The organism is Paenibacillus sp. SZ31 (assembly GCF_012912005.1).
GTDB lineage: Bacteria > Bacillota > Bacilli > Paenibacillales > Paenibacillaceae > Paenibacillus.
This window is the reverse complement of sequence record NZ_JABBEA010000013.1, coordinates 1-115,343: the sequence shown is the minus strand read 5'-3', so window position 1 is coordinate 115,343 and position 115,343 is coordinate 1. Positions and strand designations below refer to the sequence as shown.

General features: G+C 45.7%; 112 protein-coding genes and 1 pseudogene (1 of these 113 running past the window's edge). 23 read left to right on the top strand and 90 right to left on the bottom strand.

Features of this window, described 5'->3' with window-relative positions; genetic code table 11:
* The 10 genes from spoIIAB to HF638_RS21720 form a co-directional block, all read right to left on the bottom strand.
* Positions 1 to 345 carry the 5' portion of an anti-sigma F factor gene (gene spoIIAB / locus HF638_RS21765; protein WP_036672324.1) on the bottom strand. Its footprint begins 111 nt before the window's first position, so only the first 345 of its 456 coding nucleotides appear in the window; it begins with the start codon at positions 343 to 345; the stop codon falls past the left edge of the window.
* Positions 342 to 695, bottom strand: a complete 354-nt coding sequence (gene spoIIAA, locus HF638_RS21760) for an anti-sigma F factor antagonist (RefSeq protein ID WP_017687636.1) — start codon at positions 693 to 695, stop codon at positions 342 to 344. Before spoIIAA ends, spoIIAB begins: the two co-directional genes overlap by 4 nt.
* Before the next feature lie 144 nt (positions 696 to 839).
* The gene (locus HF638_RS21755; RefSeq protein ID WP_248278229.1) at positions 840 to 1,961 is read right to left on the bottom strand and encodes a D-alanyl-D-alanine carboxypeptidase family protein; all 1,122 of its coding nucleotides are present in this window, start codon (positions 1,959 to 1,961) and stop codon (positions 840 to 842) included.
* A 302-nt stretch (positions 1,962 to 2,263) separates the two neighbouring features.
* Entirely contained in the window at positions 2,264 to 3,088 is an 825-nt protein-coding gene (locus tag HF638_RS21750; RefSeq protein ID WP_169482032.1) for a purine-nucleoside phosphorylase, read from the bottom strand.
* 129 nt (positions 3,089 to 3,217) lie between these two features.
* On the bottom strand, positions 3,218 to 4,108 hold the full coding sequence (locus HF638_RS21745; protein WP_169482031.1) for a tyrosine recombinase: 891 nt from the start codon (positions 4,106 to 4,108) through the stop codon (positions 3,218 to 3,220).
* A gap of 76 nt (positions 4,109 to 4,184) precedes the next feature.
* Positions 4,185 to 4,427: a DUF4227 family protein gene (locus tag HF638_RS21740; RefSeq protein ID WP_017687632.1), complete on the bottom strand. Its 243-nt coding sequence runs from the start codon at positions 4,425 to 4,427 to the stop codon at positions 4,185 to 4,187.
* Between the two features lie 158 nt (positions 4,428 to 4,585).
* The gene (gene fur / locus HF638_RS21735; RefSeq protein ID WP_036607866.1) at positions 4,586 to 5,053 is read right to left on the bottom strand and encodes a ferric iron uptake transcriptional regulator; all 468 of its coding nucleotides are present in this window, start codon (positions 5,051 to 5,053) and stop codon (positions 4,586 to 4,588) included.
* A gap of 107 nt (positions 5,054 to 5,160) precedes the next feature.
* Positions 5,161 to 5,790: a stage II sporulation protein M gene (gene spoIIM, locus HF638_RS21730; RefSeq protein ID WP_169482030.1), complete on the bottom strand. Its 630-nt coding sequence runs from the start codon at positions 5,788 to 5,790 to the stop codon at positions 5,161 to 5,163.
* A 161-nt stretch (positions 5,791 to 5,951) separates the two neighbouring features.
* Positions 5,952 to 7,172: an endonuclease Q family protein gene (locus HF638_RS21725; protein ID WP_169482029.1), complete on the bottom strand. Its 1,221-nt coding sequence runs from the start codon at positions 7,170 to 7,172 to the stop codon at positions 5,952 to 5,954.
* A 2-nt stretch (positions 7,173 to 7,174) separates the two neighbouring features.
* The gene (locus HF638_RS21720; RefSeq protein WP_169482028.1) at positions 7,175 to 7,768 is read right to left on the bottom strand and encodes an NUDIX domain-containing protein; all 594 of its coding nucleotides are present in this window, start codon (positions 7,766 to 7,768) and stop codon (positions 7,175 to 7,177) included.
* A 347-nt stretch (positions 7,769 to 8,115) separates the two neighbouring features.
* On the opposite strand from HF638_RS21720, the gene HF638_RS21715 reads away from it, so the two are divergent.
* A complete protein-coding gene (locus tag HF638_RS21715; RefSeq protein ID WP_017687626.1) occupies positions 8,116 to 8,250 on the top strand; it encodes a Z-ring formation inhibitor MciZ in 135 nt (44 codons plus the stop codon).
* A gap of 106 nt (positions 8,251 to 8,356) precedes the next feature.
* On the opposite strand, the gene HF638_RS21710 is transcribed toward HF638_RS21715, so the two are convergent.
* Complete coding sequence (locus tag HF638_RS21710) at positions 8,357 to 9,490, bottom strand: M20/M25/M40 family metallo-hydrolase (protein WP_169482027.1); 1,134 nt, start codon at positions 9,488 to 9,490, stop codon at positions 8,357 to 8,359.
* Positions 9,491 to 9,572: 82 nt separating this feature from the next.
* Between HF638_RS21710 and prli42 the strand changes: the two genes are divergently transcribed.
* On the top strand, positions 9,573 to 9,674 hold the full coding sequence (gene prli42 / locus HF638_RS21705; protein ID WP_017687624.1) for a stressosome-associated protein Prli42: 102 nt from the start codon (positions 9,573 to 9,575) through the stop codon (positions 9,672 to 9,674).
* A 26-nt stretch (positions 9,675 to 9,700) separates the two neighbouring features.
* Here prli42 and lipB read toward each other — a convergent pair whose 3' ends face one another.
* From lipB to lpdA, 5 genes are all read right to left on the bottom strand, one after another.
* Positions 9,701 to 10,408 carry a lipoyl(octanoyl) transferase LipB gene (gene lipB, locus HF638_RS21700; RefSeq protein WP_169482090.1) on the bottom strand — a complete coding sequence of 236 codons (708 nt, stop codon included), beginning with the start codon at positions 10,406 to 10,408 and terminating at the stop codon, positions 9,701 to 9,703.
* 116 nt (positions 10,409 to 10,524) lie between these two features.
* Positions 10,525 to 11,970 (bottom strand): dihydrolipoamide acetyltransferase family protein, encoded by a 1,446-nt coding sequence (locus HF638_RS21695; protein ID WP_169482026.1) that lies wholly within the window; start codon positions 11,968 to 11,970, stop codon positions 10,525 to 10,527.
* A 38-nt stretch (positions 11,971 to 12,008) separates the two neighbouring features.
* A complete protein-coding gene (locus tag HF638_RS21690) occupies positions 12,009 to 12,995 on the bottom strand; it encodes an alpha-ketoacid dehydrogenase subunit beta (protein WP_017687621.1) in 987 nt (328 codons plus the stop codon).
* A gap of 2 nt (positions 12,996 to 12,997) precedes the next feature.
* Positions 12,998 to 14,026 carry a thiamine pyrophosphate-dependent dehydrogenase E1 component subunit alpha gene (locus HF638_RS21685; RefSeq protein ID WP_169482025.1) on the bottom strand — a complete coding sequence of 343 codons (1,029 nt, stop codon included), beginning with the start codon at positions 14,024 to 14,026 and terminating at the stop codon, positions 12,998 to 13,000.
* Positions 14,027 to 14,165: 139 nt separating this feature from the next.
* Positions 14,166 to 15,590 carry a dihydrolipoyl dehydrogenase gene (gene lpdA / locus HF638_RS21680; protein WP_169482024.1) on the bottom strand — a complete coding sequence of 475 codons (1,425 nt, stop codon included), beginning with the start codon at positions 15,588 to 15,590 and terminating at the stop codon, positions 14,166 to 14,168.
* A gap of 239 nt (positions 15,591 to 15,829) precedes the next feature.
* On the opposite strand from lpdA, the gene HF638_RS21675 reads away from it, so the two are divergent.
* Complete coding sequence (locus HF638_RS21675; RefSeq protein WP_169482023.1) at positions 15,830 to 16,141, top strand: DUF2627 domain-containing protein; 312 nt, start codon at positions 15,830 to 15,832, stop codon at positions 16,139 to 16,141.
* A 63-nt stretch (positions 16,142 to 16,204) separates the two neighbouring features.
* The gene (locus tag HF638_RS21670; protein ID WP_062835249.1) at positions 16,205 to 16,552 is read left to right on the top strand and encodes a potassium channel family protein; all 348 of its coding nucleotides are present in this window, start codon (positions 16,205 to 16,207) and stop codon (positions 16,550 to 16,552) included.
* A gap of 8 nt (positions 16,553 to 16,560) precedes the next feature.
* On the opposite strand, the gene HF638_RS21665 is transcribed toward HF638_RS21670, so the two are convergent.
* Positions 16,561 to 16,773 carry a hypothetical protein gene (locus HF638_RS21665; RefSeq protein ID WP_169482022.1) on the bottom strand — a complete coding sequence of 71 codons (213 nt, stop codon included), beginning with the start codon at positions 16,771 to 16,773 and terminating at the stop codon, positions 16,561 to 16,563.
* A gap of 176 nt (positions 16,774 to 16,949) precedes the next feature.
* Between HF638_RS21665 and HF638_RS21660 the strand changes: the two genes are divergently transcribed.
* Positions 16,950 to 17,549 (top strand): thymidine kinase, encoded by a 600-nt coding sequence (locus tag HF638_RS21660; protein WP_169482021.1) that lies wholly within the window; start codon positions 16,950 to 16,952, stop codon positions 17,547 to 17,549.
* Positions 17,550 to 17,667: 118 nt separating this feature from the next.
* Here HF638_RS21660 and HF638_RS21655 read toward each other — a convergent pair whose 3' ends face one another.
* The 5 genes from HF638_RS21655 to HF638_RS21635 form a co-directional block, all read right to left on the bottom strand.
* Positions 17,668 to 18,144: a hypothetical protein gene (locus tag HF638_RS21655; RefSeq protein ID WP_017687614.1), complete on the bottom strand. Its 477-nt coding sequence runs from the start codon at positions 18,142 to 18,144 to the stop codon at positions 17,668 to 17,670.
* Positions 18,145 to 18,680: 536 nt separating this feature from the next.
* Positions 18,681 to 19,331 (bottom strand): hypothetical protein, encoded by a 651-nt coding sequence (locus HF638_RS21650; protein ID WP_169482020.1) that lies wholly within the window; start codon positions 19,329 to 19,331, stop codon positions 18,681 to 18,683.
* Positions 19,332 to 19,726: 395 nt separating this feature from the next.
* Positions 19,727 to 20,764 carry an NAD(P)/FAD-dependent oxidoreductase gene (locus HF638_RS21645; protein WP_169482019.1) on the bottom strand — a complete coding sequence of 346 codons (1,038 nt, stop codon included), beginning with the start codon at positions 20,762 to 20,764 and terminating at the stop codon, positions 19,727 to 19,729.
* Between the two features lie 159 nt (positions 20,765 to 20,923).
* Positions 20,924 to 22,900: an AraC family transcriptional regulator gene (locus HF638_RS21640; protein ID WP_169482018.1), complete on the bottom strand. Its 1,977-nt coding sequence runs from the start codon at positions 22,898 to 22,900 to the stop codon at positions 20,924 to 20,926.
* Positions 22,901 to 23,089: 189 nt separating this feature from the next.
* Positions 23,090 to 24,964, bottom strand: coding sequence for an AraC family transcriptional regulator (locus HF638_RS21635; protein ID WP_169482017.1), 1,875 nt, complete (start codon positions 24,962 to 24,964; stop codon positions 23,090 to 23,092).
* 294 nt (positions 24,965 to 25,258) lie between these two features.
* On the opposite strand from HF638_RS21635, the gene HF638_RS21630 reads away from it, so the two are divergent.
* The gene (locus HF638_RS21630) at positions 25,259 to 26,071 is read left to right on the top strand and encodes a FlxA-like family protein (protein WP_169482016.1); all 813 of its coding nucleotides are present in this window, start codon (positions 25,259 to 25,261) and stop codon (positions 26,069 to 26,071) included.
* Between the two features lie 265 nt (positions 26,072 to 26,336).
* On the opposite strand, the gene HF638_RS21625 is transcribed toward HF638_RS21630, so the two are convergent.
* From HF638_RS21625 to spoIIIAA, 26 genes are all read right to left on the bottom strand, one after another.
* Positions 26,337 to 27,293, bottom strand: coding sequence for a GGDEF domain-containing protein (locus tag HF638_RS21625; RefSeq protein ID WP_169482015.1), 957 nt, complete (start codon positions 27,291 to 27,293; stop codon positions 26,337 to 26,339).
* Between the two features lie 347 nt (positions 27,294 to 27,640).
* Entirely contained in the window at positions 27,641 to 28,447 is an 807-nt protein-coding gene (gene spo0A / locus HF638_RS21620) for a sporulation transcription factor Spo0A (RefSeq protein WP_062835258.1), read from the bottom strand.
* Positions 28,448 to 28,642: 195 nt separating this feature from the next.
* Positions 28,643 to 29,971 carry a SpoIVB peptidase gene (spoIVB, locus tag HF638_RS21615; protein ID WP_036614352.1) on the bottom strand — a complete coding sequence of 443 codons (1,329 nt, stop codon included), beginning with the start codon at positions 29,969 to 29,971 and terminating at the stop codon, positions 28,643 to 28,645.
* Between the two features lie 102 nt (positions 29,972 to 30,073).
* Positions 30,074 to 31,810 (bottom strand): DNA repair protein RecN, encoded by a 1,737-nt coding sequence (recN, locus tag HF638_RS21610; RefSeq protein ID WP_169482014.1) that lies wholly within the window; start codon positions 31,808 to 31,810, stop codon positions 30,074 to 30,076.
* A 278-nt stretch (positions 31,811 to 32,088) separates the two neighbouring features.
* Entirely contained in the window at positions 32,089 to 32,538 is a 450-nt protein-coding gene (gene ahrC, locus HF638_RS21605) for a transcriptional regulator AhrC/ArgR (protein ID WP_169482013.1), read from the bottom strand.
* 83 nt (positions 32,539 to 32,621) lie between these two features.
* The gene (locus HF638_RS21600; RefSeq protein WP_169482012.1) at positions 32,622 to 33,107 is read right to left on the bottom strand and encodes a hypothetical protein; all 486 of its coding nucleotides are present in this window, start codon (positions 33,105 to 33,107) and stop codon (positions 32,622 to 32,624) included.
* A gap of 84 nt (positions 33,108 to 33,191) precedes the next feature.
* A complete protein-coding gene (locus HF638_RS21595; protein ID WP_169482011.1) occupies positions 33,192 to 34,037 on the bottom strand; it encodes a TlyA family RNA methyltransferase in 846 nt (281 codons plus the stop codon).
* 22 nt (positions 34,038 to 34,059) lie between these two features.
* A complete protein-coding gene (dxs, locus tag HF638_RS21590; protein WP_169482010.1) occupies positions 34,060 to 35,967 on the bottom strand; it encodes a 1-deoxy-D-xylulose-5-phosphate synthase in 1,908 nt (635 codons plus the stop codon).
* 283 nt (positions 35,968 to 36,250) lie between these two features.
* Complete coding sequence (locus HF638_RS21585; protein WP_169482009.1) at positions 36,251 to 37,156, bottom strand: polyprenyl synthetase family protein; 906 nt, start codon at positions 37,154 to 37,156, stop codon at positions 36,251 to 36,253.
* Positions 37,149 to 37,406 (bottom strand): exodeoxyribonuclease VII small subunit, encoded by a 258-nt coding sequence (xseB, locus tag HF638_RS21580; protein ID WP_169482008.1) that lies wholly within the window; start codon positions 37,404 to 37,406, stop codon positions 37,149 to 37,151. The genes HF638_RS21585 and xseB overlap by 8 nt, the downstream gene beginning before the upstream one ends.
* Positions 37,396 to 38,760 carry an exodeoxyribonuclease VII large subunit gene (xseA, locus tag HF638_RS21575; RefSeq protein ID WP_169482007.1) on the bottom strand — a complete coding sequence of 455 codons (1,365 nt, stop codon included), beginning with the start codon at positions 38,758 to 38,760 and terminating at the stop codon, positions 37,396 to 37,398. The genes xseB and xseA overlap by 11 nt, the downstream gene beginning before the upstream one ends.
* Positions 38,761 to 38,770: 10 nt before the next feature.
* Entirely contained in the window at positions 38,771 to 39,628 is an 858-nt protein-coding gene (gene folD, locus HF638_RS21570) for a bifunctional methylenetetrahydrofolate dehydrogenase/methenyltetrahydrofolate cyclohydrolase FolD (protein ID WP_017687597.1), read from the bottom strand.
* A 117-nt stretch (positions 39,629 to 39,745) separates the two neighbouring features.
* Positions 39,746 to 40,198, bottom strand: coding sequence for a transcription antitermination factor NusB (gene nusB / locus HF638_RS21565; RefSeq protein ID WP_169482006.1), 453 nt, complete (start codon positions 40,196 to 40,198; stop codon positions 39,746 to 39,748).
* Between the two features lie 221 nt (positions 40,199 to 40,419).
* Positions 40,420 to 40,653 carry a DUF2273 domain-containing protein gene (locus tag HF638_RS21560; RefSeq protein ID WP_017687595.1) on the bottom strand — a complete coding sequence of 78 codons (234 nt, stop codon included), beginning with the start codon at positions 40,651 to 40,653 and terminating at the stop codon, positions 40,420 to 40,422.
* A gap of 14 nt (positions 40,654 to 40,667) precedes the next feature.
* Entirely contained in the window at positions 40,668 to 41,207 is a 540-nt protein-coding gene (gene amaP, locus HF638_RS21555; RefSeq protein ID WP_017687594.1) for an alkaline shock response membrane anchor protein AmaP, read from the bottom strand.
* Positions 41,208 to 41,358: 151 nt separating this feature from the next.
* On the bottom strand, positions 41,359 to 41,769 hold the full coding sequence (locus HF638_RS21550) for an Asp23/Gls24 family envelope stress response protein (RefSeq protein ID WP_017687593.1): 411 nt from the start codon (positions 41,767 to 41,769) through the stop codon (positions 41,359 to 41,361).
* 217 nt (positions 41,770 to 41,986) lie between these two features.
* The gene (accC, locus tag HF638_RS21545; protein ID WP_169482005.1) at positions 41,987 to 43,330 is read right to left on the bottom strand and encodes an acetyl-CoA carboxylase biotin carboxylase subunit; all 1,344 of its coding nucleotides are present in this window, start codon (positions 43,328 to 43,330) and stop codon (positions 41,987 to 41,989) included.
* A 55-nt stretch (positions 43,331 to 43,385) separates the two neighbouring features.
* On the bottom strand, positions 43,386 to 43,850 hold the full coding sequence (gene accB, locus HF638_RS21540; RefSeq protein ID WP_036614903.1) for an acetyl-CoA carboxylase biotin carboxyl carrier protein: 465 nt from the start codon (positions 43,848 to 43,850) through the stop codon (positions 43,386 to 43,388).
* 139 nt (positions 43,851 to 43,989) lie between these two features.
* Positions 43,990 to 44,820: a SpoIIIAH-like family protein gene (locus HF638_RS21535; protein ID WP_169482004.1), complete on the bottom strand. Its 831-nt coding sequence runs from the start codon at positions 44,818 to 44,820 to the stop codon at positions 43,990 to 43,992.
* Positions 44,821 to 44,885: 65 nt separating this feature from the next.
* Entirely contained in the window at positions 44,886 to 45,524 is a 639-nt protein-coding gene (gene spoIIIAG, locus HF638_RS21530) for a stage III sporulation protein AG (protein WP_169482003.1), read from the bottom strand.
* Positions 45,525 to 45,539: 15 nt separating this feature from the next.
* A complete protein-coding gene (spoIIIAF, locus tag HF638_RS21525) occupies positions 45,540 to 46,370 on the bottom strand; it encodes a stage III sporulation protein AF (protein WP_169482002.1) in 831 nt (276 codons plus the stop codon).
* A gap of 32 nt (positions 46,371 to 46,402) precedes the next feature.
* Entirely contained in the window at positions 46,403 to 47,545 is a 1,143-nt protein-coding gene (gene spoIIIAE, locus HF638_RS21520) for a stage III sporulation protein AE (RefSeq protein WP_445255425.1), read from the bottom strand.
* Positions 47,546 to 47,613: 68 nt separating this feature from the next.
* On the bottom strand, positions 47,614 to 48,003 hold the full coding sequence (gene spoIIIAD / locus HF638_RS21515) for a stage III sporulation protein AD (RefSeq protein WP_017687586.1): 390 nt from the start codon (positions 48,001 to 48,003) through the stop codon (positions 47,614 to 47,616).
* 32 nt (positions 48,004 to 48,035) lie between these two features.
* On the bottom strand, positions 48,036 to 48,239 hold the full coding sequence (gene spoIIIAC / locus HF638_RS21510; RefSeq protein WP_017687585.1) for a stage III sporulation protein AC: 204 nt from the start codon (positions 48,237 to 48,239) through the stop codon (positions 48,036 to 48,038).
* 29 nt (positions 48,240 to 48,268) lie between these two features.
* Entirely contained in the window at positions 48,269 to 48,787 is a 519-nt protein-coding gene (gene spoIIIAB, locus HF638_RS21505; RefSeq protein ID WP_169482000.1) for a stage III sporulation protein SpoIIIAB, read from the bottom strand.
* On the bottom strand, positions 48,780 to 49,784 hold the full coding sequence (gene spoIIIAA / locus HF638_RS21500) for a stage III sporulation protein AA (protein ID WP_169481999.1): 1,005 nt from the start codon (positions 49,782 to 49,784) through the stop codon (positions 48,780 to 48,782). Before spoIIIAA ends, spoIIIAB begins: the two co-directional genes overlap by 8 nt.
* A 262-nt stretch (positions 49,785 to 50,046) precedes the next feature.
* Here spoIIIAA and HF638_RS21495 point away from each other — a divergent pair, with 262 nt between their 5' ends.
* A complete protein-coding gene (locus HF638_RS21495) occupies positions 50,047 to 50,796 on the top strand; it encodes a 2-phosphosulfolactate phosphatase (protein WP_169481998.1) in 750 nt (249 codons plus the stop codon).
* A gap of 84 nt (positions 50,797 to 50,880) precedes the next feature.
* Here HF638_RS21495 and HF638_RS21490 read toward each other — a convergent pair whose 3' ends face one another.
* The 5 genes from HF638_RS21490 to HF638_RS21470 all read right to left on the bottom strand — a co-directional run bounded on the left by HF638_RS21490 (position 50,881) and on the right by HF638_RS21470 (position 55,385).
* Entirely contained in the window at positions 50,881 to 52,134 is a 1,254-nt protein-coding gene (locus HF638_RS21490; protein ID WP_169481997.1) for an aspartate kinase, read from the bottom strand.
* A gap of 190 nt (positions 52,135 to 52,324) precedes the next feature.
* On the bottom strand, positions 52,325 to 52,882 hold the full coding sequence (gene efp / locus HF638_RS21485; protein ID WP_017687580.1) for an elongation factor P: 558 nt from the start codon (positions 52,880 to 52,882) through the stop codon (positions 52,325 to 52,327).
* A 291-nt stretch (positions 52,883 to 53,173) separates the two neighbouring features.
* Positions 53,174 to 54,247, bottom strand: coding sequence for a M24 family metallopeptidase (locus tag HF638_RS21480; protein ID WP_169481996.1), 1,074 nt, complete (start codon positions 54,245 to 54,247; stop codon positions 53,174 to 53,176).
* Between the two features lie 39 nt (positions 54,248 to 54,286).
* Positions 54,287 to 54,730 carry a type II 3-dehydroquinate dehydratase gene (aroQ, locus tag HF638_RS21475; RefSeq protein WP_062835278.1) on the bottom strand — a complete coding sequence of 148 codons (444 nt, stop codon included), beginning with the start codon at positions 54,728 to 54,730 and terminating at the stop codon, positions 54,287 to 54,289.
* Positions 54,731 to 54,806: 76 nt separating this feature from the next.
* On the bottom strand, positions 54,807 to 55,385 hold the full coding sequence (locus tag HF638_RS21470) for a YqhR family membrane protein (RefSeq protein WP_169481995.1): 579 nt from the start codon (positions 55,383 to 55,385) through the stop codon (positions 54,807 to 54,809).
* Positions 55,386 to 55,598: 213 nt separating this feature from the next.
* Here HF638_RS21470 and HF638_RS21465 point away from each other — a divergent pair, with 213 nt between their 5' ends.
* Positions 55,599 to 56,591, top strand: coding sequence for a DUF1385 domain-containing protein (locus HF638_RS21465; protein WP_062835280.1), 993 nt, complete (start codon positions 55,599 to 55,601; stop codon positions 56,589 to 56,591).
* A gap of 5 nt (positions 56,592 to 56,596) precedes the next feature.
* Complete coding sequence (locus tag HF638_RS21460) at positions 56,597 to 56,929, top strand: hypothetical protein (protein ID WP_169481994.1); 333 nt, start codon at positions 56,597 to 56,599, stop codon at positions 56,927 to 56,929.
* A gap of 61 nt (positions 56,930 to 56,990) precedes the next feature.
* On the opposite strand, the gene HF638_RS21455 is transcribed toward HF638_RS21460, so the two are convergent.
* The 3 genes from HF638_RS21455 to mntR form a co-directional block, all read right to left on the bottom strand.
* Entirely contained in the window at positions 56,991 to 57,992 is a 1,002-nt protein-coding gene (locus HF638_RS21455) for a patatin-like phospholipase family protein (RefSeq protein WP_169481993.1), read from the bottom strand.
* An 89-nt stretch (positions 57,993 to 58,081) separates the two neighbouring features.
* A complete protein-coding gene (locus HF638_RS21450; RefSeq protein ID WP_169481992.1) occupies positions 58,082 to 59,692 on the bottom strand; it encodes a family 10 glycosylhydrolase in 1,611 nt (536 codons plus the stop codon).
* Positions 59,693 to 59,901: 209 nt separating this feature from the next.
* Entirely contained in the window at positions 59,902 to 60,330 is a 429-nt protein-coding gene (gene mntR / locus HF638_RS21445) for a transcriptional regulator MntR (protein WP_062835284.1), read from the bottom strand.
* 192 nt (positions 60,331 to 60,522) lie between these two features.
* Between mntR and splB the strand changes: the two genes are divergently transcribed.
* On the top strand, positions 60,523 to 61,593 hold the full coding sequence (splB, locus tag HF638_RS21440) for a spore photoproduct lyase (protein ID WP_169481991.1): 1,071 nt from the start codon (positions 60,523 to 60,525) through the stop codon (positions 61,591 to 61,593).
* Between the two features lie 148 nt (positions 61,594 to 61,741).
* Here the strand turns inward: splB and HF638_RS21435 are convergent, their stop codons facing one another.
* The 11 genes from HF638_RS21435 to adhE form a co-directional block, all read right to left on the bottom strand.
* Positions 61,742 to 62,455 carry a cytochrome c biogenesis CcdA family protein gene (locus HF638_RS21435; RefSeq protein WP_169481990.1) on the bottom strand — a complete coding sequence of 238 codons (714 nt, stop codon included), beginning with the start codon at positions 62,453 to 62,455 and terminating at the stop codon, positions 61,742 to 61,744.
* Positions 62,456 to 62,504: 49 nt separating this feature from the next.
* Positions 62,505 to 63,308: a metal ABC transporter permease gene (locus tag HF638_RS21430; RefSeq protein WP_017687569.1), complete on the bottom strand. Its 804-nt coding sequence runs from the start codon at positions 63,306 to 63,308 to the stop codon at positions 62,505 to 62,507.
* 52 nt (positions 63,309 to 63,360) lie between these two features.
* Positions 63,361 to 64,119: a metal ABC transporter ATP-binding protein gene (locus HF638_RS21425; RefSeq protein WP_169481989.1), complete on the bottom strand. Its 759-nt coding sequence runs from the start codon at positions 64,117 to 64,119 to the stop codon at positions 63,361 to 63,363.
* Between the two features lie 99 nt (positions 64,120 to 64,218).
* On the bottom strand, positions 64,219 to 65,277 hold the full coding sequence (locus tag HF638_RS21420) for a metal ABC transporter solute-binding protein, Zn/Mn family (RefSeq protein WP_248278227.1): 1,059 nt from the start codon (positions 65,275 to 65,277) through the stop codon (positions 64,219 to 64,221).
* Positions 65,278 to 65,505: 228 nt separating this feature from the next.
* On the bottom strand, positions 65,506 to 67,566 hold the full coding sequence (gene metG / locus HF638_RS21415) for a methionine--tRNA ligase (RefSeq protein ID WP_169482088.1): 2,061 nt from the start codon (positions 67,564 to 67,566) through the stop codon (positions 65,506 to 65,508).
* A 605-nt stretch (positions 67,567 to 68,171) separates the two neighbouring features.
* Complete coding sequence (yidD, locus tag HF638_RS21410; protein WP_017687565.1) at positions 68,172 to 68,423, bottom strand: membrane protein insertion efficiency factor YidD; 252 nt, start codon at positions 68,421 to 68,423, stop codon at positions 68,172 to 68,174.
* Between the two features lie 2 nt (positions 68,424 to 68,425).
* Positions 68,426 to 68,890: a Fur family transcriptional regulator gene (locus tag HF638_RS21405; protein ID WP_145322670.1), complete on the bottom strand. Its 465-nt coding sequence runs from the start codon at positions 68,888 to 68,890 to the stop codon at positions 68,426 to 68,428.
* Positions 68,891 to 69,227: 337 nt separating this feature from the next.
* Complete coding sequence (locus HF638_RS21400) at positions 69,228 to 71,480, bottom strand: stalk domain-containing protein (protein ID WP_169481988.1); 2,253 nt, start codon at positions 71,478 to 71,480, stop codon at positions 69,228 to 69,230.
* A gap of 291 nt (positions 71,481 to 71,771) precedes the next feature.
* A complete protein-coding gene (gene pflA / locus HF638_RS21395; protein ID WP_169481987.1) occupies positions 71,772 to 72,524 on the bottom strand; it encodes a pyruvate formate-lyase-activating protein in 753 nt (250 codons plus the stop codon).
* Between the two features lie 89 nt (positions 72,525 to 72,613).
* A complete protein-coding gene (gene pflB / locus HF638_RS21390) occupies positions 72,614 to 74,872 on the bottom strand; it encodes a formate C-acetyltransferase (RefSeq protein ID WP_169481986.1) in 2,259 nt (752 codons plus the stop codon).
* A 636-nt stretch (positions 74,873 to 75,508) separates the two neighbouring features.
* Complete coding sequence (adhE, locus tag HF638_RS21385; protein ID WP_169481985.1) at positions 75,509 to 78,121, bottom strand: bifunctional acetaldehyde-CoA/alcohol dehydrogenase; 2,613 nt, start codon at positions 78,119 to 78,121, stop codon at positions 75,509 to 75,511.
* Between the two features lie 432 nt (positions 78,122 to 78,553).
* Between adhE and HF638_RS21380 the strand changes: the two genes are divergently transcribed.
* Positions 78,554 to 79,270: a Crp/Fnr family transcriptional regulator gene (locus HF638_RS21380; RefSeq protein ID WP_169481984.1), complete on the top strand. Its 717-nt coding sequence runs from the start codon at positions 78,554 to 78,556 to the stop codon at positions 79,268 to 79,270.
* Between the two features lie 94 nt (positions 79,271 to 79,364).
* On the opposite strand, the gene HF638_RS21375 is transcribed toward HF638_RS21380, so the two are convergent.
* The 6 genes from HF638_RS21375 to HF638_RS21350 form a co-directional block, all read right to left on the bottom strand.
* Positions 79,365 to 80,078, bottom strand: a complete 714-nt coding sequence (locus tag HF638_RS21375; protein WP_139331953.1) for a hypothetical protein — start codon at positions 80,076 to 80,078, stop codon at positions 79,365 to 79,367.
* 196 nt (positions 80,079 to 80,274) lie between these two features.
* Positions 80,275 to 81,006, bottom strand: a complete 732-nt coding sequence (locus HF638_RS21370) for a hypothetical protein (RefSeq protein WP_169481983.1) — start codon at positions 81,004 to 81,006, stop codon at positions 80,275 to 80,277.
* A 193-nt stretch (positions 81,007 to 81,199) separates the two neighbouring features.
* On the bottom strand, positions 81,200 to 81,496 hold the full coding sequence (locus HF638_RS21365) for a winged helix-turn-helix transcriptional regulator (protein ID WP_076333333.1): 297 nt from the start codon (positions 81,494 to 81,496) through the stop codon (positions 81,200 to 81,202).
* 344 nt (positions 81,497 to 81,840) lie between these two features.
* Complete coding sequence (locus HF638_RS21360) at positions 81,841 to 82,569, bottom strand: ThuA domain-containing protein (protein WP_017687549.1); 729 nt, start codon at positions 82,567 to 82,569, stop codon at positions 81,841 to 81,843.
* A gap of 24 nt (positions 82,570 to 82,593) precedes the next feature.
* Positions 82,594 to 83,562 (bottom strand): sugar phosphate isomerase/epimerase family protein, encoded by a 969-nt coding sequence (locus HF638_RS21355; RefSeq protein ID WP_062835305.1) that lies wholly within the window; start codon positions 83,560 to 83,562, stop codon positions 82,594 to 82,596.
* A 206-nt stretch (positions 83,563 to 83,768) separates the two neighbouring features.
* Positions 83,769 to 84,881 carry a Gfo/Idh/MocA family oxidoreductase gene (locus HF638_RS21350; RefSeq protein ID WP_169481982.1) on the bottom strand — a complete coding sequence of 371 codons (1,113 nt, stop codon included), beginning with the start codon at positions 84,879 to 84,881 and terminating at the stop codon, positions 83,769 to 83,771.
* 187 nt (positions 84,882 to 85,068) lie between these two features.
* On the opposite strand from HF638_RS21350, the gene HF638_RS21345 reads away from it, so the two are divergent.
* The gene (locus HF638_RS21345) at positions 85,069 to 85,887 is read left to right on the top strand and encodes an AraC family transcriptional regulator (RefSeq protein WP_169481981.1); all 819 of its coding nucleotides are present in this window, start codon (positions 85,069 to 85,071) and stop codon (positions 85,885 to 85,887) included.
* Between the two features lie 25 nt (positions 85,888 to 85,912).
* Here HF638_RS21345 and HF638_RS21340 read toward each other — a convergent pair whose 3' ends face one another.
* Both HF638_RS21340 and HF638_RS21335 read right to left on the bottom strand, forming a co-directional pair.
* Positions 85,913 to 86,227: a hypothetical protein gene (locus HF638_RS21340; RefSeq protein ID WP_169481980.1), complete on the bottom strand. Its 315-nt coding sequence runs from the start codon at positions 86,225 to 86,227 to the stop codon at positions 85,913 to 85,915.
* Positions 86,228 to 86,259: 32 nt separating this feature from the next.
* Positions 86,260 to 87,198: a Gfo/Idh/MocA family protein gene (locus HF638_RS21335; protein ID WP_169481979.1), complete on the bottom strand. Its 939-nt coding sequence runs from the start codon at positions 87,196 to 87,198 to the stop codon at positions 86,260 to 86,262.
* Positions 87,199 to 87,397: 199 nt separating this feature from the next.
* On the opposite strand from HF638_RS21335, the gene HF638_RS21330 reads away from it, so the two are divergent.
* Positions 87,398 to 88,009, top strand: coding sequence for a TVP38/TMEM64 family protein (locus HF638_RS21330; RefSeq protein ID WP_169481978.1), 612 nt, complete (start codon positions 87,398 to 87,400; stop codon positions 88,007 to 88,009).
* Positions 88,010 to 88,190: 181 nt separating this feature from the next.
* The gene (msrA, locus tag HF638_RS21325; protein WP_169481977.1) at positions 88,191 to 89,153 is read left to right on the top strand and encodes a peptide-methionine (S)-S-oxide reductase MsrA; all 963 of its coding nucleotides are present in this window, start codon (positions 88,191 to 88,193) and stop codon (positions 89,151 to 89,153) included.
* Positions 89,154 to 89,257: 104 nt separating this feature from the next.
* Here msrA and HF638_RS21320 read toward each other — a convergent pair whose 3' ends face one another.
* The 3 genes from HF638_RS21320 to HF638_RS21310 form a co-directional block, all read right to left on the bottom strand.
* Positions 89,258 to 90,496, bottom strand: a complete 1,239-nt coding sequence (locus HF638_RS21320) for an MFS transporter (protein WP_169481976.1) — start codon at positions 90,494 to 90,496, stop codon at positions 89,258 to 89,260.
* Positions 90,497 to 90,578: 82 nt separating this feature from the next.
* Positions 90,579 to 91,187 (bottom strand): TetR/AcrR family transcriptional regulator, encoded by a 609-nt coding sequence (locus HF638_RS21315; protein WP_169481975.1) that lies wholly within the window; start codon positions 91,185 to 91,187, stop codon positions 90,579 to 90,581.
* A gap of 133 nt (positions 91,188 to 91,320) precedes the next feature.
* On the bottom strand, positions 91,321 to 92,121 hold the full coding sequence (locus HF638_RS21310; RefSeq protein ID WP_169481974.1) for a lipid II flippase Amj family protein: 801 nt from the start codon (positions 92,119 to 92,121) through the stop codon (positions 91,321 to 91,323).
* Positions 92,122 to 92,511: 390 nt separating this feature from the next.
* Between HF638_RS21310 and HF638_RS21305 the strand changes: the two genes are divergently transcribed.
* Positions 92,512 to 92,982 (top strand): DUF2188 domain-containing protein, encoded by a 471-nt coding sequence (locus HF638_RS21305; RefSeq protein ID WP_169481973.1) that lies wholly within the window; start codon positions 92,512 to 92,514, stop codon positions 92,980 to 92,982.
* 125 nt (positions 92,983 to 93,107) lie between these two features.
* On the opposite strand, the gene HF638_RS21300 is transcribed toward HF638_RS21305, so the two are convergent.
* Positions 93,108 to 93,842, bottom strand: coding sequence for a YitT family protein (locus HF638_RS21300; RefSeq protein ID WP_169481972.1), 735 nt, complete (start codon positions 93,840 to 93,842; stop codon positions 93,108 to 93,110).
* Between the two features lie 949 nt (positions 93,843 to 94,791).
* Here HF638_RS21300 and HF638_RS21295 point away from each other — a divergent pair.
* Positions 94,792 to 95,829 (top strand): nucleotide-binding protein, encoded by a 1,038-nt coding sequence (locus HF638_RS21295; protein WP_169481971.1) that lies wholly within the window; start codon positions 94,792 to 94,794, stop codon positions 95,827 to 95,829.
* Complete coding sequence (locus tag HF638_RS21290) at positions 95,826 to 96,059, top strand: hypothetical protein (protein ID WP_017687536.1); 234 nt, start codon at positions 95,826 to 95,828, stop codon at positions 96,057 to 96,059. Before HF638_RS21295 ends, HF638_RS21290 begins: the two co-directional genes overlap by 4 nt.
* 588 nt (positions 96,060 to 96,647) lie before the next feature.
* Here HF638_RS21290 and HF638_RS21285 read toward each other — a convergent pair.
* On the bottom strand, positions 96,648 to 100,211 hold the full coding sequence (locus tag HF638_RS21285; RefSeq protein ID WP_169481970.1) for an S-layer homology domain-containing protein: 3,564 nt from the start codon (positions 100,209 to 100,211) through the stop codon (positions 96,648 to 96,650).
* Positions 100,212 to 100,655: 444 nt separating this feature from the next.
* Between HF638_RS21285 and HF638_RS21280 the strand changes: the two genes are divergently transcribed.
* Together HF638_RS21280 and cysK are read left to right on the top strand one after the other, a co-directional pair.
* Entirely contained in the window at positions 100,656 to 101,042 is a 387-nt protein-coding gene (locus tag HF638_RS21280; protein ID WP_169481969.1) for a YhjD family protein, read from the top strand.
* A gap of 213 nt (positions 101,043 to 101,255) precedes the next feature.
* Positions 101,256 to 102,197, top strand: a complete 942-nt coding sequence (gene cysK, locus HF638_RS21275; protein WP_169482087.1) for a cysteine synthase A — start codon at positions 101,256 to 101,258, stop codon at positions 102,195 to 102,197.
* Positions 102,198 to 102,679: 482 nt separating this feature from the next.
* Here cysK and HF638_RS21270 read toward each other — a convergent pair whose 3' ends face one another.
* Positions 102,680 to 104,662 carry an ATP-dependent DNA helicase gene (locus tag HF638_RS21270; protein WP_169481968.1) on the bottom strand — a complete coding sequence of 661 codons (1,983 nt, stop codon included), beginning with the start codon at positions 104,660 to 104,662 and terminating at the stop codon, positions 102,680 to 102,682.
* 716 nt (positions 104,663 to 105,378) lie between these two features.
* Between HF638_RS21270 and HF638_RS21265 the strand changes: the two genes are divergently transcribed.
* Positions 105,379 to 106,740 (top strand): right-handed parallel beta-helix repeat-containing protein, encoded by a 1,362-nt coding sequence (locus tag HF638_RS21265; protein WP_169481967.1) that lies wholly within the window; start codon positions 105,379 to 105,381, stop codon positions 106,738 to 106,740.
* A 137-nt stretch (positions 106,741 to 106,877) separates the two neighbouring features.
* Here the strand turns inward: HF638_RS21265 and HF638_RS21260 are convergent, their stop codons facing one another.
* The gene (locus HF638_RS21260) at positions 106,878 to 107,159 is read right to left on the bottom strand and encodes a DUF6809 family protein (protein WP_169481966.1); all 282 of its coding nucleotides are present in this window, start codon (positions 107,157 to 107,159) and stop codon (positions 106,878 to 106,880) included.
* 546 nt (positions 107,160 to 107,705) lie between these two features.
* Positions 107,706 to 108,134, bottom strand: coding sequence for a hypothetical protein (locus HF638_RS21255; protein WP_169481965.1), 429 nt, complete (start codon positions 108,132 to 108,134; stop codon positions 107,706 to 107,708).
* Between the two features lie 202 nt (positions 108,135 to 108,336).
* Here HF638_RS21255 and HF638_RS21250 point away from each other — a divergent pair, with 202 nt between their 5' ends.
* Positions 108,337 to 109,017, top strand: coding sequence for a DUF4145 domain-containing protein (locus HF638_RS21250; protein WP_169481964.1), 681 nt, complete (start codon positions 108,337 to 108,339; stop codon positions 109,015 to 109,017).
* Between the two features lie 293 nt (positions 109,018 to 109,310).
* Here HF638_RS21250 and HF638_RS21245 read toward each other — a convergent pair whose 3' ends face one another.
* The gene (locus HF638_RS21245; RefSeq protein WP_169481963.1) at positions 109,311 to 110,024 is read right to left on the bottom strand and encodes a hypothetical protein; all 714 of its coding nucleotides are present in this window, start codon (positions 110,022 to 110,024) and stop codon (positions 109,311 to 109,313) included.
* Positions 110,025 to 110,066: 42 nt separating this feature from the next.
* Complete coding sequence (locus tag HF638_RS28825) at positions 110,067 to 110,192, bottom strand: hypothetical protein (RefSeq protein ID WP_282435671.1); 126 nt, start codon at positions 110,190 to 110,192, stop codon at positions 110,067 to 110,069.
* Between the two features lie 193 nt (positions 110,193 to 110,385).
* Here HF638_RS28825 and HF638_RS21240 point away from each other — a divergent pair, with 193 nt between their 5' ends.
* Complete coding sequence (locus HF638_RS21240; protein ID WP_169481962.1) at positions 110,386 to 110,649, top strand: hypothetical protein; 264 nt, start codon at positions 110,386 to 110,388, stop codon at positions 110,647 to 110,649.
* Between the two features lie 86 nt (positions 110,650 to 110,735).
* A complete protein-coding gene (locus HF638_RS21235; protein ID WP_169481961.1) occupies positions 110,736 to 111,155 on the top strand; it encodes a hypothetical protein in 420 nt (139 codons plus the stop codon).
* A 478-nt stretch (positions 111,156 to 111,633) separates the two neighbouring features.
* Here HF638_RS21235 and HF638_RS21230 read toward each other — a convergent pair whose 3' ends face one another.
* The 5 genes and pseudogenes from HF638_RS21230 to HF638_RS29075 all read right to left on the bottom strand — a co-directional run.
* On the bottom strand, positions 111,634 to 111,792 hold the full coding sequence (locus HF638_RS21230; protein WP_169481960.1) for a hypothetical protein: 159 nt from the start codon (positions 111,790 to 111,792) through the stop codon (positions 111,634 to 111,636).
* A 191-nt stretch (positions 111,793 to 111,983) separates the two neighbouring features.
* Entirely contained in the window at positions 111,984 to 112,643 is a 660-nt protein-coding gene (locus HF638_RS21225) for a hypothetical protein (RefSeq protein WP_169481959.1), read from the bottom strand.
* Entirely contained in the window at positions 112,643 to 113,242 is a 600-nt protein-coding gene (locus tag HF638_RS21220; protein ID WP_169481958.1) for a hypothetical protein, read from the bottom strand. Before HF638_RS21220 ends, HF638_RS21225 begins: the two co-directional genes overlap by 1 nt.
* Before the next feature lie 4 nt (positions 113,243 to 113,246).
* Positions 113,247 to 114,050: a hypothetical protein gene (locus HF638_RS21215; RefSeq protein ID WP_169481957.1), complete on the bottom strand. Its 804-nt coding sequence runs from the start codon at positions 114,048 to 114,050 to the stop codon at positions 113,247 to 113,249.
* A 525-nt stretch (positions 114,051 to 114,575) separates the two neighbouring features.
* A pseudogene (locus HF638_RS29075) lies at positions 114,576 to 114,791 on the bottom strand (terminase B); the annotation flags it as partial.
* Positions 114,792 to 115,343: the final 552 nt, after the last annotated feature.

Here is a 115,343-nt window from a genome sequence, read left to right as displayed (position 1 = left end):
GAAGCCCATGCCCGACCGCTCAAGTTCGGGTTTGGACGTATATAGCGGCTGCTTGGCCAGTTCAAGATCTTCGATTCCTTCACCACGGTCTTCCACAATAATCGTAATCATGTCTTCCCGAATCTCGGCCTGGATGGACACAACACCTTCGGAGTTATTGTTGTATCCGTGGATGATACTGTTGGTCACGGCTTCCGAAATGACCGTCTTCAGGTCACTTAGCTCGTCCATCGTTGGATCAAGCTGGGAGATAAACGCAGCAACGGTTACCCGTGCAAACGATTCATTCTCTGACTTGGCCGCGAATTGCAGATTCATGAAATTTGTCCCTGTTCCTTCATTCATGAGACGACCTCCAGACCTGAGAGAGCTGTTCCCTCGTTTTCGTATATCGGCATAATCTTGAACAAACCCGACATTTCCAGCAAACGGTACACTGGCGAATTGACGTCACATACTACCATCTTGCCGCCTTTATTCTTAATGAGCTTGTATCTTCCCAAAATGACACCCAGACCTGAACTGTCCATAAATTGCAGATCTTTCAGGCTGAGTACGAGATGCTCGCTTTGTCTCCGCTGGATGGCTTCATCCATCTGCATCCGTACCATGTCAGCTGTATGGTGATCCAGCTCCCCGGATAATCGTACAATCAGAATCCCGCGATGGTGTTCCATTTCCACATGCAAGTTCACGTTTGCTCACTCTCCTCCCTGTCTTAGAACAAGGATTTCTACGTTTCCGAAGGCTTTTCCTGCCCCCCGACAAAACTAGAAGAAAACCCCTATTTAACTACAAAATATGTTCGAAGGATGCGTGCAACTCGCGGAAATCGCCGTTTAGTCAAACAGGTTGGACGTCGTCCGCTTGAACAGCTTCCACCATCCAGCCTTATTCACATCCTGCGGAGCCTGAATGTCGAACTCCTTAATCACGTCATTGCCTTGGTACACCACAAGTTTACCTATACTTTGCCCGGCTTTGATCGGAGCTTTCAATTCTTTGGCGACCAGTAATTCATGCCGGATGTCGTTGGATTTGACTCCTTTGCGCATCAGCACACTATAATTTTGCATGGCATTCAGAGGCAATTCAGCAACTTCCCCTTTTTCGATTCTCAGACTGCCCAGCAGATCCCCTGCCTTGTATAGAGCCTTCATCGTATATTGACTAAAAGCATAGTCAAACATCGAAGACACCTCACTGTTCCGTGTTTTGGTATTGGGTTCACCGAGTACCACGGAAACGACACGCAGTCCATCCTTGGACGCTGTAGCGGACAGACAGAATTTCGCTTCGGACGTATATCCTGTTTTCAAACCGTCTGCCCCTTCATAAAAACGAACCAACTTGTTCGTATTAACCAGCCAGAATGGTTTTTCCGTATCTTTGCGAAGGTAATCCTGATATGCACCGGTGTACTTCGTAATCCCGGAATGCTTCAGCAGTTCACGGCTCATGACGGCAATGTCATGGGCGGAAGAATAATGATTATCGACCGGAAGGCCGTTACAGTTGGCAAAATGAGTATCCTTCATGCCAAGCTCCTTCGCACGCTCATTCATCAGCTGTACAAAGGCTTCTTCCGAGCCAGCGATCTTCTCAGCCATAGCTACCGAGGCATCATTGCCCGAAGCCATCGCGATGCCTTTTAACATGTCATCGACCGTCATTTCTTCCCCGGGCTCCAGGAAGATCTGCGAACCGCCCATGGAAGCTGCGTATTCGCTCGTTCTTACCTTGTCCGTCAGCTTCAGCTTGCCCGAGTCGATCGCTTCGATCGTGAGCAGCATCGTCATAATCTTTGTAATGCTCGCCGGAGGCAGCTGATCATGACTATTTTTCTCATAAATAACCGTTCCCGTATCTGCATCCATTAAAATCGCAGACCGCGCCGACGGGGCTAGATCCGTTCCTCCCGCTGCCTTCGGTGTTTCTTCAGCCAATGCCGTTGATGCCATAAGGGACAGCAGGATACAAAGGGTCATGAACGATGCCATTATTCTTTTCTTCACAAGGTTACCTCCTCAAATGACTTGCTTACTGCATGTTCCATGCATGTACTGCTAATCATTGTCGGCCCGTTTCCAGTAAATTATTCCATGTAAAGCATGATTTCCCGAACTTTTATTGAAAATGTGGTCATAGCCAAAAAAAACGCACTGCACTCAAGGAATGAGTAACCGTACGTTCAACACAACAAAAAAAAGTTACCCCGATGATTTCTCATCCAAAGAGGTAACCTTATCTACTCAATTCTTAATTACATTTGAGGAATAACTGCCAATACCAGCGCCAGGAACGACTCACGAACACGTTCCGTCGTTTCCATCACTTCATCATGTGACAGAGGCTGGTCCAGAATTCCGGCAGCCATGTTGCTGATACAGGAAATACCGAGCACTTCCAGGCCTGCATGGCGTGCCACAATCACTTCAGATACAGTGGACATGCCCACTGCGTCTGCGCCCAATGTACGCAGCATTCTGATCTCTGCCGGTGTCTCATAGTTCGGACCGAGCATACCTGCGTATACCCCTTCACGTACGTTAAAACCTTGTGATGCAGCCGTATCCTTCGCCAGCGCACGCAAACGGCGGCTATATGCTTCCGACAGATCAGGGAAACGCACGCCCAGTGCAGCGTCATTTGGTCCGATCAGTGGATTTTTGCCTGTAAGATTCAAGTGATCCGAGATCAGCATCAAGTCTCCAGCTTCATATGACGTATTCACGCCACCTGCAGCATTCGTTACAAGCAGGCTACCTACACCCATTTCTTTCATAACACGTACCGGGAAGGCTGTCAGTTCCGGACCATATCCTTCGTACATGTGGAAGCGTCCTTTCATCATCACCACTGGACGACCTTTAATGGTTCCGACCAATAGCTCACCTTCATGTCCTTCTACTGTGGACACTGGAAAATGCGGAATATCCTGATAAGCAATACTTACGCCATCTTCAATCAGTTCTGCCAGTACGCCCAAACCCGAACCCAAAATCAAACCGACTTCCGGCTTGATGGAGCTTTTGCTTTGAATATAAGATGCTGCTTCCGAAATCATTTGTTGGTTTAGTGCTGTCATGCGATGTATGTTCCTCCTTGAGTTGAAACGATCCGTCTTATGTATAACGGCGTTTAGATGTATTCAATTTATTTTATCCTAAATCGGCCCGATGTTCCGCATTTATTTGTGAATGCCATGCGTCAAAATCTATCTTGCCCTCGGATGATGGGTTTCATAGATTTCTTTCATGGTTTTGCGACCATGATTGCCATATTGTTGTCCCGGCTGCTCCACATGGCCCAGCATGTCCTGTACCGCACGTGTGTCTGCCCCATTGGCAATCAGGTGTGCTGCGAACGAATGACGTAGCGTATGCGGCGTAATTTCTTCCGAGATCCCCGCATCCACCGCCGCTTTTTTGAGCAGCTTCCAGAAGCCTTGCCGGGTTAAACGCCTGCCAGACACATTCACGAACAGTGCCTGCTCGTCCGAATCGGTTTTGAGCAACTGATTGCGGAATTCCTCCACATATACACTTGCCCAATGTGCGGCTGGCGCACCGATGGGAAGAATGCGTTCCTTGCCTGCCCCGCCGCATCGTATAAATCGCATGCCAGGCTGTACATCCCGAATGTCGAGCGCAATCAGTTCCGATACCCGAATGCCTGTAGCATACAATAGCTCAAGCATCGCTCGATCTCTCACACCCTGCGGTGAACGAATATCAGGCGCTGTCAGCAGCTGTTCGATCTCAGGAATGGTTAACACCTGTGGAGGCGTCTTATCCGCCTTGGGGGCTTCCACATCGAACGTAGGGTCCTGTATAATATCACCCCGCCGCATCAAAAAATGAAAGTAGGAGCGCAGAGATACGATGCTGCGGGCAATGGTTGCGTTTGCACGTCCTGCCTGTTTGAGTTGCCCTGTAAACAGGACGACATGCGTGCGTCTGACCTGATCGGCTTCACGTATGCCATATTCCTTATCTGCAAATTCAATGAACTTGTCCACGTCTCGGAGATATGATTCAAGTGTGCTGCTTGACATCCCTTTATCATCTTCCAAGTATAAGGCATAGGCGTGTATCGTCTGTTTCATGTACAACGCTCCTCAACTGACAGACCTGCCGCATTGGGCAGACTGCTCCCGTATTTGCATCCCTGGCTGTTCGAAGCTACTCCCCGTACCAATAGAACAGACGGAGACGCTCTGCCATCGTAGGACGTCCTTCCCCATTACCCGGCCAATCCGTTTCCTGAAATACTTTGATCGCATTTCCAGTTGGCATCTGATACTGATCCACAGGTGAGATCCAGCCATTAAACAGATCCAGAACATGATAGAACAGATAAACTAATGCGGCAAAAAATATAATAAATCGAATAAAACGGAGCCCTCTCCGTACTGATATAATCATGGGCGTGTCCCCCTCCTGATTCGAATCCGGTATTGTCCTTGAATCAGGGTATGTCCATAAACACAGGTTTATGCCATTCAGGGTAAACTCCAGATCACTCCGGTGCCAAAAAAGCTCTCCCGTCAAAACCGCCGGTGAGAGCTTGAAGATATGCTATGTTATTCTTCATCTTTGGGTTTCTGTTCATTTTTAGCTTTGCAACGATAACAAATTCCATGAAAGTCCAGTCGGTGATCTACTACCGAAAAGTTAAATTCCCGCTCCAAACGCTCTTCAAGCGGTCCAAGCCAGTCTTCACGTATTTCATCCATACTTCCGCATTGAACACAGATTAAGTGATGATGGTGATGCTTGGATGTATCTCCGCGCAGATCATAACGCGCTACACCGTCGCCGAAGTTGATTTTCTCTACAACATGCAGCTCACTCAGCAGTTCGAGGGTACGGTACACGGTTGCCAGACCGATTTCGGGAGCCTTTTCTTTAACGAGCATGAATACATCTTCTGCGCTCAGATGATCTTCTTCATTCTCAAGAAGTACTCTTAAGGTGGCTTCCCGCTGGGGCGTTAATTTATATCCTTGGGACTGTAGTTGCTGCTTAATTTTATCAATCCGTGCTTCCATTTTCTCCCTCCCCCTAGGAAATCACTGCACACTGCAACTTAACCCACTCTTTTCATTATAGGGGGAGTGCGTAATTAAAGTCAACATTTTACACTATACGGTGCACGTTAGGCCGGTAGTAGCATTGGTGTGACCCAGCGCATCATCGCAGGTGTAACCCATGTTTCAAAAGACGCCACGCCAAGCAGCAGTGCAGCCATGACCAAAGTTAACACTATATATGAAGCAAACGGCCTTTGTCGACCCGGTGTTCGTTGCATCAAAACACGATTACGAATGATGTATAACGAGAACGTCATGGCCGCCACACTGCAGATCAGCAGGATCGGAATGACGAACAAATTATGCGGTGCCACGGACACCAGTGCAAAAAGCAGCCCTTTCCAGGAATACTGCCCAACAAGGTACCCCACTGTGAATCCAATGAGCACACCTTTCAGAAAATCCAGAACCAGTATGCCGGGCAGTCCGACGACGGATAAACCCAGAATAAAGATCAGACCTACCCATTTCAGATGAAGCATGGCAATGTCCCAATATGCCCCGGTATCAGTCACTTGTGCGCTGTGCTGCACTGTCATAAAGAAATTGCCGAGATAACCCTCCAGATCCTGACGTTGCTCAAGTGACAATGCATTGACCATGAGTGCGCCAAAAATGACGCCGACCAGAAACAAGACAGCCACGAATACATATAACGAAGTCTGACCTTTAAATGTAAAGTAGGAAGAGCGCATACAGGTACGAGTCCCCTTTCCGGTTATCATGCTGCAAGGATTCTCAGTTACATCCTCATAGTCATTCTTATGAACCGGAACGCACCTGTATGACTTCTTGTCCAGATTGGCTCTACGTGAAGCGAAGCTATATGAGTTGAACCTAGGAGTATTTACACGGGTCACTCCGAAGCTCTTTCCTGAACAGTAACCTTTCCGTACGTGCCGCCACCTCCGGAGGACAGCTCCAGTTGTCCGTTCCGTGCAGCCACAATCAGGCCTGCCAGCACAGGTCCAACAACCGTAGCAAGCTCTTCCTCACGCGTGCGATGAAGTACGTTCATTTCTGTACCAAAATGGTCCAGTAGCTGGCGCAGTTTGGCTTTGCCAAGTCCCGGAATGAACTCCAGTGGCACCTGATAATGATAGGCTGGTCTGTTTGCAGGAACATGAGGACTCTCTCGATCAGAGATCGCCAGAATGCGATCCAGCACCCCCTGCACCAGCTTCAGACTGCCACAGTGAGGACAGCGCTCTGCTGACAGCGCTTGCTCATCCATAATGCTGCCACATGCTGCACAGTAAGTACGGTGATATTTGCCCAGCCGTGGATTCAGTCCATAATTGGCGGCAATGCTTCTGCCTGCTTCTCCTTGAAGTGCCATACGGAACTCATCAAAAGAAGGCGAAGCCACTTGCAGTTCATTATACTCCCGTCCAATCTTACCGAGAGAGTGGGCATCCGAATTGGTCAGAAACGGAACATGATCCAATTCCTGAATATAACTGGCCATCGATGAATCAGAGCTTAAGCCCAGCTCGACCGCATCCACAAGACGGGTATCCAGTACATCGCCCATACGGGGCGCCGTACTGCCATAGATGCCTTTATGCGGTGTAAACACATGTGCAGGCACAATGAGTCCACCACGGGCCTTAATCTCGGCCTGCATCTCAAGAGCGGGCACGTATACCCGCTGAGAACTGAGGTTTACATTTTTCATATAACGTTTCATCCAGTCCGTGAAGGACTTCATCGTTTTCAGATCACGAAAGTACGCCAGCATATGAAATTCACGTGTTCCAGGCTCGCGCAGCTCAATCTCTGTACCCAGCAGAATGGTGGTGTCCTGGTAGGCAATGCCGCCTCCCTCAATCTCGGACATCGTCCCACTCTCCAGCAATTGCTCAATATCCATCTGCACAACCGGAGAATGACAATCAATAACACCAAGCAAATGAATTCCTTTACGTTCCGAAGCTTCCCGGGCAATATTCTCAAATGTCAGATCCCGACTGCCGCTGATTTTAACGGCCTCGCCGCGAGACGTTCGTCCGATGTGAATATGCAGGTCTGTATAACAGGGATCCCACAAGGCGGACGTTGCCAGTTGATCTTGCATCCTTAGAACCGTCCTGTCGTTCTGTAGAGATCCCACGCGTACACGGCCATCATCGTTTTGGCATCACTAATCCGGTTCTCGTCCATGAGCGCATAGGCTTCCTCCAGAGTTATTTCGGCAACTTCAAGGAATTCATCTTCGTCCAGCGCCATGTCCCCTGCTTCCAACTCTTCGGCGATGTAAAGATGAATGATCTCATCTGCGAACCCTGGTGAGGTGTAGAACGAACGCAAATGACGTAGCGACTTGGCTACATATCCTGTCTCTTCTCGCAATTCACGTGCTGCAGCAACCTCTGGCTCTTCACCCGGGTCCAGTTTCCCCGCAGGAATCTCTACTTCGGTGCGTCCCATTGCCTGACGATACTGATCTACAACAAGCATGCGATCCCCGTTTAGCGCAAGTACAGCTACAGCACCCGGATGCCGGATAATCTCACGTGTAGCCGTTTGGCCGTTTGGTAGCTTAACCGTATCGACCTGTAGTGAAATCACTTTTCCCTCGAAGATCGGCTTGGTGGATACGGTCACTTCATCCAGCTTCGGATTGGCAGCTTGCGCCGCATGAATGGATTGGGCAGATTGGTTTGGTTTCATTCGTTCTTCAACTCCATATCGTAGGATTATATATAAATGGACTAAGAATATTTACACTAACCACTCCAATGACAGAACAACCCTTCGATCGCTGTTATCCCCAGATTTTTTTGATTTCTTTAACTAATAGATAAAATTTGGTGATAGCTTATGCTTACGATGCAGCTTTCTTTCAGAAAGCTTTTAGGCGAACGCTCCGCTTCTCTTGGTTATTTCTGTCCTCTCCGTTCTTGTGTAAAGGATTAGCTCAATTTATATATTGGTGAATGTATAATTTTCTGATTTTGGGCATATGGTGAGCTTATAGAACTCTCACAGCAAATATAAACGAATCAGGGGGACTTTTAATGAACAGTTATATGACGCCTCAATCCGTACACGTGGTAGGACAAGCCCGGCAAGTACAGCTCATACTTAAACAATGGTTGCGCGAGTGGGGCCCAGATGCCAAGTTAATCGATCTGCTCGCAGGACGTAAATAAACGAATCTTCTCCCATGAAATATAACATGAATTCACAAAAAGTCCGAATCCACAGACCGGGTTCGGACTTTTGTCTAACAACATGTGAGGTAACACGTGCTCTATATTATTTCTTGTCTGCTGCCGTTTCCTGAATAATAGCCACAACCACCTGAGACAACTTCACAATGTCTTCGGCACGAATGCGCTCTTTGGTTGTATGAATATCCTCATACCCTACCGCCAGATTCACTGTCGGAATATCGAATCCGTTAAAGATGTTGGCATCACTGCCACCACCAGAGGCAAACGTACTTGTCTCCAGCCCCAGACTGCGAATGGCACGCTGCGCAAGTTGTACAACCTCATGTTCATCATGGAAACCAAATGCAGGATACAGGATCTCGCTTCTGAATTCAGCCGTTGCACCGTATTTGCGGCATGTCGTTTCCAACGCTTCACGCATCTGTGCAACCTGCAATTCCACTTTCTCCTGCACAATACTGCGGGCTTCCGCCTCAATCTGTACAAAGTCACATACCACGTTGAGTGCTGATCCACCCTGGAATTTGCCAATGTTCGCGGTTGTCTCATCATCAATTCGTCCAAGCTTCATGGCTGCAATGGCTTTCGCTGCAACCTGTATGGCGCTGATCCCGTCTTCCGGGTTCACGCCCGCATGTGCGGACTTCCCATAGATGCTCATTTGAATTTCAGCTCTGGCCGGTGCAGCTACACAGATCGTGCCTACAGCACCATTGGAGTCAAGTGCATAACCAAACTCAGCATCGATATCCTTCGGATTCATGGCGCGCGCGCCTACCAGACCAGACTCTTCACCGACTGTAATAACCAATTGAATTTTGCCATGCGGAATGTTGTTTTCCTGGACCACACGAATCGCTTCGAACAACGCCGCAATCCCAGCCTTGTCATCTGCTCCAAGGATCGTTGTTCCATCACTGCGAATCCAGCCATCTTCACCCAGTTCAGGCTTAATTCCCTGTCCCGGCGTTACGGTGTCCATATGACATGTGAAAAAGATCGGTGCAACCCCTTCTGTTCCTTCGGCTTCCCAGGTAATGACGAGGTTTCCGGCGCCATGTCCGGTTTGCTCCATGGTGTCGTCCTCATAGACATGAAGACCAAGCTCTGCAAACTGTTCTTTTAACACCTTCGAGATGTTCTGTTCGTTTTTCGTTTCACTATTAATCTGCACCAGTTCCATGAACTGATCGATAACACGTTGTTGTTTAATCATAGGACTTTCCTCCCTCTCGTGGATACGGTACAATACAATTACTATGGCTTGTTTACTTTTTGTTGAAAGGAGTTCTCTCATCATGCAAAAAAAGAAATGGTTCAAAATCATCATCTATCTCATGCTGATCGCCATGATCGGGTCCACCCTTTTCATAGCTCTCGAACCGTTACTGTTCGGATAGCAACCTGAAGCCTTTCGATGGTCTGTTTACAGACGTTGAAGGGCTTCTTTTTCGGTGACCCAATTGATTTGATATGGAAAAATGCGATTAAAGTACGGAACAATCTCGCGCGCTACCTGTTCCACTGCATAGGACTTACCCGTTATATCCTCCAGTGAGGTAACGCCATACTGCTCAATTCCACAAGGAACGATCCCCTGAAAACCAGCATGTTGAATGCCTGAGGTGATGTTAAAAGCAAATCCGTGACTGGTCACGAAACCGCGGCGGTGTTTACACCGATTAAATTTGATGCCGATCGCAGCAATCTTCATATCGCCAACCCACACACCGGTGTAACCCTCTTTGCGTCCGGCTTCAATGCCCTGGTCTGATAGATAATCCATAAGCACTTGCTCAAGTTTACGTAAATATGCGTGTAGATCCAAGTCTTCATCCCGACCAAGAACCAATAACGGGTAGCCTACCAACTGGCCCGGACCATGATAAGTAATATCACCGCCACGGTCAATTTGAAACAAAGAGATCCCTTGCTCGCGCAACTCTTCCGGACTGAGAAGCAGATGCTCCGGATGATTTTGTGAGCCCATCGTATACGTTGGCGGGTGCTGTAAAAGCAGCATCTGCTCCGCTCCCTCGCCCTCGTCCAATCGCTGTACAATCGCTTTCTGGCGGTTCCAAGCCACTTCATAATCAAGCATCGGTATGTATGCAACATCCAGCGGCTTGCTCATGATTTCCCCACACCCTTCTGCTTCATGTTCAATGTAAAATTGAGCACATGTCCGTAGACAGCCGGAAAAGTGCACGGCCTGCGGCACATACACTTTCCCGTCCTTCATCTATTTACTTAATACACCTTGGTTTCCATGGTGTATCCTTCCAGGTTTTCTTTGACACGTTGCAAGAAACGTCCGCTGATTACGCCATCCAGGATTCGATGATCCAGCGACAGACACAGATTAGCCATCGAACGAACGGCGATCATATCATTAATAACCACTGGTTTCTTGACAATCGACTCGAATGTAAGAATCGCTGCCTGTGGATAGTTAATGATTGGCTGGGACAGGATCGATCCGAATGAACCCGTGTTGTTCACTGTGAACGTACCACCCTGCATATGGTCCAGCTTCAATGTACCCTCGCGCGTTTTGCGAGCCAGCTCATCCACTTCACGAGCCAGACCTGCGATATTACGCTGATCGGCATGTTTGATTACCGGTGTCAGTACGGAATCTTCGGTCCCTACCGCCATGGACAAGTTAATGTCCCGTTTAACGATAATTTTATCGACTGCCCATACCGAGTTCATAATCGGGAAGTCTTTAATCGCGTTAACGACTCCCTTCATCATGAAGGAAAGGTATGTCAGATTGATGCCTTCCTTACGCTTGAACTCATCCTTGAGTTTATTGCGCAGCATCACGAGATTTGTTACGTCTACTTCGATCATCGTCCATGCATGCGGGATTTCCGATACGCTCTGACGCATGTTTCGAGCAATGGCATTACGCACAGGGGTAACATCGATGAAATACTCCGATCTTCCCTGGCCGCCACCTTCCACTTCGATCTGTGGAATTTTCGGACTTTCGGTCAGATGAATGCCAGAATGTCTCACAGGAACACCCGCATCGGATGCTGAGATCGCTTCTCCCGCGGTTAAACCCATTTCACCATTTCCACGATTCACTCCGCTGAATGGAGAAGCAGACGGCACGCCAGAAGGCGCATGCTGTACAGCTGCAGATGATGCTTGCGCAGACGACCCAGCCGCGTTACCTCCTTGTGCAACAAATGTTAGCACATCTTTGCGGGTAATCCGGCCACCGGCACCGGTGCCTTGGATGCTTTGCAAGTTCAAGCCATGCTCAGCTGCCAAGGATTGCACTGCCGGGGAATACCGATTTCGCATCGGCTGGTTGGGGTCATGTGCTGCTGTATTTGAGGCGGCAACAGGAGAGTGGCTCGCATGTTGCTGCACTTGCTCCTGTTGCTGCGATACTTGTGTTACTTGCTCAGCCGCTTCTTCGTTGGAAGCTGCGACCTGCATGCGGCAGATTGCTTCACCAACAGCAATCGTTGTGCCCTCTTCCACCAAAAGGTCACCCATAATTCCATCCACAGTGGATGGAATCTCAGCATTGACTTTATCGGTAATTACTTCACAGATCGGCTCGTACTGTTCCACACGGTCGCCCGGTTTTTTCAACCATTTGCCTATGGTAGCCGAGACCAGCGATTCCGCCAATTGCGGCATAATGACCTCGATCCATTTCATACGTTCAGCCATTTGATTATCACTCCAAACTTTACTTTTAAAAAACGAAATTAAAACTCGGCCAGTGTACGCATTGCTGCTTTGGCTTTGTCCTTGCTCAGCATGTAGAATTTCTCCAATGTTGGGCTAATTGGCATGGCCGGCACGTCAGGTCCGCAAAGACGCTGAATCGGTGCATCCAGTTCAAACAGACATTCCTCACTAATAATAGCGGCAACTTCGGCACCTACACCACCCGTTTTGTTATCTTCGTGTACGATCAGCACTTTGCCTGTCAGACGAGCGGAAGCAATAATCGCTTCACGATCCAACGGTTGCAATGTGCGCAGATCGAGAACATGTGCTGTAATGCCTTCTTCACGCTCCAGCTCCTCCGCAGCCTGCATGACAAAATGCAGCGGCTGACTGTAACCGATCACCGTAATATCCGCACCCTCACGAAGTACGTTGGCTTTACCAATCGGAACGATGTAATCATCTTCAGGCACATCTTCCTTGATAAGTTTGTAGCATTTTTTATTTTCAAAAAAGAGTACCGGGTCCGGGTCACGAATAGCGGCCTTGAGCAGTCCCTTGGCATCGTATGCCGAGTAGGGAGCTATAATTTTTAGACCAGGTGTACCAAAGAAGATCGATTCCGGACATTGGGAGTGATACAACCCACCGAAGATCCCGCCACCAATCGGCGCACGGATAACAATCGGACAGCTCCAGTCATTGTTGGAACGATAGCGGATCTTGGCCGCTTCACTAATGATCTGGTTTGTTGCTGGCAGCATAAAGTCCGAATATTGCATTTCGGCAATCGGCTTCATGCCATACATCGCTGCACCAATGGCAACACCTGCAATAGCGGATTCAGACAATGGTGTGTCCATCACTCGCATTTCGCCAAACTGATCTTGCAACCCTTTGGTTGTGGTAAACACACCACCTTTGAGACCTACGTCTTCACCAAGGATAAAAACATTCTCATCCCGTTCCATCTCTTCTTTCATCGCGAGACGGATTGCATCAATATATTCCATCACTGCCATCCTTACCGTCCCCCTTCTTCGCTGTCCGCATAAACGTGCGTCAGAGTGTCCTCAGGTTTCGGATATGGCGCGTTGTCTGCATATTCAGTTGCTTCTTTCATTTCCAGCGCAAGCTGGGAAGCCAGATCCGCATCCCGGGCTTCATCCCAGATGCCACAATCGATCAAATAGTTTTTCATGCGAGGAACGCCATCTTTCTTCCAGTTCTCCTCCACTTCCTCTTTGGTCCGGTAAGCCAGATCATTGTCGGAGGTGGAATGAGGAGACAACCGATACATCATCGCTTCAATCAGTGTCGGGCCTTCTCCGGCAATAGCACGGCGACGTGCTTCCTTCACTGCAGCGTATACTTCCAATGCATCGTTACCATCTACACGCAGTCCGGGGAACCCGTATCCTTGTGCTCGATCGGATATTTTGCCGCTCAGCTGTTTGTGAATCGGTACCGAAATTGCATACTGATTGTTCTCACACATAATAATGACAGGTAATTTGTGCACACCTGCAAAATTGGCTCCTTCGTGGAAGTCCCCCTGATTGCTGGATCCTTCACCAAACGTAACAAAAGAAACAAATTCTTGCTTCTTCATTTTGGCAGCCAGCGCAAAACCAACAGCGTGTGGAACTTGTGTTGTTACCGGGCTGGAACCCGTCACAATCCGCAGCTTTTTGTGACCGAAGTGACCCGGCATTTGCCGACCGCCACTATTCGGATCTTCTGCCTTCGCAAATGCAGACAACATCAACTCACGCGGAGTCATGCCTACTGCCAGTACAAAACCGTAATCGCGGTAATAAGGTAAATAATAATCGTGATCCCGATCCAGACCAAAAGCGGCGCCTACTTGCGCAGCTTCCTGTCCTACACCGGATACGTGAAAGTTAATTTTGCCGGCACGCTGCAAGAGTAAGCAACGCTCATCAAACTTGCGTGCGAGCAGCATGTATTTGTACATATCCAATACTTCACCATCGCTAAGTCCCAGCTGTTGATGCCTGTGGACCGCGTCTGCAGTACCTTTTGAACTCATATGAGGTACCTCCTTTTAATCAGAGCCTGTGCCATTCTTACCACCCGATCTTATAACCTGGTACTAAGACTTGGCTTAACCTTATTATAATCCCTTTTGCCCAAAAAAGGAAAGGACCTTTCTCATAAGCCTGTTTGACTTATATTCCAATGGCCTTTCCATCGACCGCCAGCATGGCTTCACCCATGATTTCCGACAGAGAAGGGTGTGGATGGATGGTTTGTCCGACTTCCCAAGGTGTGGCATCCAGCATCTGAGCCAATGAGGCTTCAGCGATCAATTCCGTCACATGGGTTCCAATCATATGTACCCCCAATATATCATTCGTCTTGGCATCTGCGATTACCTTCACGAATCCATCACGACTTCCATGAATGAGTGATTTGCCAATGGCCGAGAATGGGAACTTGCCTGTTTTGAGTTCATAGCCACGTTCTTTGGCTTCACGCTCGGTGAATCCGATGCTGGCTGCTTCCGGACGTGTATACACACAGCGCGGGATGCGATGAGATTCTACGGCATGTACCGTTTCCCCCGCCAGATGATCGACAGCGAGAATGCCTTCATGACTGGCGGCATGTGCAAGCTGTAGACCGCCGATGCAGTCGCCAATGGCGTAGATGTGACCTTCGCCGGTTTGTAACTGTTTGTTCACAGCGATGAAGCCGCGTTCCAGTTTGATATCTGTATTTTCCAGTCCGATATTTTCGACATTGGCCTGGCGTCCAACCGATACGAGCATTTTCTCCGCTCTCAGCGTTTCCTGCTTATCGTCACCAAGCTGCACATCAATCTGGATGCCCTCTTGATCTGTGCTATATGTTTCCGTTAGAACAGTGGCACCTGTCAGGAAACGAACACCTCGTTTGCCGAGCAATCGCTGCATTTCTCTGGCAACATCCTCATCCTCGGCAGGCAACACGTGAGCAGCTGCTTCTACTACTGTGATGTCTACGCCAAAGTCATTCAGCATGGATGCCCACTCCAGTCCAATCACACCCCCACCGACAATGATGAGTGATGCAGGAAGCTCATCCATACGCAGGGCTTCGTCACTGCTCATAATGAACTTGCCGTCCGGTTCCAGGCCCGGCAGCACACGTGGACGTGAACCGGTAGCAATAATCAGATTGGTTGGCACAACCGTATCCATCTCGCCATCTTCGAACTCTACAGCGACTGCTCCGCTCTGTGGGGAGAAGATGGATGGTCCGATGACGCGACCTTTCGCGTGTACAACCTGGATTTTATTTTTTTTCATCAAATATTGAACGCCCTGATGGAGCTGTTCGACAATTGCATCCTTTCGCGCCTGTACTTTGGGAAATACAAGGGTGGCTCCAGCTGTCTCGATACCATACGTCTCGCTCTCCTGGATCTCGGCGTATACTTCCGCGCTTTTCAGCAGAGCCTTACTCGGAATACAGCCACGATGCAGACAGGTTCCGCCAAGCTTATCCTTCTCAATAATAACGACCTGTTTCCCCAGCTGTGCAGCCCGGATCGCGGCTACATATCCACCGGTCCCTCCTCCAAGTATTGCAACATCACATGTAATTGGCATCTCTCATGCTCTCCTCTATGAATCAAATTTCAATATGATTTATTAAAATGATGATGGCTTGAATCATGGTTTGGCTTATACCCTCTATCTACCATTGTACTCTCCTTGAGCGGTCAACTCAAAGTTTGAGCCAATCACACATGGACAGCCTATGCATTCCAAGCTATGATGGAATCAGGTATGATCTGTAAGCGTAACCTTTATTTAATGTCGACTTTGGCAGAAAGGGTATATTGCTCATGAATACAAGATTAGTCTTTGCCCGATTTTTGGCGATTGTTGTTCTGGTCATTCCCGGTTTAATGGCAATGAAGGGTTTTCTGATGATGAAAGATGCCCTGTTCCTATATTATGCCGAGCACGGGAACGAACTGATCTCACCAGGTTTCCAGTGGCTTTCCTTTGCTGGTGGACTTGTCCTTTTTGCGGCAGGTATGAGTTTTCTGGGAGGCTGGATCCTGTTCCGTGACCGCAAGCGTAATTATGTAGGTCCCCGTTTCCGGTCCAAAAGTGTATCCGAAAAAGCAGAGACGCCCGGAAGGACTCCATGAGTCCGGGCTTTTTGTGTGTTTATACAACATACCTACAACTTTACATAGACAGGATGGATCATCATGGTATCATTTCTAATCACGTTACAGCGATTGCTCAAAGGCATTTTTCATGCGTTCAAAGACCCCAAGTTTCTGGCTCTGTTCGCGTTAACCGCAGCAACGTTGCTGTCAGGCACTTTGTTTTACACTCGTGTTGAAGGTCTGCACTGGATCGATGCGTTATACTTCTGTGCGGTTACTTTGACTACAGTGGGACATCCTGATTTTGTGCCATCCACCGGATTCAGCAAAGCCTTTACCGTGATCTACATGTTTGCAGGCATTGGTCTCACCTTTGCCATGATTGCCAGAATTACAGCAGGTATTCTATTCCCTCGCAAATTAAAGACAGAAGAGGACCCGGAGTAACCCCCGGGTCATTCGTATAAAGCATCCCGCAGTTTGGTAGACATACGTGATTCTTTGGAAGAAGACTTCAAAATCGTTCTGCGTAACGTCAGGTTACTTGCCTGAAGTCGCTCCGCTTCTGCGAACAGTTCTGCAAATAAGGCCTGAGCCGTTTCATCCAGAGACACCTGCTCTTTCAAGCTTTCATACCGCTCTTGAAGTGATGTTAATGCTTCACTCATCTTAAACACCTCTTTTCCATAACTCCTATTAACAGCTGCCGGAACCAATAACTTAACAATCCATATAGTAACACAAAGCTGTACAGATTAGTTCTGGCTCTTTCCAAAGATTTTGTGGTACTCTGTAAAGGTCGCTTTTTTTGTTGAATCCCGTATGTGAGAGGAGTAGCAGCACCGTGCAAACAGGACGTATTACCGTAATTACTGGGCCCATGTTCAGTGAAAAATCCGGTGAACTCATTCGCCGTTGTCAGAAATTAATACAATTTGGCCGTAAAAAGGTTGTGGCCTACAAACCAGCCGAGGATGATCGATTTGCCCAGGACGAGATCGTGAGCCGAATTGGTTATCGATTACATGCTCACTCTATTCCCCGGCAATTAACCCCGGAATCCGTAGAAATGATCCTGAACCAAACTATAGATGCTGATGTTGTTGCATTTGATGAAGTACAATTTTTCAGCAGTGCCATTATGGAACTCGTATCGGAGCTAGCCTATTGTGGCAAACATGTTATTGTGGATGGACTTAATATGGATTACCGTGGTAAGGAATTCGGATATGTCGGCGGTTTGCTCGCCATGGCAGATGACATTGAGAAACTCTCGGCTTTCTGTGCCGTATGTGGTAGCCCGGATGCTGCCTTTACGCAACGTATCGTCAATGGGGAACCCGTTACCTTGGGTCCGGTTGTTATGATTGGCGATTCAGAAGCTTACGAGCCACGCTGTCGTTGCTGCTTCATTCCTCCTCACAAAGTTGAATGCTCATCATAATTTCTAAGAGATCTCTGAGATCCTCGAAAAAGCCCTTTCGGGCTTTTTTTGTTTGTTGTAATGAACAATTACAAAAAAAAGCACCGCTTTGCAGCGATGCTTCCAGGCTCACTTCCCGCTAGTCCCGGGAAACAAAATATTTGTTGGTCATGTAGTAAGCGTCACCACGCGACGTTTCCACCATTCCTTTTTTAGCATCCAAAAATACAATCTCTTTACACTTTGTGCAGTACCATTTCGTGCGCTTATATGGAGATTCCGTCACGTAAGCCGTGCCGCATTTACAATCAATCTTCATTAATAACTCGGTTGATTTATAAGCACTGGACAGGCGCTCCAGGTTATCCTGCTGCTGTGTAGGCATAATGGTCTGCTGATAATCCGATAAATGATTCTGAACCTTGAAATCTGCTACCAATCCTGCATTCAATCCAAAAAACTCCTTGCCGATTTCGGTCACGAAGCGCTTCTCATTTCTGTAGCAATCCAGCCACTCAATAATCTGCTTATTAGACAGTGGAACCGTACCCTTGATACCGCTGTTTAAGGTGTAGGTCATGATGTATAAAGTATCGTCTTGTCTACCTGAGTACATTAGAATCCTCCTTCGAATACATTTGCTAATGTACTACAAAAACGCGCATAAATCAAAGCAATGTTATTTCCTGAGCGCATCTCTTCTTATTAAATGGGGAACATTCCTCGTTCATCCGCCAAAGTCTTACAGGAACTGCATACACCTGAAACATTTCCCTGTGGAGCCGCATAATGCACAACCGATTTAACATTTTTCTTGCATATGGAACAGTAGTGCCTCCTTTCCTTTTTTGGGGTGTAGTCCGATAGCTTCACTACGTTTTTGTTCAGTCGGAATCGGCGTAAGAAGCCCGGCCATTTCATCTCGCTTCACTCTTTCTTGTTCGCCTACTTTTGTAGTCGTTTTTTTACTCTGGGCTAAAAATCATCGCGCCTTTTTTTATGTATACGATTCCAAGTTGTGCATGCCTATCTCATAATCTATTCGACGTTTTGAGCGTTTTTCCTGTTTTTAATCTCTACACATATAAAAAAAAACCGACATAACCTGCTTTTCTTACTTTCGGAAGAACAGCATTTTAGTCGGTTAGAGCCTTATTTATAAAAAGTTCCCAGAACGTCCAGCTCTGGTGAGCGCTCAATTCGAAAAGGATAAATATATCCCTGATTCATTCGGGTAAACTTGCGGCTCCACAGGTCCAGTCCCGATGTGAACTGATAGGCCTGATATATAAACTTGGAGCAGTAATTGCGCTCAATACTGCGCAGATTGGTCTGCAAACGGTAGAATTTGACCTGCTTGTAGTGTTCCTGTACCCACCCAGCAGCCTTCATGCCGGCCTCATTCAGTCTGGAACGGAATACAATGAAACGATCTCCTTCATAGAAACGTGTGAGATACCAATCTAATGAGTCAGCAAATACAGGCCCATAAGGGTGCACATGATATACTTTGCCATCGAGTCCAATAATGCCCATATGTCCGGCGTAATAGGTGGATTCCGAGCTTGGTGTGTACACGATATCCCCTGGCTCCAACTTCATCTCGCCCAATGCGTTGATAGGCAAATCCTGTTGTAACCGTTTGGCTGCTGAACGTTCACGCCGCCCTTCAACCAACAAGCGATGAAGCGCACCGGCAAGTGCGAGATACATTTCGGACCATTTGATCTTTTTCTTATCAGGTCGTTTGAACCACCGCTGGATGAAGGTGAAACCTTGTTGTGGTTGTGAACCCTTTTTCATACGCTGCACTCTACTCTCATCTATTTATTGTATCTATATAAGTTGAATTAGAGTTTATTTACACTGACACTACGATGACAGAACAATCTTCCAATCCCTGTTATCCCCAGATTTTTTCGATTCCCTTTTTCTTAAGGGAAAATCCGGTGATAAAGGCGACCGCTTCGCTTTTTCAGATTTTTTCTGTCCTCTCCGTTATCGTGTAAATGATTATTTCAACTTATATAGTGTCATTCTACAGTTTCTCAGCCTTATTATAGACATTTGGTGATTCATGTTCAATTCTAAGCGTGTTCTATCTTGTGCCAATTATGCCTTCTTAGTACCCATTTTATGCAAAAAAGATGACTTCGGAATGAACCCGAAGTCATCTTAATATAACCGATCGCAGACCTTTATTCTTCTACAACACCAAGTGCTTTATTTTTCTCCTTAAAGCGACTGTTATGGGAAGAAACATAAGCCACTTTCTCCGCTTCAGGGTCCATGTAAAGCTTCGCACTGTTTACCGCTAGGGCTGCATCCGTGAAAGTACCCGCAATCAGGTACAGCTTGCTACCATAATCTACAAAATCGCCTGCGCCAAATACGCCAGGAATATTCGTTTGCAATCTATCCGTCGTAGTCACATGCCATTCACCAAGATCAAGTCCCCAATCACGGATTGGACCAAAATCACTCTTCATGCCATGGTTTACGATGACAGCATCCACTTCAAGCAGTTCAGTTTCACCTGTGTCCACGTGTGAAATGGTCACCTGCTCAATCACATCGCCGCTCAAACTATGCAGTGTCTCTACCGCATAAGGTGTCCGGATATCTACAGAGGATTCTCTCATGCGCAGTACATTACGCTCCAGCCCGCCAAAGCGGTCACGACGATGCACAACCGTAACTTTCTCTGCCAGTGCTTCCAGTTCATTCGCCCAGTCTACAGCAGAGTCGCCTCCACCTGAGATCAGCACCCGCTTACCACGGAATGGCTCGAGTTCCTGCACCGTATAGTGCAGATTGCTCACCTCATAACGATCTGCACCTTCAAGCTCCAGCTTGGCCATTTTATATATACCATAACCGATTGCCAAAATGACAGTACGTGTCCAGTGTTGTTCACCTGTTGCAGAAGTTAACAGAATCGTGCCATCAGGTTGACGTTCGAATCCTTCGATCTGTTGTTCAAATACAAGCGTTGGCTCGAAAGTTCGTGCCTGTTCTTCCAATTGTTTGATCAGATCTTCACATAGAATTGGCGTCACACCTCCAACATCCCAGATCATTTTCTCCGGATAAAAGAGCATGCGACCGCCCAATCTGTCACGTGCCTCAATCAACTTGGTCTTCATATCCCGCATGCCGCTATAAAAGGCAGAGTACATGCCCGCTGGGCCACCGCCGATAATGGTTACATCATAAAGTTCCAACTGCTGATTCATATTAAAAATACCTCCGTTAATTCGATCCAGAACATCGAGTATTTGATATCGATTCTCATTATCACTTAAATCCTAGTTTAATGGTAATCTTATCAAATTACAATGGCTAAAAAACAAACATTTCTTGTACAAAACTTCTATCAACAAGTTCGCTCTTCACTATTGTGCTCTTGGAGCCGCCAACAGCTTTTCCACGACAAAATCAAGTTGTTTATTGATTGAATAAATATCCGAATAATAGAAGAAATCAAAATCAATCTCAATCAGACGACCTTCTTTGATCGCAGGGATACTGCTCCATATTGGATTATCCGTCAAGTTATCTGCTCCTTCATACACCGAGCGAAACACATAGTCCCCGATATATTCAGGAAGTACTTCCATGGAGATGTTGGAGCCTGCTGCGTCCGAAACCACATCAATTTTCTTCTGTACGACTTCAGGTGCTTTCATTCCCAAGTACTCATATACCGCCTGAGATCCCCGGCCAAATTGCTTGCTCTCTACAATGACCATACCTTTCAAACCGCCCTCCACAATAGAGATAGTTTTGTCCAGTATGCCTGCATCTGCAAGAGTCTTCTTACTTTCTTCAACTTTGGTGTTGAGATTATTGATTAACGTCTCAGCTTCCTGCTCTTTTCCAAAAATACTCGCTATACTATGGAGTCTTTCTTCTGTAGACAATTTTTCATACGGAATATATACCGTAGGTGCAATATCTTTTAATAACGTATACGTCTCTTCTGAAGGAACGATAATCAGATCCGGATCAAGATCAATAACAGCTTCAGGATTCGGTTCAAACCAAGTACCCAGTGCATTTACACCTTCAAGCTCACTCTTGTATGCAGCCCCGTCATATACATCTGAGGTAGCGATTGGCTTAACTCCAAGTGCGACGACATCCCCCTGGAGATACAATACAACAACCCGTTTGGGATTGGCTGGAACAACCACGTCACCCTTAACCGTTGAGACTGTGCGTGTTTCATTGTCTTTGTTCGTCTGGCTTCCCGTGTCCGATGACACTGCCGTACTGCTGTTATTGGAACTGGCACCCGTTCCTTCGCCAGCTGCTGGTGTTGTTGTTGCTGTACCTGAAGAGCAGGCTGCGAGGAGCATCGTTATGCTCAATAATGCAACCATGATCATACTGGAACTTGTTTTTCTTCTTTTCATTGATGTAGACCCTCCGTCTATATATTGATAATGATTCTCATAATCAATATATCCCGACTTCCATCTCCGGCCAATGGACGATTCAGAGATTTGCAATGGACGATCCTCTCTTCGCGACTCTTCTCTCATCTTTCGTTGGTATAGAATCGGAGAGATCCCTACATGTTTTTTGAATATACGACTAAAATAATACACATCCGAATAACCCACTTCTGCTGAAATTTCACTCAGCGTTGCATCCGATCGCAAAAGGAGATTGCGAGCCTTGGCGATTCGGGTCTGAATTAAATAATCAATCGGACTGTAACCCGTCTGTCGTTTGAATTGCATGGATAAATGCCGGGAGCTATAGTTGAATTGTTCAGCCAGGAAATCAAGTGTGACCTGTTCCCTGTAATGGTTCTGTATGTAACGAAGGGTTTGTTTCACCGGATCAGCAAGTTCTGTTTTGATCTCCTGCTCTGCGAGCTGAACCATTATTTCATGAATGAATTGGTAAAATAAACTTTTCGTATGAAGCAGATCCAAACTGCCAGACTGTGCCCATGCATCCTCAAGCTCATCAAGGTAACGTAACAATCCAAGTGGACTACTTGGCGTAAATCCATATTGCAAAGAGAACGGTGCAACCTCTGGCTGTGCCAATAACCACTTTTTGCGATAACTAGGAAAGGCAAGGAATGCTCTGTAATACAGCAGAATATATTCAAAATCTTCGTTGGTTTGAATATCCAGTGAAGATCCTTTCGCCCCATGAAGCATGTAAAATCGCTCTGCCTTGTATGTTTGTCCATCTAATTGAAGTTGAGCCGATCCTCGAATCGTATATATAAAACCATTTGCCGGAAGTGTATAGGCATCCAGTTGCGCTCCCGCCTCCATAACGATCCGGCGTATATCCAGAACCTTAACAGCGGCATGATTCCAGCATTTCATCTGTTCGTCTAATTGCATTGAATACTCTCCAATCCCAGCCTCACCCGGAACAAAGACCTTACAAGGTCATCATTCTGCCACACATCCGATAACATATGAATAGCAGAGGTTCACTAATATATCTCTCATTATAGATGATAATAATTTTCATTATCAACTGTAATTTAGACTGGAAATGGATTTCATCTTATCAAGCACATGTTATGCTTATTTTTGTCCAGATAACTTCGTAAACCACGCGGCCAATTCCTCGGTCTGATCCAATGTTGCAATCGGGTCAAAGTACCATGAACGATCCGGGCTCCAGATAAACACTCGATCATTCTTAACCGCATCCAGTGAGCTCCAGACCGGTTTGGATTTCAACTCTTCCAGGGTCAGATTATCTGCTGTTAGAATGATGTAGTCTCCGGCAAATTCAGGAATTGCTTCCGATGAAACTTCAACCAGTTGATCCTTCATTAAGATCTCTTTTTTATCTGCAGGAGGATTCAAACCAAGCGCGCTATAGACTGCCTGACCTCCCCGACCAAAATTATCACCAAAGGCCAACGGTCCTTTATCATAGAACTGCATGACCGACACCTCGGCTGCTGGATCAATCGCCTCACCAACGCGTTTCTTGGCATCCGCAATTCTTGCGTCATAATCTGCTAACCATGCCTCGGACTCTTTTTCTTTATTCAGCACTTCCCCAAAGTAGGCGATCTCTTCATGGGTGTTTTTCAATTCGCCATAAGGAACAACCAAGGTAGGCGCAATTTTGCTAAAGGAATCAAATAAATCAGGATTACCTGTTACAATGAGATCCGGTTCAAGTTCCAACACCTTTTCGAGAGAAATGGTTTCATATTCACCAATATTCTGCACACCCTCAAGTGATTCGATAAAATATGGATTCTTCAGGTTCATCTCCGGTGTACCCACAGGTTTAATCCCCAGGGCGATCAGACTTCCCAGATACAAGTCAACCACAATCCGTTTAGGTTCAGCAGGGATTGTAATATCTCCCTTCACCGTTGAAATTGTACGTGGTTCAGATGTTTTGGTTTGATTATCCGCTGTTACTGTGTTCGTTGAACTTGACGCACTTTTGCTTCCGGATGCATCTCCGCTCGAATTACTGGCAACACCTGTTGAGCAGGCACTTAGCAGTAACGTAAGACTTAGTAAAATACTAAGCAGCATTCCCGTTCTTGTCTGTCTGTTCATATTTATTGACCCTCCATGCTTATATTGATAATGATTATCACCATCACTATAAACATACCTTCCACTTCCGCCTCTGAAAATGTCATTTCGAGCCACACCTGATGTCAGATCAGGCCAATACAGAGGTGCTGAGGTCTTCTCTTTGAATTGCAAAGGAGAAAGACCTGTGTGTTTCTTGAACATACGTCCCAAATAATATCCATCAGGATAACCGATACCTGCTGCGATCTCATCCAACGTGGCGTCTGTCTGCAGCAACATCTCCTTGGCTTTGAACAAACGAAACTGAATCAGATAATCAATGGGACTGGTTCCGGTCGACTGCTTGAACTTTCGTGACAAACTCCTTGGGCTCAAGCCGATCATTTCTGCCAAAGCATGCAGCGTAAGCGGCTTGGTGTAGGAGGACTCTATAATTTCAATGACTTTGCTCACCTGATCCACAATACTCGGATAGCGATTGGATACACGAGGAATCTGTGATGATATCTGCTCCACAAAGGGATAGAACAAACTCTTGGCCTGAAAGTGCTGAATAGGATTCTTTTGATCCCACAAAAAGTGCATCTGCTTCAATTGCTCATATAGAATGGTTGGTGTATCGGGGCTAAACCCATAGTTCAACTGGAACGGATTAATACGCTCCATTAACCTTCCCAGATCATTTCTCCCGCCACTGGGCAGGTTCGCTTTGTACATCAAGTAATACATGCGTAATCCGGCCTCGCCGGCTTGAATAACCAACTTACTCCCTTTTCCCCCATGGAGAACATAAAAGCGGTCCACTTCATACGTTTTGTTGTCTATTGTGACTCCAGCCTCACCCTGAATGGTGAGTACAAATGTACTTGTCGGAAATTTGTATTTCATCTCCTCATATGCCCCAAATTCCATGTATCGGATATCTGTTATACTCACAGCAGCATAGTTCCAGAGGATATAATAATCATTCCACATTTTGCTAACCCATCTCCGTCTACATAGATTGTGTCTGAACTTCCACTCACTTATTGATAACCATTATCAATTATTATGATGAAGTACGCAATACAACCGACGTAAAATGAATCCATTGGGATGAAACAAGAGCTATTCAAATCCTTCTCTTAACATCCGATATATGTAAATAGAACCAAGATAAAGAGGAGAAGGAGGACAGAAGATATGAATTCAATCTCACCTGCAACCAAAAGCAGTTTCACTCCTGGGAATCAAGTCTCCAATCGGGATAAAGAAATCCAGAGACTCATGCAGCAGAAGGTTCGGCTCAATGAAGAAATGCAAGGCGTAAAATCCAATGACGAGTTGGATACCAAAACCAAAGCTCAGCGAATTAAATCCTTAACAAACTCCATATCCCAGATTGACAGTCAGATTGCGCAAATTAAATCTGAGGAATTGCAGGAAAAGAACAAATTAAGACAGCCCGAAAAGGCTCAACAGCAACAACCCAAACCAACCGACGAGACACAAGCCTCTTCACTGGATCACCTAATTAAACATAGTCAGACTTATGATCAATTAGGCAAGTTAGTCGGTTTGCGTGATCGTATGCAGGGCTCCATTCAGACCACTGAAGGAGAGACCAGATTCGACCGACTCGTTCTGGAGATCAATCCTCCGGGAAATGAACTCGACCTCGGCAAATCAATGATGCTGGAAAACTCAGAGCGCACCGTCTTTCAGGCAAAACGAGAGGTTGTTCAGGACATCCATTCCCAGCTGAGCAAGGTGGATCAGAAAATTGGAGATCTGATAAAAGAAATCCATCAGCCCGCACCTAAAGAAAAGGTACAACCTCCTAGCTCTGCAGCATCTGGGAAAGAAGATCAGGAAGTAAATGAGGGAAAGAAAACGGGAAGTAAGGAGAAGCCATCCGATGGCGGAACCACAGATCAGGAAGCAGGAAACGGCCCGCAAACTCCGGCTTCTGCATCTCCTGCTGCTTCATATCCATCCGTCGATATTCGAATCTAATTGCGCATTGATCAAACATAACTTTATGTATACATAATGAGGTTAAAGATTAAAGTGGCTCGTTCGCTACACAACCTTTGACTCGCATCCAATGATAGAACCGCTATTACAGGTGACTAACTCCTGATAAGTAGCGGTTTTTCTGTATTTTAACGTTATGGGTATAGAGGTGGAGCCTCGGCTTCCGAAGAAGCTTTCTTACAGAAAGCTTTTAGACCCACATCTTCAGGTTCTCTCTGTCCTATTCGTTCTCGTAATCTTATTTCTAACACGGAGTAGTGGCGGTATCATTTGCACAGATGATGCTTCCGGCAATCGCTTTACAACTTTTTTTGATCCGTGTAGCCTCATCGATAATTTGATCTATGTTTTTATATGTTCGCTTGCTGTTGGTTACAACGGCGATCGATACCGACACGAGAGGAATGGGCCGATTCAGCCCGGACCGTCCTTCCCCCAGAACATATTGATTATGCCAATCATGTTCGTTGTAGAACGTCTTTTTCATTTCCTCAAAACCTGAGATGACTTCCTCACTAATATGCTTGTAATCATGGTGATTCAGGATCGTAATAAAGTCATCACCACCGATATGTCCAAGAAAAGCTTCAGGGAAAACAAAAAGCTTGCGAAGCAAGTTAGCTGTCGCCTGAATAAGCTGATCCCCCATTTTGAAGCCGTAGCTGTCATTGTAGGATTTGAATTGATCGAGATCAACGTACAACACGCTAAAATGGTCCATCTGAAGGGCCTGAGATAGCCGTTCGTCTATGATATGGTTCCCGGGAAGGCCTGTTAGCGGGTTCATAAAAATCGCCATTTCGGCACGTACATCAGCAACAGCAAGCAGCAAACGACGAATACTCACAGCTCCAAAGAAACTGTTCCCCGACGTGACCAGCACAAGGTCATATATTTCCCCGTCATCTCGGTCCATAGCGAGAACACTGACCTCTGTAATCTGTTCCGAATAATCCACGACCAGTGCCTGCGTATTCATCACCAGTTCTACAGGGCGTCCCATATACAGATTATATCCATACTGTGTGCCAATCTGCTGAAAGAATCGGGGTCGCATCATCAACGACACACCCTTCTCCCCCATAACAGCTATACCTTCCAGATTAGGATTGGACTTGAAAAGATGATAGACGATATCGCATTTTGTATCAGATCGTACTACAGGAATTGGTTCAGCAATCTCGCCTATTTGCGTAAACATACTATTCTACTCCTCTATTCGTAGCATCTAATCCGTACTTCCAAATATATATGTAGGTCTTTATCAATGGTCACATCGTACCACTTTCTACTTGAAAAAGCGTTAACTGAAGGTAAAAGTTTATAAAAGATAATTTTCACCTCATGATTCTGTGATATTTCGTTATGCAAAAATACCGTCATGAACTGGATATTATCAATCCAATAAATGACGGTATTCGTTGGCCTATATTACAGAAGTTTATTGGCATGAAATGAATGAATTCAGATATAAGACGCTAATATTCATTTGGCTAGAACCTTTCCTGAATCCAAGCTATACTTGCCAGCTCACTACTCCTGACCCTTTCAGCTTACCTTATGCTCGATTCTCAGCTTGTCAGCAACCATCGCGATGAACTCGCTATTTGTTGGTTTCGACTTGCTGATATTGATCGTATAACCAAACAAGTGGCTGATGCTGTCGATGTTACCACGAGTCCATGCCACTTCAATCGCATGACGGATCGCACGTTCGACGCGGGACGGCGTGGTTTTGAATTTTTCGGCAATCGCCGGATACAATGTTTTGGTGATGGCTCCCAAAATTTCGATATTGTTATACACCATCGTAATCGCTTCGCGCAAATACTGATATCCCTTAATATGCGCAGGAACGCCGATTTCATGTATGATGGACGTAATGCTGGCATCCAGATTTTTGTGTTTGCCCATTGGCACAACATTGGATTTCATGAACATGGATGAACCGCTACTTGTGGACATCGCCGTCTGCGTTCCCACTAGTTGACGCACACGATTCGCGAGCACTTCCATGTCAAACGGCTTAAGAATGTAATAGGAAGCTCCGAGTTGCACGGCACGCTGTGTGATATTCTCTTGTCCGAATGCCGTAAGCATAATGACTTTAGGCTGTGGAGACAGGTTCAAGTTGCGCAAGCGCTCAAGTACGCCCAGTCCATCCAGATGAGGCATGATAATATCCAGAATCAATACATCCGGAACATCTCGAGTTTGCTCCAGCAATTGCAGTACTTCTTCTCCATTGTATGCAATACCGGTTACTTCCATATCTTCCTGTTCAGATATATATTCGGCAAGCAAATTCGTAAATTCACGATTATCATCGGCCAGCAATACCTCAATTTTTTGCAAAACGGTATCCTCCTTTAAATTAAACATCGTTTCGTACATTTCCTTACAGGTTAAATTTTCGACACAGCAGGTTAAAATCCTCCTGTCGAAAATTATTTTTCTTTATTTTTTTTTCTTGATCCTATATAATAAATAATTTATTTCATTATCCGATATATTATGTTTGCTTTCGACAAAAAAGAACCTCAAGGCTGTTTAGCCAGCCTTGAGGTTCTTATCGTTTTCCTTTTTCATCATAACGCCAGCATCTTGTAACATCCATTCAATGAAGCAACCGTAACCCGATTTCGGATCATTGACAAATACATGAGTAACCGCACCAATCAATTTACCATTTTGCACAATAGGGCTGCCACTCATTCCTTGAACAATGCCTCCGGTCTTATCCAGCAATTTCGGGTCCGTGATTCGAAGTACCAGACCCTTGGTCGCTGGCTCGGTTTGATCTGCCACATGAACAATGTCAATGGAGAAGCGTTCAACTTGTTGACCGTCAACCACGGTAAGTATTTCGGCCGGGCCTTCCTTTACTTCATGAGAAAAAGCGACGGGAATGCCTTTCGAGTACAAACTGTGCTCAGGATTTCCGGACATTTTACCAAAGATGCCAAAAGCCGTATTGCGTTCAATATTGCCCAAAATCTTGCTTTCCTTGAGGAAATGAGCACGTTTTTCACCCGGATCACCGGTCTCGCTCTTCGAAATTGACGTTACATTGGACTGAACGATCTGACCACTACCCACAACAATAGATGTCTGTGTGTTCATATCTGTTATGACATGGCCGAGTGCGCCATATACGCCCTGATCGGGAGCATAGAAGGTAAGTGTCCCAACACCAGCAGCGGAATCACGAATGTACAAGCCAAGCCTCCACGCTTGATCTTCAGAGTCGTAAGCAGGAGTTAATCGAGTCTTGACCGTTTCCTTACCACGTTTCAATACCACATCGATGCCTTTTTTACTTTTGCCTGCAAGTTCAACGGCTTCGGAGACACCTGCCACGCCATCCAGACGTTTCCCATCCATATGCGTAATCAGATCTCCGAGCTTAATGCCTGCTGTTTCTCCGGGCGATACGCGCTCATCCTGTCCGGAACGGACCAGATGATGGCCGACAACCAGAATGCCTGCCGATTTAACCTTGACGCCAATGGTTTGACCCCCGGGTACAACACGCAAATCCGGAATCACATTCACATGCACTGTTTTCACCGGAATTTTACCCCACAACTTTAACGTTAATTTGGCATGTCCCGTTTGTTGGGGGTGAAGATGCAAAGGTTGTTGCCTGGTAACATGCATCGCTGCCTGATCATCCAAACCAACGATATCAGGACGATCTACAACGGCGCTTGAAGCAGCAGGTACAGCGAGCCGGACATCCGCTTGCCTGCCAGCAAACACCTGTAATTCATCCGGCAGTGAAGCATAACTTTGCACAGGCTGAATGGCCTGGCTAATCACACAAAGAAAGAAGGCAAATAAAAGACCTAGCAATTTCTTCCTGAGGGGGGAATTCAATGGCTGTCACACTCCCTTTGCTTCTTTCGCTTGACGAAAGGTGGTCGCCAATTGCGTACCTTTAAGATAACCTCGCCCCCAGGCTTTTATTACTGTCAAACATTACGCCAGCCGTTCGTTTAACCCTTTTTTGGCTTCCGCCAAATTCAGCATTTCCTGTGCATGATGCAGCGTTTTTTCTGTAATTTCCACACCACCCAGCATACGTGCCAATTCCTTCACTCTGCCTTCGTCTGACAGCGATTCCACCTGTGTCATCGTTCGTCCATCGTAGACATGTTTCTCGATGAGGTACTGATGATCTGCCATACAAGCCACTTGTGGTAAGTGAGTTATTGAGAAAACCTGACAGGTCGAAGACAAACGGAACAGTTTTTCCGCAATGGATTGAGCTGCTCTACCGCTAACTCCTGTATCAACTTCATCAAAAATCAACACAGGTATCCGGTCATGTCGTGCAAAGATACTCTTCATCGCCAGCATCATTCTCGACAACTCACCACCTGAAGCAATCTTGCCCAGTGGTCGCAGTGGCTCACCAGGGTTGGGTGAGATCAGGAATTCCGCATTGTCCGCACCATGACGATTCAGACGAATACGGCGTCCATTCCATTCAATTCCCTTCGGATCTTCGAATGGAGTAATCTGAACACGAAGTGTGGTTCGCTCCATCTGTAGATCCTTGAGCTCACTTTCCACCTGAGCAGCAAGTTCCTCTGCACATTGTTTGCGAATCTTGCTGAGTTCTTCGGCAGACTCCATCACAAGGTTAAGCATTTTGTCACGTTCAGCTCGCAATTTCTCCAGCCGTTCGTCCTTGTTCTCCAGTTGGTCGGTTTCATGGCTAATCTGATCATAATAACTCAGAATAAGTTCCACACTGTCTCCGTATTTCCGTCTGAGGCCAGAAATCAGATTCAGCCTTTGCTCCACTTCTTCCAGCCTAGCCGGATTAAATTCAATCTTCTCCCGGTAATCCCTTAACTGGAATGTCGCATCTTCCAATTGATAAAATGCCGATTGCAACTGCTCTACAATCGGTTGCAGACCTTTGCTATCGTAGCCAGAGATATCTTCAATTCTAGAAAGAGCAATGCTAACAGCTTCAAGCCCGCGTTGACCACTGAGCAGATCATATGCACCAGCAACACTGTCCATCATTTTCTCACTATGGGATAGTTTGACCCGTTCTTCCCCGAGTAATTCATCCTCACCTCGTGTAAGGCCTGCGGCTGCGATCTCTTCAAGCTGAAAGCGATACATGTCCAAGAGTTGATATGCACGCTGACTGGACTCCTGAAGCGCACGCAGTTCTTTTTCCGCCGTGATAAACTTGCTGTAGCGCTCCTGGTACTTCGCTTTGATCGGTCCGATGACTTCCGAGCCATAGGTGTCAAGAAGCCCCAGATGGCTCTCAGCTCTCAGCAGACTCTGATGTTCATGTTGTCCATGGATATTGATCAGCTTCTCGCCTACTTCCCGCAGCATGGTCAGATTGACCAATTGCCCGTTAATGCGGGATGTACTCTTTCCCTGTGTATTCAGCTCACGCCGAATAACCAAATGCTCTTCCGGCTCACAGTGAATACCAAGCTTCTCTAATGTTTGCCATACCGGATGACTCTGCTCCATCTCGAACAAGGCCTCCATCTCTGCCTTCTCACATCCGTACCGGATCAGATCCGCTGAACTGCGCCCACCGGCAATTAAGCCAAGTGCATCTATAATAATCGACTTCCCCGCACCCGTTTCCCCTGAAAGTACATGGAATCCTGGATGGAATACAACGTCCACTTCTTCCACCACAGCCAGATTGCGAATCGATAAAGTAACTAACATCTGCAAAAACACCTCCGGATGACTAACTCAGAAATTATGTTTTTGAACCATTGATTTAAGAGGTTGTTCAAAAAGTCCGCTTTTGATTACGAAGGATGCCTGGTGGCATCATCAGCATCGAATATGGAATTTAGCCGAAATAAGTGGGATGCTTACGAAGTATGTTTCCTTCGGAAACATTGCAGTTGCTCACGTAGTTTTCCCTACGCTCCGCTACTCCACTTCTAGCTTCATCCCATCTTCTCGGTACTGAAAACCGATCTTTTTGAACACGCACTTTAAGCAATATAACCCATGATGCGTTCAATAACGGTCACGCTGTTACCTTCAGTCCGGCAGATAATGAGGATGGTGTCATCTCCACAGATCGTGCCCATGACTTCATTCCACTCAATATTATCAAGTAAAGCTGCAATGGAGTTGGCTGTTCCTGGCAAACATTTCATCACAACCAGATTGTTCGTGTGATCAATGTGCAGGAAGTTGTCCACGAGTGCACGCTTCAACTTTTGAATCGGATTATATCGTTGATCTGTCGGTAAAGAGTACTTGTACCGTCCGTCATCCATCGGTATCTTGATTAACAGAAGTTCCTTGATATCCCGGGATACCGTCGCCTGAGTCACCTGAAAACCTGATTGGCGCAATGATTCAACCAGATCATCCTGGGTCTCAATTTCATTTTGACTAATGATTTCACGAATCTTGATGTGTCTTTGTCCTTTCATACATGCCTCCAGTTAAATGTATTGCAATAAAGCAGCTAGTGTAGTTCGCCGCAGATTTCGCCAAATCATGGTTTTTTACTTTATCAGTCCAGATCATCCCCATCATACACATCTTCCTGGTAGTCCATAAGCCTGATTAACTTAATATCGGAATCTTCCACGTCAACATACAGCAGTCCTTCACAGCCAGGGTATAACAACAGATAGTTGAGGAAGCGATCCCTTAGCGCAGGTCCAGTCAATTCAAGCGGTTGTCTGCGACGCGATGTCTTGACCAGGTATCTGAGATCCTCACGCTCTGCAACATAATCGATAAATAATCTGCTGTAAAATACGGATTCGTTGGTCTCAAAAGCCAAAGGAACTTTCATTTTGCCACCGATGACTTCGTAACCCTGAGCTTCAAGCAAATCCAATGCTGGGGAATCCTTAATCTTCACGTTCAGTTGCAATCCAGACAAGCTTACCGGCATCGGTCGGTTCACCCAATTACGCAAGCCGAAGAACAGCCACAAGATCAAACAGACAGCAAGTACACCTATAACGATTGTGTCATATTGTCCATCCATTATCGCTCACCTCGAAGACATATTCGAGGTTCAGTAACGATTTCCCTTTACACCAATCATCTTTCCAGCGAAAAGAAACCCATCTTATGATGAGTTTCCCGTAAATGTATGAGCTGCTTCCTTCGCAACTTGCTCCGCAAGTGCATCAAGTGAAGCTGGATCGTTCTCTGGTTGTGTTGCATCTGGTGCTTCCAGACGCCAATGTGCGAGAAATTCTATATTACCTTCTCCACCGGTTATGGGAGAAAAAGTTAAACTCTGCAGATGCAAACCAAGTTGACTCGCAAAATGGAGCATCGTCTGCAATACATCCTTGTGTACCTTCGTATCACGTACCACACCGGACTTGCCTACTTTTTCACGCCCTGCCTCAAATTGAGGTTTAATCAATGCTACGATATCTGCAGGTTGTTTCAAAAGGGCCAAGAGTGGCGGCAATATGATTCGCAATGAAATGAACGACACATCAATGCTCGCAAAGTTCGGCACAGGTCCCGTCAGATCTTCAGGAGTCACATAGCGAAAATTGGTTCGTTCCATAACAGTAACCCGCTCATCATTACGCAAAGACCAGTCAAGCTGATTATAGCCCACATCAATAGCGTAAACGTGAGACGCACCATGCTGTAGTGCACAATCCGTAAAACCACCGGTGGATGAACCGATATCGAGCATGACAAGTCCATTCATATCAAGGCCGAAATGGCGGATCGCTTTTTCGAGCTTCAATCCGCCTCTGCCGACATAGGGATGTACCGAGCCTTTAACTTTCAGCTCGGCTTCCCTTGGAATTTTCATGCCCGCCTTTTCGATCGGCTCATTATTGGCATACACCAGTCCAGCCATGATCGCTGCTTTCGCCTTCTCACGACTTTCATAAAAGCCCTGCTCAACCAGCAGAACATCAATTCGTTCTTTCGGGAGTGACATGTATTTCTCCTATCATGTAAATTTACGAAGGAAAACGTGTTTTGGGTATGCCGTAAGAAGATTGAACGGCCATGTTGCGCAGTTCAGCACATACATTCTCAACGGTAAGACCCACTTCCTCACGTTGTTCCTTGATACTGCCATGCTCGATGAAGCGATCCGGAATCCCCATCAATTGTACATGTACATCATGCAATCCCTGTTCTGCGTAGAACTCCAGAACCGCACTGCCCATGCTACCCGCTTGAGAAGCTTCTTCAAGTACAATCAATTTGGTGCCTCGAACAGCCAAATCACGCAGCATTTGCTCATCCAGAGGTTTGAGGAAGCGAGCGTTGATTACGCCTGCTGTAATGCCTTCCCGCTTCGCCATCTCTGCTGCTTCTTCTGCAAGCTGCACCATTGATCCTGAAGCGATAACAGCATATCCTTCGGATGGACGCAACTGCTCCCATGTTCCAATTGGTATCGGAACAAGCACATCATCCAGAGGTACTCCCACCACATTGTTTCGTGGATAACGGTAAGCAATTGGACCTTCATTATAATCAAGCGCCGTTTTCATCATATGACGCAATTCATTTTCGTCTTTTGGCATCATCAGAACGATATTTGGAATATGGCGCATAAATGCCACATCGTATACCCCTTGATGTGTTTCCCCATCTGGACCAACAAACCCGGCACGGTCAATGGCAAACATCACGTTGGCGTTATGACGACAAATATCATGTACAATCTGATCATATGCACGTTGCATAAAAGTAGAATACACGGCAAAGACCGGCTTCAAGCCTTCCATAGCCAGTGCAGCACACATGGTCGCCGCATGCTGTTCTGCGATACCCACGTCAATCATGCGATCCGGAAATTCCTTACTAAAAGGAATGAGACCTGATCCCGTAGGCATTGCCGGCGTTACAGCTACGATCCGCTTATCTTGCTTCGCAAGATCAATCAGCGTTTGGCCGAACACTTCCGTGTACATCGGTTTCCCCACTGCCTTCAACACTTGACCGGATTCAATTTTGTACGGAGAGATTCCGTGCCACTTGTGCGAATCGGCTTCTGCTGGCTGATAACCTTTGCCTTTGGTTGTAAGCACATGAACGAGCACAGGACCATCCACGTTATCCGCTTGTTTGAAGGTTTCGATCAATTTGGGAATATCATGCCCATCAATCGGTCCCAAATACGTGAAGCCCAGTTCTTCAAAAAGAACACCTGGTACCATCATATATTTGACACTGTCTTTGATCCAGCTTGCCGATTTGGCCAACCGGTCTCCAATAGCAGGGATTTTTTTGAGCATGCCCTCGACATCATCTTTCGCTTTCAGATAATGACGATCCGAACGAATCTTGCTCAAATATTTATGCATAGCCCCAACGTTTGGAGCAATGGACATTTCATTATCATTCAGAATAACCATCAGTTTTCTCTGCTCATGACCAATATGATTGAGGGCTTCAAATGCCATACCACCTGTAAGCGCTCCATCACCAATCATCGCGATGACTTGATTATCTTCACCCTTCAGATCACGCGCAAGGGCCATCCCCATCGCAGCGGACAGTGATGTACTGCTGTGTCCAGCTTCCCATACATCATGTTCACTTTCGTTGCGTTTGACAAACCCGCACAGGCCATTATGTTGACGCAATGTATCAAAGCGATCCATACGCCCTGTCAGGACTTTATGCACATAAGCCTGATGCCCTACATCGAAAATCATTTTGTCTGCTGGACTGTTATAGCAGTAATGCAGGGCTACCGTGAGCTCAACCACTCCTAAGTTGGGTGCGAGATGCCCCCCTGTAACGGACAGTTTCTCAATCAGAAACTGCCGGATCTCTGCCGACAAAAGCGCAAGATCATCCTGAGACATCGACTTTAGATCACTGGGTTGTTTAATTTGTGGAAGCAGCACGAGAATCTCCCCGCTTTCCTAGATTGTTTGATTGTTGTTGTAAATCCATATATACATTATGAATCAAATGACATTAAATCATTATAACATAAAAGAACAAGAATCATAATTTACTGCACTATACTCCCGATAACGAGCATTTTCGCCAGCAAGTTATATAGAATCCTTCTCCATATGTATTCCTGCATCCACTCGGGACAGACTTTTTCCATCCACTCGGAAAAAGGACATTACATTCATTACACGGTTATACAGGTTTTGAAACAGCGCGCACCGTCCGAATCTAATGGTCTCGACTCATCAGATAATCCGCAATTTCCAGTAATCTGGATGCATCAGGTAACTCGGCTCTTTCAAGCGCATCTTTTGCAGATTGAGTAAGGGATTTCACCTCAACTACAGAAGCCTCCATGCCAATAAAATAAGGATATGTTACCTTCTGCTGATTCACATCGCTCTGTGTTTTCTTACCCATCTTCTGCTCGTCGCCCGTCAGATCGAGAATATCATCCTGAATCTGGAACGCCAGCCCCAGATCACGGCCGAACACACGCAGTGCTTCCAACTGTCCTTCTGTTGCTCCACCAATTCGTGCTCCAGCAATGAGGGAGAAAACAATCAGATCACCCGTTTTGTGCAAATGAATATATTGGAGCTGTGAAAGATCGGTCATGCCTTGCTCGCCTTCCATATCCGCGACTTGACCGCCGACCATACCTCTTGCTCCAGCAAGTTCGGACATGTCCTCTACGATGGACAGCAACGCATCTGCCGTCACACCACTGCGGCGACCCGCTTGAACAATGCTATAAAAAGCATGAGTTAGCAACGCATCTCCCGCCAATATGGCGGTTGCTTCACCATATACCTTGTGATTCGTTAATTTTCCCCTGCGGTAATCATCATTATCCATAGCAGGCAGGTCGTCGTGGATCAGTGAATAGGTATGAACCATCTCCACGGCGCAGGCTACCGGCATTGCAGCTGTACGCTGTGCGCCGAAGGCTTCCGCCGCAGCAACGACCAGAAGAGGACGAAGGCGTTTGCCTCCGGCCATAAGTGAGTACTGCATCGCATCCGTCAGCGATTGGGGTACATCCCAGTGATCGGGAAGAGTGTGTTTCAACTCTTCTGTCACCTCAGCTGTGACCTCCTCCAGGTATGCTTGAAACGAAGGACGATTACTCATGGATTTCACCGCTCTCATCGTCTGCAGTTCCGAAGGGCTTCTTGCGAAGCTCTCCATCTTCTTCTACGATCATCTCGATCTTGCGTTCCACTTGTTCCAGCTTCAGACCGCAAAGTTGCGAAAGTTTCATCCCGCGTTGAAACAGATCAATGGCCTGTTCCAACGGAACATCACCATGCTCAAGCTGACCTACGATGTCTTCCAATGCCGCCATTGCCTCTTCAAAATTCAATTCCGGTTCATTCGCCATGGGTATTGTCGTCCTCCTTCATTCCCCAAACCTGACAGTCCAGCTGTCCGTCTGTTAATTTAATCTTGATTGAATCTCCAGGCTGTACATCCTTCGTCGACTTGATCAATCGCTGTTCCTGCTCATCATAGACAAGGCTGTATCCACGTGACATGACTTTAAGCGGGCTAAGCGCATCCAGATGCCGCACAGATGATTTCCACTGTTGCTGCTTCGATCTGGTTATGGACCTGATCGCAAGTTCCAGTTGTCTGCGTGCTGCCGCATTTTCACGGCGTGCTGCATTGACTTGATCACGAGGATTGAATCGTTGCAGCGCGGCCCGCAGACGTTCCTGCTTCTCTCCCGTCCATTTCATACGCGTATCCACTGTTCTCAAAAGCCGTTGGTGCATCATATCCAGTCGTTCCGTATGTTGCATCAAGGTACGTCTTGGATGAACAAGCACTGGCGAACGCTGTAATCTCGCGAGCCGTTCACGATTATGAACAGCACGCTGACGCAAGCTGTGCTGTAATTGGCGCTGACGTTGTGCAATCTGATCGAGCAACTCAGCTCGATTGGGTACAGCCAGTTCCGCAGCTGCTGTAGGTGTAGCCGCACGCAAATCCGCCGCAAAATCAGCAATAGTGAAGTCCGTTTCGTGACCAACTGCAGAGATAACAGGAATGTCCGAAGCGACTATTGCTCTTGCCACAATCTCCTCATTGAAGGCCCATAATTCCTCCAGTGAACCGCCTCCGCGTCCAACGATAAGTACATCGGCTTCTCCCATCCGGTTCAGGTTGCCAATCGCTTTGACGATGGAAGGTGCTGCACCTTTGCCTTGAACCAGAACCGGATACAAAACAACTTTGGCAGAAGGGTATCTACGTTGGAGTGTGATCATGATATCCCGCACGGCCGCTCCCGTCGGTGAAGTTACAACCCCGATGGTCTGTGGATAACGTGGGATCTGTCTTTTTCGCGAAGGTGAAAATAACCCTTCATCCTCGAGCTTTTTCTTCAGCTGTTCGTAAGCCAGATACAGACTCCCAATCCCGTCCGGTTGCATATGGGTAGCGTAGAATTGATACTGCCCATCCCGTTCATACACCGAGACATTACCACGAGCAATAACCCTTGCACCCTCCTTCGGTACAAAGGGTAATCGCTGGTTATGGGATGCGAACATAATCGACTTAATCCGGCTGTCCTTGTCCTTCAATGTAAAATACATATGGCCGCTGGAGTGATGTGTGAAATTCGAAATCTCCCCGCGCAGCCAGACGTCCGACAGGACCTGATCCGATTCAAGTTTCATTCGAATGTATCGGTTCAGGTCTTTGATGGAGTAGATCTTTTGATCTGCCACAGACAAAACCCTAGGCCAATCCGTGAGCGCGCTTCGCAGCGATCAATGTATTTTGCATCAGCATTGTGATTGTCATCGGACCAACACCACCTGGAACCGGTGTAATTGGACCAGAAACTTCTTTCACACTCTCGAAATCAACGTCTCCTGCCAGTTTGCCATTCTCCAAACGGTTCATGCCGACATCGATAACAACAGCACCCGGTTTCACAAAATCAGCATCCACAAAATTAGCACGGCCGATGGCTACAACTAGAATGTCCGCCTGGCGTGTAATTTCTTTCATGTTGGCTGTGCGGGAATGGCACATGGTTACCGTCGCATTCTCACGTTGCAGCAACAGCGATACCGGTTTGCCGACAATATTGCTTCTTCCGATGACTACCGCATGTTTACCGGACATTTCCAGTCCAGTACGTTTGATCAGTTCAATTACACCCGCTGGGGTACATGGAAGCAGACTATCGTCTCCAATTACGAGATTACCAACATTGACTGGATGGAATCCGTCTACGTCTTTATCCACGGCAATCGCATCAATAACCGCTTTCTCTTCGATGTGTTTCGGTAGTGGAAGTTGAACCAAAATTCCGTTAATGGATTGTTGATTGTTCAGCTTGTCCACCAGCGCGAGCAGATCTTCTTGGGACGTGTCTGCATCCAAACGATGCACTTCGGAGTAGAAACCGAGATCGTGACATGCTTTTTCTTTATTACGCACATAGACTTGAGATGCCGGATCTTCACCGACGAGCACAACAGCCAGACCAGGTACTACCCCCTGTTCGCTAAGCTGTTTTACTTCTGTTGTCATGCTTGCGCGGATCTCTTGGGATACTTCTTTACCGTTAATAATAGATGCTGTCATTGTACTCTCTCTCCCTTATGTGAATATAAATTTAGAGGTTGTTCAAAAAAACCGCTTTTGATTACGAAGGATACTGAAAACCGGTCCTTTTGAACACGCACTATAGTTAATCATAACTTAAGACAATTTTGCTTTAATGCCGTCAACTTCCTGAATCATGCGTCCAAGTACGCCATTGACGAACTTACCGGATTCATCTGTACCAAAATATTTGGACAGTTCAATCGCTTCATTGACGGATACCTTTGCCGGAATGTCATCACGGAATACCATTTCATACGTAGACAGTCGTAGAATCTGGCGATCCACACGTGACAGACGGCTGATTTGCCAACCTTTCAAATAATCCACGAGCAGCCCGTCAATCGCTTCCTTATTGTTCCAGGCTCCTTGTACAATCTCAGTAACATAGGTACGCATTACATCTGCATCGCGAATAACCACTTCGGTTTCATTATCTTCAGCAGCTTCATTGATCAACATGTTTACAGCTTCTGCTGCGCCTACCTCATTCATTTCCATCTGATACAGACTTTGTACTGCAATTTCCCTTGCCAAACGTCTTTTCATGTCCTGCCTCCTGCAGCGCTCCGTCTGGAGCGTCATCATGCTTATTTTAAAATCATGCAACCATCACATCATATCCTGTGTCGGATAGATCAATGGCTTCCATGGTATTGTTATTGTTATCCCTTTTCACAAAAAAACCTGCAATACGTTTCCTCCAAAAAACGGGCAACCTAAACTACAGCTCTATTTTCGGAAGAAACATATTGCAGGGTTCAGGTAGGTCACTTAAACGGACGCCAGCGATCGCCAAGCCACTGTCCCCACTCCCTCCAGGGAATGGACGAACCCAACTTCGAATCGCTTCGTCTGCCTAACGTATAACCAATGAACACCAAGAGTGCAAAGAACAACATATCCCAAAAACCGATCCATACATAAAGAAATCCAAAAAAGATGCCGCCGATAATTCCGGTAATTCGGCCTCTGTGACTATCCCAAATCTCTTTCCACAGCATCAGTGAAACTCACCTCATTCCACTCGACTCTTGTAGTTAGGCGACTGGGTTACATTAGCGATATACACCGTGACAAAAGATACCGGGATGCCCGTAATCTCTTGCACATGATCATGAATCGCCTTTTGCAGATCAGAAGTCAGCGCAGGAATAGGTGTCTCACCATCCACTACCGCACGGATCATAATCTCCAGTCCTGACTCAACCACACGTATGCGTGCCTTGACATCACGTACTCCCCTGAAACGGGAAGTCGCCTTCAAACAGAGATTCTCAATCGTCTCCATCGAAATCTGTACATCACCAAACTCAGTACGTTGATCTACAGACGGCAACGATGCACGCTCACGCCGAACCGAGATGTAGAAAAATCGCAAACTCAGGATAAACAAAATCGCTGCTGCAATAACCGACGCAACAATAACGTTTTGTTCCTGCTGGTAATTCAATTCGTAAGGCAGCACACCGCTGATCAGAAGAATGACGGCTGCCGATATTGCTCCAACGCTTATGCTGTATATAAACAACAGAAGCCGATCCAGTATTTTAGCCACGAACTGCACAGCCTCCCTTGCTCACTAACATTACTTAACCGGTCCTGTTCACTAGCAAAAAATCAGATCCTCATCTAGCTTTCGCTATAATGAAGACCTGTCCAAGACGGGATAACCCCCGGCAGATGATGCCGGGGGAATCTGTCTTCTTTTATTTTACGCGCTGACTGTTCAGGTCGATCTCTTCCACTTTCTCGGTGCTCTTGAACTGAACGTCATGAATGTGCACATTCACTTCATTCACATTCAAGCCTGTCATGTTCTCGATGGAACGTTTCACGTTCTGTTGAATCTCCGTAGCTACTTGTGGCAGACGGTATCCGTACTCGATAATTACGGAAACATCAACTGCAGCTTCACGTTGGCCTACTTCAACTTTAACGCCTTTGGAAAGGTTTTTGCGACCAAGCAATTCAGCAAATCCGCCAGCGAATCCGCCACTCATGCCTGCAACACCTTTCACTTCAAGGGTCGCCAATCCAGCAATCACTTCAATAACTTCAGGTGCGATCTGGATTTCACCGATATCCGTTCGTTCAAATTCAGTCGGTAGTGTACTCATAACTGTTCAACACACCTTTCGCGAGATAAGTTTGCGGCCATCCGTCAGGGCGCTGGACTCAGGTCAATCGACCTTCAGAACCCTTCCGGTCCGGCTTTACCGGAACTCCTGCAAACATCCGCGAGGTGCGGGCTTATCCTTTGCAGGAGACATGCGCTCTTATTATTCATACTATATCATTTGGGCTACATTATGACAAACAAGCCCAATATACCTTTTAAATCTCGTTTTCCTCAAGGAATTTGATATCAAAGTCCCCACGAATGAACGTTGGGTGCTCCAGCAATTTTTGATGGAAAGGGATTGTTGTGGATATGCCTTCAATGGCAAATTCCCCAAGCGCACGCTTCATCTTGGCAATCGCCTCTTCACGATTCGCTCCCCACACAATCAACTTTGCGATCATGGAATCGTAGAAAGGTGAAATGGTATAACCCGGATAAGCAGCACTATCTACACGCACGCCCGGTCCTCCAGGTGCAAGGTAGAATCCGATTTTGCCTGGTGATGGCATGAAGTTACGATACGGATCTTCTGCATTGATACGACATTCTATGGACCAGCCATTGATTACCACGTCTTCCTGACGGAATGAAAGTGGGTTGCCTTCAGCTACCGAGATCATCTCACGAATCAGATCCACGCCAGTAACCATCTCGGTTACCGGATGCTCTACCTGAATACGCGTATTCATCTCCATGAAATAGAACTCGCCATTCGGGCTAAGCAGGAACTCCAATGTACCCGCTCCCGAGTAATCCACGGCAAGGGCTGCCCGTACCGCAGCTTCCCCCATCAGTGTACGCACATCTTCAGAGAGAATTGGACACGGAGCTTCTTCTACCAATTTCTGGCGACGACGCTGAACCGAGCAATCACGCTCTCCCAGATGAGCTGCATTTCCGTGTTTATCAGCAATGATCTGGATTTCCACATGTTTCATGCCTGTCAGGAATTTCTCCAGATATACACCTGCATTGCCAAATGCCTTTTGTGCTTCCTGCTGAGCAGCTGTAATCTGCTTAATCAGCGTTTCTTCATCTTCGGCAATACGAATTCCCTTACCTCCGCCACCAGCAGTAGCTTTAATAATGATAGGATATCCGATATCTCTAGCAATCATGATGGCTTCATCCATATTTTCAACGAGGCCGTCTGATCCAGGAATAACAGGTACTCCTGCATCTTTCATCGTTTGTTTGGCAACAGCCTTGTCTCCCATTTTGGTAATGGCTTCAGGTGAAGGCCCGATGAATGTAATGTTGCAGGAACCACAGATTTCTGCAAAATCAGCATTCTCCGCCAAAAAACCGTAACCAGGGTGGATTGCATCACATTCCGTCAGCGTGGCTACACTCATCAGGTTGGTGAAGTTCAGGTAACTGTCCTTGGACAGTGTCGGTCCGATACAGTAAGCCTCATCTGCAAGACGAACATGCAGAGAATCCTTATCCGCTTCCGAATAGACAGCTACCGTTGAGATGCCGATTTCGCGGCAGGCACGAATAATACGTACCGCAATCTCTCCACGGTTCGCAATCAGTATTTTTTGAAATTTCATTTCGTTTTGTCCTCCTTCGAAGCTCATGCGGTTAGCTGTTAACCAGCTATAACGGTTATTCCGGTTTCACCAGGAAAAGGGGCTGCCCATACTCGACCAGCTGTCCGTTCTCAACCAGCACTTCAACGATTTCTCCCTTGATGTCAGCATCAAGCTCGTTCATCAGCTTCATGGCTTCGATGATACATACCGTTGTTTTTTCAACAACTTTATCACCTGCGCTCACAAAAGGACCCGCTTCCGGCGAGGAAGCTCTGTAAAAAGTACCTACCATCGGAGATACAATTTTATGTAAATGACTTGTAGTATCGACCTGCGGTGCAGCTTCACTTACCACTGCTGCCGGCTGTACTTGCGGAGCAGCAATCATTTGCGGTTGTACAGCAGCTGCTTGAACATACTCCGTTTTGCCCGGTTTGCGGATCGATAACCGTGATCCTTCATTTTCAATTTCCAACTCTTGAACGGAACTTTCATCTACCAGTTTGATCAGTTCTTTGATCTCACTCAATTTAAACATTTCCATTATTCACTCCTTCGGCATCATGCCAGTCTCACTAGGACGGTCATATGGCTTTATGTATTATATCATAATCGTTAAAAATGGAAAGAGCCCGAGAGTACAACCAGCTCCCGGGACTGCATTTCCATGATTTGAATTACTGTTCTGTAACGTATTGAACACTGATTTTATTCTGGGAAACAGCCAATTCTTTCATCACCAGATCCACAATGGATACCGCCTGTTTTACATCCAGTTTGTCACTGAGGACCACCACTTTATACTTGTCGGCATCTTCTTGAACGATCGCATTAGTGAACTGCTGAGAGAGCGTCTCCTCAATGCCAGTGATTTTAGCTTCTTTTTCTTCCAGTGTACGGAGTTGCTCCGTTGCTTTCGCATTCTCCTCCGGCGTTTTGCTCAGATCACCTGCCACAGTCATCAGTTCCTCATACTTACGATTGTTGCTTTCCTCACGTTGCCACTGGTAGTTCTGGAACTGGCTGCTCGCAGATGCTGCCGTATTCTGCTCTTCCATTTCCTTGAGGACTTCCTCGTCCGTCTTCGTTGCAGTGCCTTCTGTCTGACCTTCCGTCTCTGGTGTGGTTGCTGCACCTTTGTCGGTTTCTTTGTCAGCTTCTTTTCCTGCTTCACCCTTATTCTCGCCTGGTTCGACAGCAGGTGTTTTCTCTGTATTTCCAGTTTCTTTACCTTCCGTAGCCACCGGATCTTCAGCCGTGCCAGCCGCACTTGGATCACTTTCAACTTCGCCGCTATTCACCACTTCATTCACAACCAAACCTTCTGTAGGATCAAGAATGCCTGCTGTTTCCTTCGCTTCCCCTTGCTTGATTCCATCAACTTGCTGACTATCAGCCACCGGCGCATTGACTGGACCAGAATCCTCAGTGAACAGATAATACGCGGACAAAATGACCATCAGACTCAGCATGGAAACGAGCCATACCGTTTGACGTTTGTTATTCATTAGAACTTCCTCCTCAAATTGGCTTCAATCTATGAGAATTGAATCTTGTGATTCAACTAACCAAATTAGTCTTGTTTGCGCGGTACAACCGAGATTCGGTAGGCTGCCACATTCAGTCCTTTTTCCACAGCATCGGTTATCAGGTCCTTTACAACCTTGTTCTCTGCACCTCTCGCAACCACAAGCACACCACGGATCTGCGGTTTGAGCTTTTTGGTCACTATCGGTGTCTGATCCCCTGATATTTCGTACGTAATAATCTCGCCATCGCGGGTATATTGCGTCATATGTCGCTTGCCCCCGTTAGCATCCGTTTCTTCGGTAAGTTGCTGAGAATCCTTCACATTCCGCTGAACGACCAGTTCCTCTGTGGAATCCACGGTAACCATTACATCGACCGTTCCCACACCAACAATGTTTTCCAGCACACCTTTGATTTTGTCCTCAAATGCCATTTCGATTGCCTGAAAAGGGTTCTGATCCATCGGATCACTCTGTATGGATGCCATGGATGTTGCCGGGTCCGGTGGTTCCCGACCGATATTTTCGGAATCAATTTTTTTGACATTGACGAAGGAATTGAACAGCATGATTCCCACCCCGATCAAACCGAGGATAATCAGCCAACGGAAGGTTTGGCTCCGCCTTGCCCCGCCTTCTCCGCCACCCATCCAGGTTTCCATCTTTTTGAACCATTGTTTCATCGGACACCCTCCTTCTCAGAGCACTTCAGCACTTTTCGGTTCTTTCACTTGAACTTTGTTCGCATCAACATCCCACTTTTCAGTCAACAATGTAATAATCTGCACCGCATGTTCAGACCTTGTGGATGTCTCACCTTGCTGCTTCGTCTCATCTGCATGATCACGTATAACAGGCTCGGAAGACGCTTCATTTCCATCATGTTGACTTTTACTCACATCAACCTGTACATCAGGCACTTCTATCTGACCAATCTGGATGGGCTGCTGGATTTGTTGCGATTCGCCCTTTCCTGACTCTGGATCTGTGCCGAATAGGGGTTGTGTAGTTGCAACAACTTCTTGCTGGCTTGATTTCACTTCTCCTCCTGCATTCTCTCCCGCCATCTCGACCACTACACGCTGGATCACAGGTAATTCGACTGACGAGGCTGCTTCCATTTCCGTTTCATATTTACTCATTGCCAGCTGTACCTCTACGGACCGAACCTTCGCTCCTGTTGTTTCTTCAATCTGGCCTTTCATGACATTAGCCAGTTCTTTCGCTGTCCATTGCAGGGATTGTTCCTGTTCGCCCGCTTGCAGCCGCTTGCCCTGAGCCAGAATCTGTTCGAGCGTTGCATTTCCATCCGAGGGAGCATCCATTGCCGTCATTGCCCGTTTCAGTTCGCCAACCGGATCACTTTTGAGCAGCTTGGTTATGGGTGATAAAAGGGTTAGCAGGATGAGAAGGCTCAGCACAAGCTTGACATAACGTTCCATGGATCGATTGGGCAACAACATATCCACGAAAGTGGCCAGCAGAACGATCATGATCAATTCCTGGAGCCAGTTGCTCAGCCACCCCATCCTTTTCCAACCCCTTTCTTCCCAACATACATTCAACGCATCATGACAGTCAGATTCCCCGCAGTCAGCAGGATGGTGATCGCCAAGAAAAACATCAGCCCAACGGCTGCCAGCGCCGCAAATACGTAGATCATGCTCTTGCCAATGGCCTGCAGACATCCTACGATCGGGGTATCTCCGAGCGGTTGCATAATGGCACCAGTAACGTTGTATATCAAGGCAAGAGCCAGGATCTTGAGTGCTGGAAAGGCACATAGAAACAGAATGATGATCACTCCAGTGAGTCCAATTGCATTTTTGACAAGTAAAGAAGCTGTAATTACCGTATCTGTCGCATCCGCAAATGTTCTGCCTACAACTGGGACAAAGTTGCCTGCGATGTATTTGGCGGCCTTCAGGCTGACTCCATCCGCTACGGAGCCCGATGCTCCCTGAACCGAGATTACGCCCAGAAACATCGTCAGCAGGATACCCAGCAGCGCCACGCTAATATTGCGCAGGAGGTCTGCCAACTGTGTCAGCTTGTACTTGTCAGACAATGAACTGACGAGATGCAGTACAGCTGAGAAGAAGAGTAGTGGGAATACCAGCATGTGAATCAATGTACTCACCAGATGAATCATGAAAATGATGAGTGGATGGGTTACCGAGACGGTGATGACGTTACCCATGGACGCGAGCAGTGTGAATAACAACGGAACCATCGCCATCATGAAGTTGATCATGCCCGTTATGGCATCCTTGGCGTATCCTATCGCCACACTGAAGCTGTTGATCGCAATGATGATGATGACCATATAACAGATGGAATAGGCAATTTTGCTAATATTATTTTTCTCAAATGCGGTCTGAAGGGTCTCCAGAATCATGCTCAGTACGCTTAACATCACAATTGTGACCAGAAGCTTGCCGTTATATAAAATTTCATGCAGCATGAAGGTTCCTATGGCTACAAATACCGATTTCAGGCTGAACCCTTCATTGCCGGGGATTAACATATCCATGAAGGAAGGGGTCTTCCCATCCGGGAAGAAACCACCGTATTGTTGCATCAGTTGATCCCAGTATTTCTCCACCTGATCCTTGGGAAGCTGATCGGCCTGCTGCTCCATCCACTCACCGGAAGGCGAGGTTGCAGTAACCTGTCCCAGGATACCAAACAGAAAACAGAGCATCAGCACAACCGTAAGGCGCCACTGCGGCTTATGATGCATTGATTTCATATGAAGTCCGCACGCCCTTTCTACACCGGCATCAGCTTCATGACGGTTTCGATAATAATGCTGATGATCGGTATAGCAAGTACGAGGATTAACACCTTACCAGCCAGTTCGATTTTGGAAGCAATGCTTTCCTGGCCTGCATCCCTTACAATCTGTGCACCAAATTCAGCAATGTACGCTATGCCAATAATTTTCAGCACCGTTTTCAGATAAATACTCTCCATGCCTGAATTCTCGGCAAGCCGCTTCAACACCTCGATGACTGCACCGATCTTGCCAATCAACAACATGAAGATGACGATGCCAGTCGCGGCAGCAATCAGAAAGGCAAACATCGGCTTCTGTTCCTTAATGACCAGAATGAGCACTGTTGCGATGAGCGCCAAACCTACAACTTGTATAATTTCCACAGGTCACCACCATCCGGCTTCATGACCGTTTTTCATTGAAAAAGAAATATCGATTTGATCTCTTGTAGCAGGCTGTCCAACATCCGGACCACCATGAACAATACAACGACAAATCCGATTACGGTCACCCAGTGAGCCATATCTTCCTTTCCCATTTGTTTCAGTACCGTGTGAATCATGGCAATAATGATTCCGATACCCGCAATTTGAAAGATTGCGTTCACTTCTAGATTCATGACCTTGGCACCTCACTATCCCGGCTATTTCAGAAGATCAGAATGACGATTAACGCTCCGACAAGCATCCCGAGACTTCGGCTCATTCGTTCATATTTCATTTGATCGGCCTGGGCACGGGATTCCTCATGCATTAGTTGTTGAATGGCTAACGATATATGTTTGGTCTGATCCTGACGGTCACTTGTGCCAAGGCTGAAGCTTAATTGCAGCATGACTTCCCGCTCATCAGCCTTCATGGCCGATCTTCCCCAAGCCAGATCTACGCCGGACTGCAGACTTTCCCGGGCAGTGAGTCCATGAGGAGGTTCCATCTGTGTGGCTGCATGAAGGAAAAGCGTCTTTACAGGTTCTTTGGTCTGTGCTCCCATCTTGCCCATGGCATCGGGAAGGGGAGTGAGCCCATAATTAATCTCTGTCAATAGTCGCTGGAGGGCTGCAATGAGTTCTCGCAACTGTCTCGGTCTTAATGCATATTGTCTGGCCTTGTAAAAACCGGCGAGGGTGCTGGCTAGCAGAATGATTACCGCACCAAACATGTTAACCAAAGGCTTCACCTCCTGCCCCGGTCTGCTGCAACACACGCATTTTGCCATCAGCCAGCCGAAAGGTCATGCCTCGGCTCGTCCGTTGCAGTTGTACATACCGTTGAAACATCTGCTCCGCAATTAAGGTTCTGAGCGCGGGTCTGGCCGACAGCTCCGACAGGTCACGGCCATGAGCAGTCGCGATCACAGAGACGCCTGCATGCAGGGCTTCCATTACCGCCTCAGCATCCTCCGGACGACCAATCTCGTCCACAATCAGGACATCGGGCGACATGGAGCGGAGCATCATCATCATGCCCTCAGCCTTCGGACAACCGTCCATCACATCTGTTCGTGGGCCTACGTCGAATCCAGGTACTCCTTTGTAGCTACCAGCGATTTCGGACCTTTCATCCACAATGCCCACTTTCAGACGCGGACGTATTCCCTGAAGCAGTTCACTGCCCCCCGTAAGCTTCGTACCACTGCTAATCTGTCTCGCCAGATCTCGCAGCAACGTCGTTTTTCCCTGTTGAGGCGGTGAAAGGATCAATGTATGGAAGACCTGTCCGCTCTTCATATCGATAAGATAAGGAAGGATACGATCAGCCACTCCATGTACCTCACGCGCTACCCGAACGTTAAATCCGTTGATGTCGCGCAGGTATTCTACACGCCCACCGCTCAATACCGTTCGGCCAGCAAGTCCAATTCGATGTCCCCCGGGTATGGTGATGAACCCTTTACGCAGTTCCTCTTCCAATGTATAAAGTGAATGGTTACTGATCAGATCCAGCAACCTATGCGTCACTTCTTTCTGAGGAACATATGCTTCTTCCGGGTTCCCTGTCGGGCTACCTTGAGGTGTCAGGAAGTGGTATGTGTTGCCTGCATTTATCTCCAGGGGTCTGCCTTCACGAATACGTACTTCCTCCACTTGGTCCAATAGAGCGGGTGGCATTCTTCCGAGAATGGTGCGGATCGGTTCCGGAAAAAGTTCCTTCCAGTTCACCTTCATGAGTAGGCTCCTCCAACCTTGAGATCATATGGTTCACGCTTCTGGCGCTTGTTCATATCTCAAGTTTATGCCTGTACATTTAATTTATGACGCTGAAATCTATCATTTCTTCAGAATACGGATGAGAGTTGAAACCATAGATCAACCTCCTGCTCTAGGCACCCGTCTAGATGTGCATGCATATGGTAATTGCAGATAGGTAAGTTCCATTCCCGTTCAAATAGAACTACCGATCCCCAGATACAGAAAGGAGTTGTGGGGAGTGCGAGTTGATGTCGTAGGCAATGTGAATGAGTTACGCACCATTGATGTTGCAGGGCGTAGTGCGGTTGTCATTGATGTATTATGTACGACCAGTACAATTGTAACAGCCCTGGCGTATGATGCTGCGGCTGTGATTGCCGTAGAGACGGTTCCACAAGCCAAGCAAATGGAAATGAAAGATTGCATTCGGGGCGGGGAGCGTTTTGACAAAAAAATTACCGGATTCGAGGTGGGTAATTCCCCCTATGAATATATGACTGAAGACATTGCAGATAAAACCATCATATTAACTACAACCGATGGGACCCGGGCCTTGATCAAAGCTTCCAAGGCGAAACATGTACTCGCTGGATCATTTCTGAATGTGCAGGCTGTCGCAACAGTTCTATGCGAGCTGCAAAGAGATGTATTGCTGTTGTGTGCGGGGACACAGGATGAATTTGCACTGGAGGATGGCTTATGTGCTGGATGTATTATCGAAGAGCTACACCGACAATCCTATTCTCCCATTCAATTGAACGATCTCGGTATTGTACTTCATCAGGCGATATCCCAATGCCAGGACAGCATCCCGGATATGATGAGAATATCATCTGGTGGGCGAAGGCTTGAAAAGTTAGGCAGGGTTCATGATATTTCGTATTGCTCTCAGTTAAATCTGCTGGATTGTGTTCCCTTGATGGGAGAAGGGAACCGTATGGCGCCTTATCGTGGGATACGCGGGGAGAAGATATTCAAGTTGCTGTGAGAATGGCTATGAGAAAAACAAAAAGGTGCACTGCTGCCCGTTGGCAACAGTACACCTTTGCTAATTTAAATACACAGAAAATACTTATCTGCGATCTTGAGGTCCGCCAATAACGGCTTGCTCAGCAGTGTCAAGATCATATGCTGTATGCAATGCCTTAATGACGTCATGCAGCTTATCTCCGTCAATGACACAAGATACTTTGATCTCGGAAGTACTCACCATCTTTATGCTCACGCCCTCAGCAGAAATGACTTTGAACATCTTGGCAGCTACACCTGGGTGACTAACCATGCCTGCGCCAACAATGGAGATTTTAACGAGGTTCTCTTCAGATGTGACTTCACGGTAAGGCAAGCGGCTGTGAAGGCCTTCAATGACACGCAATGCGTCCTCACGATCAGACAGAGCAACAGAGAACGAGAAGTCCGCTTTGCCATCCATCACTCCGCTCTGAACGATAATGTCCACATCCAGCTGATTGGATGCAAGCGCACCAAATACTTCAGCCAGAACTCCTGGTACATCCGGCACACCCAAAATACTGATGCGAGCCACGTTTTTGTCATAGGCAATACCACTAACCACTACGCCTTGTTCCATTGCTGCTTCCTCCTTCACAACCGTTCCTTCATTATGGTTAAAGCTGGATCTTACAATTAAAGGTACACCGGAATGCTTCGCGTACTCTACTGCACGCGGATGCAGCACCGCTGCTCCCAAATTAGCGAGTTCCAGCATTTCGTCATACGATATTTCCTTCAGCTTACGCGCAACCTTAACAATGCGCGGATCTGTAGAATAGATTCCATCTACATCCGTATAGATCTCGCACGCATCCGCCTTAATGGCTGCGGCCAGCGCGACAGCTGTTGTATCCGAACCACCACGACCCAGTGTTGTGATCTCGCCGTCTTCCGTCATGCCCTGGAAGCCTGCAACAATAACAATGTTGCCTTCAGCAAGCGCTGCATTCACACGGTCTGGATGAATATCATGAATACGTGCTTTTCCGTGAACCGGCTCTGTGCGGAATCCCGCTTGCCAGCCCGTAAACGATACTGCCTTACGTCCAAGCGCTTGAATAGCCATCGATAACAAGGAGATCGAAATCTGTTCTCCTGTCGTTAAGAGCATATCCATCTCACGAGCAGGCAGTTCACTATTCAGTTGTTTTGCCTGATCAATCAAATCATCTGTTGTATCCCCCATGGCCGAAACCACGACTACACATCGATGTCCTTCATCAGCTTTTTCTACAACACGTCCGGCTACACGCTTCATGCGTTCAGTATCTCCGACCGAGCTGCCCCCAAATTTCATGACGTACAATGACAACGCAAATCCACTCCCTACCTTGTGCAGTATGCATAATTGATGTCCATCGTCATTATTCTCTACGAGAAATGACTTTAACCCAGTATATTACGAAAGCGACTGATAGGCTAATCTTTTTTCGAAAAAACCCTCTGCCAAAGGAATGGCAAAGGGTTGTTAATAACCTTTTTTAGCTTACAGGTTGTGAAAGTTACGCACGGGAAGAGTATTTACCTTCACGTGTATCAATCAGGAGAACGTCACCTTCGTTAATGAACAAAGGAACCTGTACATTCAAGCCTGTTTCCACTTTTGCGTTTTTGGTAGCGCCTTGTGCAGTGTTACCTTTAACGCTTGGCTCAGTCTCGATAACTTTCAACTCAACGCTTGTTGGCAAGTCGATTCCGAGGATTTCACCTTGGTAGCTAACGATCTTAACGACCATGTTTTCTTTCAGGAAATTCAATTCCCATTCCAGTTGATCACTAGTCAATGTGAACTGATCATATGTTTCGTTATCCATGAACGTGTGCTCTGTACCGCTTGCATACAGGTAGGATACGCCACGGTTTTCGATGATGGCACGACCAATCGTTTCGCCTGCACGGAATGTTTTTTCAACGGTGTTACCGTTACGCAGGTTTTTCAATTTGGAACGTACAAAGGCAGCGCCTTTACCTGGTTTAACGTGTTGGAAATCAAGCACGGTATAGATATCGTTATCTACTTGCACGGTCAAGCCTGTTTTAAAATCGTTTACTGAAATCACAAAAAATCCCTCCTGATATGGTTGAAAAGTAGGTGATATAAGACGATGGGTTAATGTTATATGTAAAATGAGCCCAAGAATGGCCACCTCGTTCACTTCGAGTGCAGTACCATCCTCCGATCGCTGTTATCCCCAGATTTTTTTGATCCCATTATCAATGGGAAAATCCGGTGATAAAGGCGAACGCTTCGCTTCTTCAGATTGGTTCTGCACTCTCCGTTATGGTGAAATTTCTTATTTTCATTTTAAATAACACATTTAAAAATCATCTTATATCCCTGTGGCTGTAATTTAGCCGATTACGGTGAACTTCTTGTCCGACTTCGTGAGAATATGAATACCCGTCTCGGTAATCACTACGTCATCCTCGATACGCACGCCGCCAAGCCCATCAATATATATACCCGGTTCAACGGTAACAACCATCCCCGGTTTCAATACATCGTCGCTAAGCTTGGACAAACGAGGAGCTTCGTGAACTTCCATACCCAGACCGTGGCCTGTGCTATGTCCGAACTGATCTCCATATCCGTGACCTGCAATGATATCACGAGCCAGTGCATCTGCTTCCCGTCCGGTCATACCCGGTTTCAGGTTCTCCAGCGTATGTAACTGAGCTTCCAGTACAATGTCATAAATTTTGCGCAGTTCAGGTACAGGTGTGCCTGTTGCAATGGTACGTGTCAGATCTGAACAGTATCCGTCCAAAAGTGCACCGAAGTCAAATGTAATTAACTCATTTTGCCCGATGACCTTGCTGCTCGCTACACCGTGAGGCATAGCAGAACGTTCACCCGATGCTACAATCGTGTCGAACGAAGAGGACGTTGCTCCATGTTTGCGCATGAAGAACTCCATCTCCAGATCCACTTCACGCTCCGTCATACCTGGTTTTGCAAACTGCAAAACGTGGCTGAACGTGGCATCCGCCAAATCTGCTGCTCTCTGCATGACTGCGATCTCGTCTTCATCCTTGAACATGCGAAGTTGTTCCACGATTCCGGATACAGCTTTCAGTTCAATAGACTGAAGTGCTTCAGCATAAGCGGAATGTGTGCCGAATGTGACACTATCCTGCTCGAAGCCCACTTCTTTGATATTCGCGGATGTCAGCAATTCGCGCACCGTATCCATCGGCTTAGCTCCATGCTCCACAACGGTAAATCCTTTGGCTTGCTGAGGCGCTTGTGACATGTAACGGAAATCAGTCAGCAAGAATGCATCCTGTTCCGTAATCAGCACATATCCCGCCGAGCCTGTAAAGCCCGTCATATAACGACGGTTAATCGGGTTTGTAATCAGCATTGCTGCGAGTTCACGCTCACGCATGGCTTCACGCAACTTATTTACTCGTTTGTTTTCCATCGGTAACCCTTCTTTCTCTCACATTCCCGGGTTCCCGGCTCAGGTTTGTTTGTCCAGATGACGCACAAGAGCCAGCAATCCCAGTTCATAGCTTACTTCGCCAAATCCGGCAATCTGCCCGATTGTTTCCGCTGCAATCACTGAATGATGTCTGAACGCTTCGCGTGCATGAATGTTGGATAGATGTACTTCCACTGTAGGGACTTTAACAGCATTGATTGCATCACGTATAGCATAGCTATAATGGGTAAATGCTCCGGCATTCAGTATGATTCCGTCTGCCTCACCCATCGCTGCATGAATGCGGTCAATGATGTCCCCTTCATGGTTCGATTGATAAAAAGCGATGGAGACGCCAAGTTCATCAGCCTGTCTGCGAATTTTGTCCTCAATATCCTTCAGACTAAGCGTTCCATAGATGCCCGGTTCACGTACACCAAGCATGTTCAGGTTCGGACCATTGATCACAATAATTCGTTTCATCGCTGCTCCACCCTCTCTGCAAATAACCATCTGCTATTTTAACACAGGCATTGCCGGATTGAGAAGCTTTTTTGCGCTATGCCCCCGCTTGCTCCGGCTCGCGTTTGCGTTCGTCCGTGTACTCCATGGCTACCGTGTAACCAATGAACAGCCCCCATAACAAAAAGAAACAGAGTTCTGTGATGATCGAATCCCACGTTAAACCGTTCAAAGGCTTCATCATCCCCAGTTTTGGTCCTACCAGTATAAAGAGAATCAGCCACCAGACGATTCCATACACCATGCCGGGTAACGGACCTTTCAGTTTTCTAATCGTGAACGTGTAAAGCAAGGATGCCAAGATGGAAAAAACGATAAAAAACAGCCAGCCTGTCAAATGTCCTGCTGCCGTATATATATATTCATGTTTGAAAAAAGGCTCCGCAAGAAATCCCACCGGCACAATCGTAAAATGTAGCAGATAGAATAGCCAATGTAGCCCACCCCAGATAAAACCGGCAAAGAAGCCAAGCTCTAACGCAAAGGAAAATGGCTTGGTGTAGTAGTGTGCTTGACCTTGCCTCTGAGTAGGGCGCCTGCCTTTGTCTTTTTGCTGCCGTTCTTTCGGACGTTGACCTTCATCTTGTGATGTATCTTCATGCTTGCGTTCTGTCATCGATATTCTCCTTCATTCAGTTGATAATCCCGCATTATGCCTCGAATTTTCGGTCTGATTCTACGAGGTAGTATGTTCAAAACAGGACAATCTTAACAACATCCTTCAAGGTTTGACTCACAAACTAGAAATTGCTCTTAAAATTCGATACAATAGGGTTATTAAACTGCCTTTGATCGCGAAGGCTTAGAACAGAATAGGAAGGTGAATAATTTGCCTCAACAATCCAAGCCTGTCAGCTATGGGGGGCAAGCTGTCATTGAAGGCGTAATGTTTGGTGGGAAACATGTCAACGTTACAGCTGTTCGTAGAAAAGACGGCGAAATTACGTATCTGGAAGTTCCCAAGCAAGACAAGTCCTGGGTCACAAAATTGCGGCGGATTCCTTTATTACGCGGAATTGTCAGCATTATAGATTCAAGTGTCAAAGGTAGCAGACATCTCAATTATTCTGCTGACGCCTATGCTGATGATGAACTGGAACCGGAAGAAAAAGCCAAGCAAAAAGAGAAAGAAGGTTCGGGCTGGAGCCTTAGCATGATTATTGGTGTGACAGCAGTAGCCATCCTTTCATTCCTTTTTGGTAAAGTTGTTCTGACATTGCTTCCTGTTGTTATCGAGAATTTTCTATTCAAAAATGCATTCGACAATCAGTTTTTGCATAATTTACTGGAAGGCGGCATTAAGCTGATCCTGTTACTCGCCTATCTGTGGTTAATCTCACAGACGCCGATGATCAAACGTCTCTTCCAGTATCATGGAGCGGAACACAAGGTAATCAGCGCACATGAAGCTGGTGAAGAATTAACACCGGAGAACGTGCAAAAGTACAGCCGACTGCACTACCGTTGTGGAAGCAGCTTTATTATGTTAACTGTCATTATTGGGGTGTTTCTCTATTCCCTCTTCACGTACGATAACCTCTGGGAACGGATGGGTCAGCGTTTGCTGTTGTTGCCTGTTGTACTGGGCATTTCTTTTGAACTGTTAAAGCTCACAAATTCGGTACGTGATATTCCTGTACTGCGTTATCTCGGATACCCGGGATTGTGGCTGCAATTGCTTACAACAAAAGAACCGACTAATGAACAGGTAGAAGTATCCATTGCTTCGTTTAACCGTATGCGTGAGTTGGATGCCAAGCTCGCCAATGTCTCTGCTACATCAGAAGTACCTGTTGCAACACTCGATCCTGTGAAAGGGTGAATGATATGAACAAGCAGGCAATCTTATTTTGGACGTTCATCGCACTAGCTGCTGTTGGAGTCTTGACTTGGTTGGGGAGCGCTAGCCCATCCAGGATCATTATTCCACTGGTCGTGTTCGGAGCTGTATTCCTGCTGTATAAGTATCCGCCTCGTCGCTGGGCACGCAAAGCCAAATCACCGAAGATTAAGCCATCGGCACGTACCCTGGCGAAAGTCAATGCACAGTCCAGTGCCAGAAAGAGCAGCGGCTCTTCTAAGAAACGCAAGGATTATCCTTTCCAAGTGATTCAGGGACAAAAAGGTAAAAGCGATGAAGATGTACCTAAATTTCACTAAAAGTTATTGAACATACAAAAAAGCAATTCTCTCAATACGCGGAGAATTGCTTTTTTCACGTTTATACAGGGATCAGAGGTGGGGCTTCCCCCTGTTTCTTGCGCAGTTCTTTTCTTTGTTTGTCCAGCTGATCATCATACATTTTCGTATTCCATCCATTGAAAAATTCAGTTCCTGCGGTAGCTCCTGATCGATATAAAGCTGTGCTGTCCTGTACCGATAAATGAAACTGCGTCGGTTTAATCCCAAGAGTTGGTATCTTCACTGTACGAAACCGGTTAATTTGTTCGATATAGCGCTCATCATGAGCGGTCAGCATCGTCTCCACAAGAGCCTGAAGCATGCTTAGCGGTCCTTTAATCCGGGCAGGTTCCACTTCCGTCTTACCTACCATTTTGAATCCGACAACCGGAATAACGTCTCCCCCTCGTTCCGTACGATCCCCATCGAAGAGCCACAGCGGAAAATTGCTAAGCAACCCACCATCTACGACATATACGAACTGATCTTGAAAAGGTAAACCTTTGGAGAATACTGGCGATTTGCGTATCACCACCGGGTCGAAAAAATACGGAATACTGCAACTCATACGTACCGCTTTCGCAACATCCAGCTTGGCAGGATCAATGCCGAAGCGCCGAATATCATCTGGCAGGACCAAAATGGTCCCATTGGATATATCAGAGGCAGTAATGAGCAGCTTGCCTTGTGGCAAGTCTGCAAATGTGCGAATCCCTTTCTGCTCCAGCATCTTGCGAATCCAAGATTCAAGCGCTTCTCCCGAATACAGTCCTTTCTTCAAGAACAGCCTTGCTGCGGGTCCGATCCATCGGATACTAAATATGGGGGAACGACGCAGCAATGAAGCAAACGGCGTATTCTCAATAATGACTTTCATCTCTTCGGCCCGGTAACCGGCCGCTAGCAGAGCAGCTACAATGGAACCGGATGAAGTGCCTGCTACTCGATTAAACTGAATGCCACAGTCTTGAGCACCCTGTACAGCACCCGCAAGCGAGATTCCTTTGACGCCTCCACCTTCAAACACCGCGTTAATTAACACAACAAAACCCCCGTTCTCCAGGCAGCCACGTTTCTACTGCCACTCTATGAGAACAAGGGTTTGTCTTATAACTGTATTGTTAAAATCTTTTAAAGACCATAGTAAGCTTTCAATTTGGCAATCAAGCCGAGAGGATTCTTCGTCAGGTACTGTGAACTAAAGTAAATATCCCCTTTAACTGAAGCATACTTCTTGTTGTAGTTCAGCTGATCGATGATCTCCTGTGATGTCTGCCAGCCAATTTCCGGCGTACCTAACTTATAAGGAGAGTGGCCGATATACAATTTCACATTTGTGTTAGCCACTTCATTCGCCCACCAGTCCACGACTTTGTCGTAGCGGGCTACGCTCAGTGTCATACTCCAATATACCTGAGGAGCGACATAGTCGATCCACTCCTGGTTAATCCATGTCCGCACATCTGCATTCATGCTGTCATACGCGGTTACTCCTGCTTTGGTATCAGAGCCGGTCAGATCAACGGATTTGTTACGCCATACACCAAATGGACTAATTCCATATTCAACGTTAGCTTTCACTCTGTGAATGCTCTGTCCGAGCTGCTTGACGAATTGATTAATATTGTCCCGACGCCATTCAGCACGATCTTTGGTATTTAATGTGTTATAGGTTTTGAAGGCTGCATCATCATTAAAAGTCACATTGGATGGATAGAAATAATCATCCAGATGTACACCATCAATATCATACTGATTGACCACTTCCATGATCGTATCGATAATATGCTGTCTGGCTTCGGGGATACCCGGGTTAATGTACATTTTGCCGGATGCATTCACAATCCAGTCAGGATGAAGCTTGGAGATGTGGTTTGCAGCCAAATTCGTTGTACTCGCTGAGTTCGTTGCTCTAAACGGATTAAACCAAGCGTGGAATTCCAGGCCCCGTTTGTGTGCTTCCTCGACCATGAACGCGAGGGGATCATAACCTGGGTCTTTACCCTGTGTTCCTGTAAGCACACTGTTCCAAGGTACCAGACCTGAAGGATAGATGGCATCCCCGTTGGCTCTCACTTGGACAAATACGGCGTTAATGCCCATACCTTGCAGTGTATCTAGCTGTTTCGTGTATTCCTGCTTTTGCTTCTCTACATTTCCCTTGGCACCGGATGAAGGCCAGTCTCCATTCACAGTGGAGATCCAGGCTCCCCGCATCTCTTCAGAAGCTGGTACAGTACCCGTGCCTCCAGGCTCTGCTGGGGTTGCGGGAGTTGGCTCAGGGGTTGGTACTGATTCATCTCCTGTGTACAGATCAATGGTCTGGGCTGCCTGATTCCAGTTCACTCGAATACCAAGGTTCTCACTGACGAATCGAATGGGTACCATGACCCGACCTTGCTTTAATTCTACTGATGCATCCAAACCAACTACATTGTTATCCACGGTTGCCTGCTGGCGTCCGCTCGTCATTGAGATGACCGAATCGGATTTCTGAATGGTCACGGTACGTGTAGCCTGAGACCACAGAACAGATGCACCAAGTCCTTCGCTAATTACACGCAGAGGTACCATCGTTACATTTACTTTGGGCAAGATGTATGGAGATACATCCGATTCCAAACGGTTGCCATCTAGAAAAATAGCGATTTCCTTCTGCCCGGCTGCTTGTGCCGTCATACCTGCTGTCTGTAATCCAAGTACAAAAATAAGCAGTAACATCAATCCTTTACGAAACTTCATTAGTGCAGTCCTCCAAAATCATTATAAATTTGCGGTAAATTCTACTAGTTTAATAGACGCTCCTAACGTTTGTTTAGTTGCGATAATCACCAAATTATGGTGTGATTGCACACAAAAAAATGCTTCCTGCCATTGAAACGGCAAGAAGCATCCTTTGATCACAGGATACGATTCATTGTATATCACCATGTTTAAACCACTACTGAAACTTAAGACTCCGTATTACTCATGACGTCCTGAAGATTTTTGAGGTCACGCAACCGACTCTCATCCTGACGGAAGTATTCAACCAAGGACTCAATACATGTAATCGAGTCCCAACTCAGGTGATGTTCAATGCCTTCAACATCATTGTAGATATTTTCTTCCTGAACACCAATCGTCGTCAAAAACTGTTCAAGCAGATGATGGCGTTCCATCAAACGTTTGCCCATCTTTTTGCCTTTTGGCGTAAGCACCAATCCGCGGTACTTCTCATAAATCAGGTACTCGTCTTTGTCCAGCTTTTGGATCATCTTCGTCACCGATGAAGGATGTACTTCCAGTCCTTCAGCTATATCAGACACACGAGCATAGCCCTTTTCATCAATTAATTTGTATATACGCTCCAAATAATCTTCCATACTGGGCGTTGGCATCTGCTTCCCTCTCTTCTCTCTGACCGGCCCCTATTCGTGCCTGGTCCCTATCTTATAATGATACATGTTATCAATACGCATTGGCAAGTCCTGCACAATTCGGAGCGTACTGTTACGCAAGTAATTGGCAGGCGTGACTTCTCCCCAAACGAGGCAAACTAAGCAAAGTTTCGCATCGAAAGGAGTGATTTCGTGAGTACAAGTGTAGCCTCACCACCAGTTCGTAAAGCAAAAGGTACTAAACCCTTTATTCCCGATTTGGTGTACTTTGAACCCGGTGCGCTGGAATATGATAAAGGTAAACGTATTATGGAATGGGTCACATCCAAAAACATACCTTATCAGATGACCACATCCCATAACCGGATCACGAACCTGCCAGGTGAAACCGAACAAGAAAAGTACCGGATGGCGAAGCGTACTCTGGTTGTTGGTGTGCGCAAAACACTCAAGTTCGACCAGTCGAAACCTTCAGCGGAATATGCCATTCCCATCTCTACAGGCTGTATGGGGCACTGTCATTATTGTTATCTTCAAACTACACTTGGCGCCAAACCTTATGTCCGTGTGTACGTCAATACGGATGAGATCATTCAGGCTGCGAAAGGATACATCGAAGAACGCGCGCCTGAAATCACACGATTTGAAGCCGCCTGTACATCTGATCCCGTAGGACTCGAGCATATCACAGAAAATTTAAGTGACTTGATCCGTTTTATGGCGGAGGAAGAATATGGACGTTTGCGCTTCGTAACCAAATATCATCACGTTGATCCATTGTTGAACATTAAGCATAATGGCCACACTCGCATCCGTTTTAGCGTCAATTCCGATTATGTCATCAAAAACTTTGAACCCGCTACTTCCAGATTTGAGGAACGTATTGAAGCTGCTGGCAAAATTGCACATGCCGGTTATCCTCTGGGATTCATTATCGCTCCGATTATGTGGTATGAAGGCTGGGAGGAAGGATACTCGGAGCTTTTGCAGAAGCTGGCAGATACGCTTCCAGAAGAAGCAACCAAGGATCTCACGTTTGAGATGATCCAACACCGTTTTACCAAAACGGCCAAAGCGACTATTGAGAAACGTTATCCCAAGACCAAGCTGGAGATGGATATTGAGAAACGCAAGATGAAATGGGGACGCTGGGGTCAGTATAAATATGTGTATAAAGATGACCAGCAAGATGCGCTGCGCGAATTCATTACGGAACGCATCTTTGAACATTTTCCACTAGCCAAAATTGATTACTTCACCTAAACGAAAAACAGAATCGCCCATAAGCATATGCTCATAAATGGATTCCTAACAAACAATTAAAAAGCAGGTTACATGACCCAGAGTCACTCTGGTTAACATGTAGCCTGCTTTGTCATGCAATTTTATAATTCAAATTCAGATCATGCGTTTAAATAATCATCCAGTCTGGTGTAATCTGCTGCAACCATATGGTAATCTTCGTCATCTGATCTGTAAAAAGCAATATACCAAGGAACAGCATTAATGCTCCCCCGATTTTCATCATGACATTGGAATACCGTAAAATCCAGCGTGTCGAACCGATGAAAAACGCCAAAATGAAGAACGGTATGGCGAACCCTGCGGTATAGCCTGTAATCAGCGCCAGCCAAGTTGTGGGCTCACTTGCAGCCATAGCAATGATTGTTGCGAGAATGGGACCAATACAGGGCGACCAGCCTGCCGAGAAACCGATACCAAATATAAATGAACCCAGGTATCCTGCCGGCTTCCATTTCATATCCAGCTTGCGTTCTTTCATCAGAAACTGCGGTTTGAATACACCAAGCAAAATCAATCCCATAAGCATAATCAGAATCGCAGACAATTGCCGGATCAGCTCACGGTTATCATTGAAAAACTGGCCAAACAATCCTGCACCCAGGCCAAGCGAATAAAATACAGCCGAGAAGCCTAAAATAAACGCCAGCGTGTGCGTCATCGTCTTAAAGCGGACTTCTCGCTGATTGCGGTCATCCTTCAATTGTTGCACCGTCATACCTGTGATATAGGAAAGGTATGATGGATACAGCGGAAGACAACATGGTGATATAAATGAGACCAAGCCTGCTACAAAAGCCATCCATACATTAACATCAGGCATGAAGCGGATGTCTCCCTTCCCCGGGCTCACGCGCTTGCTCGTTCAGTCGTCAGGCTCGGAACCCTTTTTTTCCAATCATCGTCAGAATCAGCATCATGATCAGCAATAATACGATTGTTGCTCCAGGTGCGAGGTTCCAGATGCCTGCTACGACCAGTCCAAGGACTACGGCAATTTCGCCGATAACCACGGACAGAATAATGGCGGATTTGAAACTTCGGGCCATCAACAGGCTGACCGCTACCGGAATGGTCAATAGCGCTGACACCAGAAGCGCACCGACAATCTTGATCGCCGTGCTAATGACAAGTGCTGTCATCACCGTGATTAACATGTTCAGAATTCTCACAGGCAACCCTGTAACCGCTGCCGCATCTTCCTCAAAGCTGAGCAGGAAAAATTCCTTATGTAACAATGCTACTACGATCACCACGATTAGCGTTACCACACCTACCAGCTTCAGATCTGTAGCGTCTAATGTATATATACTACCGAACAAGTAACTCATGACATCTGCATTATAACCTTTGCCCAGCGTGAAGAACAAGGAAGCGAGCGCCACACCCCCGGACATGATAATAGCAATCGATAATTCGGCGTAACTCTTGTACGCTTTGCGAAGCTTCTCAATCGCAAATGATGCAAGCACGGCAAATATCAAACCTACCGCAATGGGATACACTTCAATCAGGAATCCGAGTGCAACGCCGGCGATGGTCACATGAGACAAGGTGTCTCCGATCATGGATAACCGCCGTAACACCAGGAACAGTCCGATCAGCGGAGCGGTGATGCCAATTAACAATCCACCCGCTAGGGCACGCTGAAAAAAATCACTCATTAATATTTCCAAAACAAACACGACTCCTTCGGCCTTACTCTAATCTAATGGGCCATAAACACGGCTAGCGTACCTGTGCAGTGGTATGTTGCAGGTTGGTTTCAGCACAATCCTGCACTTCATGCGAATGACGTACATGGAAATTAATTTTGCCATTCGTTACCGCAGCCTCAGAACCAAGATAACTCTCCATCCGATCCATATCATGAGACACCATCAGAAAAGTCATGCGGTGATGTTCATGCATATGCGTAATCAGTTCAAAAAAACTGGCCTGTGATTCAGCATCAATACCTACGGTTGGTTCATCCAGAATCAACAGATCCGGGTGATTAATAAGCGCTCGCGCCAAAAATACACGCTGCTGCTGCCCGCCCGACAACTGACCAATACGTTTGTTCGCCAGATCCTCGATCCGCATGACTTGCAGGGCATCCGTGCACTGCTGCTGACATTTGCGAGACATACGACGGAACATGTTTTTGTTATTGTACAAGCCGGACATGACCACTTCACGAACGGTCGCAGGGAACAACGGGTTAAATGCATTCTTTTGAGGCACATACCCAATGCGGTCCCAGTCTTTGAACCTGCGGATCGACTGTCCGAATAGTTTAATATCTCCCTGCGCAGGAGGCAATAATCCTACCAACATGCGCAGAAGTGTCGTTTTACCTGCCCCGTTGGAACCGATAATCCCGACAAAGTCCCGTTCCTGGGCCATAAAATCGAGATTCTCAATCACCCGCTGGTCCCCATAGGAAAATGATAGTTTCTCGATCTCTATAATTGGATCATGACACAATGGCATGATTTGCTGCATGGCAAAGCCGCCCTTCATTATATATAAGAATCCCATAGCGTCCTAAGAGCCTTCACCGCGAACGGTAAAGACTCTTAGGTCTGAATCCTTCATTCTATCTTATTTTAATGCGATCAGCAGATTTTGCAAATTTTTCTCCATCAGGGTGAAATAATCATCTTCGTTTGTTGCCTGCTCTTTGGTTAATCCCTCAACCGGATTAAGGACCATGGTTTCCACGCCTGCTTCGCTTGCCAATGTTTTTGCCAATTTGTCAGATACCAGCTCTTCGAAGAAAATGTATTTGATGCCTTCATCTTTAACGAGTTTGGCAAGCTTGACAATATCCTGTCCTGTCGGTTCAGCATCCGGAGAGAGCCCCATAATAGCATGCTGGCTTAATCCATAATCACGTGCAAGGTAGCCAAACGCTTGGTGCGAGACAACAATTTCCTTGTTCGGCACTGTAGCCAATTCATCTGTAAAACGCTGATCCAGCGTCTCAAGCTTCGTACGAAGCTCTTCATAACGTTGTTCATAACCTGCTTTGTGATCAGGATCTGCCTCGACCAGACTATTTTTGATGTTTTCAGCCATGATCATGGCCGATTTCGGACTAACCCACGTATGTGGATCAATATGATGATCAGCGACATCTTCACTGCTAGCCTCATCTGTGTGTTCATCTGCATGCTCGTCTTCATGCTCTTCACCGTGACCATGCCCATCATCACCCTCAGCGGTTAACAGCTTAACGCCTTCGCTGACGGCAACCGACTTCACCTGTGTATCACTGTTCAGCGACTTCAGGAAATTCGGTACCCATCCTTCCAGTCCAGCTCCATTATAGAAAAACAGCTGTGCCTTGGACGTATTAACAATATCCTGACTCTTCGGAGTCCAGTCATGTGGCTCTACTCCCGTTGGCAGAAGGTTAATGACATTGGCATCTTCACCACCGATTGCAGTCGTAAAAGCATATACAGGATAAAATGTCGTCACAACATTTACTTTGCCTTCCACCATCTTGGCACTATTGGAACTATCCTGCCCACACGCAGACAATACCAGCAAACTGAGAATAAGCAGACCCGTCCACAACAATTTCATGTTGCCTCTTTTGCTCGTCTTGCCTATCAGGTTAGCCTGAACTTGATGTTGCTCTTTATAAAATATCATTATCATTCACTCCGCATCTCTTAATCGTAAACATTACTGAAAGAATTATAGGTAACCTGAACCTACTTGTCAAGCTATCTCGTCCTATTCATTCTTTCCTGAAGTACGGAGTTCATAACAGTATATGCTTGTTCTCTTCCCTTCAGATGCGAATTCTTCCAACAAAAAAAGGGGCCCGAATTAGATCGGACCACCTTGTGTCATAATTATGACAGTATTTATATATTCTTATTTCACTTGTGCGCCATTAGGCATGCTGTCTGGTACAGTAGCCAGTGTAAGCTGATCGCCATGGGACGCTGCAAGTATCATACCCTGAGACAGTTCACCACGGAGTTTCACCGGTTTGAGGTTGGTCACACAAATGACTTTGCGTCCAACCATCTCTTCTGGTGAATAGAACTTCGCGATTCCCGATACGACCTGGCGCTGCTCATAACCCAGATCCAGCTGCAATTTCAGCAACTTATCTGCTTTTTTGACCGGTTCGCAGGCAATAACTTGAGCGACACGCAGTTCAACCTTGGTAAAATCGTCAATACCGATCTCTTCCGTACCCTCAGGTGCAGTTACCGGTTCAACAGCTGCCAAAGCTCCAGCATCTGCTTGACTTGCTTCAGGCTGTGCCGCTTTTTGGCCGCCAGTCATTGCTTCGGAGATATAAGCAATTTCCTGTTCGGAATCCAAACGCGGGAAGATTGGATCACCTTTTTGCAAGGCATTTCCAGCGGGAACCAGACCCCATTGCTTGGCTGAATCCCAAGCCGTGAGTTCGCCTTCCTGAATGCCGAGCTGTGCCCAGATTTTATGAGGAGCACGTGTCAGGAACGGTTGCAACAAGATGGAAGAAATCCGCAAGCTTTCGATCAGGTGAGCCATAACGGATGCCAATTCATCACGTTTTGCTTCATCACGAGCCAACGCCCACGGCTGCGTCTCATCAATATATTTGTTAGTACGGCTGACAAACTGGCTGATCGCCGTCAGTGCTACGGAAAACTGCAGGTTTTCCATCGCCTGTTCCACTTTTTCTACCGTGGCATGACCCGCTTCCCCCAGTGAAGCATCAAAGTCTGTTACATTCGAAGCAAACGCCGGGGCTTTGCCTTCAAAATATTTGTCTACCATCGCAACGGTACGGTTCAACAGGTTACCCAGATCGTTCGCGAGGTCAGAGTTGACACGATCTACGAAGCTCTCCGGTGTAAATGTACCATCAGAACCAAATGGCACTTCACGCAGCAGGTAATAACGCAACGCATCCAGACCGTAACGGTCAATCAGGGTAACCGGATCAACGACATTACCTTTTGATTTGGACATCTTGCCATCCTTCATCAACAACCAGCCATGTGCGAAGACTTTCTTCGGCAAAGGCAGATCCAGCGCCATCAACATAATTGGCCAGTAAATCGTATGGAAACGAACAATTTCTTTCCCTACCAGATGAACATCCGCAGGCCAGAACTTGTTGTACAGGGATGCATCGGATGAACCGTAGCCCAGAGCTGTAATATAGTTGGACAACGCATCAATCCACACGTAGACCACGTGTTTTGGATCGCCTTTAACTTTGACGCCCCATTCAAATGTAGTCCGCGATACAGCCAAGTCCTCAAGACCTGGCTTGATGAAGTTGTTGATCATCTCGTTCTTACGGGATTCCGGCTGAATAAAGCCCGGGTTCTCTTCATAATATTTCAACAAACGATCTGCATATTTACTCATGCGGAAGAAGTAGGATTCTTCTTTGACCAGTTCCACGGGGTGTCCGCTATCCGGACTCTTGGCCGAGATAATCTCGCCCTTCTCATTCTTCTCCACATCCACCAATTGGGTCTCTGTGTAATACGTCTCATCCGGAATGCTGTACCAGCCTTCATACTCACCTTTGTAGATATCTCCCTGTTTCAGCAAACGGTCAAAGATATCCTGAACGACGGTTTTATGGCGCTCTTCTGTTGTACGGATGAAGTCATCATTGGAAATGTCTAACTTTTTCCACAGTTCCTTAATCCCCACAACGATATCGTCGATAAAGGCTTGCGGTGACTGTCCTTTCTCTTGTGCCTTGCGCTCAATCTTCTGGCCATGTTCATCGGTTCCTGTCAGATAGTGAGCATCATACCCGCGTAGACGTTTGTAACGAACCATTGCATCTCCTGCCACTGTTGTATACGCATGCCCAATATGCAATTTGTCACTCGGATAATAAATCGGGGTTGTCAGATAAAATGTTTTTTGGTCAGCCATGAATGACTTCTCCTCCTTCAAATGTTCCTGCTTCATCATGTGATCCCTTAGTCAAAAACAACCAAAAAAGAACACAAAAAACTCCCGCCCCTATGGGACGAGAGTTGCTCTCACGTGTTACCACCCAAATTCCCCATGTTTTTCGCAAAACACAGGCTCTGTCGGTCCTTCGACCGCCCATTAACGCTGGATCACGCCTCAGCCTTACGACAGCAGCTCTGAAATCACTGTCTGCACGCTCGAAAGAGGTTCCTCCAGGACCATGTTCCATCCTCCTCCCAGACCGGTTCTCAGCTCATCCGGCTCTCTGCACTGGGGGTGTGTCTGTACTTATCCCTTCACTGGAAATCATATATAAGTTGTTCAAAAAGTCTACTTTTGATTACGAATCATGCCTACCGGCATCATCAGCATCGAAGTTGAAATTCAGCCGAAATGTCCGTTTCTCACGTAGGTTTCCTACGCTCCGCTACTCCATTTCTAACTTCATCCCATCTTCTCGGTACTGAAAACTAGTCTTTTTGAACTTGCACATATAGGAAAAATATACTGAAATGCGGGCCCCTTTGTCAAGTGGATAGCATACTCAAGTTCAATCCTGGCCTGCTTCCAAGCCACCCGAATGCTTTCGGCTAATATCGTTACTCTGATACCATCATGGACTTCTCCGCCTTAGGTGGTACCAGATCTACACCGCCTGGATGAAACGGGTGACATTTGGCAATGCGTTTCGCTGTTAGCAACGAGCCTTTGAGCGCTCCGTGCACTTCTATCGCCTCCATCGCGTAAGCCGAACAGCTTGGATAGAATCGACATGTTGGCGGCGTCAATGGAGAGATATAGTTGCGGTACACCCGAATGGGTGCCTGAGCTATTCTACGCGATAACTTCATGGTCAGTGCTTCCCATGAGCATGTTGATGTCCAGACGCCGCTTTGGCCGGCGCATGCTCAGCACAATCCTTGCAATATCCAAATACCTCGAACTTGTGATCCACAACCTGAAATTGCTCAGGCGCATCCGCAAGCTGCATCGGGCAAAAAACAATAGGATATGTCTTTTGACACTTCAGACAGATCATATGATGGTGATGATGATCTTCACTACAGTGTGCTCTGAATTTAACGCCATCTTCAAAGATGACCTGTTCCAGTACACCCAGTTCCTGCATCACACGCAAATTCCGATATACCGTGTCAAAACTCAGTCCGCTATATGTCTTACCCATATATTCATAGACGTCCTTGGGTGTAAGATACCCGGGCGACTCGGCAAATAACCGGGCCAATGTTTTCCGCTGATCGGTAATGCGGAGCCCCTGTGAGGACATGGTCGAAATAATCTGTTCTGTCGACAGCATGATCTAAAGCACCTCCTGTCATACGAGCATTTTGCATCATTCATAGAGCGACAGTTTATTCCGCAAAAACGAAACTTTTGCTTTCTTGTATACCTCTAATAATGCATCAAATTACGATTAGAGTCAACGAAGCTACCGGGTTCTCCCATTCCAACAACATTTAAAAAGGACTCCACACATGCAATGCCATTACGTTTAGCCATAAGCTAATGACATTGCATGGACACGGAGTCCTTTCTTGACGGTTCAGATCATTAATCGTTCGGGCGACTTTTGGGGTGAACGGGTATATATGATATAAGCTTTCACTCCAAACCGTCCGTGCATGTTCATGATATTACTTTTCAGCTGGTAGCGGCGTGAATAGCAGGTTGACAGGCAGGTTACTGCCTGGTGCCGCCGAGAAGAGAATCGTTACACTCTCGCCGTACGAACCTGTGCGATACATCACGCTTTGCTCATTAGGTGCAGTTACAGATTTACCTGTGGAAATCTGAACGACCTGTCCGTTCACGAGTGCCACACCTGAGTATCTACCCCCACGAGGGTTGAAAGAAATCAACGTGCGCGGAGCAACGTTATTCAATGTAATTTTGTACAATACACCGAAGTTACCTGCGTTGGACGCTTCCGTGTAAGCCATAGGGTCCGTTCCTACAAGGTTCGGATCACTTGCATTGTCTCCAAGTGGAAGACGTGCAGGCTTCGACCCTACTTCTTGATCGTACGTAATAATCCGTGTTGCATTTGGATAGGTTCCACGGTTGTGAACCCCATCACGATCCAGAACCGGCAGGCTCGACAACACTTCCATCGGGTCCTTGTTTTCTTCGATCATGATAATGTTGTAATCCAATTCGTAGTCACTGAATACATCCGAATACAAGGAGATGACTTGTCCTTGTTTCATCGGGAGAACGCTCAGATCATTGAGAATCAGCTTGCTTTCTCCTGGCTGGATGTACACTCTCTTTTGTCCGGTACCATTCTGCATGGATTGGAACCAACGGTCAATGGACAACTTCCCAGCTACCGTTGCAAAAGGAGATGGTCCTGCAAAGCCCATATTTTGCTGGTCAATGTATGCCGTGTAGGCGTTGTTGTTTGTCGCTACAACATACATTTTCACGTTTTTGCCCGTGTTGTTCACATGGTGAATCATGAAGCGCGTCTGTCCGAAGGAAGATTCCTTGTACACAATGCCTTCCGTATTCACAGTTTCCGGGCTGTTACTGCGAATCAGCAGACTTGGTTCATCATAATAAGTGAACGGTACTTTCTCCATAGCGGGAACTCCGCTACCGTCGAAGGTGAACTTCTCACCGACGGGTGTGAACAATCGATTGAAGTCGGACAAACTGTATAGCGTTTCGCCCGTAACATTAATGGTCTTGGTGTAGCTATCGCTAGCACCATGTTTGTCCGTAACTGTAATCGTTACGGTCTTTGGTCCTGGAACAAAGAATGCAAGGGCATTGTTTTCCCAATCTGTTTTTACAATCGCATTTTCATCATCTGTGCTTTGATCAATATAGGTGATTTTCTCACCCATTTTGTATTCTTCCTTATCTGTCGTGAACATCGCAACTGGTGGCAGATTCGGTCTTTCAACCTTAATCGTAACCGAGTATGGATCACTCCATTGACCACTCGAATCCTGGACCGCATAGGTTACCGTATATGTACCTGGTTGGTCAAATGAATCCTGACGGCCAGTCCAACGCTCATCAACAATGCTGAGTCCCTTGGGTGAACTGGATCTGGTTGTATAGTTTACTTGGTCTCCAGCAAAAACCTCTTTTTGTACGGTGAAGCTGGCTACCGGTTTGGTACTCAGCTTCAATACAACCGTTTTCGCAGGCTGGTTTACATTATATGTGATGTTCAGGGCCTGCGTAATCGACGTCAGTGGCACCATGAACGTATTCTTTTGTTGATAAGCAGGGCCCTTCATCGTTCTGGACACACCATTAACGGTATAGATCTTGCTGTTTGTTTTGAAACGCATCTCATCTTCACCACTAATAATGATCGTTTCTTTGGTTGTGTTATCGTATTTAACATCATAACCGACCCGATCTACCAGAGCACGGATGGCTACATAGGATACACCGTTTTTAACAGCCATTGGCTGTCCGGCAAGATATGTTTTGCCATCTTGCATCATTTTGTTGCTGTTCATATATAGCGTGAGGTCTCCAACCCCGCCTCCAGCGACAGATGAATTCCCTGTAGACGGTTGCTCCACTTCTACTGGTGCAGGTATTGGTGTTTCCTCAGCTGTACCTTCTTCGTCCGTCTGTTCCGTTACCGGATCAACTGGAGTAACGTCTGTTCCTGTAGGAACATTGGTTTCGGGATTCACTTCTTCAGTTGTTTCATTATTTGATGTTGGAGTGTCTGTTCCGGATTTCACTTCGGATTCCGCGATGGTTTGTTCTTTCTTCACAACCTCCACGGATTTAACTTTGGCTGTATTCACTGGTGTAGTATCGCTCTGATCAGCTGATTGTGCATTCGCAGGAATCACTGCAAACGCCTGAAAAACAGCAAAAGCGGTAAGTATGGACAATTTCTTCTTCAAATTCATTCTTTGTCTTTGGCTCCTTCTGCTCCCATTTTATAAATATCCCCCTCAAAAAGTCATAATATTAGACGCTTGGGACCGGGAAAAGTTGCTAAAAAGTTAAGAGGAGAATTGTAAATTTTTAATAGAAGGAAAATACTATGATAATAGTTATCTATCAATGTTTATATGTGTCATTCGTAAAAAGCATCCTCTACACGAAAAAAATGCTTCAAATATAAAAGCAGTCCTTGCGAAACAAGTTCGCAAAGACTGCTTGGTTGGTATTTTTTAGGTTGCTATATAAAGGTCAGATCACTTACCGGAACAAGCCATGCCAGCCGTTTCCTGGCGACCTTGTTCGATCAGGCGATACGCCCGCTCCACTTCTTCTTCACTTGGCGAAGGAACACCATCCAGTGGATATAATTTACCGAGCGCTTCCCATTTGTAGATCCCCATCTGATGGTATGGAAGAATTTCGAACTTCTCGACGCCATTTAATGTTCCAATAAACCGTCCGAGGTTAAGCAGATCCTCTTCCTCGTTATGAATACCAGGCACATACACGTGGCGTATCCACATTTTCCGTCCTTGCTCCGATAGCCACTTGGCCGTTTTCAACGTTCTCTCGTTGGATTTGCCCGTCAGCTTGATATGTTTCTCGTCATCAATATGCTTGAGGTCCAGCAGAACCAGGTCTGTGTGATCCAACAGATCGTGAATCCGATCCGGCTCGTTAAACCCGTTACTGTCCAGTGTCGTATGCAATCCCCAACGACGCTTCACTTCCTTAAAGATTTCGGCTACAAAGTGAGCCTGTAACGTTGGTTCTCCCCCAGATATCGTGAGTCCGCCTCCGGAGCTGCGGTAGTAAGACAGGTAAGGCTCAATTTCAGCCAGTACCTCCTCAAGCGTCATTTCTTTTCCGCCATCCAGTGCCCATGTATCAGGGTTGTGGCAATATTGACACTTGAGTAGACATCCTTGCATAAAAAGCACGAAGCGGATGCCTGGGCCGTCAACCGTCCCGAAAGTTTCGAGTGAATGAATATGTCCTTTAACCATGCTGCCTCTTCCTTTCTGTATCCGCATCCGCTGTGCGTTTAATATGATTTGGAATGCCTTGCTCTAGCGGTCTTCTACTTGCAAATTACTTACATCGAGCCATGGAACGTACGGTTGATGACATCCAACTGTTGTTCACGAGTCAATTTAATAAAGTTAACCGCATATCCGGATACCCGTACAGTCAGTTGCGGATAGTTTTCCGGGTGATCCATCGCATCAATCAATTGTTGACGATCAAATACGTTAACGTTCAGGTGATGAGCATTTTGACCGAAGTAACCATCCATCATGGCAGTCAGATTGGATTTACGTGTAGTCTCCTCTTTACCCAATGCTTTTGGCACGATGGAGAAGGTATTGGAAATACCGTCAAGACTGTGTTCATAAGGCAATTTGGCTACAGAGCCAAGGGATGCTAGTGCACCTTTTTTATCACGACCATGCATTGGGTTCGCACCTGGAGCAAATGGTTCACCTGCTTTACGACCATCCGGTGTAGTCCCTGTTTTCTTACCATATACCACGTTGGATGTGATCGTCAGCACAGATTGCGTTGGCACTGCGTTACGGTAAGCTTTGTGCTTGCGAATCATACCCATGAAGTTCTCAACCAGTTCAACAGCAATGCTGTCTACGCTGTCTTCATTGTTACCGTAACAAGGGAAGTCTCCTTCGATTTCGAAGTCAACAGCGATGCCTTGTTCGTTACGGATTGGTTTTACTTTGGCATATTTGATCGCACTCAGTGAGTCGGCTGTAACCGACAGACCAGCGATACCGCAAGCCATCGTACGTACAATGTCACGGTCATGCAATGCCATTTCGATACGCTCATAACTGTATTTATCGTGCATGTAGTGAATGACGTTGAGGGTGTTCATATACAGCTTCGCGAGCCACTCCATCATTGGTTTGAAGCGTTTCATAACCTCATTGTAATCCAGCACGTCGCTAGTAATGGCAGGATACTCAGGTCCAACTTGTGCTCCGGATTTCTCATCACGACCACCGTTGATCGCATACAAGAGAGCTTTCGCCAGGTTGGCACGAGCGCCGAAGAATTGCATTTGTTTCCCGATCTTCATCGCCGATACACAGCAAGCAATACCGTAATCGTCACCGTAGATCGGACGCATCAGATCATCATTCTCATACTGGATTGAACTGGTTTCGATGGAAACTTTGCTGCAATAATCTTTGAAAGCTTCCGGAAGTTTCGTGGACCAGAGAACAGTCAAGTTCGGTTCTGGTGCAGGTCCCAGGTTGTGCAGCGTATGCAGGAAACGGAAGCTGTTTTTGGTTACACGTGTTTCACCATTCACAGACATACCACCGATGGACTCGGTTACCCATGTTGGATCTCCACTGAACAGTTCGTTGTAATCCGGTGTACGCAGGAATTTAACAATACGCAGTTTCATGACGAAATGATCAACCAATTCCTGAGCCTGTTCTTCAGATAGAATGCCTTCTTGCAGGTCACGTTCAATGTAGATGTCCAGGAAGGAAGATACACGTCCCAAGGACATCGCAGCACCATTCTGTTCTTTGATCGCAGCGAGATAACCGAAGTACAACCATTGGAACGCTTCTTTCGCTGTAGTCGCTGGTAAGGAAATATCGAACCCGTGCATATCGCCCAATTGCTTCAATTCTTGCAATGCACGAATCTGCTCAGACAATTCTTCCCGTAGACGAATGACATCTTCATCAATGACATCAACTTCGAGTGCATTCAATTCACCTTTTTTGTTACGAATCAGGAAGTCTACCCCGTACAGAGCTACACGACGATAGTCACCGATGATCCGTCCACGGCCGTAAGCATCTGGCAGACCTGTGATGATTCCTGCTTTACGTGCTGCACGCATGTCGGAAGTATAAGCATCGAAAACCCCTTGGTTATGCGTTTTGCGAATGTTTGTAAATATATCAATGACGCCTTGTGGCATCTCAAAGCCATATGCCTCACATGCGTCAATCATCATGCGAATTCCGCCTGTTGGTTGAATGGAGCGTTTGAACGGAGCATCGGTCTGAACGCCGACAATCTGCTCTTTGGATTGATCCAGATAACCTGGTTGGTGAGAAACAATAGTTCCTGGTGTGTTCACGTCAACGTCAAGTACACCGCCGTTATCACGTTCTTTTTTGGTCAGATCAGATACGATCTCCCACAATTCTTTGGTATTCTGAGTTGCACCTGCGAGGAACGCTTCATCGCCGTAATACGGAGACAAGTTGTGTGCCAGAAAATCATTCACATCTACGGATTTGGTCCATGTTCCTTTGGTAAAGTTTCTCCAGCCTGTTTGTTGTTTGACATCTTTTTCAATCACCGACATCGTAATCCCTCCACTAATTTGGATTTCTGGACACATAACATATTGCTTCATTCGTATCATTGTGTGCCCAGAGCCGCGATTAATGTGAATTGTTTCACATAAACCGGAACATGTTCTCTCTACTTGGGAACCGGAACCGCGGGATGAATGTTTTTCTTACATTTTCAGTATACGACTTGGCGCTTTCATCATCTGTGATTTTTATCACAAAGTCAGTGAACTAACTCACTCCCCTTGCGCTGTGTCCCATTGAAATTGAAACTTTACACAGGATCACTGCGTGGCAGAACAACCTTCCAATCGCTGTTATCCCCAGATTTTTTTGATTCCCTTTTGAAAAGGGAAAATCCGGGGATAAAGGCGACCGCTTCGCTTTTTCAGGTTATTTCTGCCCCTCCGTTGTCGTGTAAAGGGTTCGTTCAAACGGCCACATCACGGATTCCGTGTAACCTCTTTAGAACCGACCATTGCTCCTCTATGCTCGGAGCAAACCAAAACTTAAAATACTCCTGAAAAACAGATGCTCGCTCTTCTGTTTTTCCGCCCTCTCGTTATTGTGTGAAAGACGGCAATCGGGGCTCCCCTCTCGGGGAACCCTGATCTTCTTGCCGTAAGGCACGCTTCGTTCTAAATTCGTTATTCAAACTTTCCGTAGAAAGCGTTGCGGTATACATCAGCCAGTTCAGTTACCAGCGGCAACTTCGGATTGGCGGTTGTACATTGGTCTTCGAAGGCACGGTCAGCCAGATAATCTACATGTGCTTCAAAGTCTTTGGCATCGAATCCGATTTCTTGGAACGATTCTTCAATGCCCAATGTTTTGTTCAGGTTACGGATGGCATTGATAAGACTGGTTACGCCTTCTTCTGTCGTGCGAGCAGGCAATCCCAAGATACGGGCAATTTCGGCATACCGCTCATCCGCTACAAAGTGCGAATATTTCGGGAACGATGCAAATTTGGTCGGTTTTTTCGCGTTGTAACGAATGACGTGTGGCATCAGAATGGCATTAGTGCGTCCGTGTGCGGTGTGATACTGACCGCCCCATTTGTGCGCCAAGCTGTGGTTAATGCCCAGGAATGCGTTGGCAAACGCCATACCGGCAATCGTTGAAGCATTATGCATTTTCTCACGTGCCAGTTTGTCGCCTTGCAGCGCCGATTGCTCCAGGTATTGGAACACCAGTTGGATTGCTTTGATCGCAAGTCCATCTGTGTAATCATTTGCCATAACAGACACATATGCTTCAATCGCATGAGTCAGTACGTCCATACCTGTATCCGCAACCGCCGTTTTAGGCAGGGAGTATACGAATTCCGGATCGACAATCGCTACGTCTGGTGTCAGCTCATAGTCAGCCAATGGATATTTGGTGTTACCTTGATTTTTATCTGTAATAACAGCGAACGATGTCACTTCAGAACCTGTACCCGATGTTGTTGGGATCGCTACAAATTTCGCTTTTACACCGAGACGTGGATATTTGTAGATCCGTTTGCGGATATCCATGAATTTCTGTTTCAGGTCATTGAAGTCCGTGTCCGGATATTCATAGAACAACCACATGGCTTTGGCAGCATCCATCGGTGATCCACCGCCAAGTGCGATAATGCAGTCCGGTTGGAAACGGCGCATCATTTCTGTTCCGCGATCTACCGTCGTTGTGGACGGATCTGGCTCTACATCGGAGAATACTTCGATCGCTACCGGCATTTGACGTTGACGCAGATAGTGCTCTACTTTTTCCACATAACCAAGTTTCACCATCATCGCATCTGTAATAATTGCCACACGTGTGATATCAGGCATTTTGGCAAGATACTGTGTTGCCCCTTTTTCGAAATAGACTTTGTTCGGCACTTTGAACCATTGCATATTCACGGTACGGCGAGCCACCCTTTTCACATTGATTAAGTTCACAGCGGTTACGTTGGAAGAAGTCGAGTTACGTCCGTATGATCCGCATCCCAGTGTCAATGACGGCATGTTCGTGTTGTAGATATCCCCGATGGCACCGTGTGTGGATGGTGAATTCACAATAATCCGTCCGGTTTGCAGACGATCTGCGAATTTGCCGATCACTTCTTCATTCGTTGAGTGGATAACCGAGGAGTGACCCATGCCGCCAAAAGCAACCACTTCTGCCGCACGCTCAATGCCCTCTGCTGCCGTTTTGACTTTGTAACAAGCCAGTACCGGGCTTAATTTCTCAGCCGACAAAGGGAATTTTGTACCTACCCCTTCAATCTCGGCCACGAGAATTTTGGTGCCTGCTGGAACTTCAATACCGCACAACTTCGCAATGCTCACCGCAGATTGACCAACAATCGCCGGGTTCACCGCACATTTCTCGGCATTAATCGCTCCTGCTGTCAATTTTACTGCTTCATCTTTGTTAACAAAGTAACAGCCGTTCGCAATCATTTTTTTCTTCACTTGATCGAAGATCGGTTCTTCAATAATTACTGCTTGCTCGGAAGCACAGATCATGCCGTTGTCGAAAGACTTCGACAAGATCAAATCCGTAACTGCCTGATTGATATCCGCGCTTTTCTCGATAAAGCAAGGTACGTTACCCGGTCCTACGCCCAGTGCAGGTTTACCACAGCTGTACGCTGCACGTACCATGCCTGATCCGCCTGTTGCCAGAATGAGAGCCACATCATTGTGATTCATCAGTTCGTTCGTACGATCCATGGAAGGATCATCAATCCACTGAATACAATCTGCTGGTGCACCATGTTTCACAGCTGCTTCCAGTAGGATTTTAGCAGCTTCCCGGCTACAATTCTGTGCAGATGGGTGGAAACCGAAGATGATTGGGTTACGCGTCTTGATGGAGATCAGTGCTTTAAACATCGTCGTTGATGTTGGATTGGTCACTGGTGTGATTCCCATGATGATGCCGACCGGCTCCGCAATTTTCTGGAAGCTCTCATATTCGTTATCTTCAATCACACCTACGGTTTTGTCATACTTGATGCTGTGGTACACATATTCTGTTGCAAATATATTTTTGGTGATTTTATCCTCATACACTCCGCGGCCTGTTTCTTCTACGGCCATTTTGGCGAGCATCATGTGTTTATCCAGACCCGCAAGCGCCATTGCTTGCACAATCCGGTCAATCTGCTTCTGGTCCATCTTCATAAATGCGGCGTGTGCTTTATTCGCTTTGTCGATTAACGTTTGAATATACTGACCTGCTGTCGGTTCTTTTGCTGGGGCGACTTCGTTCTTTACAGCCATCTCCCTCATCCTCCTAAAGGTTCGTATTAGTTTGTCTCTCTCGTTTACATTCACATCGTACCATAGCCAAAAACGTAATCATGTGATTTTTTTCACAAAGTATAACAAATTTAAATTTAGTTTTGTAATGTCCGCTAACAAGTTGATTTCCACTTCCTATAATAAGTGTTGTACTATCGAACACATCCTTCCCCAATAAAAGTGAATTTAATCACAATGTTTGAAATTTCGCCATTTTTGATGCCTTCCCATGCCCCCTAAAAGGTAAGTTTAGGTATATACTGAACTTAAAAATTGAACCACCGCAATTTGTACCGTCCTTCCTCCCGGCCGAGATGACCCTGATCAGGACGGCAACGGTTTGCGGCGAACCTCGGAGGCTACTGCAAGTTACAGAAGGTCGTCCGATGGACATAAAGGGGAGATAGACTTATGAGAGAACTAACGACTGTACTGGAAAAGCGCGGCAATACCAATTGTTTCTCGGAAGCGAATTTCAACCATCTGCTGGTTACCATGAAAGATAGAACCTATCCTGAAGGTACCCATCTGTACTGGGAAGGAGACGTCTCCGACAAACTTTATTATATGAAACGGGGTCGTGCCCAGATCACCAAATCAACTGATGAAGGCAAGGAACTGATCATGTACATGTATCAGTCCGGTGATATGATTGGTCAGGCCGATCCCTTCTTCGGCTCCAAACACAGCTTTTCAGCGGAAGTACTGGAAGACAGTGAGATTGGTGTACTGGAGCACAAAGACCTGGAAATGCTGATATGCCAGCATTGTGACTTTGCGATCGACTTTATGAAATGGATGGGCATCCACCACCGGTTGACACAGACCAAGTTCAGGGACCTCATGTTATATGGCAAACCAGGTGCGCTCTGTTCTACTCTCATTCGGTTGTCGAATTCGTATGGTGAACCTCACGGAGAGCATGTCATTATACACAAAAAAATTACCCACACGGATCTGTCCAACATGATTGGAGCCACCCGTGAAAGTGTAAACCGCATGTTAAGCGATCTGCGCAAGAAAGATGGCATAGAATATGATAATGGCATGATCGTCATCAAAGATCTGAAGATGCTGCAAGGCATCTGTCACTGCGAACTTTGCCCGAACGAGATCTGTCGTATTTAATGTTTGATTATGCTAATAAGATGTGGCTTGCAAAACAATTCATTCAATGAAAAAAAGCCCAGTTCTCTGCATAGAGAGTGGGCTTCTTTGTATGCTAGGATGCATTGGTCAATTCAAGCTTTACCGCATCACGTGGATTCAATTTCATATCCAAACCATTTTCCATTAATTCCTTATCGTTCACCATAATGACCCACCGCTGATTCATGCGGGGCGTAACATTCTCGACAGAAACGACAAACTTGTTGTTCTCCGACATTCTAACAATCCCGCTGGACTTCAAAACATCGCGAACTGTACATTCCTGGACATAGACGCCAGCATATTGACGATTAAGAGTTGGCATAATGTTTCCACCGCTCACCTTGAGTAACGTTGTCTGATATGCAACGCCATCCCCCCCACTGTCAGCGGCTTTCACGTAAATGATCACTTCATCTTTGGCATGAAGCTCCATGTCCCAATCTTCCTGTTCAATATCCTTGCCATTCAACTTCACAGCCCAGCTCAGCGAAGAATCCAGAGAAACTTCACCCACGGATTGGATCCGCTTGCCATCTGCTGTAAAATCAACGAGTCCGCTATTAAGTAATGCTTTTTTGAGTGTCAAACCCTCACTAAAATCTCGCTTAATGGACTTCGTTGCATCAGGCAAAAACGTACTGCCATCTACAGCCACTGTAATCGTATTCGCTGTTTCCGTCTCTTTGACAATTGGCTGCTCTGAAGGTTGCGTCTCACTACATCCCGCCAAGATCGCCAGAATGAGCAAACATACACCTATGTAACCGGGGATTTTCTTCTTCATGTAGGTAACACCACCCTGCGTAAAATCATTCACCCTGTTGTCCATAACCTCTATTATGGCACAACACTCAACAAAAAAAAGTGTCAAAGCCGTTACTTTTATGGCACGTGCCCTCTAGACAGGGCTTGTACAACAAAGAGAGCCTGCACACAGGCTCCCAATCTAAATCATTTTTACGTTCTTATTGGTTACGTTGTTATTGGACACAAGCCTGCATGTATGTCCGTCCTCCATCTCCATCTTTCAGATATGGATTGAGTCCGAAGAACTGTTCCTCCGATACATATACGCCTGTCAGCAATCGGCCTTCAAGCAATCCACCATCCACCTGTACGCAGCATGAAGGTGCGTCTACATACTCCTGGTATAACGGAATCTGACCATATTGTTGATGTATCTTGAACACCTTCCCTTGCTCATGCAAAGGGCGTTCCGAGAAATAGGTAGGCACAATATAACGGGCAATGACATCCAGTTCCTGCACGCTATAGAAGGGTTCATCACCGAGCCACGGTGCAAACATTCGAATCTTCTCATATTGAGACCAGACAACCGCCTGAATCAGCATTTCTGCTTGAGCCAACCGACCTTCTCCCACATCCAGAACCAATCGCTTTCCATGGATGGTTTCCTCCATATGAGACATCGCCGAATCAGGTTGTCTCAGTTCACATCCGATACACTTCCAGCCTCTGGACGTTTGAATCCATTTTTGCAGCACCGCCGGAGCTAATTTCGGACCATCGCTGTTCACAGAATGCGTGTTCACTTCGGCAAAATCATCTTTAACCGAACGCGAATATGCTGTGCGCTTAAACAACTCCGCAGCTTTTTTGTAGATTAGATGTACCTGAATGGATGCGCTCTCAAGTTCTGCAATATCTTTCTTGCCGTAGCGTACTTCACGGGATAAGCTTTCTTCTCTCATGACAAGTGGGCCTCCTTCGCTCCGGCCGTCTGTGGCCATTTTCTATAGATTATACTACAACTCATGACAACATGTGCACAGCCCAAGAGAAAAACGTAGTATCACGTTTTACTTAAGACAAAAACCCCTGATTTCTACAGAAATCAGGAGTCTATGTCATTCATACAACGAAGTGGATGATGTTGCTTATACGCTAGTCAACCCACTTCTCAGCCCAGTCCTGAATTTGATTCATAACAGGCTGGAGCGCTCTACCTTTGTCCGTCAGTTCATATTCAATACGAACTGGCGTCTCGGGATAGACGTGACGAACCAGAATACCTTCACTCTCCAGATCCTTCATCCGTTCGGACAACATCTTGTCACTCATGGACGGAATCAAATTGGAGATATCCTTGAATCGCTTCGAACCACTCATCAACGTTTGAATAATTAAACCATTCCAGCGCTTGCCCAAAAACGAAAACGCCGTCTCAAAACGCGGACACATCCGCAAGTCTTGACCTTCCACATTAATCACCTCTTTAGAGATCACTCAACTTACATTTTGTTAGTATATTTCATAATAACATATTTAAGCTTCAAAGAAAACGCCTGCAACTAAAAAGTTTAAATTTTAGAAGCATAACATCCAAAATGGATCATACATCCCAGTATACATTACACGCTGCGTCGTAACCATGGGAAATATCGTATAACTTCCCCATAGTACTATCTTACCCAAAAAGAACCCAACTGCCACAGTCATCATTGACTTGGAGAAGGGTTCCTTCGTATCCATTATCAGTCTAAGTTTAACTAAAGAATATTTTACACTAGCACTCCGACGGATAATTAAACCAGCACGCCACCAAATGGTCTTACAGGTTCGCTCTTGCCGAATTCCGGCTTAAAGCTACGGGCAGGATATGCCCATTTCACAGCGTTGCTGATCACTCTTAATATTTCCGGTTTGTAATAGGTCGGATATGTCTCATGACCTGGTCGGAAATAGAAGATTTTACCTTCACCACGCCGGAACGTGCATCCGCTCCGGAATACTTCACCACCCTGGAAGTTGCTTACAAACACCAGTTCATCCGGTACTGGAATATCGAAGAACTCCCCGTACATCTCTTCTTTTTCCAATACAATCTTGCCTTCGATGCCATCCGCAATAGGATGAGATGGGTTAACGCACCATACAATTTCCTGCTCGTCTGCTACACGCCACTTCAGATCGCAGCTTGTTCCCATCAGTGCTTTGAATGGTTTAGAGAAATGACCTGAATGAAGCACAATCATTCCCATGCCGTTCAGAACTCGCTGCGCGACCTTCTGTGAGATCTCATCGCTTACGCGATCATGTGCCATGTGTCCCCACCATATGAGCACATCCGTGGAATTCAGCACTTCATCACTTAATCCGTGTTCAGGCTGATCCAGTGTAGCTGTACGAATAGCAAAGCCTTCGCCGCCAAGTCCGTCAGCCAGCGCTCGATGCAGACCATCCGGGTAGACTTCCCTTACTTCATCGTGAATTTTCTCATGGACAAATTCATTCCAAATGGTGACGTTGATCATATTCAATTTCCCCCTAGTGTAGCTCTAAACCCACCACATATCGCCCAGCGGCTCTTCAATCAATACTTGCTGGAGATTTTGCACGGCTTTAGAGAATCCTTCTTCAACCGACATCAGACCGTCCTCGTGTTCAATACTTACCACATAATCATATCCGACCAGACGCAAGGCACTCATAATATCTGCCCAAGTCTTGTTATCATGTCCATAACCAACCGAGCGGAACTGCCAAGCCCGATCCAGCATATTAGTATAATCCTGCATATCCGTTACACCGTGTTTATTCACGTTGATCGGATCAATCGTTGTATCTTTTGCATGGAAGTGATGGATCGCTCCTTCACGTCCCAAAATGTGAATCGCCTGCACCGGATCAATGCCTTGCCACCACATGTGACTTGGGTCCAGATTGGCTCCGATCACTTCACCTGCTGCTTCACGCAGTCTCAGCAACGTTGCTGGTGTATGAACCGAGAATCCACCATGCAGCTCCAATCCAACTTTTACGTTACGATCTGCTGCAAATTTACCCCACTCTGTCCAGTAAGGGATAACTTTGTTCTCCCACTGCCACTTCAGGATCTCCTGGAAGTCATTCGGCCATGGTGCAACAGGCCAGTTCGGATATTTGGCATCCTCATGGTCTCCCGGACAACCGGAGAATGTATTCACTACAGGTACTTCCAGCTTCTCAGCCAGTTCTACCGTTTTAACAAAATCATCGTGAAATCCTTTGGCAATATCCTTTTGCGGATGTAGCGGGTTACCGTGACAGCTAAGTGCGCTGATCGTCAAACCGCGTGATTCCACTGCATTTTTGAAGTTTTTCAGTGCTGTAGGATTGCTTAACAATTCATCCGGCTTACAATGTGCATTGCCTGGATGTCCACCTGTTCCGATTTCTACTGCTTTTAATCCCTTGGATGCTACATAATCAAGAGCATCCTCCAATTTACGTCCTCCGAATAGTACCAAAAATACGCCGAGTTTCAAGTGCGATTCCTCCCTGGATTAGATATCGTATGATTGCTGAATTCATGAATATTGAACTGTATACAATTACCGTTCAGATCACATGCCTGTTTGATTAGTGTGGAAAATCGAGAGTGTTTCTATCCTGAAATTGAACGTAAGAATACTGGTTATTCTGCCTTCACTCGTAAGAGCATCAAGCTTCTTCGAACACTTGGTACTCCGAGCTAGTGCGATTCCACGGTTTCAATTTCAGTTTGAACTGAGCGAGTTACTGCAAAAGAATCATAGCTGCTCTCCAGATGTACGTGCTTGCCTTCAAGTGAAGAACGCTGGAATGAATGCATGGCTTCCAATACGTGATAAGCAAGCTTGCCACTGGCTTTGTGTTCTCTTCCGGCACGAATGGATTCGACCATTTCCGTTACGCCGATGCCTCGTTCGTTTTGTCCACTTTCGAAGACTGGTTTGACCGTCTCCCAAGTGTCTTGACCGTATCTGCGAACCTTCACTTCCCCGTTAAAATAATTGGGGTCCGGTACACTAAGCGTACCTTCTGTACCATAGATTTCAATACGTGGCAGATCCGAAGCTCCGCGAATATCGAAACTGGTGATCATGGTTGCAATGGCACCTTCTGCAAAATCAATGGTTCCTGCCAAGTGAGTAGGCGTCTCTACTTGCAGTGCTGTACCTTCCTTCGGCCCAGAGCCAATCTTGCGATCTGCAATCTGTATCCCTGCCGAGGCACTGATTCTGCGTATCGGTCCAAGCAGCGTAATCAGAGCGGTCAGGTAGTAAGGTCCCATATCAAACATCGGTCCGCCACCTGCAACATAAAAGAACTCCGGATTAGGATGCCAAGCTTCTGGTCCTCCACCCATGAAGAATGAAGTCGCTGCAACCGGCTTACCAATCAGCCCATCCTCAATGGCTTTACGAGCTGTTTGGATGCCTGAACCAAGGAAGGTATCCGGTGCAGAACCAACATACAACCCCTTTTCCTCAGCCAGCTCAACAACCTTGCGACCATCCTCAAGAGATATCGCCAGCGGCTTCTCGGCATACACATGTTTGCCTGCTTCGAGTGCTGCCAGATCGGTTATGGCATGACTGCCAGGAACCGTAAGGTTCAACACGAGTTCAATTTCGCTATTTTGCAGCAACTCATCTACATTGTAAACGTTTGCGATATTAAATTCATCTGCCCGTTCCTGAGCGCGTTCACGAATCAAATCCGCAACAGCCACGACTTCAATGTTCGGATTGTTTTTGAGATTTTCCAAGTAGATGGCACTGATGTTACCGCACCCGATGATGCCTGCTTTCATTTTCTCCACTGTGATGTTCATCTCCTTACGCATGGTGAAACCGCGTTTGAATGGTTGATATACATATGTTTGTTGGATGTTTCCTGTTCCTTGAATCTAATACTATGGTATTCCGTTTCCGCTTCAATTAAAATGAATAATATGATTGAAACATGAACTATCTGGTCATAATTTTCAAATTGCAAGGAGTATGCCCATGCCGACAGATCATTCCTGCCAAGTTCTTACAGCAGGCTTTTCATTTCATCGTAAACCCTACGCTATGGTGCAGCCTGAAGGGGTGAAGAACTACCTGTTAAGACTGCAAACAGACGGACGCTGCCGTTCACGTATTGACGGGGACATGTCCCTGGTGGATGCGGGCGATCTGCTTCTTTTTGATCCTGATGAGCCTTATGAGCTGAGAATAGACAATGAAATCAATCCGATGGGAGAACGACTGGTGGAAAGTGGCGACTATCACATCTTCTTCAATGGTTCATGGGTGGATGAGTGGTGGAAGCGTCACAAACGGCCAACCCGGATCAAAGTTGAACTGACTGAAAGTCTGTTAGTGCTGTTTCGACAGCTCGTGCTGGAGCAACGCCGCATTTCCAATCCTTATCCGGAAATTTCAAGTTATTATATGCGGATTTTATGTCTCGAAGTGGATCGTCTACTGTCGGAGCATCCGACGATAACCAACACCAATTATGTGGCTTATGAGATTAAGAACTACATTGAAGAAAACGCTTCCTCATTGTTCAAGCTGGATGATGTGGCAACACATATTGGTATCAGTGTCTCACGGGGGGTTCATCTCTTCAAAGAAGCGTTTGGCAAAAGCATCATGCAATACACGCTTGACGTACGGTTGAATATGGCCAGGGAACGGATTATTTTCAGTCCAATGACCTTGGAGCAAGTATCTGAGTCTTCCGGCTTCAACAACTATACCTATTTCCATCGGGTATTCCGTTCCCGGTTCGGCATGTCGCCGAAGGAATTCCGCGTCATTCACCGGGAACAGATGTAATCATACCAGTATACGTAAGTTGAACTTATTTGCGCCCGGCTATGGCCTCAGATACAACCATCGCCAGATCTTCATTGCCAAACATGGACAATACGCCAAGTACCGTATCATCCGGGATCTCGCCGGCTTCCTCCTTGGAAACAATCAGCTTCTGCACCTGTTGCAAACGCTCGTTGCTTTGCTGATTCGGGTAGGCTTGCCGGTACATCTCTTCCGGGTCCAATCCATGATTGACACACCACTGGGCAAATACGAGGATCATCATCTCTTCTTCCTGTTTATAGGTTTCTACAACAGCTTCCTCGATCTGTTTATTACGTTCCTTTTCATATTCATCCATGACTTGTATTCCTCCGTATGTGTATTCTGCAACTATTTGCGGATTAATTGTTCAGCTAGCTCATGGCTGTCCATGACATGACTTGCACTGATCAGGCAATCATCAGGCGAGTCCAGACAAGCCAGGAAATGATCGACGGCTCCGCTAAAACCTCTGCGTGCTAACACAGTGTCCCAGCTCCCGAACGTTTCTTTGGTTTCCAGACTCCCCTGTTCCATGTAGCTGATCGTGTCCATGTTCACGACTTCAACAGATCGTCCACCACCATGCAATTCGACCTCCTCCAGATCTGCCCCAGCTTCACGCACCATATCGAATCGACCGTAGGCTGTTCTGCCCAGTTTGGCCGTTCCGGTTGCATGCAGCAGTCTGTCCAGATCATTCTTCCGAATCCATTGATGAAGCAGCTCCACATTGTGATCCGAGTACCACATCATTAGATCCAGCATATGGATGAGATCATCATAAATGGTTTCTGCCGCAGGACGATCCTGAATGCCTGTACGATGTTTGGTCACTGTCAGGGATTCAAAACCTTTTCCATCCTGCATCCATTCTTTCGCTTTTTGGTACATCGGTGCGAATCTGCGATTGAAGCCCACTGCCAGTAACAGACCTTGTGCCTCGGCAAAAGCCGTCATCTCTTCCGACTCCCGAAGCGTATAGGATAACGGCTTATCTACATAAACGGCCAATCCCTGTTCCAGACATTGCATGACAATGTCAAAGTGCGCTTCTGTTGCTGTATGTACAAACACCGCATCCAGGTCCCAGGACAACAGTTCTTTCAGATCCGTTGTTCCCCGTTCTAATCTATACGCCTCCCGAACGGCTTTGACCGGCTCCGGAGATCGGTTCATAATCCCCACAATCTCCACGTTCGGATGAGCGGTCAACAGCGGCAAATACACTTTACGTGCAATACCGCCGAGGCCGATAATTGCAATTCGTTTACGTTTGGTTGTTTCCATTATGATCATTCCACCTTCAGTTCGGTTCTATATTTCCACGTCCTATAGTGTAACCCTTCGGACAGCAACTTGCCAGTGATTGCAGCAGACTTCGCTCGAATTGTTCAGACAATGGGCGAACGTGGTAAACTTATGAGGAACAGCAGTACAGATTGGGACACGACTAGACCTGCCTGATCTGAAAGGAGCGTTTGGAATTTTGCGAAAATGGTTATGGCTTCTGTTATATGTTTTACTTGCAGGAGTCACGTTTATTTACAGATATGAACTGCTGGCCTGGACCGATCTCTATCAGTCCATCCCGCTATTACTCGCCATGGCAATATTGTTTGCTCTTGTGCCTGTAATTCCTTATAAGTTTGTTATTATCGCCTTTGGTTACAGTTACGGTACCACAACGGCAGCCTGGATATGCTGGCTTGGCACAACACTTGCTGCCATGCTCGTCTATGGCGGAGCAAGAACCATCTTCAGACATCAGGCGAGATCGTACCTCGAACGTATCCGGGGTCTAAACCGTTTTACCACATGGATGGAAGCACATCCGTTCATGGGTGTCATGTCAATGCGACTGTTGCCGATCGTGCCTCAGATGGCCGTTAATATCTATGCAGGTATAACGTACACACCATTCTGGGTCTTCATGGTTGCCACGGCCATTGGCAAAATGCCAGCGATTTTTGTTTTTGCCTATGCAGGTGCACAGGCTGAAACCTCCATCTGGCTGAGCCTGGGGATCCTTGCCGGATATCTGGTGCTCATGGCCATTGTATTGCTCTTATTTCGCTTTCGGTCACGCAACAAAGCCTGAATTCAGAATTCGCAAACCGTTCAGATTCAGCTTGTTTTCATTCCGGCTTGGTTGGCTTGCCAATTCAGGATATAATAGAAGAGCAAGCCTAACGCTTGTGTAACAAGTTTTAATAAAACGGTAGATTGCTGGAGCTCGAACACGAGCGCTAGATCTTCATCAGAAATGGAGTGACTATAGCATGGAACAACATTCAAGTGAGTTAGCAACTTTTGCAGGCGGATGCTTCTGGTGTATGGTATCCCCCTTTGAAGAACTGCCCGGTATTCATAAGATCGTATCGGGTTATACAGGAGGACATACCGAGAATCCAACATATGAAGAGGTCTGCTCGGAGACAACAGGACATGTAGAGGCTGTGCAAATTACGTTCGACCCTGCCATCTTCCCTTATAAGAAACTGGTTGAACTGTTCTGGCAGCAGATTGATCCTACGGATACAGGCGGGCAATTCCATGACCGTGGATCTTCCTATCAGACGGCCATCTTCTATCACAGCGAAGAGCAGCGCGAGATTGCGGAAGCTTCCAAAGCCGAGCTGGGACAAAGCGGACGTTTTGACAAACCGATCTTCACGCCGATCTTGCCAGCAAAACCGTTCTATGAAGCGGAAGAACATCACCAAAATTATCACCGGAAGAACCCTGCCCACTACAAACGCTACAGCAAAGGTTCTGGACGTGTAGATTTCATCGAACGCAACTGGTCCGGCAACGTGGACAAAGATGGACTGAAAGAGCGCCTGACGCCGATTCAATATGAAGTTACACAGAACAGCGCGACAGAGCCTGCGTTCCACAACGAATTCTGGGATCACCACGGTGACGGTATCTATGTGGACATCGTATCTGGTGAGCCATTGTTCAGTTCTACCGACAAATACGATTCCGGCTGCGGCTGGCCGAGCTTCACACGTCCATTACGAGACTACAACGTGAAGGAAAAAACCGATCTCAGCCACTTCATGATTCGTACCGAAGTGAGAAGTCGTGAGGGCGATTCCCATCTGGGTCACCTGTTCAACGATGGTCCTGCCGAAGCAGGTGGAATGCGTTATTGCATCAACTCTGCGGCACTTCGTTTTGTACCCAAAGAAGACATGCAAAAAGAAGGATACGGCGAGTACACCGTCCTTTTCCAATAAGTTTTAATACAAATACAAAAAAGCAGTGGGATGATCCCGCTGCTTTTTTTGTTGTACGTTCTTGTTTTAATAGACGAACTATTGTTGCACCAGAATGCATTTGATTAGGTTTGGCTCGAAGTGATTTCTGAAGAAATTAATGTACCGGCAGGAGCAATCTGATCATTACGAAATTGAATTCGCATCGCTGGAATGATACCCAGGATCATTACGATAACCGAAATGGCATAGACGATAAAAATGGATGTGCTGTTCATCAATACACCTGCCATGGAAGATCCGAGAAGCATGGTCCCAATGAATAAGGGTGTGATGGTCCCATTAACTCTCCCAATCAAGTGCTCATCAATCCGAGTGACCAAGTACGTGGAGATGATGACGTTGATAAATGCCAAACTAATGGAGCTCAAGAAACTGATCAAAAGGGTCAGCCAGAACCAACTGGATAACACTTCCCCCATCGTGGCTACAGCCAGACACAGCACACCTACGATTAGAGTTAAAGTCTGATTCAACTTGCCACTTACAGCAGCCGCAATACCTCCTCCAATCAATAAGCCTATTCCAGATGCACCTGACAAAAACTGTAACGATGTTGCTTCAAGTCCCAGACGTTCGGTGATTAGAAATATTCCAAGTGGGCTGATGAGACCTGCCGAAAGCCCTATACAGATGAATACCAGACTAAGCATTTTTAACGAGCGAGATCGAGCAACATATTGCCAGCCCTCTTTGATATCCGCTAATAATGAGGTATTAATTTCCCGCTGAGTGGCGTCTTTAGGCAGAAATGTGAGTAGAAGCGCAGAGATGAGGAACAGAATGAGTAATGCGTACATGGATGCCTGAATTCCCATTGCAGTGTATATAAACGTTCCGACGATTGGTCCGAGAATTAAAAACAACGATTGACCACTCTGGGTAATCGCAATTGCAGACTGCAAATGTTCCCCCTTTACATTTCGCCTCACAATCTTTAGAGAGGATGGTTGAGAAAACTGGCTAACGATAGAGGATACAAACGTGGCTACGTATAGAATCTGCCAATACCCGGAAGATAAAACACCGATAATCATGACAATAGACAACGCACTCAGAATATCCCCCAGTATCATCGTACGTTTGGGATTCCAGCGATCAGCAAGTGCACCGCCTATGATGGAGAAAACAAAAATCGGGGCATATTCAAGTACGGTAATCAGCGAGACGGCTATTGGACTTCCCTGAGTTCGATCCATTACATAATAGAGGATCGCCATATTCCGGATCCATATCGCCAGATTTTGCAGCAAATCAGACCCTGTAACGATTAAAAAAGCTTTGTTTCTGAACAATGTGTTCATTCTCCATCTCCTCTTTTAAACCGACTGTCCGGTTTATTAATATTTTAAAAAGAAAAACTGACGTTACATCAGCTTTTCATGGTTAACGTTGTTGAATGCCTGCCAGCAGACCGGCCATGCCTTTGTGGTAAATACGACGAATATCCGTCAGGTCCTTCTCATAATAGAGTGTAGTCAATCCGCTAAACAGACCGTAGATAATGTGCATTACATCCTGTGGGTCATCCGGTTTTAACTCCCCATCTTCCATCCCTTTAGTAATAATGGACTCATATGTCGCATACGGAATACGGATCAGGGAAAGCATCTCATCAAGCATCTCCTGACTGACGATCTGACCTGAGACAAACTCGTTAATGGCATGATTCAGCGGGTTCGCCAAATCATCTACATAATGATCAGCAAGTCCATACAGCTTGTCTATGGCAGTGTTATACCCGGATTCTTTGTCCAGCCAAGCATCCATCCAGTCTTCATTATTAAGCTTGATTAGATACATGAATAGCTCTTCTTTGCTTTTGAAATGATAATAAATACTGCCTTTACTCCGATTGTTAATCGTACATATGTCTTCCATGGAAGTTGCACTATATCCCTTTTGGGCAAACAGTTCCTTGGTATTACGTGCAATGTCTTTCTTTATCTGGGTAACATCTTTTCTTCGTTTGACTTCGATTGGAAAAACCTCCATAAACTAAACCGACTATTCGGTCTAATAGTATCATAGCTAAAATACCCCGTCAATTCAATGTGCACAGGCACCCTCTTATTTGCCTCAGAAGATATACAAGAGAGTACCTGATTACATTTCAGGAAAGAGGCCGTCACATCATATTTACAATCCAACCAATCCAATACGCAAATGGAATTAATAACAACTGTGCCAACAGTGTGCCGAATAAACGGGATACAAGCATGCAGCCATAGATCTGATTCATGCGATCCAAACGGATCTCTCCACGTAATGATTTGTCACTGAGCAGGGAAATTCGCGGATCAATCAGGATGGTCAGCAAAATGGTGGCAATTCCGTTAATCAGCCCGGTTGATTGAGATGCAGCTACAGCCTGCCCTGGGTAAAGGTACGCTGCGTATAAGCTGGACAGGACACCTGTGGTATAGATTGCGGTTACCGCTACATTCAGCAGCATTAACCGTCTTGGCATCCCATGTTGTACCAATCGTTTGGCCATCTTCCAGGATGGCGGGGTGATGTAATACGTTGCATTTCTAATCTTGCTTCGCTTCAGCATACCGCGAACCATCGCTGGGATAGAACCAGCTGCTTCAAAATGTACAACCATTCTTGATGAGAGCTTCACCATCGTTGGAAAACATAATATCGCTAATGCCGTTCCAATTGTTGCTGCACCCATTAACCAGTGCAGCTGCGCTGCAAAGTGTGGATTGGCTCCACGTGTTGCAGTATCCACCAGATTACCTACCATTGGGCCCTGGGCCATATTCGAGGTTCGAGAAACCAACAACAAGATACCTGCCAATGAAATGGCCAGCGCGATTCTGCGGGTGCGTAATCCACCAAGACGCAGCGCGTATGACAAGCTGTCTGCAGCATGAATCAGCATGGTGAACAGCATAGGAATTGCCAGGCTAAGACTAAACATATGTATGTACTCCTTTATCTTCCTTTTGTTGAACTTATTTCTTTCATGGACAGCATTATACTCCTCTGGCTTGCAAAAGTATAGGAACGAGATCCTTTTATATAAGTTGAAATAAAGAATGTTTACACTGGACACTCCGATGACAGAACAACCTTCCGATCGCTGTTATCCCCAGATTTTTTGATTCCTTTTAGAAAGGGGTAAATCTGGGGATAAAGGCGAACACTTCGTTTCTTCAGGTTTTTTCTGTCCTCTCCGTTTCGTGTAAATGTTTATTTCAATTTATATAGATCATCGGTAAATGCACTTACGACCTCGGCTGTTCATCGTTTATCCCTCCCCTCACAGGGTAATATACAACTAATCCATTATTGTACAGGAGGGGTTCATATGCCTTGGAACAAACAGGATTATCCGGTATCCATGAAGAACCTGGAACCACGTGTTAGACATAAAGCAATTGAGATTGCCAATGCTCTGCTGGATGACGGGTATGAGGAAGGACGCTCGATTGCCATAGCGACAGCTAAGGCGGAAGAATGGGATGAAAATCATCCCGCACCGGAAAGTTCGAAATCGGACTCCACATCTTCTTCTGATAATTCCAACCGTAACAAGTCATCTTCTGCGGAGCGCCGTCATTCCGAGCCCGTCTCTTCGTCCAAAAGTCATGACAACATCCATGTGGTGCCTACCGACTCTGGCTGGGCGATCAAGGAAGAAGGAAAGTCTAGCTATCTGTCCACATTTGATACTAAGGCAGAAGCTGTAGATAAGGCCAAAGAACTGAGTAGCAAACAAAATATTCGAGCGATTATCCATAATCAGGATGGTCAGATTGCTTCTTCGATCAAGTCTTGAATGAATCGGAAAACAATAAAATCCCTTTTGCTGCTGAAGAGCAGACAAAAGGGATTTTATTTGAACTTTAACTATCAAGACCTGAATATGATGCATACAGGTTATGGTTGTTCTGAAACGTATGGTCAATGGGATACCCCTCTAGCCACCGTAGTCCGTTGTGAAACAGCAGCCGCATTAACTGCTTTGGCTGCAGCCGATGGCATCGGCAGTTTCACAGCTGAAGTCGTGATCACGGTTCCGCGAGCTGGAACACTAACGACGTACGTAATGACTTTACTGGCAATCCATACGGCCAGAATCGTATATAAAGTTTCTTTTACCGGAAGAAAGAAAAGCGACAATCCCAATACAAAAGCATCGCTGACAAAGAAAACTGTTCCCAGCTTCCATCCCTTCCAGCGGCTAACCAGCACGGCGAGAATATCGTCTCCGCCTGTCGCTCCACCGAATCGAAGCACGATCCCAGCCCCTACCCCTGTCAATATACCGGATAGAACTGCCGGAATCCACAGATTTCCGTTAAACGACAATACCAGTGTGGAGTATCGTTCAAAGCCGTCATAGAATAGGGAAAATGCACCGACGCCAAGCAATGCCTGAATCATGAATTTCCAGCCTTTGAGGAACCAAGCCAGGATCATGACCGGAATGTCCAGTAACAACATACCGATAGCAGGTGATAAACCTGTTGCGTATTTTCCGAGCAGGGCCAGACCGACAAATCCGCCCTCCGATAAATGATTCTGAAAGTTAATGTGATAATAGGCAAAAGCTAAAATAAATGTACCGAGTAGCATAATGGCGAATTTGATCGCCTCTGTTTTAACGTGTTGTAAGGTTAACGATGTTCTCTTCATTCAGGTTCCCTCGCAGTTTGTAGGTTGGTTTTTTAGACCGACCGTACCCTGCAAAAGGTAAGCCTGGAAGAAATCATCGTGTACGTCCTTCGAATATTCATTCCAATCCCCTCTTTCGCAGAGTCAGCCGTTTTTTTGAAACCGGTTGGTGTACTCTACAAGGGGCGCTATGTGTATGAGAGATCGTAACGTTTCCAGATCGTCCTTGGGGAGATTGTCCTTCGGGAACTCATGGTATCCTGATCCTTTCTGTTCTGTTGTGGTTAGCTGTGCTTAGTTAAACTGAAAAATAACTACAATGCATAAGCTTGAACATGTAATTGTACACTTACCACTTCAATTGCAGTACCCTCTTTTGATCGCTGTTATCCTCGGATTTTTGGAATTCCATTTTCCCTCTGGGGAAAATCCGGCGATAGCTTATGCTTCCGAAGCTTTCTATCAGAAAGCTTTCAGGCGAACGCTTCGCTTCTATAGATGGGTTCTGCACTCTTCGTTCCTGTGTAAATTGTAAATCCAACTTACAGCAGTTGCAAGTTCATTCAGTTTAAACACCAAAGCTAACTTGCTTGTTCTTCTATTATATAACACCAACGTGACCGGGTCTAAACAGCAGACCCCTCAAAAACGCGCATAAAGCAGCCTCTGGACTGCTCCAGCAGTCATACGACAACACCAGGATAAGCAATGCTTGCTAATGGTGCAACCTGCTCCTTTATTCTATGACCAAAGCTTCCAAAAATAACTGTCAGTCACCCAACTGTGACAAATCGGGGCCTTTTTTTATTTTCTTGCGCTTTTTAAAGGAATCATTTTCCCTTCGCACATACACTATAGCAAACGTAATCGGCTTTATTCTTTGTCCAGCTCAGACGTTTCCAGACTTACTCTGCTGTTTATGGTATAATATAACAATTGAATCCCACTACCGTTTAAGCGAGGCGGATTGATGAAAACGTTAAAGCCAAGAGTCTTTATTGGCTGCTCGCTGGAAGCTAAGCCGATTGCAGCCGCAGTACACGAAAACTTACGTTTTTCAGCCGAAGTTACCCCTTGGTATTCCGGGGTTTTTAATCCAAGCAGCTATACGATGGACGATCTGGAAACAGAAGTCCGTACGACAGACTTCGCCATTTTTATTTTTCATCCGGATGATATATCCAAAATTCGCGGGAAGTACTACGCGTCGGTCCGGGATAATACAATGCTTGAAATGGGTCTGTTTATGGGCCGTCTGGGACGAAAGCGTATTTTTTTCATTCTTCCTGAAGATATTACGGACATCAAGGACACGACCAAGGTCGAAGGATTGCGTATGCCTACAGATCTGCTGGGATTAAATCCACTTGTGTACGAAATCCGTTCTGACGGAAAGTGGGCGCCAGCCGTGTCCGTGGCATGTTCCAAAATCGCAGACAGTATTGAGGAACAGGGACGCTGGAGTGATCCAGAATTGGAGAGCATCATAGAGAAGCATAAACGTACTGAGGGAGAAGCAAGGTTACAACTGCTCAAGTTGCTGCGGTTCTTTAGGGAATTGCTGCGTACCCGCAAAGCAGATGCCAAGATGCTGGAGCGAATGAGCGATGCCCTGCGTACCGCTTTTGTCTCTCATCCTCCATTTGCCGTACGTGGCACAGCCATATACCGTACAGATGACAGTGGTTATATTGAGCAATTATGTGGTAATGTTGGAGAACCGGGAAGAAAGTATGACTTGTCCGCTAACGACGACAAACAACCGGATGATCCCAAGCGCATCCTGGTGATTGATTCTTACCGGGAGAATAAAATCAAGATCAACCTGTATGATGATTACCTTGAGAAAGAGTATCTGCTATGCTATCCTGTAGCCAAGAGGTATGTAATCACCGTTCACATTATTGGACATATTGAAGCGGATGAGGCGGTATTTCAGCAGATTGACCTAGAGAATCGTCAACTGTTCAACGCCATCAACGATTTGTTAGGAGGCGAACCGGAATGAAACCGGAAACGAAAAAAATAAGCAAGCGCTGGGGCAGCGAAAAAAAGGTACGCCTCAGTTCTGCGCCCGAATCATCACGACCGGTTCCGGAACCCAAGGAAGAAGATCGTTTCCACAAGCCGGCCGTGCCGCTAACGACCATTGGGCCCTCCCTGAAGGGCAAGGAAAGACCCTATAAGGTCATCCTTGAAAAAGAGGCGTTCTACGAAAAGCCTCAATATCTTGCTTAATTTCTGAACACATCATCAAGCCTGCCGCTGAATCGGCAGTATTTCATAGGCCCCGCCGCCCAAGGCAGGGGCTTTTTTGTTGCTCATTTTTCGTCAAAAATAAGGTAGTAGCTTCTTCTCGTTAACTTGGCGTCATCGTGTTGCGGGAAGTCATCCTGATTCGTTATTGTAATTCATAGCTCTATTTCATTGCTTGTAATTACTTCTGTAGCAGACTGTATTGCATAAAGGTTCATTTGTTTATGGCCTTAGGTTTCCTGCAAAACCCATAAATTATACCTAATTTTGGAGTGGGCTTGTCCTGTTTGTTGCTTTCAAAAAACTTTAGAAAACGAGGAATGCTCGTAACAGCTCGGGTCTTTCCTACTACTTGCTATTTTCAATTATAATATAAGAACATATGTTCTGTAAATAAAAAAAAGAAAAATATACTTTTCTAAAATTCATTTTTGAAAAAATATTTTAACCTATAAGAATTTTAATAAGCGTTGATTAGACTTTATTTTTTTCTACAAAAAAACAGGCAACGCATAACCTCGCGCTGCCTGTTTCATTAGTCATTATTTCGTACTTATATGTTGGGGCTGTCTAAATCAGACCAGACTGTTGAAGCAATCTGCGTATAATTACAGCTGTTTCGGCACGTGTAATCGATTGATTCGGAGCAATGGTATCTTTTCCACGTCCTGACACCAGTCCGTTGGAGATGCTGGATGCCACTGCTTCTTTCGCCCAACTTGCTACCTGCTCAGCATCTGCGTAATCAGACCATTGCTGAACGTTCCCGGCAGATGAAGTTGTTTCCATGCCAGTCACTGACATAGCTCGTGCAATGAGTGCCATCGCTTCCTGACGAGTAATCTGTGTCTGTGGTCGGAATGTTCCATCTTCATAACCATCGATTAATCCATAGCTAGCCGCCGTATTCACAGCATCCGCGTACCATTCGCTTCCATTCACGTCTTGGAAAGAGTTAACTCGCTCTTCAAGTTTTACTCCTAATCCACGTACCAGGATGGCAGCGAACTCTGCGCGTGTAACTCCACGGTTCGGTTCAAAGGTTGTGTCCGTGATGCCCTCGATAACCATACGTGAACCCATATCATTCACTTCTGTCTCGGCCCAGTGTTGGGCTACATCAGTGAAGGTATGCGGGTGCCAGATAACGGCATACACACTGTTGGTCAAGCTATTAATCTGTGCATGGTACATCCCATTGACCTGTGTAATTTTTGTGGGTACATGGCGCACAGTTCCTTCTGCATCCACCACAACACCCGTGGTGATTTGGTTAGGATCAACTGTAGCTGGTAATGCAATTGTACGTGATACATAACTATTGAACTTATCCACGCTCACGGATTTGCCATTGAAGGTGGCTGTTACTTTGAAATCAACTAGTGATCCCAGAAGAGTATATCCATTTTGCTGAGCTGCTGATTGCGCTGTCTGTGTGACTGCTGCTGTCGGCTGTGAAATTTCGATTTGCAGTTTGATGTTCTCCAAGGAATTGTCAGAATTCACACCCAGTTGCTGCGCGAGTTGCTCAATATTAACCTGCTGTGCAGGCAATGTGTAAGAGGCAATATCCGTTTGAAGCACCAGTACGGCTTGTTTGTCAGCCATGAGTTTGACGGTCTGCCCCGTCAGTTCACCAATAACCTGATCTCCTTGAGCATTACCAGTCACAGGAATCGTGACAATAGCCTTGTTGCCCTCGGTTTGAAGCTTTTGTGTGATGAGAGTTGCGTCCACTGCAAGGGTTACAACTTTTCGTCCGTTCACTTCAGTAGTAGTCAAAATTCCAGCGTTCTCGGCTTTACCGTTCACGAGTACCTGAGCACCTGTAGTTGGGGGAGTTACGACGGGAGTAGTCACTGGTGTAGCCGCACCACTTCCACCAGAACTGGAACCCCCGGAGCTTCCATTACCACCCGATCCACCTGAGCTATCACTGTTGCGCTTGATATTGAGTGTATATGTTTTCTTGCTTACTCCATCCAATGCAGTCACTTCAATAATAATTGTATTCATGCCACTGACTAACTGCACGACTGTACTATCACCACTAACACTATTAATTTTCACTGTGGATCCAGTTTGATCCGGTTTAACGCTAATTTCAGTCGAGCCAACGGAACTATTGACCATTGCTTCATAAACTTCCACATCAGGATTGAATGTCGGAGTTAATGTGATCGAAGGTAGAGCTATTTCACTCAACTTGGCATTGGTGATGTCAATTCGATTAATGTTGAGTTTATAGTCGTTACTAGTGCCGTCCTCCGCCTGAACATTAATGTTAACAAGGTTTGAGCCGTACACCAGATCCGTAACTGTGTATGTGTATATGCCATCCGTCACGGTTTCACCTGTAGCGCCTGTTACGTGTACGACTTGTTCTTCATTTGCTTTACCTAGAGAGAAGTCTACACTTGTCACGTCAGATTCAACATCTACGCGGTAATCAAGCTCATCTACAGAGAAGTCCGGTGTCAGCTGCCCTGCATTTACCGTAAGGGTGGAGAGTGTTGCTGTAGATGACATCCATTTCGCATAAAGCGTAATATTTTGCGTCAAGTTTGTATTGAAGTCAAAAGGTTGAAGCAGTTGGCTATCCTGATACCAGCCTGAGAACGTGTATCCTGCTTTTTCCGGAGCATCAGGATTTACTACTGAGCTATTGTAGTTCACCTTTTGATTGTCAATCTCGGTTCCGCCATTCGATTCAAAACTAATATTTACATACAGTGGTTGCCACTGTGCATATAACGTAACATCACTATCATTCATGGAGAATGTATCTGCTGCGCTGTAGCTGGTTCCGCTACCATCTGCCGCTGTATTCCATCCCGTGAACTGATAGTCTTCCTTTTCAAGCTCTCCAGAGTTATCTAGGACGGTTACTGCTGCGTCTTTTTGATACTTATTGTTGTCGATGGGAACACTGCCTGTAATTGCACCGTTAGCGTTGTAAGTCACTGAATGTTCTGTAGAGAGTGTCATGACCGTCAGCTTATTACTTTTTGAGTTGTCTATATAAGCTACATAGGGCATTCCATTTGGACCAAAGGCAAGTGAAGTTTCGTTTATTTGACCTGCGGAAAATGGCTTGCCCCCAACCATAGTCCATTGATTTCCATCCAGCTTCATCATAACACCCTGCGGGTCCATGCTATAGTTCACACTATTTCTGAAAGCCGTGTAAGGTACGCCTTGGGGATCAAATGCTAAAGACAGTTTATAAGTCGATCCTGTTGAGAAGCCCACGTTCCCTACCACTTCCCACTGGCTGCCATTCAGTTTCATTACAGTTGCTTTATAACTGTTGAAACCGTCTTGAAACGCAACATAAGGTACATTGTTCGGACCAAATGCAAGTGCAGGATATGATGCCGAGTCTGCTGTAAATGCTGCATTCCCCACATTTTTCCATGAACCACCTGCAAACTGCATGACAGTCAATTTATTATTGGTTGAATCTTTAAAAGCAAAATATGGAATTCCGTTAGCATCAAAAATAAGTTTGGACATCTCTAGTGCAACACCTGTCGTAAATCCGGCAGTCCCAACGGTCTCCCACTGATTTCCATTTAATTTTTTAACTGTCACTTTAGTATCTGCAGCATGATCTCGGTAGGCCACGTAAGGGGTATCATCCGGACTAAAAGCAAGTGTAACGTAAACTGCCGCTCCTGCTGAAAAACCAGCACTACCCACAATCTCCCATTGTTCTCCGTTAAATTTCATAACTGTTGCTTTACTTTCATTATCCCCATCCTGATAAGCTGCGTATGGAGTATTATGAGAATCAAATGCGAGCGATGAGGTGTTATGTATCACGCCAGTAGAGAAACCAGCAGGCCCCACGGTTTGCCATGCTCCAGAAACGTATTTTAGAACCGTTGCTTTCCCGCCATTGTCTCCATCCTTAAACATGGTGTACGGTGTACCTTCCCGATCAAAGACCAACGTAATATTCTCCGCCTGCCCTGATGTAAATCCAACTCCTCCCACATCCACCCATGTTCCACTTGCCGCATAAGCACGTTCTACACCTAACGCCTGAAACCCTGGAATTCCTCCAAAAATTAATGCAGCTACAATCAGCATCGTTATCACTTTTTTAAACCTCAGTAATCTTTTATTCATCACTATCGTCCTTCCACTCATCATATAAAATCCTTGTCCCTCGCGACTTCATCTCCGTCTCAACCTTACAAATCTACTTAAGAGCTACTCAACTACTATGGCTCGTATATCCATCAGACGTACATCCATTGAAATATGTATTTTTTAATTATTTGTACTCCTTTCGATGTGGTTTGAAATTTTAAAGATATTATAACGAGCTACTATAAACAAACTCTAAACAGGGGGAGTAAGTTCTCCTTTTATGTTCTGCATTTCGACTAGGTGAAGTTGCCTATGAGCCTTATTACATAAGGGTTTTCATGTGATTTAAACGGCCTTTAAGAGAGAATGTAAATATTTTCAGGTTGAAACCTGCATGGTTCAGGAATATGCTGACTATAATACAAACAGGAACATTTGTTCTTAATAGAACGATATATTTATGGCTAAGGAAGTGACTATATGGCCTCCTCTTCCACTTCAGCCCCAACGCCTGCGGATGAAGATCATCGTCTGATCAAAGATATGGTTGTGCGTACGCTTTTGCTGGATGTACTGGAACGGGATATTCAAACTCTGGATACACTGCTTCTGAAAATGCCCGAGGTCTATGTCCTGTCGCTGACCCGCATTCAGAATGAAGTACTTAAAGAGATGCTGCGACTGCGCAAACAGATGAGAACCCGTGGAGTAAAAGTCCTGGAGGAAACGAGGGGAAAGGATGGCATTGAAACCGTATATTTGTGTAGGGGTTACATGCAACGGTTCTATATGCTCTGGACATTTGCACGCAATGAGGTCAAAAAAGAGCTGAGTCGCCATCTGCAGATGGATCTGACGCAAACGTGATGAACATGATTTAGCTTGCGTCTTGATCCTGCCGCGAAAAACCGTTCATACTTTCTCCATACAAAAGGGTTGAACGGGTTGACCATGGCATGCTGTGTTCATTAAGATGGAGAAGACATACCCAACCATTCCAATCCGGGAAAAGGATATGTTCTCAATGTCTTATCAATCAAGGAGCTGTACTTTATGGAATCCCATTCGAATTCTTTATCGATGTCACAAAATAATACAAAGCAACATCCTCTTGTAGCAGCAGATGTAACCGAACTGATCGGCCAGACACCTGCCGTTAAACTAAACCGACTCACAGGCAGCGACTCCGCTGACGTATACGTGAAACTGGAATACTTCAACCCAAGTGGTAGCGTCAAAGACCGTGCCGCATACAATCTGATTATTCAGGCTGAACTTGCGGGACACTTGCTACCCGGCGCAACCATTATCGAACCAACCAGTGGCAATACGGGCATAGGTCTTGCGATGAATGCCGCCGCCAAAGGATATAAAGCCATTCTGATCATGCCGGACAACATGTCCAAGGAACGCATCAATATCCTGAAAGCCTATGGCGCAGATGTGGTGCTCACCCCTGCTGCGGAGCGGATGCCAGGTGCGATTCGCAAAGCGAAAGAACTTCAGGCGGACATTCCCGGAAGTTTCATTCCGCAGCAATTCGAAAATCAGGCGAACCCGGACATTCATCGGATCACGACGGCTCCCGAGATTATGCAACAGATGGAAGGCAAGCTGGATGCCTTCATCGCGACGGCGGGAACTGGCGGAACCATTACCGGGACGGGAGAAGAACTGCGCAAGCAGTTACCCGATATCCGTATCTATGCGGTGGAGCCCAAAGGGTCTCCGGTGTTGTCCGGTGGCGAACCCGGACCACACAAGCTCGTCGGTACAAGTCCGGGGTTCATTCCGGACATCCTGAATACCGACGTGTGGGATGCCATCATCCAGGTTTCCGATGAGGATGCACTGGATACGATGCGGCAGCTTGCTGCCCGGGAAGGGCTGTTGCTCGGCCCTTCCTCTGGCGCTTCGGTGTGGGCCTCCCTTCGCATTGCGAAGGAACTGGGGCCGGGGCACCGGGTGCTCTGTATTGCGCCGGATACCGGGGAACGGTATCTGAGCATGGGTATTTTTTAGCACAGCAAGAATCTGTACACACCAAAAAGGGACTCTCCCATAAGTTATGAGCATGACAGAGGCCCTCCCTTATTAGCGCTCATTGGTCATTGGTTCTAATGAACCTGACACGCGCTATTCTCTCCTATTTGCGCAGGTCTGACGTGTAACGAATCATAGCGACGTTATTTCTCCAAATTCGGTCGATTTACAGGCTTAAAAGCTATTTTCGGCGGGATAACATTACTGAGATTCGTTAGAATTCACATCTCTTAATTATCACTCTAATAAGGTGCGGTAGGTTTGTTAGAATGTTGGAGCGAATGGTAGCGAGGTGCGAGGCAAAATCCTCGAAAAAAAGGAAGCGAAGTACATTGAAGGAACCATTAAAATAAAAAAAGCCCTTGCTCACTTACGGATGATGAATCCGCAGAGAACAAGAACTTATTTTGGCAAGAAACCTTATCATCAAAAACAAAGCAAGAACATTTAACGTAAGCTGGTTAGTGTGTCAGGGTTGTCCATTCCACACCTTCAGGGAGCAGAGCCGCAATGCGGTCTTTGGCTTCCTTTTTGGTATACAGCGATTCATCGAGAATGACCGCAGAACCGGAATCCGTGCTTGTCCGAATCAGACGTCCGAGACCTTGCTTCACACGCAAGAGCATATACGGAAGATCGATCTCTTCGTATGGTGCTGCCGACGCACTGCGTTTTGCATTGAAGACAGGGTCCTGTGGTGGATACGGAAGCGACCAGATCATGACATTGGATAATGACGGGCCTGGAACGTCCAGTCCTTCCCACAGATTAACGGAGCACAGCACACTCTCCTCATCCTGCTGGAACGCCGCGATCAGATCACTGATCTCCCGGTCGCCTTCGTACATAAAGCGCAAACCTTCTGCTTCAGGTACATGAACGATGTCCTGCTTGAACGCGCGTAGTTCTTCCATTGTACGGAACAAGATCAGTGCACGGCCCCCACTCTCCTGAAGTAAAGACACTGCATCCCGCATACGATTTTCGTTCTCCGGTTGGCCTGGTACGGCCTCATTGGTAATCTTCATCTGCATTTTGTCCGCGTAGTCATATGGTGAAGCGACGGAGAAGGACACAAAATCATCAATGCCCAGACTGTCCGCCACATAACGGAATGAACTGTCCACAGATAACGTTGCGGAGGAGAACACGATTGGAATACCTGTGTTGAACACACGCTCGTTCAGCATTTCCTTCACGGTGCGCGGCATGATCGATAAGGTCGTCTCGTCTTCACTCTCTTCCGCCCAGCAGATGTAGCCGTCTTCCTTACGGAACAACGCAAGCGCAGACTGAATCATGTCCAGATGTTCTTCGACGACACGCATCTGATAACCATCCAGCGAGAACAATCCGCTCTCAAATACCAATTCTTCGCCGATCGCATCCAGCACACTGGTCAGACGTTCAATCTCACGCAGTAGTGGCGGCTCTACCCGAACTTCTTTCCGTTCCGATCCCGGAATCACCACCGTATACGTATCCAGCAACGCAAACAGTCGCTCACTGCTCTCAATCGCTTCATCCACACACTCCGCCAGGGATTCACGAATCTCTCCTTCTAACAGGCGAGTGACGAGTTCCTCAAAGATGCGGTGTTTCAGCTTGTAGCTCAGTGCGTTCAGGGCTGCTTCTTCCAGCAAATGTCCTTCATCAAATACAACTGAGCTGTGATCAGGCAGGAGTGGCAATTGTCCCTCGCGTTTGCGTGCATCGTAGGTCCACACATGCTCCATGTAATAATCATGGGAACAGATGATAATGTCCTTGGAACGACGATAATGGTCACGCGACAGCGTCAGGCCACAGCGTTGACGTTTTGGACAAACAAAACAATCCTGGAACGGGTCCCAGTTAATTTTGTTCCACTGGCGATCATTCAGATGCGGATACTGTTTGCGGTCACCATACGGATGGAAAGCCTGAAGCGTACCCGGCGTGTTCACAAAATCCGGAAGGCTCTCATGCACTTCTTCAATAACAGGGGCATCCTCATCCGCGAACCGCACCGCACTTAATTTGTTCAGACAGACGTATTGGTCTGGTGATTTACCAAGACGTGCGTCCACTTCCAAATCCAGATGTGCAGCCAGCTTCGCAATATCTCCGCCGGGCTTCACCAGTTGTTCAATCAAGGACTCATCGGCACAGGCGATCACTGCCGGTTTGCCCGTATAACGTGCATAACAGACCGCGTAGAGCAGATAGACTAACGTCTTGCCTGTTCCGACACCGGCCTCCGCCATAATGGTCTTTTTATCTCCATAGGCCCGTTCGAGCTGGTACGCCATAAAAATCTGTTCATCCCGTACCTCGAAGCCGGACTCTGGCAAAATATCGTAAAAAACATCGGCAACCCATTCCCCGAGACGGGATACAAAAGGTTCAGCCGGATCATATGCAAAAGGATAACGTTGTGTAGACAATCCTAGGTCAGCCTCCATTCTTAGACGCGGTCCTCTTTCATTTTCCGTTCAAAAAAGGCCGCAGGGCAAAAGTTAATTATCTCACGCGATGAAGCCGGTGACAAGCTTTTTTTACTGCGCTATATCCCTAGAGCCAGCATGAAGGCAAAAAAATATTCAAATCTATCACCAAGAAAGGAGGTTAACTATGTATCACCATTCTGCACAATCTGAGCATTCCCCAGACGCGGCACCACAGGATAGTACGAACGGATCGGATCGCAAGGCTCACCCCATAACGGACAAACAATGAAAGGGGTCGCTAAAAGTAGTGGAGTACGATTTACTACGTTTACTAAACAGCCTTGGCTATGAAATGGATTAATGCAGCTGCTACCGAGGCTTTTGCATGTATACATGGACACTCTGCTCCATCTATATATAAGCGTCTCCCTTTCCATTGGATTATTGCGAAGTTCATTTCGGTGGATCAAGGGTATGTCTCATGCCTTTTTGTTGGAAAAGAAGGCCTCTCTACGTTCATTTCGGAGGATTGGTCGTTAAATAAGGGCTATCAACTGATGACAGGATTATGCGCCACCTGTGGATCTGACTGCATTTGAAGGTGCAATGCCTGATGTACCCGGCCCTGAAGCTCATGTGATCAAATGATTATTGATGATAACGCTTACAACATTTACCATGAACCTGTGCCACACGAATTCCATATCCCATTTGACCAAGGAGGTCTTGTAATGAAATTATTCCCATCCACATCTACTCATGTCCATGCACGTAATGAACGTTCGCTGAAATCGAAAATGGCCCAGATCTGTCTGAGCGCCGCGTTCCCTCTATTATTGATTGGTGGTGGATCGGCTGGTGCTGAAGAGCTGATCGAGAGCAGCTTGCAAAATCCCTCTGAATCGGTGGCGACTTCGAATATCGCACTTGCTGCTGGTGATCTGTATGTGTCTCCTGGCGGCTCAGCCAGCAATCCGGGAACACTGAACAGCCCTACGTCACTCGCTAACGCATTAACCCAGATCGCCCCAGGCAAGACCATCTATCTGCGCGGCGGCAACTACAGCTTTTCTCAGACTATTACCATTGAACGTGGCAACAGCGGCACATCGAGCCAACGTAAAAACCTCGTGGCGTATGGATCGGAAAAACCGGTCTTTGATTTCTCAGCCCAAGCCTTCGCTTCCACCAATCGTGGACTGCAAATGTTCGGAGACTACTGGTTCGTCAAAGGGCTTGAGGTAAAGGGTGCAGGCGATAACGGCATCTTCATCGGGGGCAGTTACAACCGTCTGGAGCAGATCGAAGCTCATCACAACCGGGATACGGGTATTCAAATGGGACGTTATGCTTCCACTGCCGCCAAGAGTGAATGGCCTGCATATAATGAAGTGATTCGTTCCTACTCCCACAACAACTATGACCCGGATGACGGCGAGGATGCAGACGGTTTTGCAGCAAAACTGACCGTAGGCCCAGGCAACGTCTTCGACGGTTGTATTGCGGCCTATAACGTGGACGATGGCTGGGATCTCTATAGCAAAACGGACACAGGTGCCATCGGCGCGGTTACGATCCGCAACAGCATCGCCTACGCCAATGGCGCAACCGCAGACGGCACCTCTACCTCTAACAGCGATGGTAACGGCTTTAAGCTGGGTGGTGAGAAGATCGCTGTGAACCATATTGTGGAGAACAGCATTGCTTTTAATAATAAAAAGCATGGCTTTACGTACAACAGTAATCCCGGTTCGATTCAGATGAAAAACAACACCTCCTGGAACAATGGTCAAAGCAACTTTGCCTTCGATAAAGGCACCCATATCTTCACCAATAACCTGTCCTTCCAAGGCGGTGCCAGTGACAAAACAAGCGGAACCGACGTCAGCAGCACCAACGTCTGGTGGAAGAACAAAAAGAGCGTCAACGACAAAGGCCTGCTCGCCAGCGCAGCCGACTTTGTCTCCCTCGTACCTTCGGTAACGCGCAGCGCGGACGGAACGCCTGTCTTGGGCAATTTCCTGAAGCTCGCAGGTGGTAGTGATCTGATTGGATCGGGTACGCCATCGGGTAAAAATATTGGTGCTCGGTAGGTTGTAGTTATTGAGATAAAGGAATAATTTAAAAACAAAATCCCCTTCCCCATTCCGCCTAAGCGGTGGTAATGGAGGAGGGGATTTTTGAATTGCTTTGTATTGTCTGCTGGCTTATGAGGTAGATAGATAAATACTCACGGCTTGGCTAAAACCTCAATTATCAGTCTGCCGCCTGTGCGAAAACCTTGCTCAAACGCTGCTTCCACATACATCGACGTGGAATGTCCGATCAAGTCGATCAGTTTCTCCAAAGCATCGTATTCGTTCTCGGTAAGCTGTGTTTTGTAGTCCTGCATCAGGTCCGATATCTGGCGATTGATCTCTTGATATTCAGCTTGCTCAGGATGAATCGACTCGTCCAACCGCAGGTTTCCGTGAAACAAATCTTCGATCAGGTTTGACATATTATCCTTCATGGTAAGGTCACCTCAGGGAGATTGTAACTCAAGAGATGAGGTGTGATGGGGTTTTAGCGGGAAATCCGCTAAAATAACTGCAAGCGTGGCGAGTTATACATCCCAACAGCTATATTGATTAAACTGGCTGATTATCATCAGATCAGCACAGATTATCTTTTAAATCGGACAGATGTAAGAAGGCCGTATCCATCAAAGTGATTCGCCTTGAGTTTTACACCCCCGTTGCTAAATCCTTTCATGCTGAAAGTAAAACCAAAATAGTACCCAAGTAATGAATTCAACCTTTCAAATTTGCTATGGGCGTTTGTCTGTAAGGATCATCCACCAAAAGATCGAACTCTTTATAGATGAATGTCGGCGTATAATCTTTTCGTAATGCCCAGACCATTCTTGACCAGTAAGAGGACTTGGACTCTTAATGTATCGCCAAGGCACCTCTCCTGAACCAAATCGTCGCAGGATCAACTGGTACGATATCAATCACATCTTTACCATTGCTCGTTCAGAACTACTTCACCAGCACAAGCCCACGTACCATAATCATCATCCGCTGAATCGTATTAAGCTTATCAGCGACCTTCCATGCTGATAACAGGAGAGGGAAGTAGAGAATCCCGTCAGTTTTGATTGCATCAAGTGACCTTTGCCCACTCTTACCATCACTCCCACTCTGCTTCTTTGCTGAAATGTAAGTGGCGTGTCTCCCATACGCAGAAAGTTGTAGAGCGCATGCGAAATATCGGGATGAACAGACACAAGAATCTCAAGCAATTCCTCGGCTGTATGGTTTTGGAGTTTGGTCAGATCAATATTATGAGCACTCTGGTACTTTTTCGGGAGCCAATTGAATATATCCCAGCCGTTTGACGATCTTGGCGAGGTCACCATGCCAAAACCCATCATCTGTCGCTTTACAGCAGCCGGAAGAACCGAATTCGCAAATGAAAAAATGGCTTTATGATACCATTTCAATGTTTCACCTCCAGACATAAAAATAGAAGGCAGGAAAAGTTTCCTTACCTTCTACATTTCTTCATACTTCTATGGATTTATAATATCATCGAGTTACTATAGTGTTACTACGGATTTGAAAAAATCTCATAATATTATTTAACACCTCCAATAGTAACAATTGTATAATTAAGAAAAATCCAAAATTGAAAGGAACTAGCATATGAAAAATACATATTTCCCACCAGAACTTTATTCGAAAAAATTCAGTTGTCCACACTACGAAGTTTATACAACTCAAAGTTGGAGTAGCATGTGGTATGGACAACCTGGAAATATAGATGAAGTTAGTTCAATGTACCACTGTATGTGTGACCATTGTCAGAGAATATCATTTTGGTTTCAAGGAAATATGATTCTTCCCTCCCTTTCTTACGCTCCAATGCCTCATGAAGATATGCCAAACTATCTACTTGATGATTACAATGAAGCGAGAGATATTCTAAACACCTCTCCTAGAGGAGCAGCGGCTTTGCTAAGATTGGTTTTAGAAAAACTATTAAAAGAGATTTTAAAAAAATACGATAAAACCAGCCAAAATATTAATAGCGACATAAAATTCCTTGTTTCAGAAGGGCTTCCTTTAAAAATCCAGAAATCACTAGATATTGTTAGGGTTGTCGGGAATAACGCTGTTCATCCCGGACGAATTGATTTGACAGATGACAGCAATACAGCACTCACATTATTCAAATTAATAAATATCATCATTCAAAACCAAATTACGGAACCTGCGGAGATAGAAAGCATATACAATGAAACAATCTCGGAAAACCAACGTCAAAGCATAGAAGAACGTGACTCTAAAGGAATTCTTACAACAGATCAACCTGCTGAAGCTTGATATCTAACACGTGAGATATTCCAGATCTCGAACCATCTGCATATTTATATGTCCAGCCTGTAGGTCACGAACCTGCAGGTTGCTACATTAATCTGATCGATTGGCACGATTGAGTTGGTTTCAACGTTCGGGTGATCATCATATGCATGCATAGGCTCACTCAGACGCTGTTCTCCGCTCTTCAAAGGACTAATCCCTGCAAACAGACGTTCTCATGCTGTGAAACTTAAAACGGCTCATATTCCGTCACATGAAGACAAAGAAAAAAGCACCACGATGGGTGCCTTTGAATATCACTGATTCACTTCAAACATCTCAATTTTATCGTAAGCAATATAATCTTTTCTGCTGTTGAATTTCCCAAGATTATATTTTTTATCAAAGATGTAATACTCCGAACCACTAATTCCACCTTTATTATACCAACTTAAGAAATTGTTTAATTCTGATTCGGAAACTTCATATTCTCTGGTTTGCCCACTAACTAAGTAAATTTCTAATAAGGCAGCACTATTAGTGGGTTCAGGGTCAACTACCACAGGAGGTTCCTCTGTAGAATTGCTTGAATCCGTACCGTAAAGATCTACACCTTTCACCCAACCTTCATCATGACCTAGTTTAGGAAAAATGACTACTTTAGTGACAGATTGATAAGATACACTTACATATGAGGTAGAATCAGTGCTTCGTCCAGTTATTTCTCCTAATAATTCATCGTTTGAGTATATGTACAGTCTTGATCCATTGTTAGCAAAAAAGTAAACCTCTGTTATATCCTTAGGGACACTGAAATTAAAAGAATATTCTGTACCTATTAGGACACCTGCGTAGGTTGTCGGATTGCTATCTGTCCATTCATCAGGAATATTAACTGGACCAGCCTCTACTGGACTCCCTGCTAGTAAACCTGGTTCCCTTTCAGCATCTACTGATCCGTATGAAAAAAATAAGGTCAGAGATACAATAAGTATAGCGCAAGCAATAATTGATTTGTTTTTAAACTTCATGTTAGCCTCCCTTGTTTTTTAGTACACCACATTCTACCTTCTTTATGCATTTTGGTCTACTACAGAATTGCTTAACCCCATCCCATCTGCCCCATACACAACCATAGCATTGCCGCCCTGGTTGCATCTTCGCAACATGGGTACAGGTGGCTCTTTGATTGCTACCAAACGCTGCATACCCTCCCTTCATATTTACAATCTCGACACAAACATAGTCACATATCGGAGTCATTCGTACCCGCCCCCTAGCCCTGGGAAGGACCCATAGAAGTAAAAAAACAATAAATACTATCACTAAAAAATAAATTATTGTGCATATTAATGTTGTTCAACAAATAATAAATAAAGGGAGTTTTACACTATGAACAAAACCGATCCAGTGTTTGGTGCAACTTTAACGTCTGAGAATGATAAGGATATACCTCCAGGATCTACACTTCCAATTGAACTTCCTGCTCCAACTAATGGTCGGCCCTTTTTCTGGGGTTACGAAATACCAGAAGGTAAAAAAGTGTTTCTTTTAAGTCAAGATGTAGTAGGTACTTCAACGTTAAAGCTTAAATTTTATAACTCAGAACCTGCTGGTACTCCATCCATTAATGTTAGAGCCTTTACCAGACAATAAGCACATCACTAGTCTTAATGACAAAATTTATATTGTCTGTGAAGGTCTGCATTAAACAAAAAATAAATTGAAAGAAGAGATAAATTATGCAAACAACTTCTAGAAATGGTCATGGGATTATAAAGCGTAAAAATGATCTTCCTAAAGATGCCCAGAGTTCTAATTTAACGACTATTACGGGACTACGATTATTAAAAAATTTATACTGGACTGCTGAATTCACTGAGTCAGATGGCAAAAAATATTCAGTAAAGGGAATTGAGCTTACTGTACCTTCTGAAACAAAATATATTGCCATGACTCTAGGTGGGCATGACTTTCATTTCGGTCATGATACCTACATCGAGAGACCGTTTGGCCATATAGGGATGTACTATGGAATAAAAAATTGGGATGAAACTACCAACAAAGTAAGTATTGAGGTTTTTTCCATCCTTCGAGATAGCAACGGTGATGACCCTTGGAAAGCAATTGTGGATGTTTCACTATCTTGTTATGGTGATTAGAGAAGCTTTTATACCGATCCCTTGGGGTCGGTATTTTTTATCAATGTAGTCCTTTCAGAATCCCTTTTCTCTGCTCCATACTTGTCGACGCTACTTCCAGTTCCTCATTTTCCAGCAAACCGCAATTTCCTCTTTAATCTCACTATATTTAAATACACGCCGCGAATCCTGCTCAGCAAGAACGTGCTTGTCGGTCATTCACACCTCTTGTCTAACCTTATGTTATGTGGAACGATTTGATCGACTACTGTAGCTGCCTGCACATAGCCCTGCTTCCAGTGAGTACACACAGTGGATGCTTCCTTAGATAACCGTCCCTGGATTTACGCCATCAGCTGTCGTATCCGTGCTCAGCTGCTGTACCTCTATGTTGGTCATAGTTATGTACTTGGTCTTGGTGGTCTTCACAATATCTACCCTCTGTTATGGTTTCCTTATATCCTTGCTTACTACAGAATCGTTTAAGCGGCATGAACACTCAACTCATTTCCTCAAACTTCCGTTTAAGCTCCTTTTGCGTTTCCTCCATCTGTTTGTATGCCTTAACTTGCTGCCGACTAGCATAAATTTGGTATCCATACGAAACAATCGCTGCCAATATCGCCGTATACAGCAAAACGAACAATATATCTCGCATGTCTTTCTCACTCCTAACGAGTTATTCATATCTATATAAAGAACTAACTCGGCAACATTGAATTAAGTTAGTATTATCAAGGATTATTGAGAATAAATTCCCTAGGTTATACACCCTAAAAAAACAAACAACTTTTTTGTGACATCCCCTATTAATTGTCAAATAAAAAACCTACTGATTAACAGTAGGTTTTAAGCAACTTCAATATTATTACTAATCGTAGAAATAAACTCGTTGGATTTCGCTTCTATTATGAACTCAAACACTCCGGCCTTAGGAAATTCTATTTCTAACTTATAAACAAAATATTTATTCAGATGGTTTTGTAAACTTCTATTACGCGAACTGGAAACTGTATATTCAAATTGATTTGCGTACCTTGACGGCAGAACGATATTCCCATCGGCTTTTATGCTTTTCCAACGTTCTTTTGTAATGAGTTTTATGTCAGGTGCCGGTTGAATATCGAAAGGTGTATTTAGAACAACATGAATTTCAATTGGGGAAGAAAAAGATATTATTCCTGATGTTGATGGAAAAACCGCTAAATACATACGATTATCACCACTTTGATTTGTTTGTAATAAGATTTGGGATAGTTTTAATGTAGTGTCATTAAGTTGCTGTTTGGTTTTAACGAGTTGCTCATTTTTACTATCTAGATCTATTTCCTTGGATTCCATGTCAGCATTTTTCTTTTCGTGCTCTCTAATTAAGTTATCAACAATTACTGCATATGCGATGATTGTGACAAGTCCCAATAGATGAAGAGGATTCTTGTATTCTCCTCCCAGTATCGCCCCAAGAACGGCAGCCATAATAACAGCTATAATATTTATTATTCTATACATTAAGAAAAGGCCCCTACAAATTTAGTCAGAGTAATAATATCATTGTTGTTAATCGATACGACTCCGGTTCTTGCTAAAGATATGAAATTGGAATCACTAAGCATTAATAAATAGGAAATTATTAAATTTTTACTTTTAATCTGATCGAGTATAATCTCCCTTTTTACCGATTCATAATTAATTTCCTCTTCATCGTCATCGTATAGTTCTATATTTTTTATAAAACCATTAAGTTTTTCTAATACACTAATAATGACTGTGTTTGTCAATTGGTAACTATTAATCATTATTTCTTCTTTTTCCAAAAATTTCTGAATCACATCAATGTACTTTTCGTTAATAAACTCTAAAAAGACCAAATTGCTTTTATCATCGTAAAAAGCATTTATATATTGATTTACAGGCATATTCATATGATGACCTGATATTTTTGTCCCGAATAAGTATTCATCTTTAAGATTGAATACCACGTGTGTTAAATGATCATCGATTTCAGCAAAATGAAATATACTTATCTCATCATCAGACAAAAATTTAATTAAGTTTTTTGTTTTTCTAAAGTCATTATTTGTATCCACTGAGAATAAAGTGAACTTCATGTCTTCACATCCCATCGGACTCATTTTTGATTCTAATCAGTTCGTTCATTAAATATATCTGGAATATATTTAGATCTACATTATTTCCAAACTCATCTTCATTAATCACTATTCGATGACCGCCTTCTCTATATAACTTTACGTTTATTAAAGAAGGCGTATCTCTATGCCTCTGCTCATAATGAAACGGCATTTCAAAAGCCAAGTGGCACATGTTACCATGATCCTTGTATTCCTCATCAACAAGTGATCTTGAGTCTGTATCAGATGGATCGATTGTATAGGATACTTTTTTTGTTTTGTCTCCATCTTTAAAGATTTGGTCGATTTTTGCTGATGTCCAATGATATTGGCCTTGAATATATCTCAACATTCCATCAGTTATTTTAAAAGATTCTAGTTCTATCGCTATAGATTGAATCATTTCTTTAACGCGTGATTTCGCCTTTTCTTCAGATGTCCAGTCGAACTTAATTATAAGGTTGCCGTCAGATGTCAACTTCACATTAGATTTGCTGAAATATGAATGTTGGACTTTTTCTGTAGTGACATTTCCCTGTTCAACCCTCGCTTGATAATAATAACCAAGGCTACTTTCTGTTGTACAAAAACATTCTAAACAATGTACCCCATCGTATACAAAAGTTGTTATGTTTGTGAATCCTTCACCACTTATTAACCCATTGTGGTTCGGCGATATTCTTTGTTCCATAGTTTCAGTTAATCTAGGTATCGATAAGTTCCCATTCTCATCAAACAGAAACAAATCTAACTGATCCGACATTTTATATATAAATAGAGTAGCCATTTACATGCCCCATTTTCATTACAAGATGAGTTATTCATATTGTAAATAAAACATATATTGGCTATATTGTCCATGATATTTACCATTTCAACCCAATCATATTAAGTTCTTTATACCCATTTCTTTAATCCTATTGATCTTTACAAACCAAAACGGTGTATAGCGCCATCCATCATATCTTGGTCTATTCCAAATATAGCGCATGGTAATATCCTCCCATGAAGGACATGTAAAATATTGGAGTGATCTTAACCCCATTCCTCGCACAGCACCCTTGACGATCCACGTCTAAGGAACGCCTTCCCACAGCGCAGCCGAGTATGCTGCGATAACGGGCAGGCACACCGGAGAGGGTTAACCTCTCTATGTGCCTAGTGTATTGCTGTTTCACCGTCATTCGATTGCCAGATTACCGCCATTTTACTATCACTTTTCAGAAGAGCAAAGCATCCCGCAATCCTTTAGTTTATTGGCACTGCTCTTTATATTATCCCCACTATATGATTGGGATATGGAATCTTCAGTTTATCTTTTTATTGACACACTACTTATTGACGGAAGCATTATAGATTGAGGTGCTCCCAGCAGATATTCACCAAAGGCGAGAACATATGCGTCAGCTCTATCCGGTGACTTGAGACCACGTTTTTTCATGTCCTTCTTGCTTTCAAGGAATATCTTCCCCTTACTGGTCATTGACCATCTCCTTGCGGTCAATTTAGAAGTCAACTTATCATCATTAAGTAATTATAGTACCGCAGATCAATAGTTCATATAATTGCTCATGTGTTCAAAAAGCCCCATAATATACACCCACATCTTCGAGTCTAGGTTTCCATAATGTTAATCCAAATATCACTAAATTTACTAGGTATTTTAATATCCATTAATCGCTCATAATGTTAAATAACGAATATTGGAATGTTATACTTGCTTTACAAAAACTTAATTGCATTAAGTTAATATTTTTCAACTATTCAAAAATTAGAATAAACTGAAATCGTGGTGTAGATTATAGTTTACAGAAGTAGATTCGTAGTATCTTGCATTAAAGTTGATTGGAGGAAAAGATTCATGAATATAGTAATTGAGAAGTTAAAAGATACAGATATTGAAGACTTGTATGAATTCGAAATCGAAAACAGAATTTTTTTCGAGGAAATGGTACCGTCCCGAGGAGATGATTATTACATACCTGAGGTTTTTAAAGTAAGGAATTGGACCTATGTCAAAAAAGTAGACACTACGCTGCGGATTTGTCCGTAAATTTCATCGCAAAACGAGCAGGGGAAA

Coding starts and splice junctions, on each gene's coding strand:
- HF638_RS21335 (WP_169481979.1), bottom strand. CDS start 87,198: ATGGAAACAACCAAACGTAAACGAATTGCAATTATCGGCCTCGGCGGT.
- HF638_RS21450 (WP_169481992.1), bottom strand. CDS start 59,692: ATGAAGTTTCGTAAAGGATTGATGTTACTGCTTATTTTTGTACTTGGA.
- HF638_RS21345 (WP_169481981.1), top strand. CDS start 85,069: ATGCCGACAGATCATTCCTGCCAAGTTCTTACAGCAGGCTTTTCATTT.
- HF638_RS21480 (WP_169481996.1), bottom strand. CDS start 54,247: ATGGAAAACAAACGAGTAAATAAGTTGCGTGAAGCCATGCGTGAGCGT.
- HF638_RS21360 (WP_017687549.1), bottom strand. CDS start 82,569: ATGATCAACGTCACCATTTGGAATGAATTTGTCCATGAGAAAATTCAC.
- accC (WP_169482005.1), bottom strand. CDS start 43,330: ATGAAATTTCAAAAAATACTGATTGCGAACCGTGGAGAGATTGCGGTA.
- HF638_RS21745 (WP_169482031.1), bottom strand. CDS start 4,108: ATGAAACAGACGATACACGCCTATGCCTTATACTTGGAAGATGATAAA.
- HF638_RS21285 (WP_169481970.1), bottom strand. CDS start 100,211: ATGAATAAAAGATTACTGAGGTTTAAAAAAGTGATAACGATGCTGATT.
- HF638_RS21380 (WP_169481984.1), top strand. CDS start 78,554: ATGAGAGAACTAACGACTGTACTGGAAAAGCGCGGCAATACCAATTGT.
- HF638_RS21695 (WP_169482026.1), bottom strand. CDS start 11,970: ATGGCTGAACGTATGAAATGGATCGAGGTCATTATGCCGCAATTGGCG.
- yidD (WP_017687565.1), bottom strand. CDS start 68,423: ATGAAGTTATCGCGTAGAATAGCTCAGGCACCCATTCGGGTGTACCGC.
- HF638_RS21640 (WP_169482018.1), bottom strand. CDS start 22,900: ATGCAATTAGACGAACAGATGAAATGCTGGAATCATGCCGCTGTTAAG.
- HF638_RS21625 (WP_169482015.1), bottom strand. CDS start 27,293: ATGTTTACGCAAATAGGCGAGATTGCTGAACCAATTCCTGTAGTACGA.
- spoIIIAF (WP_169482002.1), bottom strand. CDS start 46,370: ATGGGGTGGCTGAGCAACTGGCTCCAGGAATTGATCATGATCGTTCTG.
- spoIIIAA (WP_169481999.1), bottom strand. CDS start 49,784: ATGAAGGTGAACTGGAAGGAACTTTTTCCGGAACCGATCCGCACCATT.
- HF638_RS21250 (WP_169481964.1), top strand. CDS start 108,337: ATGAAAAATACATATTTCCCACCAGAACTTTATTCGAAAAAATTCAGT.
- aroQ (WP_062835278.1), bottom strand. CDS start 54,730: ATGAAACGAATTATTGTGATCAATGGTCCGAACCTGAACATGCTTGGT.
- HF638_RS21220 (WP_169481958.1), bottom strand. CDS start 113,242: ATGAAGTTCACTTTATTCTCAGTGGATACAAATAATGACTTTAGAAAA.
- HF638_RS21365 (WP_076333333.1), bottom strand. CDS start 81,496: ATGTGTCCGCGTTTTGAGACGGCGTTTTCGTTTTTGGGCAAGCGCTGG.
- HF638_RS21405 (WP_145322670.1), bottom strand. CDS start 68,890: ATGCTGTCGACAGAACAGATTATTTCGACCATGTCCTCACAGGGGCTC.
- HF638_RS21600 (WP_169482012.1), bottom strand. CDS start 33,107: ATGGATGGACAATATGACACAATCGTTATAGGTGTACTTGCTGTCTGT.
- recN (WP_169482014.1), bottom strand. CDS start 31,810: ATGTTAGTTACTTTATCGATTCGCAATCTGGCTGTGGTGGAAGAAGTG.
- HF638_RS21425 (WP_169481989.1), bottom strand. CDS start 64,119: ATGCAGCAAATCATGCCATTGTGTCATGATCCAATTATAGAGATCGAG.
- HF638_RS21715 (WP_017687626.1), top strand. CDS start 8,116: ATGAACAGTTATATGACGCCTCAATCCGTACACGTGGTAGGACAAGCC.
- HF638_RS21235 (WP_169481961.1), top strand. CDS start 110,736: ATGCAAACAACTTCTAGAAATGGTCATGGGATTATAAAGCGTAAAAAT.
- HF638_RS21645 (WP_169482019.1), bottom strand. CDS start 20,764: ATGAATCAGCAGTTGGAACTTTATGATGTAACCATTATCGGCGGTGGC.
- HF638_RS21375 (WP_139331953.1), bottom strand. CDS start 80,078: ATGAAGAAGAAAATCCCCGGTTACATAGGTGTATGTTTGCTCATTCTG.
- HF638_RS21370 (WP_169481983.1), bottom strand. CDS start 81,006: ATGAGAGAAGAAAGCTTATCCCGTGAAGTACGCTACGGCAAGAAAGAT.
- HF638_RS21245 (WP_169481963.1), bottom strand. CDS start 110,024: ATGAAGTTTAAAAACAAATCAATTATTGCTTGCGCTATACTTATTGTA.
- metG (WP_169482088.1), bottom strand. CDS start 67,566: ATGAAGCAGGAACATTTGAAGGAGGAGAAGTCATTCATGGCTGACCAA.
- HF638_RS21240 (WP_169481962.1), top strand. CDS start 110,386: ATGAACAAAACCGATCCAGTGTTTGGTGCAACTTTAACGTCTGAGAAT.
- HF638_RS21755 (WP_248278229.1), bottom strand. CDS start 1,961: ATGGCATCAACGGCATTGGCTGAAGAAACACCGAAGGCAGCGGGAGGA.
- nusB (WP_169482006.1), bottom strand. CDS start 40,198: ATGAAAAGACGTTTGGCAAGGGAAATTGCAGTACAAAGTCTGTATCAG.
- HF638_RS21295 (WP_169481971.1), top strand. CDS start 94,792: ATGAAAACGTTAAAGCCAAGAGTCTTTATTGGCTGCTCGCTGGAAGCT.
- spoIIIAC (WP_017687585.1), bottom strand. CDS start 48,239: ATGAATCTAGAAGTGAACGCAATCTTTCAAATTGCGGGTATCGGAATC.
- HF638_RS21655 (WP_017687614.1), bottom strand. CDS start 18,144: ATGTACTCAGGTAGACAAGACGATACTTTATACATCATGACCTACACC.
- HF638_RS21280 (WP_169481969.1), top strand. CDS start 100,656: ATGGCCTCCTCTTCCACTTCAGCCCCAACGCCTGCGGATGAAGATCAT.
- lpdA (WP_169482024.1), bottom strand. CDS start 15,590: ATGCCAATTACATGTGATGTTGCAATACTTGGAGGAGGGACCGGTGGA.
- HF638_RS21750 (WP_169482032.1), bottom strand. CDS start 3,088: ATGACAGCACTAAACCAACAAATGATTTCGGAAGCAGCATCTTATATT.
- mntR (WP_062835284.1), bottom strand. CDS start 60,330: ATGCCAACGCCCAGTATGGAAGATTATTTGGAGCGTATATACAAATTA.
- HF638_RS21290 (WP_017687536.1), top strand. CDS start 95,826: ATGAAACCGGAAACGAAAAAAATAAGCAAGCGCTGGGGCAGCGAAAAA.
- HF638_RS21670 (WP_062835249.1), top strand. CDS start 16,205: ATGGTATCATTTCTAATCACGTTACAGCGATTGCTCAAAGGCATTTTT.
- HF638_RS21630 (WP_169482016.1), top strand. CDS start 25,259: ATGAATTCAATCTCACCTGCAACCAAAAGCAGTTTCACTCCTGGGAAT.
- HF638_RS21720 (WP_169482028.1), bottom strand. CDS start 7,768: ATGAAACCAAACCAATCTGCCCAATCCATTCATGCGGCGCAAGCTGCC.
- HF638_RS21595 (WP_169482011.1), bottom strand. CDS start 34,037: ATGTCACTCCCGAAAGAACGAATTGATGTTCTGCTGGTTGAGCAGGGC.
- spoIIIAG (WP_169482003.1), bottom strand. CDS start 45,524: ATGAAACAATGGTTCAAAAAGATGGAAACCTGGATGGGTGGCGGAGAA.
- HF638_RS21560 (WP_017687595.1), bottom strand. CDS start 40,653: ATGCTGTGGAAAGAGATTTGGGATAGTCACAGAGGCCGAATTACCGGA.
- spoIIIAE (WP_445255425.1), bottom strand. CDS start 47,545: ATGCTCTGTTTTCTGTTTGGTATCCTGGGACAGGTTACTGCAACCTCG.
- adhE (WP_169481985.1), bottom strand. CDS start 78,121: ATGGCTGTAAAGAACGAAGTCGCCCCAGCAAAAGAACCGACAGCAGGT.
- pflA (WP_169481987.1), bottom strand. CDS start 72,524: ATGGTTAAAGGACATATTCATTCACTCGAAACTTTCGGGACGGTTGAC.
- HF638_RS21400 (WP_169481988.1), bottom strand. CDS start 71,480: ATGAATTTGAAGAAGAAATTGTCCATACTTACCGCTTTTGCTGTTTTT.
- prli42 (WP_017687624.1), top strand. CDS start 9,573: ATGCAAAAAAAGAAATGGTTCAAAATCATCATCTATCTCATGCTGATC.
- HF638_RS21420 (WP_248278227.1), bottom strand. CDS start 65,277: ATGATATTTTATAAAGAGCAACATCAAGTTCAGGCTAACCTGATAGGC.
- HF638_RS21665 (WP_169482022.1), bottom strand. CDS start 16,773: ATGAGTGAAGCATTAACATCACTTCAAGAGCGGTATGAAAGCTTGAAA.
- HF638_RS21460 (WP_169481994.1), top strand. CDS start 56,597: ATGAACAAGCAGGCAATCTTATTTTGGACGTTCATCGCACTAGCTGCT.
- HF638_RS21635 (WP_169482017.1), bottom strand. CDS start 24,964: ATGAAATACAAATTTCCGACAAGTACATTTGTACTCACCATTCAGGGT.
- HF638_RS21270 (WP_169481968.1), bottom strand. CDS start 104,662: ATGGAGGCTGACCTAGGATTGTCTACACAACGTTATCCTTTTGCATAT.
- HF638_RS21690 (WP_017687621.1), bottom strand. CDS start 12,995: ATGGCAGTGATGGAATATATTGATGCAATCCGTCTCGCGATGAAAGAA.
- HF638_RS21585 (WP_169482009.1), bottom strand. CDS start 37,156: ATGAGTAATCGTCCTTCGTTTCAAGCATACCTGGAGGAGGTCACAGCT.
- folD (WP_017687597.1), bottom strand. CDS start 39,628: ATGACAGCATCTATTATTAACGGTAAAGAAGTATCCCAAGAGATCCGC.
- HF638_RS21675 (WP_169482023.1), top strand. CDS start 15,830: ATGAATACAAGATTAGTCTTTGCCCGATTTTTGGCGATTGTTGTTCTG.
- lipB (WP_169482090.1), bottom strand. CDS start 10,408: ATGAGCAAGCCGCTGGATGTTGCATACATACCGATGCTTGATTATGAA.
- pflB (WP_169481986.1), bottom strand. CDS start 74,872: ATGTCGGTGATTGAAAAAGATGTCAAACAACAAACAGGCTGGAGAAAC.
- HF638_RS21230 (WP_169481960.1), bottom strand. CDS start 111,792: ATGCGAGATATATTGTTCGTTTTGCTGTATACGGCGATATTGGCAGCG.
- HF638_RS21315 (WP_169481975.1), bottom strand. CDS start 91,187: ATGGAGGTTTTTCCAATCGAAGTCAAACGAAGAAAAGATGTTACCCAG.
- fur (WP_036607866.1), bottom strand. CDS start 5,053: ATGGAAGCACGGATTGATAAAATTAAGCAGCAACTACAGTCCCAAGGA.
- spoIIM (WP_169482030.1), bottom strand. CDS start 5,790: ATGCGCTCTTCCTACTTTACATTTAAAGGTCAGACTTCGTTATATGTA.
- HF638_RS21535 (WP_169482004.1), bottom strand. CDS start 44,820: ATGAATAACAAACGTCAAACGGTATGGCTCGTTTCCATGCTGAGTCTG.
- HF638_RS21215 (WP_169481957.1), bottom strand. CDS start 114,050: ATGGCTACTCTATTTATATATAAAATGTCGGATCAGTTAGATTTGTTT.
- HF638_RS21300 (WP_169481972.1), bottom strand. CDS start 93,842: ATGAAGAGAACATCGTTAACCTTACAACACGTTAAAACAGAGGCGATC.
- HF638_RS21550 (WP_017687593.1), bottom strand. CDS start 41,769: ATGAGTACACTACCGACTGAATTTGAACGAACGGATATCGGTGAAATC.
- cysK (WP_169482087.1), top strand. CDS start 101,256: ATGTCACAAAATAATACAAAGCAACATCCTCTTGTAGCAGCAGATGTA.
- HF638_RS21265 (WP_169481967.1), top strand. CDS start 105,379: ATGAAATTATTCCCATCCACATCTACTCATGTCCATGCACGTAATGAA.
- HF638_RS21650 (WP_169482020.1), bottom strand. CDS start 19,331: ATGAAAAAGGGTTCACAACCACAACAAGGTTTCACCTTCATCCAGCGG.
- HF638_RS21305 (WP_169481973.1), top strand. CDS start 92,512: ATGCCTTGGAACAAACAGGATTATCCGGTATCCATGAAGAACCTGGAA.
- xseB (WP_169482008.1), bottom strand. CDS start 37,406: ATGGCGAATGAACCGGAATTGAATTTTGAAGAGGCAATGGCGGCATTG.
- accB (WP_036614903.1), bottom strand. CDS start 43,850: ATGTTTAAATTGAGTGAGATCAAAGAACTGATCAAACTGGTAGATGAA.
- HF638_RS21260 (WP_169481966.1), bottom strand. CDS start 107,159: ATGAAGGATAATATGTCAAACCTGATCGAAGATTTGTTTCACGGAAAC.
- ahrC (WP_169482013.1), bottom strand. CDS start 32,538: ATGAAAGGACAAAGACACATCAAGATTCGTGAAATCATTAGTCAAAAT.
- HF638_RS21225 (WP_169481959.1), bottom strand. CDS start 112,643: ATGTATAGAATAATAAATATTATAGCTGTTATTATGGCTGCCGTTCTT.
- HF638_RS21340 (WP_169481980.1), bottom strand. CDS start 86,227: ATGGATGAATATGAAAAGGAACGTAATAAACAGATCGAGGAAGCTGTT.
- HF638_RS21685 (WP_169482025.1), bottom strand. CDS start 14,026: ATGAGTTCAAAAGGTACTGCAGACGCGGTCCACAGGCATCAACAGCTG.
- HF638_RS21435 (WP_169481990.1), bottom strand. CDS start 62,455: ATGCCTGATGTTAATGTATGGATGGCTTTTGTAGCAGGCTTGGTCTCA.
- HF638_RS21470 (WP_169481995.1), bottom strand. CDS start 55,385: ATGACAGAACGCAAGCATGAAGATACATCACAAGATGAAGGTCAACGT.
- HF638_RS21725 (WP_169482029.1), bottom strand. CDS start 7,172: ATGCAAGATCAACTGGCAACGTCCGCCTTGTGGGATCCCTGTTATACA.
- msrA (WP_169481977.1), top strand. CDS start 88,191: ATGGAACAACATTCAAGTGAGTTAGCAACTTTTGCAGGCGGATGCTTC.
- HF638_RS21310 (WP_169481974.1), bottom strand. CDS start 92,121: ATGTTTAGTCTTAGCCTGGCAATTCCTATGCTGTTCACCATGCTGATT.
- HF638_RS21320 (WP_169481976.1), bottom strand. CDS start 90,496: ATGAACACATTGTTCAGAAACAAAGCTTTTTTAATCGTTACAGGGTCT.
- HF638_RS21710 (WP_169482027.1), bottom strand. CDS start 9,490: ATGATTAAACAACAACGTGTTATCGATCAGTTCATGGAACTGGTGCAG.
- HF638_RS21740 (WP_017687632.1), bottom strand. CDS start 4,427: ATGATTATATCAGTACGGAGAGGGCTCCGTTTTATTCGATTTATTATA.